This window comes from Candidatus Erwinia haradaeae (assembly GCF_900698995.1).
Lineage (GTDB): Bacteria > Pseudomonadota > Gammaproteobacteria > Enterobacterales > Enterobacteriaceae > Erwinia_E > Erwinia_E haradaeae_C.
In genome coordinates, this window is sequence record NZ_LR217735.1 from 1 (window position 1) to 115,343 (window position 115,343).

Here is a 115,343-nt window from a genome sequence, read left to right on the forward strand (position 1 = left end):
TTATCTACAAAAATAGAATTATATTATTCATAAAATTTTATTTTATTCATACAAGAACCACCAGTAACTTAATCAGTTTAATAATGTTATTAAGTGATTAAAGTTAAATATAATATTAGCACCCATAATGTAGAACATATTAATAATTTACCAGTGACCTGACGTTATGATATGAAGACTAAATATTATCATTCTAAAAAACTAAGCTAAGTGTTCATTAGAAATTTATCCTTGAAATAAGTATTTTACTATGCGGGCGACAAGGATGCATGCACATGCAAAACTGTTGAAACCTGTTTATTTTCGCTATAAACCACGAGATACCACATCATGTTTTATCCAGACATTTTTGACATTATCGTTATTGGTGGCGGCCATGCTGGAACTGAAGCTTCCATGGCTGCCGCTCGTATAGGAAAAAAAACGTTATTGCTTACTCATAATATCGAGACATTAGGTCAATTATCGTGTAATCCTGCAATTGGTGGAATTGGAAAAGGTCACTTAGTAAAAGAAATAGATGCATTAGGAGGTTTAATGGCAAAAGCCATTGATAGATCCGGTATTCAATTTAGAATTCTCAATGCTAGCAAAGGGCCAGCAGTACGCGCCACTCGCGCTCAAGCTGATCGCCTACTATATCGTCAGGTTATTCATGCTGCATTAAAAAATCAACCAAATTTATTAGTGCTACAACAAGCTGTAGAAGATTTATTAATTGAAAATAATCACATTATTGGTGTAGTAACAGAAATAGGAATTAAATTTCGAGCTAATGCTGTAGTTTTAACTGCTGGCACTTTTCTAGATGCTAAGATTCATGTAGGCAAAAAAAATTATCCAGGGGGGCGCGCTGGAGACCCCTCTTCTAACGCATTAGCGTTTCGTTTACGAGAATTAGCGCTACGCGTCAGTCGCCTTAAAACAGGCACACCACCTCGGATTGATGCAAAAAGTATCAATGTTAATATCATGCAACCACAGCACGGTCACACGCCTCTACCTGTTTTTTCATTTTTAGGAAAAATATCTCAACATCCTCGACAAGTCCCTTGTTATATTACATATACTAATGAAAAGACTCATGACATCATTCGTCGTAATCTTCATCGTAGCCCGATATATAATGGCTCTATTGAAAGTATTGGGCCACGCTACTGCCCCTCAATAGAAGATAAAATTATACGTTTTTCTGATCGTCATGCACATCAGATCTTTTTAGAACCTGAAGGTTTAAATAGTAATGAAATTTATCCCAATGGTATTTCTACCAGCCTACCTTTTGATGTTCAAATTGATATGATTCGCTCTATAAAGGGTATGAATAATGCAGTAATTATTCGCCCTGGTTATGCTGTGGAGTATGATTTTTTTAATCCATGTGATCTTAAAAAAACTCTAGAAAGCAAGTATATTCACGGACTATTTTTAGCTGGTCAAATTAATGGCACAACTGGTTATGAAGAAGCCGCAGCACAAGGGCTTCTCGCTGGTCTCAATGCAGGACAGTTTATAGATGGTCAAAATGGCTGGGAGCCAAGGCGTGATCAGGCTTATTTAGGCGTTCTAGTAGATGACTTATGCACTAGAGGGACTACTGAACCTTATCGTATGTTTACAGCTCGTGCCGAATATCGCCTTATGTTACGAGAAGATAACGCTGATCTCAGACTAACCGCCGTTGGTCGTGAACTTGGTTTAATTGACGATGCTCGTTGGTTGCATTTAAACAAAAAACTAGAAAACATTGAAAAAGAGCGCCAGAGACTAAGAGACACAAGAGTCTTTCCTCGTGCAAAAGATATATCTCAAATCAATGCTATCATTAATGGAGAAGTTATAAAAGAAACTAATTGCGAAGAGCTATTACGACGCCCAGAAGTTACATATCAAAAACTTATGCAATTAGATCAATGTGGTCCCTTGTTATCTGACACTCAGGCTGCCGAACAAGTCGAGATCCAAATAAAATATGAAGGGTACATCTTTCGTCAACAGCAAGAAATTGATAAGCACAGAAAAAACGAAAACACCCCTATTCCAATTCATATAGATTATAATCAAATAAAGGGATTATCTAATGAGGCGTTAGTTAAGCTTATACAATATAAACCAGAATCAATCGGCCAAGCATCACGTATATCTGGCATTACTCCAGCGATTATTTCTATTTTACTTATTTTTTTGAAAAAACAAGGTCTATTGAGAGATATGAGGTAATAAAATCTTTAAAGACTCTGCAATGAAAACAGACTAGTCACCTAGAAAGAACAATAATTACTTATACCATACGAACAATATCTATTGTGTTACTTATTTTAAATAAGTCATTTTCTATTGATATCTATCATGCAAGCAATTACAAAATGCATTAAAAATTTTTTAAAAATCGTAAGCGTTAAAAGATTAAATAATCAGATTTTAGATTTCAATAGATATATTACTGAGGGTATATATATAATATATATGATGATTTTATATGTATTTTGTTTATCTTCCGCAGTTACTATTTTAAAGCAACCTGCCAGTAAGATTTATAAAAATATATGAGTTGTATTCAATAAAATTTTGATATGATTATATTACTCTATCTTAAAATACTACTGATAACCTCATTTATATCTATCTAGAATCGTAAATAATTTATTATTATAAAATATTGCTTTTACACTAAAACAATATATTTACATATTAATTCTAATGTAGCGCTTTAGTATTTTACTATAAATATCTTAATAATTGTATCAATAAAGCTTATTTTTTGTTAAAAGAATAATTATTCCTAAGATATATGTTATTATAAAAAAGCATTATTTTAAAGAAAAATATTCTATAACATCATTAACTTTATCCTCATAAGATTCAACTGTACTCTAGAATACAATGTTGAATTGTATATACTTATTTTTATACAGTGTTTTTGTAAAAAATTATAAATATTATATACTTACAGATTATAGAAAAATTACTATCAGAGAATAATTTTAAGCATTCAAAATGATCATTTTATGCCATCACATAAAGTAAAATACTTAAATCCAAGAACTTTGTATTGTATTATCATAATATATAAATTAGGTATACTATACTAGTATATTAGTGACACAAATATTTTACAAACAGAATCAAAAAATTCTAAAAATTCATAAGAAAACTTCTAATCATTCATATAATAACTAGATGTAAGCTTCTATTTGTGTTACCAGAATATTCGGTAGTGTGATAAACTATCATACGTCATATAATATAGATTATCTATAGAATCTCATGTATTTTTATCTTCCAGAAACCATAATTATTACTATATATAGAAGTATTCAAGCAATATTATTATTAGAAATAACAATCATAATTAGATTATATTAATAATATATTATCTTATTTTAATATTAATAACTTGATGCACGATTACGCCAAACCTAAAAAGCAGTTCTGAGAATGCCAATAGTTTTATAAATACTTGTTATCTTGTCTAGATATAAATCTCATTATTATTGTTCTCAGATTAAGGTTAAGTATGACAACAAATTATATATTTATCACTGGCGGAGTAGTTTCTTCTCTAGGTAAAGGTATTGTTGCAGGTTCTTTAGCTTCTATTCTAGAAGCGCGTGGTTTACCCGTAACTATTATCAAACTAGATCCATATATTAATGTTGATCCAGGAACAATCAGCCCAACGCAACATGGTGAAGTATTCGTAACCGGTGATGGCGCCGAAACTGATCTAGATCTTGGACACTACGAGCGTTTTATTAGAACCCGAATGGGTCGTCGAAATAACTGCACTACTGGTCGCATTTATGCAGATGTTCTACATAAAGAACGACGCGGAGATTATCAGGGGGCTACTGTTCAAGTAATCCCGCATATTACCAATGCCATAAAGGAAAAGATTACTGAAGGGGGTCTCGGTTATGGTGTGGTTTTAGTAGAAATCGGAGGCACTGTTGGTGATATTGAATCATTGCCATTCTTAGAGGCTATCCGCCAAATGGCAGTAGATGTCGACCGTATGCATACTATGTATATACACCTAACGCTAGTTCCATATTTAGCGGTAGTAGGTGAAGTAAAAACTAAACCAACACAGCATTCAGTAAAAGAGTTGCTATCAATTGGTATTCAGCCAGATGTTCTCATTTGCAGATCTACTTTTAGTGTGCCAATAAATGAATGTAAAAAAATTGCAAGATTTTGTAATGTCTCTGAAAAAGCAGTCATATCTCTTAAAGATGTTGATTCTATTTATAAGATCCCTGGTATATTAAAATCACAAGGACTAGATGACTACATCTGTAAACGTTTTAATTTGCATGCGCCAGAAGCAGATTTAGAAGAGTGGGAGAAAGTTGTATACCAAGAAGCAAATCCTTGTGGTGAACTGCATATAGGAATGGTTGGTAAATATGTGGCACTGCCAGATGCGTATAAATCAGTTATTGAAGCTCTAAAACATGCTGGATTAAAAAGTCGCGTAACAGTAAATATTGACCTAATTGATTCACAGGATATTGAGTCTCGCGGCACAGATCGCTTAAAAAATGTAGACGCTATCTTAATTCCTGGTGGTTTTGGTTTTCGAGGCGTAGATGGCAAACTGCTCACAGTGCAGTATGCTCGTGAAAATCACGTGCCTTATCTAGGAATCTGCCTAGGAATGCAAGTGGCGGTCATTGAATTTGCTCGAAATGTAGTACACATGGCAGGCGCACATTCAACAGAATTTGAACCTAAGTGTCAATATCCAGTAGTTGCCTTGATCACCGAATGGCGTGACTCACAAGGAAATATCATACAGCGCACCAAAAAAAGCAACCTGGGTGGTACGATGCGACTAGGCAGCCAACAATGCCAATTAGTCCATCATAGCTTAGCACATACCTTATACGGCTCCGAAATTATCATTGAACGTCATCGTCATCGCTATGAAGTGAATAAGATTTTTTTAAAGCAAATTGAACGCGCCGGTTTACATGTAACTGGTCATTCTGGAGATAACGAACTAGTTGAAATTATTGAAATTCCAAGTCATCCTTGGTTTTTAGCATGTCAATTTCACCCAGAATTCACCTCTACACCAAGAGATGGTCACCCGCTCTTTATAGGTTTTATACAAGCTGCTTTTCGATACCAAAAAAATTTTAAAAAATAAAATCAAAAGTAAACAAAAACTTGTCCTGCAATACTACAGATGCAATCTACATAGGCTATATAAATAATTAGAATGTTGTTCATACTTACAATTACAATCATGTTAATTATCTATTTATAATCTCTTGTTTGCAACAGCAATGTAAAAAATCAACAAGGAACTTAAGAATGTCGAAGATTATTAAACTACTAGCTAGAGAAATTATTGACTCTCGCGGGAACCCAACAGTAGAAGTAGAAGCTCATCTAGCAGGAGGCTTTGTTGGTCTCGCGGCTGTACCTTCTGGAGCCTCCACTGGTTCTCATGAAGCACTAGAACTACGTGATGGTGATGCTTTGCGTTTTTTTGGAAAAGGTGTGACAAAAGCTGTAGATGCGATTAATGGTGTAATTGCTGCAGCCACCAAAGGTCACGATGCTAAAGATCAGGCTAATATAGATCAGATCATGATCAATCTAGATGGTACAGAGAACAAATCTCAGTTTGGTGCCAACGCAATTTTAGCTGTTTCTTTAGCCAATGCTAAAGCCGCAGCCGCCTCCAAAGGAGTCCCTTTATATGAACATATATCAGATCTGTATGGTACCTCAGGAAAATTCTCCATGCCTTTACCTATGATAAATATTATTAATGGCGGTAAACATGCTAATAATAATCTAGACATACAGGAATTTATGATTCAACCTGTCGGCGCAAAAACATTAAAAGAAGCAGTTCGTATTGGCTCTGAAATTTTTCACGCACTTGGAGACATATTGTGTGCAAAAAATATGAGCACAACAGTTGGCGATGAAGGTGGTTATGCTCCTAACATAAACACTACTATAAATGCACTAGATTTGATCACTGAAGCAGTTAAAAAAGCAGGTTATAAATTAGGTCAAGACATTACTTTAGCATTAGACTGTGCTGCTTCTGAGTTATACCAGGATGGCAAATATCACCTAACTGGAGAAAATAATACAGTCTTTTCTGCAGCAGAATTTACACACTTTTTAACTGATCTTACTAGACAATATCCTATTCTTTCTATTGAAGACGGTTTAGATGAATCTGATTGGTCTGGATTTATCTATCAGACGCAAGTATTGGGTGATAAAATTCAACTCGTAGGTGATGACTTATTTACAACTAATACTAAAAGATTAAAAAAAGGTATTAATCAAGGTATTGCAAACTCTATTCTTATAAAATTAAACCAAATTGGTTCATTAACCGAAACGTTAGCAGCTATTAAGATGGCTAAAAACGCAGGATATAGTACAATCATCTCTCATCGGTCTGGCGAAACTGAAGATGTCACTATTGCAGATCTTGCAGTTGGCACTTCTGCAGGCCAAATTAAAACTGGTTCTATGAGTCGATCCGATCGTGTTGCTAAATATAATCAACTTATCCGTATTGAAGAGGCCTTAGGTAATAGCGCTCCATTTTATGGCCTAAAAGAGATAAAAAATCAATAATAATCATTTTATATTTTATATATAACCTATTTATCTATAGGTAATATCAACTAAATAATAATTTATTATCTATTTATTATCTTACTTTGTGAGACAAATTTTATTTAAATAGATAGTTTACACTATGTGACTTTTATAGATATGATATCTATTAATAAATATTTAATACAATAAGGTAATTCACTGATTTTTTAAAAATTTAAAATAAAACATATTTTTATAGTGCTCCTGATACAAAGAAATCAAAAAATACTTACTATAAAGATTGTTCATAGTCACTGATTTATGTAATTTGTAATATCATGCATAATATGTGTCGCACCTAATATTATTTATGTATTATAATTAGACGAGATACTTTTAAAACTTAAAGGATAGATACAATGATTCATTTAACTGATGAAAATTTTGATAGTATTATTTTAAATACAGAGGGTTTAATACTAGTTGATTTCTGGGCAGAATGGTGCGGCCCCTGTAAAATGATTGCCCCTATACTAGATGAAATAGCTATAGAATATAAAGAAAAACTAATAGTTGCAAAATTTAATGTTGATCAGAACCCTAATACTACACTAAAATATGGCATTCGTAGCATTCCAACTTTACTACTTTTTAAAAATGGTCTTTTGCTTGATACTAAGGTGGGGATATTATCTAAGGGTAACCTTAATGAATTTTTAAATTCACACTGCAGTTAAGATGTAAATTTTTCTCTTACCGCTAGACGGTCAGAGCGAAGCGTGTTATGGTTAATCATGCAATATAATTGTACTCTTATCCTTATCTCACATATAGGATACGCTTCAGTTTTAGCAAACATTCATCTAAGTTTTCATTAACATGCAGAAGATTAATGGTTAGGGTTAATTAGGTTTTTGTTTTCTGACCGTTGCCTCATTTTATATATGTACTTTTCTACATTCCATCTTTGGGCGAACTTCAAATCTAGGCACTCATATAAACAGGAAGAGATTTTTAATCCTTATGTTGCTTTATTATCAATTATTCGATATCCACCCCAAGATTAAGAACTAAGAACCAAAAATTATGAATCTTACCAACTTAAAGAATACTTTGGTTTCCGATCTCATCATTCTGGGTGAGAATATAGGTCTCGAAAACCTAGCCCGTATGCGTAAACAAGATATTATTTTTTCTATACTTAAACAGCACGCAAAAAGTGGCGAAGATATCTTCGGAAACGGAGTCCTTGAAATATTACAGGATGGATTCGGTTTTTTGCGTTCTAGTGACAGCTCTTATCTTGCTGGCCCCGATGATATCTATGTTTCTCCTAGTCAAATTAGACGATTTAATCTTCGTACTGGTGATACAATCTCCGGAAAGATTCGACCACCAAAAGAGGGAGAACGCTACTTTGCGCTATTAAAAGTAAATGAAGTTAATTATGAAAAACCAGAAAACGCACGTAATAAAATTTTATTTGAAAATTTAACACCATTACATGCTAATTCTCGTTTACGAATGGAACGAGGAAATGGATCTACTGAAGACTTAACTGCTCGTGTACTAGATCTGGCTGCTCCTATTGGTCGAGGCCAGCGTGGTTTAATTGTTGCCCCACCTAAAGCTGGAAAAACAATATTACTCCAAAATATTGCACAAAGCATTGCTTATAATCATCCTGAATGTGTTTTGATGGTTCTTCTTATTGATGAACGCCCAGAAGAAGTAACTGAAATGCAACGCTTAGTCAAAGGTGAGGTGATAGCATCTACTTTTGATGAACCTGCATTACGTCATGTGCAAGTGTCAGAAATGGTCACTGAAAAAGCAAAACGTTTAGTGGAACATAAAAAAGATGTTATCATTTTACTTGATTCAATCACACGCTTAGCGCGTGCTTATAATACTATAGTTCCCGCCTCTGGCAAAGTATTAACCGGAGGTGTGGATGCCAATGCCCTGCATAGACCCAAGCGCTTTTTTGGAGCTGCACGTAATGTAGAAGAAGGTGGTAGTTTGACTATCATTGCAACTGCTTTAGTAGATACTGGTTCTAAAATGGATGAAGTTATCTATGAAGAATTTAAAGGTACTGGCAATATGGAATTACATTTAGCACGTAAAATTGCTGAAAAACGCGTCTTTCCAGCTATTGATTATAATCGCTCTGGAACAAGAAAAGAAGAATTACTCACAGTTGCTGAAGAGTTGCAGAAAATGTGGATATTACGTAAAATTATTCACCCAATGGGAGAAATTGATGCTATGGAGTTTCTTATGAATAAATTAGCCATGAGTAAAACTAATGATGAGTTTTTTGATATGATGAAACGTTCATAATATATTAACATTTTAAATTCCAGATAATAATATTTAAGGTAAATAATCTACGAAATATACTTAAAAAGTTAAAAAGCTATTTCTAAATTTTATTCATAACAATGCACTGCATAATAAGTGGAATAATAAATGATCGATCAATACACATCCTAACTGGTCATATATTTGTTATAATACCAAATATCTTTGGTGAAACGATATCATTTCATACATATATCACTCTATATCAAAGAATATCAATTTATTTTTAATAAATATTAGAATTAACTCTATATTAAATCATATCTATGATAATAAAAATTATCACTTATTTTTGTATTAAATTATACAATTATATAAAGCATAACTAAATATACAAAATATATAAATCATATAAATTAACATCATGAGACCTCTTTCTGATACTTACCCCCTGGTTAGCGATTGTTCCAGACCCCTTTTCATAGATCAAAATAAAATTAAAAATACAACCTTCAAGTCATCTAACATTATATATTATATATACAAAAATTATTATCATACTAAAAAAATAGAAGATCATAGATCTATGAGTATGTTAAGGTTTAATAATATTCTCTAAATATATAGCGTTCCAAACAAATCTATTGACTTATCACTAGCAGATTTAAGTTCATGCTATTGGATATACCCTGCACATTAACCATTTTAGATAAACTATATTAAAAGAATCAATTAAAATTATTGAATGTTATAGAAAAATTTATATATAAAAACTTAATGATATCCTATTATAAAAAATATATCCATACCTATAAAGTTAGATTGCTCTATCTGGTTATCTTCAATAAGAAGATCTAATTATATGAACAAGAAATACCTGTAGAGCACCTCTTTTAAAATTAAATATCTAATTATGTAGAGTTAAGAGCAGATTGTACAAATATCTTTTTATCTTCCCAACGTAACATCGTTAAACACCCTCCCCAACAACAGCCAGTATCTAATGCAATAACGCCTTGAGGTACCCATCCACCCGCTAGTGCTGCCCAATGTCCAAATATAATAGTATATTCATTGGAAATACTTCTTGGGAGTTTAAACCATGGCTTCAAAGAAGGAGTTACCTGGTCAGGCAATTCTTTTACAGTCATATCTAATCCGCCGCTAAGTAAACAATATCTCATGCGTGTCAAGGCATTAATGCTAAAACGTAAGCGTTCAATTCCAGTTAACTGCGGTGACCAATAGTTTGGAAAATCCCCGTATATTGCATCAAGAAATAGCTGATAACTATTAGAACTAAGAATTAACTCAATTTCAGTTGCACACATTCTAACTGTTTGAATATCCCATTGAGGCGTGATTCCTGCATGAGACATTATAATCTTACGTGCTTCGTCAATCTGAACTAAAGGCTGACATCGTAACCAATCAATAAGTGATTTAATCTTATTAGATGATAGCAATTTATTAAGAAGATCTTTTGGTTTATTGCGACGTTTTCCTGCATAAATCGCCAAAAGATGCAAATCATGATTTCCTAAAACTAGTTTGACGCACTTGCCTAGTCTTTGTAAAAAACACAATACTTCCAGAGAATGAGGGCCACGAGCAACTAAATCGCCAGTTAACCATAGCTGATCAATGTCAGGATTGAATTTTACTTGAGATAGTAATAACTGTAACTCATTATAACAACCATGAATATCGCCAATGAAATAAGTGCTCATATATAAACCAGAAGAGTAAAACGTGTGTGAACAGAGAGGTATGATTTTTTTTATGAACATGGTACACAAAAATATTACTAAGGAGTTATATGAATCTCAGCCTGTTCCTCTAGTTTGACGCTATACACATAATATATTTATATTTTATCATCCATAAAAAATTTAGAAAACACTACGTTATTTTTTATATTAAAATTTTTAAAAAAATCTAATATAATGTTATATTTTAATTTTTAAAAATAAAAAGTTTTAATATTGTATCCAGAGTTATGGTAAAATTATAGATTTTTCTCATGAAAAATAATGAAGAAAATTTCTCCTTGACTAGAGAAAAATAAGTTTTTTGATACTAATCAAGCATGTATTATTGCATAATATTGTTGTATGTATTACGATAAATAATGGTTAAGATTAGCAATCTATTATACTAAAATGATAAGTGTTTAACAACAACTCATTAAGAAGAAAATTTAACTTCTAAAATATCAAATAGCACTATATATTAATGTATTTATAATACAAATTTTATAGAAAAAGATAGCCATCTAGTCTTTATATAAAAAAATCACTTTTTGGTAATTACATGTAACACTTATTAACATGATTAAATCTCTGATAAAAATAAAAATTCATATTTTACATTATCTAAATATCAGACATTGATAGTAGCCAAGTGATAAAAAATATTATGATTATATTTTATATCTATTATTCATTATAAATCTCCAAATTTTTCACTCTAGAATGTATCACAATATAACGCTTTCAAGTAATGAACATTACACGGATATATGCAAAACCTAATAACAAAAACCCTCTTATTTCTAAAAATAAACCTTTCTGATTTAACTTTTACCACACTTAAACTTTATTTTTACTAATCGCATAAGATCAATAAATCTTATTTGAATACCCCGTACACTGATAAAATAAATCACACAAATTCACAATCTTGACTCATCAACTGAGACGCTCCTTGATTCGAGCTGCCTTACCAGTGCGATTACGGAGATAATATAATTTTGCCTTACGCACAGCACCACGACGTTTAATAATAATTCTATCAATCATAGAAGAATGAGTTTGAAAAACCCGCTCTACACCTTCTCCGTTAGCTATCTTGCGCACTGTGAATGCAGAGTTCAGTCCGCGATTACGAATAGAAATTACAACACCTTCAAAAGCTTGTAAACGTTTTTTTATACCTTCAAACACCCATACCGTTACTTCTACAGAATCACCAGAACGGAAAAAGGGTATATTTTTTTTAAGTTGCTCTTTTTCAATCTGATCAAGGATATTATTCATTATGTCACCATAATTGTATGTTAGTTAATAATTTTAAAACAGTTATTTTTTATACTATATTTTTGATTTTATATACTCATCTTGGAACTCATTAAGCAAAAACTCTTGCTCTTGAGTTAATTCTACACTGCCCAACAACTCAGGTCTTCGAAGCCAAGTACGAGCTATTGACTGTTTCATCCGCCAGCGCTTAATAGTAGCATGATCTCCTGATAATAAAACAGATGGCACTTGTACCCCTTCTGATATTTTTGGTCTAGTGTAGTGCGGGTGGTCTAATAGACCATTGACAAAAGAATCCTGTATAACTGAAGATTTTTTACCTAAAACACCAGGTAATAGGCGAGAAACTGAATCAATAAGTATCATGGCTGGCAGCTCTCCTCCGCTGAGAACATAATCTCCAATAGACCATTCCTCATCAATGTCACTTTGAATAATACGCTCATCGATCCCTTCATATCGACCACAAACTAAAATTAATTTTTGATATTTTGCTAATTGCGAAACTCCTTTTTGATCCAGCTTTTGCCCTTGAGGTGATAAATACACTACCTTTGCACCTGAGCCTGCTGCTACTTTAGCAGTTCGGATAGCGTCTCTTAATGGCTGCGCTATCATTAACATGCCAGGACCGCCACCATAAACACGTTTATCTACAGTGCAGTGCCGATCACGTGTAAAATCACGTGGATTCCAACTGTAAAATCTAATAATGCCATTTTTAATTGCTCGTCCAGTTACCCCGTGATCGGTAATAGCGCGAAACATTTCAGGAAAAAGACTAATCACACTAATCCACATATTCTTCTCTAGAATAAAATCTTATATAAGATGATACAAATCATATTACTAAAACTCTATGCTCCAATCTACAAAAATTATACGAGTCATAATATTGACGCTCTTAATTACTATTTTCTCAATAAATGGAATAAACCTTTCTGTTGTATAGCTTTTATCCTCTACATTTGCATGAACAATGAGCACATCATTTGCACCAGTTTCGATAATCTGTACAACTTTACCTAAAACATAGTGTTCTGTATTAATCACTTGACAACCTAAAAGATCTTTCCAGTAAAAATCATCATTCGAAAGTACTGGCAAATGTTTTGAATCTACAATCACTTCATAGTTAGTCAGTCTTTCTTTTACATGATTACGATTATCAATCCCCTTTATTTTTATAATTAATTGATTTTTATACTTCTTCCATTTTTCTAACTCCAGAAGATACCATTGACCTTCTCTCTGAGTAAACCAAGGTTGATAATGGACAATATTTGTAATTTGTTCAGTGTAGGAAAAAACTTTTACCCAACCATAAATACCATAAGCAGAACCTATCACACCCATACTTAATGGGTGAAAAGGACACTTAGTACTTATAGGTACTCTCATTTTGTTTGCTCTATGAGATTATTGTGTTTTTTTATTTTTTTTATTAATTTATGCACCCTATTAGATAATGATGCACCTTGATTAACCCAGAGATTAATGCGCTCTAAATCTAAATGTAAAGACTTAGCATGGCCTGATGCGATAGGATTAAAAAAACCAACACGCTCAATAAAACGACCATCACGCGCATTACGATTGTCTGTAACAATAACTTGATAAAATGGACGCTTTTTAGCCCCATGACGTGCCAAACGAATTGTTACCATAAAATTCTCCATATGAAGACAACAAAACTGCGTAATTATTTATTATAATGCCTAGAACTATATGCTACTCATGTCAATTTTTATGTAACTCGTACGTTATATCTAACCTGATCTTGCAAAAAGGTTACTATTTATCTGTTTATAAAAATCAGTATAATTTATTCTTAATAAAAAACTAAAGAATACTTAGCTATACGAGATATATTTTATATAAAAAACACTTTTACGATCAACCGAAACAAACATTTCATCATATGTAATTTACTTAACCTAACTGCTTGCGAGCATTACGAAAAATTCGCATCCAAGGGCCATCCACTCCCCATTCCTCTGGGTGCCAAGAATGAGTAATACTACGGTATACACGCTCTGGATGTGGCATCATGATCGTAACACAACCACTTTCATTAGTTACCGCAGTGATTCCGTTTGGCGAACCATTTGGATTAGCTGGATATTTCTCTGTTATATTACCAAAATTATCAATAAAACGCAGTGCTACTAACCTTTTGTTTTCTAAATTTTGTAGCTGCATGGCGCTACGCATCTCTGCATAACCCTCGGCATGCGCTACTACAATTGGAATACGCGAACCAATCATACCATCTAATAAAAGTGATGCAGTACTCGTAACCTCTACTAAACTAAATCGACTTTCAAAACGTTCTGACTGATTACGCACAAAACGAGGCCAGTCTACGCTGCCAGGTATAAGCTCACGAAGATTAGAAAGCATCTGACAACCATTACATACACCTAGCGTCAACGTTTGTTTGCGCTGAAAAAATTCTGTAAATTCATCTCTCAAGCAATTATTAAATAAAATAGACTTAGCCCATCCTTCACCTGCCCCTAGAACATCTCCATATGAAAAACCTCCACATACGACTAAAACATGAAAATCCTGTAAACAATAACGACCTAATAAAAGATCACTCATATGAACATCAATTGCTTCAAAACCCGCTTCATGAAACGCAGCCGCCATCTCAACATGAGCATTAATACCCTGCTCACGTAAGACTGCTACTTTCGGCCTGACCCCCATAGCAATTAACGAAGAAACAATATCTTCTTGTGGGTCAAAAGTAAGAAAAACATTTAATCCTGGGTCACAATTATTTAATTTACCTGCATGTTCCTCATCAGCACAATCTGGGTTATCACGAAGACGCTGAATTTTCCAAGTAGTTTCTGCCCACCAGGCGCGTAAGGCGGTTCGGCTATAACTGTAAAGTATTGATGAACCTCTAGAAATTCTAAAACAATCACCGCTTGTGGCCTTACCTAGTACATGCACAGAAGAACTCAGCTCATGCTCATCTAGAATTTTGCTCACAGAATATATATCAGTAGCAGCTATCTGAATTACTGCACCAAGTTCTTCATTAAACAAAACCGCTAAATCATCATGACCAAGACTTTTAAGATCAATCTCGACCCCACAATGCCCAGCAAAAGTCATTTCTGCAAGTGTAATTAACAATCCGCCGTCTGACCGATCATGATAAGCAAGGAGATACCCTTGAGAAAGAAGTGATTGGATAGCAGACCAAAAATTTGCTAATTGTGGTACACTCCGTATATCTGAAGTGTGATCTCCCAGCTGACGATAAACTTGTGATAAAGCTGTAGCGCCGAGGGCATTATAGCCACCCCCTAGATCAATAAGTAATAGCACATTATCACAAGTCTTGAGCTCTGGTGTTATTGTTTTTCGTATATCCTCTACACGAGCAAAAGCAGTAATCACTAAGGATAAAGGAGCGGTAACCTCATGTTCTATACTATCCTGATTCCAGTGCGTTTTCATAGACATTGAGTCTTTACCTACTGGAATAGTAATCCCCAACTCTGGACATAATTTTTCACTAATTTCTTGTACCGCAGAGTAAAGACCTGCTTCTTCACCTGGATGACCAGCCGCAACCATCCAGTTTGCTGATAGTTTTATACGGGCCATAGAACCAATACATGTTGTCGCAATATTAGTAATTGCTTCACCAACGGCTAATCTAGCAGAGGCTGAAAAATTCAACAAAGAAACTGGAGCGCGTTCACCAATCGCCATTGCTTCACCATAATAACAATCTCGTGATAAACTAGCGCTTGTCACCGCACAATTAGCCACTGGTATCTGCCATGGGCCAATCATTTGATCACGAATCACCATACCACCAATGGAGCGATCACAAATTGTAATCAAAAAAGTCTTTTCTGCTACTGTAGGTAAATGCAATATACGGTATACTGCGTCAGAAATAGATATATGATCTCGAATAAGTTTTTTGCCTGGTGATTGCAGACTCCAAACATTCCGCATTATTGTTGGCACATGACCTAATAAAAGATCAAGAGGCATGTCAATAACGGTAGTTCCAAAATCACTATCAAACAATGATATATGCATCTCCTTTATTGTCTCTCCAATCACTGCATATGGTGCACGTTCGCGCTGACATATGGCATTAAAAAGTGAGATGCTTTTAGCATCAATAGCTATCAAATAACGCTCTTGTGACTCATTACACCAGATTTCTAATGGGCTCATACCCGACTCATTATTCAAGATTGTGCGTAAATTAAATTTTCCACCACATCGACCATCACGCATCATTTCTGGTACGGCATTAGAGAGCCCGCCAGCTCCTACATCATGAATAGATAAGATTGGGTTTTGTAATCCTAGTTGCCAGCAACGATCAATAACCTCTTGGCATCGACGCCCCATTTCAGGATTTGCACGTTGCACGGATGAAAAATCATGATCTACATTAGATTGTCCAGAGATTACTGAAGAGGTTGTACCGCCACCTAATCCAATATTCATTGCCGGTCCACCCAAAACAATAATCTTAGCGCCTGTCTTAATTGCATATTTTGAAACATGATCTGCGCGAATATGCCCCATGCCTCCTGCCAACATAATAGGCTTATGATAACCACGTACCTCGTTACCATTATGGCTATCCACCCGCTCTTCATAAGTTCGAAAGTAACCATTAAGTATAGGTCGACCAAATTCATTATTAAAACCTGCTCCACCCAATGGGGCTTCAATCATAATCTCTAGTGCACTAAAAATAGTATTTGGTTTACCAAAATTTTCCTCCCATGGCTGCTCAAACCCTGGGATGCGTAAATTAGATACTGAAAACCCTAAAAGCCCAACTTTAGGTTTGGCCCCGCGTCCAGTAGCACCTTCATCACGAATTTCACCACCGGATCCAGTTGCAGCACCTGGCCATGGAGAAATCGCTGTAGGATGATTATGTGTTTCTACTTTCATTACAATATGTGTCAATTCTTGATGAAAGCGATATATACCCTCCAGATCAGCATAAAATTGACCAATATTATATCCTTGCATAACTGCTGCATTATCATCGTAAGCAGATATAATATAATCCGGAGTTTGCTTAAAAGTATATTGTATCATTTGAAATAATGATTTAGCCTGTTTTTTACCATTAATCATCCATTCTGCATTAAAGATCTTATGACGACAGTGCTCAGAATTAGCTTGCGCAAACATATATAGCTCAATATCTGTCGGGTTTCTTCTGAGCTTAGCAAACAAAGCCATTAAATAATTAATTTCACTATTTGATAAAGCCAAACCAAGCCTAATGTTAATCTTCACTAATTCATCTCGCCCTGCATGAAGTATGTCGATAATTTTTACAGAAGTTTTAGCAGGCTGTGAAAATAACACTTCAGCTTGATCAAGATCAGTTAAAACAGTTTCTATCATGCGGTCATGCAATAATATTTTTAACTCTTCCCATTGATATTTTGCCAATTCAGGAGATTTTATATAAAAAACCTTACCACGTTCTAAACGTATAATCTGAGTTAAAGAGCAGTTTTTGACAAGATCAGTCGCTTTTGAAGACCATGCTGAAATAGTTCCTAAACGCGGAGTAATTAGAAACATATGCCCTGCTGGAGTATTCTGCATTACAGAAGGTCCGTAACACAAAAGATGCTGAAGAATTTTTTTTTGATCTATAGTAAGCGGCTCGCTTACATAAACAAAATGAACATATTCAGCATAAATTTCTTTAATCGGAAAGTTAGCCTTCTGAAAGTCTCGAAGTAATTTTTTTACCGCGCTTACCGATAAAGCCGGAGGACCACGTAGAATTTCCATCATAATAAACGCTCTCTTTTTCACAGATCTATGTAGTGTCCATCTGGCTATTATAGAGGAAACATGTGCCATATTATAGATTTTTGGCTAAGCTAAAACATATTTTTAACTATTGAAACATACCCATAAAATTATACATACGAAAATTATAAGAATATTTTGAGTTATCTTGTCTCGCACAACTTTCAGTAGTAACAATTTACATTGACTATTGAAGATTCTTTACGCTCTTATTTTTCTATATTTACAGAATTATATATATCATGTTGATGATGATAGCATGAGGATGATTTTTTTAATCATTTTAGGTTGGCATAATTTACTCATTTATTGTACCACTCTCACAACTTCATACACACAGACCGTCTGATGACTATAAGTAATTAATAATCCTCTTAGTATTAAAATCTTTTCAGTAAATCCTATACTGGAATACATCACGAGATAACTATGACTGAATTTTAATTAAGTTAATGTGAAAGTAATATCTCAGATAAACATGTAGTATCTTATAAAATAAGATAGGATTATTATTCTATTCTGGAATTTCGAACTTTATTGTACACAAAATAATTATCACCTATTACCTTCTAGTAATTTTATAAAATTTTTAACATTATGATTATATTATGTAGTAATCATTAAATATAATTGAAGAAGTTATTAAGGTATAGGTATAGGTATAGGTATATTAGGTATATGAAGATGATATAAAATCTTAATAAAAGCAAAATAACAATAGTAAGCAATATACTTATAAATTTTACTGTATAATTTTTATTATATTATTATTAAAATGGTAATATTCTTTTATATTTCACATTTGTGTGTAAATTGTATCTATAATAAATTTATTAATTTTTACTATTGACCTGGTAACGATTTGTAAAGATTGTTTTTATAAATATAAAAAAATTTTTCTTATATAAGTATAAATTATATACTGAAGCACGAAAAAATAAACTCAGATTAAAAAATTCTACTGATACTTTTTTATAAACATTTTTCATAAAGTATATTTTTAAGATCACTATAAATATTTTATAAATAAAGATACATATATCTCTAAATTAGTATATAAGTTACCGTGCAATAATTTAGCAAGTAATTAACAAGTAATTATCTTACATACTTTAAAGATACTTTGTTTGAATATATAGTATAGTAAAAATTACACTTAAAAATATTGCTCTTTCCTAGTATCTCGATCAAAAAATTTGATTATTTTTGATAAATATCTTCATATAAAAACTCTATAGAAAAAATCATTGATATGTCCTAATACTGGATGAGTTATCTACAATATCTAAATCATTTTAACAATTAAAATGAAAATCTTTTAAATATATATATCCTTCATTATTCTATTTACCTTGCCTACAAAATAAAGAAAGAGAATCTTTAAAACTACATAGGGTTTTTATTTCTCAGGGTCTTTTTTGCTCTTTTTTTATTAAAAAAATCATTTAGAATGCTTGAACATTGTCCTGATAATATGCCATAAGTAATCTGAATATAATGGTTAACTCCGGGGTATGAAAAAAAATTCAGACAGGAACATGGTGAACTCGTTTTAGTGTCACAAGCTCCATATACTAATCGGCTAATTCGACTACAAACTATTGCACCAATACACATAATACAGGGCTCAAGCGTGACATATAAAGTTGATTTTAAGAGTCGATAATTTTTTACGGTTTGGCCTCCACGTCGTAATGCAATTATTTCAGCGTGCGCGGTAGGATCATTAGACCCAATAGATTGATTACATCCCTCGCCGATAACCTGATCATAAAGAACTAATACAGCACCAACTGGAATTTCGCCTTGATGCATAGCCTTAGTTGCTAAAAAAATAGCGCGTTTCATCCAATATTCATCAGGATAGTTTGTCAACTCTCATTCTCCAGAAGTTTTTATATAATCTCATAAATAGATGCCTATTATCTAATAAAAGCACTTTTAATACGATTTCATCTAATGCATGCATTTTTTCAGCATTACAGTAGTAAAATATAATCATTCTGTTTAGCTATACATAAAAAATATACACTATTGAATGATATCATATAAGTTCTGTAAAATATTGAATGCGCCTAAAAGACTCTTGCATTACAATAAACAATTAAAGTATCTATTCAACTATAAAATTATTCAATAAAAATGATTTATAGCAGGCAACAACTCCTCAACACATGTTTAGTACAACCATGAAATTAAAAATTAACCTAAAATAATATTTTCATTAAGGGTCTTAATGCATAAATTATACAATAGTTAAACAATCTCTATTATCAGCGAACCAAAAATAAGGTTAATAATATATACTTCTACCTCAAATGGTAGATATTACAAAAACTAAATAATAAAAAACACTATTAATAAATAATCAATATCTCTTGATATTATCAAGTATATGCCATAAGATTTCTACATTCTCTATATCTGCACAAAAAAATAAATATACAGTCAAATTATTATTTTATGAGAATATTCTTGGATTGATTTATTAAAAAATAAAACATTTCATTGAAATGTATGGCGCATCATTTAATGGATATGTGATAATTTTTGTTATTATTATCAGATGCACGTATAAACTATTAGAAATAAATCAAAAAAACCTAAACGATTTTTTATATCCGTTATTGATCGATATCACGTCATATATCCCATCTAATTACTAAGTATTTGATCTAATTTTCTATCGTATTCTATACTTTTCCATTTTTTTATATTTTAAAAACAAAATACAACAGTCACATTTTAAGATTTGTAAGATCATTCTACACTAGAAAACCTAACCTCCACAGGTCATAATTAGCATGTAATATTTAGTAATAATCTGGAAATTTAATTAGATGAACATATATTGAGCTGAACCCTATAAAATATGTATAGATAATACATATCAATCAAATACTAATTCAGGATAAATATGATACATATCTAACTGACATACAAAATTTATATTATATACTATCACTAAGTGTAATTCAGATAAATTAAAATAAAGAAATCACTTGTATTGATATAAGTTAAATAATGATCTGTACATATTTCAATATAAAATATATATATTGAATAAAAATCAATATAAATATTAAATATATAATTTGTATAACAACATTAAGAATTCTTATTTTCTCGATCCATACAGCTAAATACTGTAATTATATGCCATATTAGTTAATTTCTATTAGCAGTACTTAAAATTGTACAATATTCCTTTTATTAAGGAAAAATAATATACACGTGTAGTAGCAGAAATGGAACATTCATACAATGGTGCATGATGAACTAAAAAAGACTGCTAGCTGGGCTGCGCTAAGATACGTTAGGTCAGGAACTATTATTGGCGTAGGAACTGGCTCAACTACTGCACACTTTATTGATGCTTTAGCATCTATCAAAAATCAGATTGCTGGAACAGTATCTAGTTCAGAAACTTCAAGCGCTAAACTCAAAGCATACGGCATCCCTGTTTTTGATCTTAATGATGTTAGCCTGCTCCCTCTATATGTTGATGGTGCAGATGAAATTAACGATCAGTTACAAATGATTAAAGGAGGTGGAGCAGCATTAACACGAGAGAAAATTATTGCAGCTGTTGCAGACTGTTTTATTTGTGTCGTAGACTCTTCGAAAAAAGTAGAAATACTTGGTCATGCTCCTCTTCCAATAGAAGTAATCCCAATGGCGCGCTCTTATGTATCTCGTCAATTAATCAAACTTGGAGGATGCCCAAAGCACAGACAGAACGTCATAACTGATAATGGTAATATTATTCTTGATGTATATCATTTAAACATGAGAAATCCAGTTCAGCTAGAAAAAATTATTAATTCCTTAACAGGTGTGGTTACAGTCGGATTATTTGCTGAACGTGGAGCTGATATAGCCATTATCGGTACTACACGTGGAGCACAAATACTCCAAAAAAATTATTATACAAAATGCTAAAAACTGATATATTTATAAAATAGGATAAAAACACAATTCTGCTATTTTAGATACAACCTTTTAAATATCTATAGTTGAATGCAAATATATATTGAATAATATTACTTCTTATCATTAATTACTATTTCAGGCGTTCTATATTTTTATAATAATACAGTATTAAAATAATGCATAATTTTCAGTATCAGTATAAAGTTATAAAATAAATTTATAAACCAACTATTTTAAAAACCAACGATGAATAATCCTTATTTAGTTTTTCCTAATATCGATCCGGTTATTATTTCACTTGGACCAGTGTCATTTCACTGGTATGGACTTATATATTTAATAAGTTTTATATTGATTCGCTGGGTAGCAGTTAAAAGAGCTAGTCAGTGCAAAAATTTTTTATTTAAAGAAAATGTGAACGATCTACTATCCGTTGGCTTTTTTGGGGTATTTATTGGAGGTCGCTTAGGGTATATGCTATTCTATAATTTTCCTGTTTTACTAAGTGATCCTTTATCTATTTTTAAAATATGGAATGGCGGGATGTCGTTTCATGGAGGTTTAATAGGGGTTATTATAGGAATGTGGGTATTTTCTCATCGAATACAGCGTCATTTTTTTCAAATATCTGATTTTATAGCCCCTCTTATTCCAATTGGTCTAGGTGCAGGACGGATCGGGAATTATATTAATGGTGAGCTATGGGGAAGAGTTAACACTCATTTGCCATGGGCCACATTATTTCCTGGATCCTACAGTGAAGATATTAAAATGGCGGCTATTCATCCAGAATGGCAACAACTACTTCTAAATTATGGAGTGTTACCACGTCATCCTTCTCAGTTATACGAAGCTATCTTAGAAGGTCTTATTTTATTTATCATTCTGAATTTATTTATTTTAATTCAAAATCGCCCTCTTGGCGCTATGTCTGGATTATTTTTAGTTAGTTATAGCATCTTTAGAATTACTGTAGAGCTATTTCGACAACCTGATCCACAGATTGGTTTATTTTATGGTATTAGTATGGGGCAAATCCTATCTATCCCAATGATAATTTCAGGGGTCCTAATTATCATCTGGGCTTATTACAACCATAATTTAAATATAAATAACCACTAATAAATAAAATAATCACTGATTATCTACCAGATTAATATTTTTTATATAATATATAATATGGTAAAATTAAATATACGTACGCCTACTGTTATTATTTAAAATTATAAGAAATATAGAAAATTTTTAGCATATGATTAATATTTATTTCTATATCTAATTTTTGTAGTTTACATAATTCTTGAAGCTTATAATAGCATAACTCTTGTTTTAATTACTTACCTACCTGTCTATCTAAAACAATTCTAGTATTTTAAACACATTCTTGCTCAAAATTTTCATATCATACAAAGCTTTTACTTAAAATATTAATTATTTCTCACTATAATAATACTTATATCTTATGCAAACAATTTGTATATAAAACGCAATTTCTTTAATATAAAATTAAATAATCTTTAATTTTATATAAAACAAAAAATATATTTTATATCTTAATTTTTAAAAGCATACTATTAATATACATATGAGTTAATTAATACACTCAAAGCTGTTACATATATGACCTGTTCTTTGACAAATTATGAGTTTTATCATAAACTTATTTGATAAAAATAACTCTTTTATTCTCAAATAAGTTCAATACTATTATGCTTTTAGCATAAAATATTATAAAATATAACATTGAAGTTATATACATATTTTTATGCCTTCTATAAAAAAATATAAAAAATTATACACAATTTATTTCATGTTAAACATAACTATAAAACTATAGAATATAGTATTTCAATATTATGCTATAATTTTATTAATTATAAATAATGCATTTATTTTTCAGAAAATGTCTAACAATTAATTCTTTTAGAAAAAAAATATATCACATCACATCAAAAAATTCAGTATATACTAATCTCACTGGAAATAATCGATAAATCTTACCGATACTCAGTAAATAAAAAATTCATTATCAATGATAAGACACCAATAATACTTTACAACTAATTTTCATTGCTTGGTGTAGTATGATCCATATCCAATTAAACGCTCTAAATAGCGTGAGCACTACTTATGGCTAATCTTTTAGACAATTCTCTCATTCTAGTTGACGCTTTTTCATATTTGTATCGTGCGTATTATGCTTGTCCTCGTTTAAGTACATCATCTGGTTTTCCAACCGGTGCTATCTACGGTATGTTAAACATGCTCCGTGCGCTAATATTTAAATATCAACCTACTCATATTGCTATTGTATTTGATGTAAAGGGAAAGACATTTCGCGATGATATCTTTACAAAATATAAAAGTCATCGTCCATTAATGCCGGATGACCTATGCATTCAGTTGAAACCTTTAAAAAAAATTATTAAAGCTATGGGTTTACCAATATTAGCTATTTCTGGTGTTGAGGCAGATGACGTAATAGGTACTCTAGCATTAGAAGCAGAAAAATCAGGTCACACCGTATTAATTAGCACAAGTGATAAAGATATGGCCCAGTTAGTAACACATAAAATTCATTTAATTAATACAATGAATCATACCGTATTTGGACCAGAAGAGATAATAAAAAAATATGGTGTCCCACCTATTTTAATAATTGACCTATTTGCCTTAATGGGTGATGCATCTGACAATATTCCAGGAGTGCCGGGAATTGGCTGCAAGACTGCTATAGCGTTACTACAAAAATTCAACGGTATTAAAGCTATTTATGAAAATTTAGAGATAATATCATCTCTTACTATTTATAATTCCAAAAATATAATAAAAAAATTAAAAAAATATAAAGCTGAGGCTTTTCTTTCTTATCAATTAGCTACAATTAAAACTGATGTGACACTTAATATTACTAGTAATCACTTAATTCTAAAAGATCCAAATATAGATGTTCTTCGATCATTATTTAAAAATTTTGAATTAAATAAATGGGCAGCTTATTTAGATGATAAAAAATTATGGCGTTCACATAAAAGAGTGAACTCAAAACAATCAAAAGAGATTATCTTAAAGAATCCTATAATAAAATCAGAGATATACAATCCAGAAGTTTTAAATACCTATTTTACCATTCTAGACCAAATAACTTTGTCTCTCTGGTTAAATAAATTAAGACACAGTAAATGTTTCTCATTAAATTTAGAGACCAGTTCAGTAGATGCTCTAACAACGAGTATTATTGGATTCTCTTTTTCCATGACACCAGGTGAAGCAGCCTATTTGCCAATATTACATGATTATCCAAATGCTCCTACTCAATTAGCCTACCAGGATGTCCTCTTGGCCCTAAAACCACTTTTAGAAAATACAAAAATTGCAAAAATTGGAAAAAATCTCAAATTTGATCGAGGCGTTTTACAAAGACACAATATTGAATTAAAAGGCATGTGCTTTGATACAAAACTGGAATCTTATGCATTAAATAGTATAAACAATGGGCATGATATATATACATTAGCACAAAGATGGTTAGGTTATGATTTAACATTACTTGCTGAAATTACTAAAGAAGGTAAAAATCAACTAACCTTTAGTAAGTTATCTCTTGCAACGGCAACTCATTACGCAGCTAGCCTTGCAGATATTACATTACAGTTACATTACAAAATGTGGAAAGAGCTAGAAAAAGAACAAGGCCCTAAGCGTATATTTGAACAAATTGAGATGCCACTGATTCCTGTACTATCGCGTATAGAACAACACGGAGTTTTAATTAACCAACATTTATTATCTAAGTGCTCTCAAGAAATTGGTGATCGTCTCATTAAACTAGAATTAAAAGCACACAAGCTAGCAGGAGAATCATTTAATCTAGCCTCACCAAAACAATTAAAAAATATCTTATTTTATAAAAATGGTTTCAAATCACTTAAAAAAACAGCTAATGGTAATTTATCTACAAGTGAAGAGGTGCTTTCTAAGCTAGCAATAGAGCATCCACTACCAAAGGTAATCTTAGAATATCGTAGTTTATCTAAAATTAAATCAGCTTACACAGATAAATTGCCACTTATGATTCACCCAGAGACTCGGCGAGTGCATACATCTTATCACCAAGCAGTGACAGTAACCGGACGTCTCTCTTCTAGTAATCCAAACCTACAAAGTATTCCAGCTCGAAGCAGTGAGGGACGTCGTATTAGGCAAGCATTTACAGCCGCTCAAGGCAAATGTCTTATAGCTGCAGATTATTCACAAATTGAATTACGCATTATGGCGCATTTTTCACAAGATATAGGACTACTATCAGCATTTTCTAAAGAACAAGATATTCATTGCGCTACAGCCTCAGAAGTATTCGGAATTGCTTTTTCAAAAGTTAGCAAAGAACAAAGACAGCGCGCTAAAACAATTAATTTTGGTTTAATATACGGCATGAGTCCTTTTGGTTTGGCACGTCAACTACATATTAGTGTCAAAGAAGCTAAAATATATGTAGATTGTTATTTCGATCGATATCCTGGGGTTTTTCAATACATGAAAAACACCCGTCAACAAGCTTTAGAAAATGGTTATGTTTCTACACTATATGGTCGTCGCTTGTATTTACCAAATATTCAAGATAAAAACATTATGCGTCGAAAAGCTGCAGAACGCGCAGCTATTAATGCGCCAATGCAAGGAACAGCAGCTGATATAATTAAACGAACTATGATTAATATTGATAAATGGCTCTTGCAACAAAAACATCCAGCATTTAAAATGATTATGCAGGTACATGACGAATTAGTTTTCGAAGCACAAATAGATACTGTAAAAGAAGCATCTATAAAGATTTGCTCCATAATGGAAAATAGTGAAAATCTTGATGTACCGCTACGTGTAGATATTGGAGTGGGTAAAAACTGGGACCAAGCTCATTAGATTTTATTATCAGTAAAACTCCAAAACAATACAATTAACTTAAAATTTAACATAGATCTTTATCTATATCCTGACCGTAATATTTTAATAAATACATCATTAAAATATCTTTTTTTAAATTTAAATTACAATATATACTTAATAAAATAAAAAAAATAATTAAATGTCAGTGCTCTATAAAAACATATGTAGCAAATAAAAACGAACAGATATTACTGCAATAAAAATAAAATTATGCTAGTTTTATATTAGGTTAAAAATCTATTACATGTCTAGAATGAGGAAAAAAGCTGTTATGAATAAAGATCCTCTTAACTATAAAGATTCAGGGGTAGACATCCATAAAAGTAATATTTTTGTAAAACAACTTAAAAAAATTGCAAAAAAAACATCTCGTCCAGAAGTAATAGAAGGACCAGGTGGTTTTGCAGCTTTATGTGCTATACCACAAAAGTATCGCGAACCAATCTTAGTATCCAGTACAGATGGAGTGGGTACTAAAATGAAATTAGCAATGAAATTTAAATTCTATGAAACAATTGGTATTGATGTAGTTGCTATGTGTGTAAATGATATAATCGTATCAGGTGCTGAGCCACTCTTTTTCTTAGATTACTATGCAACTAGTCATGTTAAAATTAAAACCATTTCTTCTATTATCGATGGTATTACTAAAGGGTGCTTAAAATCAGGTTGCTCTCTAATTGGTGGTGAAACAGCTGAAATGCCAGGAATATATAACGATGAAGATTATGATATAGCAGGTTTTTGTGTTGGAATAGTAGAAAAAGAAAAAATTATTAATGGAAAAAAAATAACGGATGGTGATGTATTAATCGCACTTAGCTCCAGTGGCCCACATGCAAATGGATATTCTCTTATTCATAAAATTATCAATGATAATAATATTGATATACAAAAAACCTACATAAAAGAAAAACCTATAATAGATGACCTATTGAGACCAACTCGAATTTATGTAAAAAATATCCTAACCTTGATTGAAGAAATAGAAGTAAGTGCTATTGTGCATCTTACTGGAGGTGGATTTTGGGATAATATTCCCAGAGTCCTGCCAAATCATACTCAAGCGATTTTAAATGAATCTACCTGGAAATGGCCAGAAATATTTAAGTGGATTCAACAATCTGGAAATATTAGTCGTTTTGATATGTATCATACTTTCAACTGTGGTGTGGGTATGATAATTGCATTACATCCATCATTAGCAGATAAGGCGTTACAAAAAATAACTGATTGTGGTGAAATAGCTTGGAAAATCGGAGTTATAAAAGCCTCATCCTCCAATACTCGTGTAGTAATTAACCCATGAAACAAATAGTCATACTAGTATCTGGATATGGTACTAACTTACAAGCTATATTAAATGCTCATCTTACTACAGAGATCTCTAGCAAGATAGCAGCTGTTATTAGTAACAATTCTAATGCTTTTGCTATAAAGCGGGCAGAACTCGCTCACGTTGCTACTCATATAATAGAAGAAGAACGATACAAAAAATCAGAATTATTTAATAAAATATTAATCAAAACAGTGAAAATTTATAATCCAGATTTAATAGTATTAGCTGGTTATATGCGCATATTAAACATAGAGTTTGTTACATGCTATACTGGGAAAATACTTAATATTCATCCTTCCTTACTGCCAAAATATCCAGGTCTTAAGACACATCAGCGCGCAATAGAAAATGGCGAAAAACAACACGGAACCTCTATACATTTTGTTACTGAACAAATAGACAATGGACCGATTATTTTACAAGTAACAGTCCCAATATTTTACAATGACACTGAACATACCCTAAAAATGCGAGTAAAATATCAAGAAAATATCATCTACCCGCGTGTTATCAAATGGTTTATTGATGGTCGTCTAGAAATGCATGAAAATTCAGCTTGGTTAGATGGGAGAAGATTGCCTCATGCAGGTTATAAAAATCCAATTAATAAAAAATGAAACACCATAAAAATTAAAAAATTATAAAATCAAAATTACAGCTATATTTTATTTAATTAACATAAAAACATCATATATATTATATATATACTAGATTTTTTTTATTAATTACATATTAAAAATAAATTTTATAATATTATGCATATTCATCTATTCGGCATAGTATCAACGACCTTCAGATTTTTTAAAAACTACATAATATCATTTAATATAACAAATTATTTAGAAAATTTTTTCCTAAAAAATAAAACATTTACAACTATTATTTACAAAACAATATATACAAATATCAGTTTTTAAAATGCTCATATATTAATTAATTAAATAAAAACTGTTCTTTTCTGTACCCCTTATATTTGACAAAAAATATAAAAAATATAGATTTTCTACCTAAATTAAAAAAATTTTATATTAAAATTATTTATTAAATTTTTTATTTATTATAAATAACACAGTATAAAATAAAAGATTCACTGTTACCCATCATCATCTCTAAAAATAAATAAAATATTTTAAGTAAGAAAGATTGATTAATAACACATAATTTATTATACTTACTTGTTAAATAGTACTTATAAATACATTATAAAATTTTTTAAAAATATTGACAATATACTGATAGTATTATATAAAATGATTGTTAAATTATCTATTTTGTTAAATCATCGATATGACTCTTAACTAAAGAAATCTTCTATTAATTTACCTAAACACATAATCTAAATAGATTAATTAAATCTAATAATAAAACTCTTTTACTAACATAGATAATATAAACATACCTATAAATTAAAACCATCAAATATCAAACGCTATTTTGCAAGCTGCAAGTGTATTATCATAAATCTATAATAGTATTTATTGTTATAATATATACTATAAATTATTATATTTAATATATAAAATATTTATCAAAAACATTTTAATTTTTCAATACATGTTATAAATAAAAACATCTAAAGTCTACTAATAAATAAAAAAATCATTTCATTTTATGATTAAAAATCATTTTATTATATAGATTTTTAGTAATTAATGATAAACATCACATGCATAATAATCAAAATTAAATATTCTACACAAAATCCTATCTAAAATAGTACTTTTTATATTTAAACTTATAATATACTATACACTGATTATATATATACCTCTGATAAAAATGATTATAAATCAGCATATATATATAAAAATATAACCTAAAATAAATAAAATATGCTTCTCATAGTATATATTCATACTATTATTCATACTATATATATATTTATATAAACAAATTATATATAAAAAATATACAAAATACTACATTTTAATTTCTATTTATTCTTCTTAAAAGCAATATAAAATTTATATTTTATATTGCTTTTAAGAAGAATAAATGCTAAAATATACCTAGCTTGTCTAGGACAATAAGATATAAATATTAAAAATTAATTAACTTTTATTAGTATCTACACTAAAGTAAGTTGTGTAATTTTTATATTGATTATTTATATGTTAAAGTATATGTGTACGTTTATAAGATTTTACGGGTTATTATGTTTCCTATCATTTTTTATGATGTCCGTTATTTAAATTTTTTTTTTTTAGGTTAATTATTATTGTTAGTTTTGTTTTGTCTTTTAAAATATTTATTTTATTTCTTTCCTAGTTTTTCTAAGAAGTATATTTATTTAAGATTTTAATTAATTTTTTTGTTTGGATATTTATGGTTAAGATTTTATATTATATAGAATATAAAATCTTATTCGCAGATTGTATTTATTTTGTTTCTATATGGTTTGTAACGTATAACATAAAAGAGTTTATTTTATTATATGTTATATATATTAAATATTAAAGGTAAAGATAACTTTATTTTTTTTTTTACTTAAAGATTTTTAAAAATTTTGTTGTATAATTATTTATAATGAATATATGTATTTAATGTGTAGTTTAGTGTTATAGGAGGTGTTTACGTTATTTATTTAAAATAGGATTTTTTTTTATTTTTTATTTAGACTAATTGATGATTTATTTATATAAAATATATTTAAATCTAGCATAAATTCTAAATTTATTAGAAATTGTGAGTTTATTATATAGAAAATAGAAAATATTATATAAAATTTTAAATTTTTTGATGTTTAGTAATTTTTTTTTTATTTATTATTTATCTGTTATTTGATGATTTATGTACAACAATTTGATTGTAGATAGGTAATCATGGATTGTTAGAGATAATATTTGATTAACTTAAATTAAATTTTAATTTTTATAGTTTATAAATATTTTTATTATCAAAATATTTTAGTTATGGGTTTTCAGATTGAGCATAAATTTTATATAATCTAATGCGAGATATATATTAATGATGTATAATTTAATGTAATTTAATGGTATATATAAAATTAAAGTAATTTAATGGTATATATAAAATTAAATATTCATTTTTACTAGATTAAATTATAAAAAATTATAAATAAGTATTAAGTTATATTAGCACTTAGATTAGTTTTTAGTTTACATTGATCAAATTGTTTTTCTGATCTTATTTATTTGGATTACAGAACTTTTGGGTGTTAATTAAGGATTGATTATAGAATTTTTTATATCTAATATAATAAGAATCTTGTATCTGTATAAATTATTTCAGATTTAAATAAATTTTTATAGCAGATTTGTAGATTATTATTTTATTTTTAGTTTAATTTTTTATTAAGATATTTTTAGTTTTTTTATCTTATTTATTTTTATTTCCGATAAGTTTTAGTTTTTAAAAATTTATTATGGTTAGATATTCAGTAGTAATATAGTACTTATTTTATTTTAAAGTTTTTGTCTAAAGTGCTATATAAGATATGTATTATTTATGACAAGTTAGATAAGATTATTTTTTATAATATACTATTAATTTGAGATACTGGATTTTATTTATTTTAGAACTCGGATTGTAGATATTATATTATTTATGGAGAATCTATGCACGTATTATGGCAAGTTATTACTACAGTTCTACATGGCACATGGCGAACATTAACTTTTATTCGTCAATTTATTTTAAATATTATGTTTATTTTGTTAGTTTCTATTTGTGTGGGGGTTTGGCTTCAAAATGAACGAGTTCATACTGGAGGTGAAAGGCATAAAGGGGCTTTAATTGTTAATTTACAAGGAACTATAGTAGATAAACCTGCCGTTAATGATCATCTTCTAATGCGGATGTATCATCAAATATTAGGTTATAATGGAAATTATGCAAAAGAAACATCTTTATTTCAGGTGGTAAACTCTATACGTCAAGCTAAAGATGATCCTAAAATTACCGGAATGGTATTGGATTTAGCTAATTTTATAAGTGCCAATCAATCGTCTTTAGAATATATTGGTAAAGCGTTAGGTGAATTTCGTAAGAGTGGCAAGCCGATTTTTGCATTTGGGTTAAATTATAACCAAACACAATATTATTTAGCTAGTTTTGCTAATAAAATTTATCTTTCTCCTTATGGATCTGTAGATATTCGAGGATTCTCATTTAATAATATTTATTATAAAAGTTTTTTACAAAAATTAAAAGTACACTCTCATGTATTTCGTGTTGGTGCTTATAAGTCTGCTGTAGAGCCTTTAATCCGAGATAATATGTCACCAGAAGCCTGTGAAGCTAATCGTCTTTGGGTTATGGAATTATGGAATAATTATTTAAACACACTAGCGGAGAATAGAAGAGTTAAGGTTGCACAGATTTTTCCAAATGTTAAAAAGACTATAGAAAAATTAGAGATATTGCATGGAGATTCTGCTCAATACGCTAAAGAAAATGGATTAGTTGATGTATTATCTTCTTCAACTTTAGTAGAAAAAGATTTAGTTGATGTCTTTGGCTGGGATGAAACTAATAAAAATTATTATGGTGTTAATATTTATGATTATCCGTTAAAAAATACAAATAATAACTCAGGGAATATAGCGGTCATTATAGTTAACGGTTCTCTTGAAAATGATCAGATGACTCCTGGTAAATTTTCTGTTGATTCTGCAATGTTAGAAATTCGATCTGCTCGTCTTGATCCTGCAATTAAAGCTATTATTCTTCGTGTTAATAGTCCTGGAGGTAGTATAGCGGCTTCTGAAGCTATTCGCTCAGAACTAGAAGCTGTTAGAGCTGTAGGAAAACCTATAGTGGTTTCTATGGGGGGTGTCGCAGCATCAGGTGGTTATTGGATTTCAATGCCGGCAAATTATATTATTGCTAATCGAAATACTTTAACAGGTTCAATTGGTTTATTTAGTATAATTAATACTATAGAAGATTCTTTAGATATGATTGGTATTCATTCTGATGGTATTAGAAACTCTAAGTTATCTGGGGTATCTTGTACTAAGGCACTTTCAGGAGATATGCAGAAAATTATTCAGTTAAGTGTTAATCATGGTTATCAGGATTTTATTAGTTTAGTAGCTGATGCGCGTCACAAAACTAAAGATCAGATTGATAAGATAGCTCAAGGACGTGTATGGAGTGGCTTTGATGCTAAAAAATATGATTTAGTAGATGCCTTAGGTGATTTTGATGATGCATTAGCGAAAGCGGCGGAGTTAGGGCATATTAAAAAGATACAGCTTAAATGGTATGCTCATGAGCCTTATTTTTTAGATTTTTTATATAATCAAGCAACTAGTTCTATGAATATATCTTTGTTACAAATGGTTTCTCATGGATTTTTACCAAAATCTATATTGAGTACAATAATAGATATGAAAAAACAGACAGGTTTAGAGTTTACTATGAACGATCCTCAGAATCTTTATGCGTTATGTCTAAGTTGTGGTGATATTTTATAATCTAAATCTATGTGGTACGTATACTATATAGTCGTGCTTTTATATGCGGCTATATAGTAATTAAATTTAGACTAGAGTTTATTGACTGTAATAGTTTTTACATTATTTTGAGTTTATTCATGCAAAAAAAATCTATTTATGTTGCGTATACTGGTGGGACAATTGGAATGCAAAGATCCTGCAATGGTTTTATTCCTATTTCAGGCTATTTACAAAACCAGTTAGCTACTATATTAGAGTTTCATCGAGAAGAAATGCCTAATTTTACTCTTCATGAATATAAACCTCTTATTGATTCTGCAGATATGACGCCAGATGATTGGCAAATTATCGCAGATGATATTGGAAAAAATTATCATTCTTATGATGGTTTTGTGATTTTACATGGCACAGATACTATGGCATTTACAGCTTCAGCTCTTTCTTTTATGCTGGAGAACTTAAAAAAGCCTGTTATTGTGACAGGATCACAAATCCCATTGGAGCAAATGCGTTCAGATGGTCAGCAAAATTTATTAAATGCACTTTATATTGCGGCTCAGTATCCGATTAATGAAGTTACTTTGTTTTTTAATAACATATTGTATCGTGGAAATCGTACTACAAAAATTCATGCGAATGGATTAAATGCTTTTGCTTCACCTAATTTATCCCCTCTATTAGAAGTAGGAACACATATTCGATGCTTACATACACAGTCAGCGCCAATCGGAGATGGCGGACGATTAGTAGTTCATCATCTTACTCCTCAGTGCATAGGACTAGTAACAATTTATCCAGGAATTTCAGCTAAAATTTTGCATAATTTTACTAAAAATCCCATTAAAGCTCTTATTCTTCGTTCTTATGGGGTTGGAAACGCACCACAGAATCAAGATTTTTTAAAAGAGATTAGATTAGCTGTAAAACAAGATATTATAGTAGTTAATTTAACGCAGTGTATGTTTGGTAAAGTCAATATGAGTGGTTACACTACTGGTCATGCGTTAGAAGAGGCTGGTGTCATTAGCGGTTTAGATCTTAGTGTTGAAGCAGCTTTAACTAAGTTATATTATTTATTAAGTAAGAATTTTAGTACTCAAGATGTATGTCATTTTATGCAACAAAATTTACGCGGTGAACTGACTACTGATGAAGACACTTAATGTTTACTTATTTAGATAAAAATCTAATTTATTAATAAAAATTTAAAATATGCGATTTGTAATTATTTTTGAGAAGATTTTTTTGTTATTATAATGAAGTATGTTTTATTTTATTTTTTGAAATTTCTAAATATTTGATTGATTTTAAACTTAAAGATATTATTAATTTTTTTATGTTATTTAGAATACAAATTTAATTTTTATATTATTTGTTAGTAATTTTAATCACTGGATCTATTTTTTGTTAACTACAATAGGAATTAATTGTTCATCAAAGTATATTAATTTTTTTAGTGTGTTCAAATGAGAGAGCATATAACCTATTTTTATTTAAATAAATCTATTATATTTATTTAAATTTGTATGCTGAGTTTTATTTTTAGATTTTTTTTTATTCTATATTGATATACAGATTAGTGTAATTTTATGTCATTTATTAGATATACTATTGTATATGATAGAATCACGATTCTATTATTATAGTAAATAATTTATTGAAAAATAGATTTTATTTATTTTAGTAGAGTTAATAATTGAAATTTTAAAATATTTTTTATTTTTAGTTTACTATGATAATTATATCGTTGTACGCATAGGCTTTATATTATGTTAGTTATTAGAGATTTTAAAATATTGATATGTACCAATCATTAAAAAATTGAAAGATTATATATTTTATAATTACAAGGTTATTTCAATATCTTCATTTTAGTTTTTTATTTGAAAAGTTTTACAATAATCACAATACGAAAAAGTAAAACTAAAATTATAAATTTTAAATTATAAATTATTTTATTATCAGATTATGTGTATAATTAAAATTATTTTTGATGTATGGTCTTTTATTTGATCGTATTTAAGATGTTGTATTTTTTTAGAATTATAATTTTTACTAATTCTTTTTTTTTAATTTTTAACAAATTTTATTTGTGTAGTACAGATAGGTATTTGATTAAAATAATTTATTATTATTACAGTACGTTACTAAGTAAATATTTTTATTTTATTTATATTTTGCAACAGTCGTTTATTTGATATTCTCGTTATTTTATTAAGACAAAAGTAGTAAAAGTAAGCGCAATAATAGTTTTAAAATATTGTTTTGCTTTAAATTATTTATAGTGTATATATTTAAATGATATTTTTTATAAAATATAGTGTATCTTTTGTACTAAAAATAGTTAATACTTTTAATGTTCTTTTCGAAAGATGAAAATTAATCACTATAATTTTGGTTTATATTTTATTAAGTTAGTTAATATATGTATATTAGATTTTTTATTAGTTAAATAAATACATTAAGGTAAGTAATTTTACTAAAATTTTATATATTTGATGAATGACAAATTTATCTTAAATAGAATTTAATTTTCTGGAAAAGATAATTTTTTTATTTATTATTTATTATTTATTATTTAAAATTATTTTGTAGTTTATTAAAATTGTAAAGAATATTACTTACCTAAGTAATATTCTTTACATCAGACATGAAATAAATGTTTATATATTTATATAAAACTTAGAAATTAGAAGAACCTGTTGTTACTAGCAATCTTTAAGATCTATAAAAATACTTTAGAAGAAATAATTTTTAGACTAATATCTATGATAGATTAAATAAACATGATAGAAGTAATTTAATTTTTTTGTTTTATATACTGTTAACTTTAGAAAACACTCTTTTTTTCTTTTTTTTTATCTATCATTTTAAATGTGTTATTAATTGTATATTATATATAATAGAAATATAAACTCAGTGATATTTTAAAGATAAATAGTTAATGTATACTACAGAAAAAAATCATTATTATTAATAATAGTTTTATATATTTTTTATTTATTAATTTTTCCAGTGATCTTAATGTATTATTAATAACTTTATATTTTGTATATATTTATACTAGTATAGAATTATAATAATAATGCTTTGTATTTATAAAATAAATACATTTAATATTTTTAAATTTGATTATGTTATTATGCACAACATTTTCATAAGAAATATGAGATATTATTTCGTGTTTCGTATTAATTCAATAACACGTAATTTAGCAAGCAATTCTTTTAATTCTGTAGATGTTTTTACAAAATCCATTTTATTTTTCTTTTTGCTAACTCGCTCTATAATAGAGTTCTTTGCTTGCAAAATACGCTTTTCATCAAGATCTTCACCACGAATTGCAGTGTCAGCTAAAATAGAAACTAATAAAGGTTGTACTTCTAAAATACCACCAGAAAGATAAATAATTTCATTTATATTATTTGTCTTTAGTATACGTACCATACCAGGTTTAATAGTAGTTAAAAGAGGCGTATGATGTGGATAGATACCTAATTCTCCTTCGTTACCTGATACTTGAATACTTTTTACATGTCCAGAGAATATTTTAAGTTCAGAACTAACAACATTTAAGTAAAAAGTCATAGAAGTCATAGTATAATTACCTTTTTTTACAGCTTGATACTGTATAACCCTATAAGTTACTGTGTTTTTCCTGGAGTTTTATTTTAGTTGTTTAGATTTTTCTATTACTTCTTGAATAGAACCAACCATGTAAAAAGCTTGCTCTGGAATTTGATCAAATTCACCTTCGATTATCCCTTTAAAACCACGGATAGTATCAACTAATGACACATATTTTCCAGGAGATCCTGTAAATACTTCTGCGACAAAAAATGGTTGAGACAGAAAACGTTGTATTTTACGAGCTCGAGTAACGACTAGTTTATCTTCTTCTGCTAACTCATCTATACCAAGAATAGCGATAATATCTTTTAGTTCTTGATAACGTTGTAAAGTAGATTGAACTGCTCTGGCTATAGTATAATGATTCTGACCAACTATCATCGGATCTAATTGACGGCTTGTAGATGCTAGTGGATCTACTGCAGGATAAATACCAAGAGCGGCGATGTGACGACTAAGCACGATAGTTGCATCTAAGTGAGAAAAAGTAGTTGCTGGAGATGGATCAGATAAGTCATCAGCAGGGACATATACGGCTTGTACAGAAGTAATAGATCCTGTTTTTGTAGAAGTAATTCGTTCTTGTAGAGAACCCATCTCTTCTGCAAGAGTTGGTTGGTATCCCACCGCAGAAGGCATTCGACCTAAAAGAGCTGATACTTCTGTTCCTGCTAGAGTATAGCGATAAATATTGTCAATAAATAATAAAACTTCTCGTCCTTCATCACGAAATTTTTCAGCTATTGTCAGACCAGTTAATGCAACACGTAAGCGATTTCCAGGTGGTTCATTCATTTGCCCGTATATTAAAGCAACTTTATCAATAACACCTGATTCGATCATTTCATGGTATAAGTCATTACCTTCACGAGTTCGCTCACCTACACCAGAAAAAACTGAAAAACCAGAATGCTCAGCGGCAATATTACGAATAAGCTCCATCATGTTAACGGTTTTGCCTACACCAGCTCCGCCAAATAAGCCAATTTTACCTCCTTTAGAAAATGGACATATAAGATCTATAACTTTAATACCAGTTTCTAATAATTCTTTGGAGTTTGCTTGTTCCTCATAAGAAGGAGCAGGGCGATGAATTGCCCAACGTTCTTTCTCACCAATTTCACCTTTCATGTCAATTGGCTCACCTAAAACGTCCATCATTCGGCCGAGTGTTTCAAGACCTACTGGTACTGTAATAGGGCGTTGTAAGTTATGCACCGTTAAGCCACGTTTCAAGCCATCTGAAGAGCCCATTGCAATAGTACGTACTACACCTCCGCCTATCTGCTGTTGTACTTCTAGTATGAGAGTGCTATTTTTATTGTTTACCTCAAGAGCATGATATATTTGTGGTACAGCATCCTGATGGAATTCAACATCAATAACAGCACCAATAATTTGAATAATTTTTCCAGTAATCATTTTTACTCCTCTATTGCCATCTGAGCTTTTTTGATAAAAAAGCCTTTAATGATGTGTATTTACCTATTATTATTTCATAATAATTAATTTTTTGAAATTGATTCTTTATGTTAGTATGTTTTATCTGAGATTCATTCATATAGTTTATTTATAATAATTACACCGCAGATGCACCTGTGACTATTTCAGTTAATTCTCTAGTAATACCAGCTTGTCGAGCTTTATTATATGCTAACTGAAGTTCCGTAATTAAATTGCCGGCATTATCGGTAGCCATTTTCATTGCCAACATACGGGCAGCTTGCTCACTGGCTAAGTTTTCTATAACACTCTGATATACTTGAGATTCGATATAACGTTTTAACACTAAGTCTAAAATTGTTTTTGGATCCGGTTCATATAAGTAGTCCCACTTATGATGTATAGTAGCCTTTGAATGGTCATTTTCAGGTATAAAAGGCAACAGTTGCTTAATTATAGGACATTGAGACATAGTATTAATAAACTTATTACTAGCAATATATAGTTTGTTTATACGATGTTCATCGTATGCTTGCAACATCACTTGAATAGGTCCTATTAGGTCAGATAAGGTTGGTTGATTCTTAATACCATGTATTTGCGTTACTATATGGCTTTTTATAGAGCTAAAAAATAAAATACCTTGATATCCTATAATTCCTAGATCAATATCAATGCCTGATTGAGACCATATTTTCATATTTTGTAAAATTTTTCTAAATAAATTAAAATTTAAGCTTCCGCATAGTCCTCGGTCAGTTGAGATGATCAGACAGCCAATATTATGCACATGATATTGATTTAAATAGGGATGTTTATATTCCAAGTTACCTAGAGCTATGTGATTAATTACTTGACAAAGCGTTTCTGTGTATGGTCGACTAACTTCGATGCGATCTTGAGATTTTCGTAACTTAGAAGCAGATACCATTTCCATCGCTTTAGTGATTTTTTGTGTATTATTTATGCAGGTAATTTTTCTACGTATCCCTTTTTCATTAATCATAAACTTCTCCATGTTATCATATTTATGCATAGCTTAATAATTATTAGTAGACAAATATTACCAAGATTGTCTAGCTTTAAATGTTTCTAAAAGCTCATTAAGTTCTTTTTCGATTTCATTATTATAATCTCCAGAATTATTAATCATATTTAACAGCGGTAAATAATTGTGATTAGCATAATCTAATAGCGTTGATTCAAAATCGCTGATATTAATTAATTCAATATCATTTAAAAAGCCATTTTCAGCAGCAAATAACATGATACTTTGCTCTGCAACAGACATAGGTTGATTTTGTTTTTGTTTGAGAATTTCAGTAATTTTTGCACCATAATCCAATTGTTTTCGTGTGATTTCATCTAAGTCAGAAGAAAATTGAGAAAATGCTTCTAACTCATGATATTGCGCTAAGGTAGAACGAAGTCCGCTAGATAATTTTTTAATAATTTTTGTTTGAGCCGAACTTCCTACTCGAGATACAGAAATTCCTGGGTTTACCGCTGGTCGCATGCCAGAATTAAATAAATTGGTTTCTAAAAAAATTTGACCATCAGTAATTGAGATAACATTAGTTGGGACAAATGCAGAAACATCACCTGCTTGAGTTTCGATAATTGGCAACACCGTCAGTGAACCGCTTTGGTCTTTTATTTTTCCCTTGGTAGCACGCTCTACATAATTTTTATTTACGCGAGAAGCGCGTTCTAATAACCTAGAGTGAAGATAAAAAACATCACCAGGAAATGCCTCTCTACCTGGTGGTCGACGTAGTAATAAAGAAACTTGTCGATATGCTACAGCTTGCTTGGATAAATCATCGTATACAATTAACGCATCCTCTCCGCGATCTCTAAAATATTCTCCCATTGTACATCCGGCATAAGGTGCTAGATACTGCAGAGCTGCTGGCTCAGAGGCGGTAGCTGCAACCACAATAGTATTAAACAATGCATTATGCTCTTCTAATTTTAAAACAACATCAGTGACAGTAGATGTTTTTTGTCCAATAGCTACATAGATACATTTAATACCAGAATTTTTTTGATTAATAATGGTATCTATTGCTAAAGTTGTTTTTCCGGTTTGGCGATCGCCAATAATTAATTCACGTTGACCTCGACCAATAGGAATCATTGCGTCGATAGATTTATAACCTGTTTGAATAGGTTGATTTACCGATTCTCGGTCAATAACACCTGGTGCAATGACCTCGACAGGAGAGAAGTGATCATGGTTTATTTTACCCTTACCATCAATGGGGAAGCCTAAAGTATTCACTACGCGACCTAGTAAAGATTGACCAACTGGAACCTCAAGAATACGGCCAGTACATTTTACCGTCACTCCTTCTGTGAGATCCGTGTATGGACCCAGGACAACTGCACTAACGGAGTCGCGTTCTAGATTCAGTGCCATAGCGTAACGATTGTCAGGTAGAGAAATCATTTCACCTTGCATAACATCAGATAATCCATATATTCTGATGATGCCATCACTTACAGAAATAATAGTACCTTCATTATCCTTTGTGTAGCTTATATTAAGTTGAGAAATTCGTTGCTTAATGATTTCGCTAATTTCAGTGGAATTTAGTTGCATAATCACTTTGATCCTTGAGATAATATGGCATTGGTCAGTTGTTTAATTCGGCCTTGTATACTTCCATCAATGATTGTATCTCCTGCCTTAAGAATAACGCCTGCTATTATAGATGGATCAATTTTACAATGAAGTTTAATATGGCATGAGAGGTGTTTTTCGATAGCGATTGTGATCTTAGTAATCTGATTCTGATTTAATTTTATTGAGGAAATTACCTCTACTTTTATCACATTATTATACATAGAACATAATTGCATAAATTGATCTAGAATAGTGGGTAATATAGATAAACGTCTATTATAAATGATTACTTTAAGAAAGTTTTTTACTTCATAATCAAGCTGATCGTCAAATATTCTCATCAATTTTTTAGAAAGAAATGCTGGCGAGATGGGTCTTGTAATTAAATGTTTTATTTTTTCATCGCATAACACTATAGTAGCAACTGTTAACATTTTGTTCCAGTGGTCTATGTTTTGCTGTGCAATAGCAAAATTAAAAGCCGCTCGTGCATAGGGACGTGCGACGGTTATAGCTGTAAACATTAGACTATGCCTTTAGAGAGTTTAGTGATCAATGTATTAATTACATTCTCGTGGTCAGATTCATTGATGGATCGCTCAAGAATTTTTTCAGCACCTTCTACAGTTAACAGCGCTAAATGTTGACATAATTCTTCTTTTACTTTTTGGCGTTCAATATTAATGCGAGCCATTGCTTGAGTGACTATTTTTTTGCGTTCTTTTTCAGCCTCGATTATTGCTTTTTCTAGAATTTGAGAGTAACGGGCGTTAGCCATCTCGATAATAGCTTGAGCATCTTTTTTTGCTTCTTGTAAAACAGCATTCGCACTAGATTTTGTTACCTCACTCTCTTTTTTAGCGTTTTCTGCAAAAACAAGACTGTCTGTAATTTCTTTTTGTCGATCTTCAATAGTGGCCATCAGTGGCGGCCATATGTAATGCATGCAAAACCAAACAAAAAGAATAAAGGCAATAGCTTGTCCAAAAATGGTTGCATTAATATTCATAATACGATACCTCATTATGATATAACATTGACTACTCTTATTTAATAGATAAAGAGATAGATACTGTTTGATCTCATTTTTATAATTTTTTATAAAAAACTACTAGCTAGTTATTTATAATGCAACGGCGAACATGAGGTATAGACCTAACCCAACAGCAATCATAGGAATTGCATCGACAAGACCCATTACAACAAAAAACTGTGTCCTTAAAAGAGGTACTAGATCTGGTTGACGCGCAGCACCTTCTAAGAATTTTCCTCCTAAAATACCAATTCCAATTGCTGCACCAATCGCCGCTAATCCCATCATTATGGCGGCAGACATGTACAGTATATCCATATTTAGGTGCCCCATTATTTCCTCCGTTTTAGAAAAGTATAAAAACATAAATAAAAATTATTTAAAAAAATTGAAAGAAACTTTAATGTTTTTCAGATGCCATAGATAGATAGACAATTGTTAATACCATAAAAAGAAACGCTTGTAGAGAGATAATTAAAATATGAAAAATTGCCCACGGAACGCTGAGCATCCATTGTGACCACCATGGTAATAAACCAGCAATAAGAATAAAAATTAATTCACCTGCATACATATTTCCGAATAATCTCAGACCGAGAGAAATTGGTTTAGATAATAGGTTAACACTTTCCAGAATAAAATTAATTGGAATAAATATAGGGTTATTAAATGGTTTTAGTATAAGTTCTTTGCTAAATACTCTTATACCTTTAATTTTTATACTATAAAAAAGTATTAAAAAAAATACTCCAATCGCCAGAGATAGCGTAATGTTCACGTCAGCAGATGGGACTACTCTTAATGATGGCAGTTTGAATAAATAATTTTCTCCAATATATGGTAAAAAATCAATAGGAAGAATATCCATTAAATTCATGAGAAAAACCCATACAAAAATCGTTAGAGCTAGAGGTGCAATAATTTTACTTTTTCCATGATACATGTTACGAACATTGTTATCTATCAATTGAATTACTAATTCAATAGCGGTTTGTAATTTTTTAGGTGTACCATGAGTTGTTGATTGCGCAACTAAACGAAATAACATTAAAAATGTAATGCCTAGCGCAACAGAAAAAAACATAGAGTCAATATTTAAAATCCAAAATGTCTCTGGGTTGTTATTTGGATTTACTAACTGAAGAGTTCTCAGATCAATCTGAAGATTATGCAAATGATGAGCAATATATTCTTGTAGTGTCGATGTTTCGTCTACGGCCATAGTATATACCACCCTTAATATATTACAATAATAAAATAACAGGTATATAATTGATGCGCGCACTATGTTTGATAGTTATAATGCGCCATTTAATAATTATAGGAATTATATAATACTAACATTATAAAAATTATAGAAATTATAGAAATTATAGAAATTATAGAAATTATAGAAATTATAGAAATTATAGAAAAATTTTTAGTAGATTATTATTATCAAAAGTACAATAAGATAAGAAAAATAAGAAATATGTAATTAAATTTTTTTAACCTTTTATTAACCTTTTTAGAATGTCCTTAAAATAAAAAATCATATGTTTCTGTTTTAGAATCTTTTATTTTATATTTAGTAGTAACTTAAATATTTAATAATACCTGGCTTACTGGCGTAATGAAAAAATTGATAAAAATAATTTTTAAAAAAACTACCCAGTATTATAGGTTTTTATGGAAAAATATATTATATAATATTTTATATATTAATTTTATATACTAATTTTAGTGTCAGTATTTTACTATATTTAACTATAATACGATTATATCTTTAATTATTCAATCCGTTATCAGTATTGGTTTAACTTAATTTATTTTTATTTTAAATATTACAATAATGTTATTATTTTTTAAATTTTTTCTTTAGAGATTTTTAATGTAGTTGGATAAATGGTATTTTATTAATCTTTTATTAACGATGTTATTTATAAAAATTTACACAATTATATCAGTGATCAAAATATATTATACAATCTCATTGTTTCTAAACATCTTCAATATTAACACACACTATTGATATTTAGGTTGCTGTAAAAATTTTTAAAAATTTAAGTTTTAATGTAAACAGAATGCCATATGTTATATCTGATTTGATTGGATTGGATAGTAGTGTAATATCTCAAGTTTTTATCAATAAATTTTTTATTAGTATAGAGCATAAGCTCTATGAATTTATATAAACTTATTGTGACATGAGTTATATAAATTTTAATCTAAATTAAATTTTTATTTTTTCTTTAAATATGTTTTTATTATTTTGTTTTTTAATTTTTTTAAAATTATTCAGTAAAATCTAGGCATAGATTAGTTCAAACAGTAATTCTATAGTAAAGTTAAAATTCATTTAGATATTGATTTGGATAAATAAAATAAAATATTAACATGTAAAATATAAATATATTATATCATATAAAATGATATTTAAAGAATTTACTAATATTTAAAAAAGGAATATGTCATAACAAGTTTTTTTTATTTTCAATGATGTAATTTTATTATAATATAATGAATATAGTTATATTAATACTTAAAGGGTTTAATTTTGTCAATAAAATAAATTTTAATTTATAAATGGATAGTATGTTTGCAGAGACTTAGATCGGCACTGAATGACATATAAAACCACGTCACGTAGTATAGTGGGATAGTGGTTGGATTTTAAGGTCATATAATTACAGAACAACCTTTAGAATTTTTATATAAAATATTTTTTATAACGATTTCTTCTGTTAATTTTTTGGAATTTTATCAATAGAATCAAGTAGTTGAGTATATTGATAGATTCATTAAAGCCTTTCTTAAATTTTAAATATTAAACTAATTATTACTAAAAATTTATAATGATTTCAAGAAAGATATTAAAGTATTTTTATTTTTATTATTATAACATATAAAAAACATATAAAATTTATCGAATATGAACATACTGGAATTTTGTAAAATTTTGAATTGTTAGCTTTTAGTGACTCCTTAAGATCAAAAATTATCTCTATAAAAATAGATATAATTTAAAGCAATTTTTGTTTGATGTTAAAAATTTTTTTAACATGAATAACCATATAATATAAAAGATAATAGTAAGCAATTTATTTATGCAATACTTTTTTAGATCATTATAAGCATATTAATTTCTATTATAACTGTATTTTTTATAGTCAAAAAACTATGTAGTGATAATCTATAATGGAGTAACAATGATGAATTGCTCTGTTCCTTTTTACCATGTTTTTGTATTCATGGGTGTATCCGGTAGCGGTAAGTCTACTATTGCTAATGCAGTTGCATATCGTTTACATGCTGCTGTTTTAGACGGAGATTTTTTACATCCGCGTGATAATATTGAAAAAATGTCATCTGGATGTGCATTAAGTGATAGAGATCGTCGCCCATGGCTACAAGCTATTAATCATGCAATATTTGCTATGCAGCGCACCAATAGATTGTCACTTATTGTATGTTCTGCGCTTAAGAAGAGTTATCGAAATATATTGCGTATGGATCATCCTAATCTATCATTTATTTATCTTAAAGGGGATTTTTGGACTATACAAGAACGTCTTAAGGCACGTAAAGGACATTTTTTTCAGTCTCAAATGTTGATAACTCAATTTGAAATTTTAGAAGATCCAAGTAATGATGAAAAAGATGTGTGGTTGGTTAATGTCAATCAATCATTAGAGTGTGTTATAGATGCCACTATCCAAATTATTGAGAATGTCATTCAGTCTCACATAGGGGAATCTTCATGCATACAATAACGCTGATATTAACAGCAGTTGGTTCTGTATTTCTTTTATTATTTTTAGTTATGAAAGAACGCATGCATGCTTTTATAGCACTCATTTTAGTTTCTATTTTTGCAGGTATTGCTTCTGGCATGCCATTAGAACATATTACTGCTACTATGCAAAAAGGAATGGGGGGGACACTTGGATTTCTTGCTATTATTGTGGCGCTTGGAGCAATGTTTGGAAAAATGCTTCAGGAAGTAGGTATAGTAAATCAGATTGCTTTTTTTATATTAAAAATCTTTAGTAAGCGTAGTGCTTCTTATGCGTTAGGTGTGGCTGGATTAATTTGTGCTCTACCCTTATTTTTTGAGGTAGCAGTAGTTTTATTGATTGGTATTGCTTTTGCAGTTGGGTATCGAACTGGAGAAAATTTAGTAAAACTGCTTTTATCTTTATTTTCTGGAATGTCTGCTGCTTCTGCTTTTCTGCTGCCTGGTCCAGCTCCTATGCTGCTGGCTTTGCAAATGCATGCGGATTTTGGATGGATGATATTATTAGGAATTTGTGCAGCTATTCCCGGAATGTTAATTGCAGGTCCTGTGTTTGGTGGTTTTATTAGTCAATATGTTCAATTTCAGAAGATTCATGAAGATAGTGTCACTCAATTGAAAAGTAATCATCTGCCATCGTTTCCTATAAGTTTGTTATTAATTCTATGTCCGCTAATTTTGGTATGTCTTAAAACAGTTGGAGAGTGCTTTGCTTCTCCAGATACGAGTATTTATAATTTTCTAGAGTTAATTGGGCATCCATTTATTTCTATTCTCATTGCATGTTTACTACTTATTTATGGCATAGCGCGTCCTTCTGGTATCGATAAAGACAAAATTATGCAGATTTGTGCGTCATCACTTCATCCAGCAGGTATTATTCTCTTGGTTATTGGTGCTGGTGGTGTATTTAAGCAAGTTCTAGTAGATTCCGGTATTGGGGCAACTTTAGGTCATGTCTTAATAGGATCAGATTTACCAATTGCAGTAGCCTGTTTTGTATTAGCTGGTGTGATACGGATCATCCAGGGGTCAGCTACTATTTCTTGTTTAACAGTAGTTAGTTTAGTAACCCCTATTATTGATCCATTGCATTATTCTGGGGCACAATTAGCAGCATTATCAATGTGTATTTCTGGTGGTTCAATTATTTTAAGCCATGTAAATGACGCGGGTTTTTGGTTATTTAGTCGCTTTACTTCTGCTACAGAATCTCAAACATTAAGGACATGGACAGTAATGGAGACTATTTTAGGTAGTATAGGAGGGGTGGTTGGGATTATGGCGTTTAAGTTATTATCATAATTTCTAAAAAAATGATGATAAAATATTAAAGGAGAAGATTTTAATCTTATAAACTCAATAACGTCATTCTTCAATCGCTATAATTAGTGGTGTTTCTTGATATTGTATGCTGTGATGACTTAATGTTGTGGATTTTTATTAATCTGCTTAGTTAGTAGAGATAAAGAAATAATTAAATGAGATGAGATATTCTCATAAATATTAATACATTAATAATAATTATAGGTATGCCATATTTATATGGTTTTATCTCTAAAGTGTTTACAAAGAACGGAACATAGTTAAGAATAGGATTATTAAAACTATTATATAATTTTTATGATAACATTATAGTATAATAGTATTATTATTTTACTGTATGTATGCATTATTAACTCAGATTAAATAATTTTTCCGATTATTATATGGTTTTTTATTTGTGATCTTTTAAAAAATTCCCATTCTTTTATATTATCATTGTAATTTTTTATTATGTTAAATATAGGCAAGATGCTTTATAAAAAGCATAAATTCTATAATGTTTATATAAAAAATTTTTTAATTCTATTCTTCAGTAGTGTTTGTATTACATTTTTTAAGATGAGATATCGTCTTTGGTAAAGTCTGAATGTATAAGGTACTATGTTTTATTGCATTTACTACCGCTCTTGGAGTAATTGTTGCACCGGTAAATTGATCAAAATCTCCTCCATCTTTTTTTACTGTAAAGCTAGAAACGTGATTCTTATTTATTTTTTTATTATCAAAACTATGTATCCAATTAGAAAAGCGTAATTCAATTTTATCACCTAGCCCCGGTGTCTCGTGATGCTCGAGTACTCGTGCTCCGTAAATTAGACCATTAAAGTTAGCTCCTACAATGATTTTAATATTACCAGAGTAACCATCAGACGCGGTAGTCTCTAGCGCTACTGCTACAGGTTTTTCATTCTTTTTTGCTATATATAATCGATGTTCTGTGTTATCTCCTAGTTCTTGGTTGCGGACAATATAACATGATGATTGAAGATTATTATTATATAGTGTCGACGGGAGGACTTGGTCTAATAGATTTTGTTTTGTTAGAGTTTTTTGGGCTTGAATTGCAGGTTTTGTTACTTCATGAATAATTGCCGTTAAGCCTGTAGTGATAGCAGCAAATATAGCAAGGATGACCCCATTTTTCCGCATAATGGTTAGCATTATAGAATCCTCTTAGAATAATGTCCATAAACACGTGGTTTTGTGTAATAATCAATGATAGGCACACACATATTTGCTAATAATACTGCGAATGCTAAACCATCCGGATAACCACCATAGCTTCGGATTAGCCATGTTAAAAATCCAATAAGCGCGGCATAGATTAATCGCCCATGATTAGTAGTTGCCGAAGTAACTGGATCAGTAGCAATAAAAAATGCACCTAGCATGGTAGAGCCAGAGAATAAATGCACCGCAGGTGGTAGTAAATGATCAGAAGATAAAAACCAACCTATGCTTGAACAGATTGTTAGAGAGGTTAAAAATGCTAGGGGGATATGCCAACGAATTGTGCGTGTGATTAGTAGGAAAATTCCTCCAAGAAGAAAACTAGCATTAATACATTGCCAACTTGGAGTACGTATTAACATGCTATTATATATGGGTCTAGCAAGAATTTGGTTTGCTGTTAATCCTTCATGTAAGCTTGTTTTAAAGTGATCTAGCGGGGTAGCTTGTGTTATAGAATCAATATCTATGGATTTTGTTTTGGTTTGGATTAAATTGGTCTGTGTTTTTGGATGGATGATTATCTCTAGAGTTCTGGATAAACTAGGTTGAATGTTTTTCATTCCATAAAGAGAGCACCATGTAGTCATTTGTACTGGAAAAGATATTAATAGCATTATATAGGCAGCCATGGCTGGATTAAATGGGTTATTACCGAGTCCTCCATATAATTGTTTAGCGATTATGATCGCAAATAATGTACTAATTGTTATTACCCACCAAGGAGATAACGCTGGTATGCTGACACCTAGTAATACAGCAGTAAGTATCGCCGAGTTATCTTGTAAAGTATTTAATATCGGATAGTGACGTAGGTATAAAATTATAGCTTCAGCGATTAGAGCTACGCTGATAGAAATAAAGATTTGTATGAGATTACCCCAGCCGCATAAGTAATATTGTGCAATTAAACCTGGTATAGTTGCAATTAAGACCAGTAGCATAATGCGATTGGTGTTGCGTTTCTTGTTCAACCCATAGTAAGTGGTAATGCAAACACTCATATGATAGATTACTCCACTATTTTAGATGTAGAAGATATTTTCTGATTCTAATGTGTGAAATATAGATATTTTAATTTATATAATAGATAAGTTATATAAATTAAAAAATTTTATTTTTTATATTATTATCATGAATTTCAGTGCATGATTGTACATATCGGTATTCGATATCTTGTGTAATAAATTAGGTGAAAGAATTTTCTATTATTTTATTCTGAGTTTTTAAAAAGTCTAGTCAAAATTAGATTTATATTAGTTAAGTATAGATAATATAGAGAACAGAAATAATATTTATTATTTTTTGGATGTTAATTATTTTTTCTAGATATTTGTATCCTTCGTAACTTTAGTCACCATTTCTAAGAATTGCGGAAAGATAGGATTATGTTGGTAATTTATAGTTGAAGTGAATTATTTTTAGTTTTTTTATGCTTCTTTTGTGATAATCTCTTTTGTCTTTCTTCAAAACGAGTTTTAGCAATAATAGAACGTTTACTATCTGCATCAATGGTCTGAATAATCTCTTTTTCCTTTTGATAGTATTGCACAAGTGGAATATTACTTGGGCAAACGTATGAACATGCGCCACATTCAATGCAGTCCATGATGTTGTGTTTACGAGCTTTTTCGTGATCACCCCCTCGAATAAACCAAAACAGTTGTTGCGGTAATAAGGACACTGGACAAACATCAGAACATATACCACAACGAATACAGTTTTTTTCTACTTGATTTATTTTAATTTCTTCAGAATCTGGAGCTAAAATACAATTAGTAATTTTAATTACTGGTATAGCATCTATTAGTAAAGGCAGGCCCATCAAGGCGCCACCCATTAATATGATATTTTGTTTTTTAGAATTAAAACCAGTATGCTTTAGTAAATAATTAATTGGGGTACCTAATCTTGCCCACAGATTTCCAGGACGACTGAGAGATGAACCAGTTAATGTAACAACACGCTCAGTTAGTGGCTCCCCATTAATAATAGCGCGTTTTATTGCAAATGCAGTACTAACATTTTGAATAAATATACCAATTTCAGAAGAATGCTTATCATATGGAACTTCTTTTCCTGTTAATATTTTTATTAAATGTCTAGCATTACCAGAAGGATATTTAGTAGGGATAACACAAATAGAGAGAGATAGATTAATATCATATTGTAGTGCTCTTTTTAATGCAAAAATCGCTTTGGGTTTATTATCTTCAATACCTATTAGAATTTGATGTGCTTGTAGAATCCAAGCTAAAATACGAATGCCTTCTAGAATTTCTAGAGGATGGTCTTGCATCAATCGATCGTCGGCTGTAATGTATGGTTCGCACTCGACAGCGTTAATAATTAATGTATTTATCTTTTTTAATCCAGATGCTAATTTGATTGCAGTTGGAAATCCCGCGCCACCTAGCCCAGCTATGCCAGAGTCATGAATAATTTTTAATATTTGAGAGCGATTCATATCATGGTAATTTTTAAAGTTTTTTTTATGAAAACATTGATCTTGCCCATCTGGAGTAATAAATATACATGTTTCTAATAAAGATGCATGAGCTGTTGCATGTGGTTTAATTTTTGTTATTACACCAGAAGTAGGTGCATGTATTGGCAACATACTGCCATTGCCATACGTAAGTGCCTGACCACGTAAGACTTTATCACCTTCTTTTACATTAACTTCACCTGCAGGTCCTATGTGTTGTCGCAGAGGTACAATGAATTGTGGTGGTAAAGGTATTTTTTGTATCGGAGTATTACTAGACTGACTTTTCATATCTAATGGATAAATTCCACCGTGAAAATCCCAGAGTTGATTTTTTTTAATTTTTTTCTTAAATATTCGTAACATTGTTTTGTACCACAACGGTTCGCTCAACAATAGCATTAGGTCGATCAAAATGAGATGTGTTAGGGGTATCACATGTTGAACGCATATTAATGCAGTGTGTTGGGCATATGGAAAGACATAGATTGCAACCCGTGCAGATTTCACTCAAAACTGTGTGCATAGTTTTTTTTGCTCCAATTATTGCATCAACTGGACAAACATGAATGCATTTAGTACAGCCAATGCAGTGATTTTCATTAATCCATGCAATTGTACGTTTGGGTTTATTTATAGCCAGATTATCTAAGGGTTGTGGATCAATATTAATTATTTTAGCTATTTTTAGCATAACGTATTCCCCACCAGGGATACATTTATTTATTATTTTATCTTGTTTTGCAATAGCATTTGCATAAGGTAAGCATCCAGGGTAACCGCATTGTCCGCATTGGATTTGTGGTAAAATTCTATCAATTTGATGAATAATAGTATCTTCTGTTATTGCAAAACGGTAAGATGTGTATCCTAATAAGGAACCACAAATAAAACTAATTGTGCTTAAAATAGCCACTGATATACAGAGGGAAGTGATCATGTTTTTATTAGTCCAGTAAAACCCATAAATGCCATGGCCATTAACCCTGCAGTAATCAAAGTGATAGACGCCCCTTGAAATGGTGACGGTATGTCCGCTAGAGCTACACGTTCTCGTATACCAGAAAATAAAATCATTACTAATGAAAATCCAATAGAGGCGCTAAATCCATATAAAGCAGCCTGCATAAAAGTATGATGAAGGTGTATGCTTAAAATAGGTACACCAAGAACAGCGCAGTTTGTGGTAATTAATGGAAGAAAAATACCTAAAAGTTGATAAAGGTGTGGGCTTGTTTTACGCATTACCATTTCAGTAAATTGCACAACAACAGCAATGATCAGAATATATGTCATGGTACGTAAATAGATTAAATCTATTGGTAGTAAGATGTAAAAATTTACTACCCAGGATACAATTGAGGCAAGAGTTATGACAAATGTTGTAGCAAAACCCATACTAATTGCAGTCTCTAGTTGTTTAGAGACTCCCATAAAAGGGCATAAACCAAGAAATTTTACCAATACGAAGTTATTCACCAAGATTGTACTAATAAAAAGTAATAAATAATCAGTCATGAGATATACTGTACTCTCAATTAAAAGTAGCTAGATAGATAATATGTTTCTAAAGTGATTTATCTACGTTAATCATTATGTTTGTATTGTACTAAAAAGATTTTCAGCAGAATAGAAAGACATCATATTTACACCTCTGGTATTAATATTAGATGAATACTCATGTGGATAAATTATTGATATCTGCCATTAGTTTTAAGAAATTTATGAATCTACATAAAAGTTATTATGAATAATATAAAGCTAACTGTAAGGTATTCTTAGATATAATGTAAAAATATTTTATTCTATATTGAATCTATGAATCTATGAATTTATGATAATTATTTTTTAGAGATTACTTTTTTATGCGCAAGTTTTGGATAGATAAACGCTATTTTAGTTGTGTATTTTTGAGTTATTTTATAATTTTTTGTGTAAATATCAGGTATTAAAATCTATTTAATTATATTTTACATATCATTGATGTTGTAAGAATTTCATGTAAAATTTTATATATCATGATAAAATATATATAAAAAAATATCTATTAAATTTTATATATTGTTAATATTTTAAGTTAGCTTGTTTTTCTTGAATCTTTTATAGAAATATTATTGTTAGGATACTTATGGGTTGATCTATTTTTGGATTGACAAAAAAATGAGATAAAATTATAGAATTAATAATAATGCATTAAATTATATCTTTAATTAAAACTGATCAATAGTAATATTATACACTATGGTTTTATAATATATGTTTGGATAAACTTTGAAGAACATACTTTTTTAATTGGTTGGTAATAGATATGCTTAGTGAGATAAATGAGGTGTCTTGCATATTTGGTGTGTTTATGTAGATTGTAATTTGTTATTTATGGTCCTCTAAAGGTTAATTTCTCGATTTTTGTATCGCGCAGTGTATATAACATTGATCTTGCTTGATAGTATCAATTTTAACTAGATTTTAACATTGTTATCGACATTCATTATTATTAAGATTTTTCATATGATCAGGTCAATGGATACGATCTCGTATTATATTTGATGGAGGAGTATATGAAAAAGTGTACGCTTAATGAAGCAGTTAATGACCTTCGAACGATTGGCGATATGTTGCGATGGTCCGTTAGTTGTTTTACTGCTGCTGATTTACATTATGGTCATGGTACTGACAACCCATGGGATGAGGCAATTCAGCTGATTCTTCCTACACTGTGTTTACCCTTGGAAATTTCAGATACTGTATTTTCTGCTAGACTGACATATAGCGAAAAACAGAGCATTGTTGATCGTGTAAAATGTCGCGTCAATGATTATATTCCTGTTTCTTATTTAACAAATAAGGCTTGGTTTTGTGGTTATGAGTTTTACGTTGATGAACGTGTACTGATTCCACGCTCTCCTATTGCTGAATTAATTAATCAGAAATTTTCTGGAATTCTTCATAAAGAACCTCAGTATGTTCTTGATATGTGTACCGGTAGTGGTTGTATAGCTATTGTCTGTGCTTTGGTATTTCCGCATGCACAGGTTGATGCAGTAGATGTCTCTAGAGATGCATTAGCTGTAGCTGATAAAAATATTGATATGTATGATCTAAAAAAACGTGTAACATCTATTTATTCTGATTTATTTGATGAGTTACCTATAAAACAATATGATGTAATTGTGACTAATCCACCATATGTAGACGTTAACACTATAAAAGACTTACCTAAAGAATATCATCATGAACCCATGTTGGGGTTTTTTGGTGGTAATAATGGACTAACATTATTGTTTCGTATTTTAAATAATGCGGCGCGGTATTTAAATATAAATGGGGTTCTTATTTGTGAAGTTGGTAATAGCATGAATGCTCTTATTACTAGTAACCCAGATATACCTTTTACCTGGATCAAGTTAGATAATGGTGGTGATGGGGTGTTTTTTCTTACAAGAAATCAAATAATTAACATTAAGAATAAAGAAAAAATGACAGAAAATTAATATAATTATATTAATGATGGCACTGCGTTCTTTTTTCGATAAAACGTTAATAATTAAATGGTATTAAATAGATTGAGTTAAGTTTTGTGTATCATGCAATGTAGTAATCAGGTTGATGCAAAAGATTCGATACATAATATGATATATAGTATTTTATACTAAAAAATTGTTTTAGAGTATATAATTAAGATTTTTATAAGTCTCAGATGTTTAATTAATATAATCTATATATTTATTATATTATGGCGAGTTGGATTGTATAGATTATTCATTAAAATCAAAAATTACTATGTCTTTTTAAGTTTCTTAGTCATGATAAAAATAAGAACTCCAGGTATATAGAGCATTATCGATAGCAGTAAGTTTAAGATACCTGATGCATATATCAACCAGGTTCCGTAGGCACCTGAGCCAATTGATACAAGAGTTATAAATGGTTTATGCAATTCACGTGAAACTTTAAAAAGATAAGCGCTAACTAATAAATATGGCATTAATATCATTTCTGATGCGATAGTGAGTAATGTGTTATAATTACAATGCGTTAACCAAATTAAGATTAAAGCAAACTGTACGCATATATTTGTCAGAGATAAAGAAAGTTTTGATGTTTTAAGAGAATTTTGAATGGTTAGTGCGCGAACTGGGCACAAATCATGCTGTGCGGCAATCACAGGCACTTCTGAAGCCATAATGGTCCAGCTAAGGTATGCGCCACATACCGAGAGAATAAGACCAGTGATAATGACAATACTTCCCCAGTTCCCTAATAAATGATTCATGATTCCAGCCATAGCAGGATTTTGCATCTTTGCTAATTCTTCTCTTGGGATCACACCTAAAGATAGTAGACTAACTAGTAGATAGATTACCAACGCTATAAGAACAGCAAACATTGTCGCACGCCCAATGTCATGTTTATTTTGCGCGTGGGATGACATAACTACTGCTCCCTCAATTCCAATAAAGACCCATAAAGTAATCAGCATGGTGTCTTTTACTTGCTGAGATAAGGATTTTTGTAATAATAAACCAGTAAAATCTAAACAAAAGCAATGATATTTAAAAGCACTGATAGCTAAAATAATAAATAACCCAAGAGGAACAAGTTTGGCCAATGTTGCAATTAGATTGATACTAGCTGCCGTTCTAATACCCTGTAAAACTAATAAATGAATCAGCCATAACAGAAAAGAGGCTGCTAATATGGCCTGCCATGTATTACCGTTTCCAAATATGACATGATTCGGGGAGTCAATAAAAAAACTTATAGAAGAACAGACAATTACTAAATATGAGGCATTTGCTATTACTGCACATAACCAATATCCCCAGGCAGAGCAGAATCCGATAAATTTTCCAAATCCTTCCTTTGCATATATAAAAATACCACCGTCTAAATGAGGTTTTAGTCTACTTAGTAAAAGTAATGTTAATGCCAAGAGCATTACACCACACCCAGTAATACTCCACGCTATAAGTAACGCAGCAGGGCTGGCAATTTCTGCCATATTTTGTGGTAAGCTAAAAATACCAGCCCCCAACATTGAACTGAGAACAAGTGCAGTTAAAGCACTTAAACTTAAATTTTTACTCAAAAAATACCTCAAATATAGAATATAATATCAATTAATTGTTATTTATAATTCTCTGATATTATTATGAAAGTGTAATATAAAAATCAATATATATCTTTTATATATATGTAGCTTAATTTGAAATTTTCATCCAAAAACATACTTATCAAAAACAAAACTATAATATATATTATAGTTTTGTTTTTGATAAGTAGCAAACCATTTATACAGGCTCGTAAATTAGTGATATAAAAATTTTTTTATATAATTTTTTTACAATTATTTTATAAGACAAATTCTTTAATAATGTTATTTAATTTTAATTGAGTCATTTCTTTACTAGTACATAACATAGTATATATTATAAATAACATTATCTTTCACAAAAGAATAATATATTTGTAAGATTTTCTATTTTAATTAATTTTTAAAGTTCCATTAGCATGTTCGCTATTAGGATATTATCCAATATATTTAAATAGGATATTGTAAAATTTTTTTTTAGTTTCTTGCCTACAGTTTTAATATGTTATAGTTAACGCTAACTATTATTATTTAAATTTTTAAATTTTAGTTATGTGTTTTATATGATATACAGAAGGTTTCTGAAAATTAAATTATTTATTGGTGTTCATTGTATTCTGGATCTAAGTAAAAGAGATATTATTGTATAATTTTAAACTTAAATAATAAACTAGTCCTTGCGATAAAATAATTTATTATATACTAAAAAGTAATAAGTATATACTATTTGAGGTCTTAAGATAATAAGTTAAAACTAATGCATACTATATATACTGGTTTATAAATAAAAATATACATTTTGACTGTTAGTTGATATGCATATATCTGTATTTTTTCTAAAATTTTATATTATAATTAAAAGATATTCCAATAAAAATGTTTATAATTAATAATCTCTTTTATAATGAAGCATATTTGATCAAATGAGATATCATCTTGATTGGTTATATTGAAAAAGTTAATAATATTAAAGGTATCATGTAAGACATTAATACTTTTTTAGAGTACCTAGTACGAAGATTTTAATAATATCTGAAAATATGAATACATTTTATTTGAGATAATATTAAGAGTATACGCAGAATAATTTTACAAAAGAATGGAATTTTACAATCGTACAAAAGTATATTATTTCTGTTATAACTAAATATATGCTGAATTTTCATGTCGCTATAAAAAATAAATAGTCTCTATTATTTGTAATTCTTTAGAAGAATAGGATTCTATCTTTTTGTAATGTAGTATACGCGTTAGATATGTAATCTGTATTAACCGTTCTCACTACAAGACGGAGAATAATTGATAAACAAAATAGAGTTATCTATAGAAGTTTTTCTGTTTTTTAGGTTTACCTCAGGTTTGTTTTACTATAAGTTTGTTATAAATATTTATTATTAAAATATGAAAAAACTGATAGTAATTTTTTTCAGAATATTTTTATAGATACGTAAAGTATGCTATATATTAAGTGATATTGATTAGAAAATTTTTGTATTAGTACAGAACAGTTTTATTACTTATTGTGCTAATTTTATCTAATTGCTTGGTTGAATGATACTATGGGTATATATAATGTTTTTATTATTTACTTGAATTTGTAGTAGATAACTAAATAATTTTTACCTTTATTTTGTTATCGTATAATATTTATATTGAAGCTTTATGGCTTACAGAAAATTTCAGTAAACCATGAGATCAGAACAAAAAACTATAGTATATTCATCATTGATTTTTAAAAAATAACAAAAATGAGATATCAATCCATGCTAATATTATAATGATTTTTCAGTTTTTACAGAATTTTATTCTGAATATGTTAATGCTAACATTAGTTTTTTAAAATCTTAAAAATTGATCTCTTTATTATAAATCATCTTTATCTTATAAAAATATATCTTAATATTATTCTGTGTCATCACATTAGTTTGAAATATTTAGTGTCCGATGACATGTAAGGGTATCATATAAGATATTCTAATTTAGATTAAGCATTAAAGGTTCATCAAAGAGGTTCAGCATTTAATGAAAGCTCGATGTCTTTTGTGTAGTCTAATAATGCTTGAAGTCGCATCCGTTTAGTTGGATTAGCGTAATGCTTTTCGTAGAGTAACTTAAGTTTATTTTTATATTCCTGTATATATATCGGATTCAATATTGTACGCCGATGCTTAAGCCATGCTATTTTTTCTGCAGAAGTTAACAAGTTTGGAAAATTTCTGGCACGAAATCGAAAAAATAACTGCTCAATGCGTTTATCATAAAACGTGAAGTTTAAAGTTAATAGATTTTCTGCAGAAGTGTTGCATATGGTATTTATTGCAGAACGATCAGCATTATTAAAAAAACCATTATAAATTTGTGTATCTACATCTCCTAAGTAAATAGGTTTTGTTTTTGTTTTGTATAGTTGTATGACTTGTTCTTGTATTTTTTTATATTGAAGTAATTGAGTGAGATTATTGGCATGGTATTCTAGGTTTATTCCGATACGCAGAGCATCTGATTTTCGTAAGACATTAGCGGGTGCAATAACAGGGCATTTATTTATATAAATGAGCTGTAACGGAAGGTGGGAGCTATTGTTGATTAGATTGCAATCATTACTCAAAAACTGAGATGATGTGTTATGATTAAGATCTATGAGCGGGGAAATATCTCTACCAAGATCGTACGTTATTAGAGCATTTTTATTATTGGGGTGCCATGCTAGCGGAGCAATACAAGTGATATTACTTTTTTCTCTTCCAAATCTACTAGATACAAACACAAAGCTTCGTATTTGCGAATCATTGATTAACGCACGCAGATTATGTTTTTTTCGATGAGCATATAAAAAATTATATAATTTCGGTTGTTTTTTTTTAATTAATTTTGCAAGAGAAATTGTCGCATATACATCAGATAGTGCATCATGCGCACTGTGATGAATTATCTCATTTTCCTGAGTGATGTTTTCTAGACAAAATGTAGGAAGACCTTGATGGTTTTTTGGCCAACGAATACCATCTGGACGTAAGGCATAGCAAGCTCTAGCTACATCTAATAGATCCCATCGACTATTAGAATATTTCCAGCTCCAATCGTAAGGATCGTAAAAATTTCGGTAAAACAAATTTCTACTGATTTCATCATCAAAAGAAATATTATTGTAACCTACAATGCAGGTATTTGGTACGCAAAATATTTGATGAATACGTTTAGTAAATTTTGCCTCATTGATACCACGTAACTGGGTAATTTGTGGTGTAATACCTGTTATAAGTACCGCTTCCGGTTGCGGCAAATAATCATTAGCTAAGCAGCAATAAATAATTTCAGGTTCTTCTATAATATTGAAATCCATATCAGTGCGTATTGCCGCAAATTGCGCCGGTCTGTCCAATGATGGGTTTGTTCCAAAAGTTTCATAGTCATAAAATAAAAAAGTAGGTTGCATAAAAATAGTTTCAGTATATAGCTTGACTATAATCAAGTATACAATTTTTTATAAGTTAGGTATAGCACTTTATTTTGATCAGGGATATATATATTAAATATGATTTAAGTTCGTATCATTATAAGGATAATGATCCTAAAATTAGTTTATAAGATTGAAAAAGTATATTATATTTTTATTTATAGCATTATTTTAAATGCTTCGGAATGTTTCTTATTAAAGATGTATTAGATCACTTGCTACTACTTATGCATAATAAGAATAAATACATGCAATATGAGATAAAAGTTCAGACCAAATAATAGGTTTTAAAAGTAAAATATAGGTGTTTTATATTCTGAAAGAGCGCGTATTCTTCTTTTTTCTTCAGATAGCATCAGGTTGATGGCTATATTTGTTTGTCTATGTTTATCTTGTGATAAAAAATTAATTGCGTTTATTTTTACGGAAAACTAGATACCTAATAGTAAACTTTTTGTATATAAGCGCAAAATTTAGTAATGATGTAGCATGATGTTTAGATCTTGATTTTCTAAAAAATATTACCTGTTCATTATTTATTTTGATTTAAATCTAGTCAGGTTTTGTATATATAATCATGATGTACAATTAACAAATATCGATACGTTCATACATAAAACTATTTCTATTTTTATATAGATGTAATTTTTTACCACGAGTGAGTGCTTCTATCTTAAATAAAAATTAATGTAAGCTGCGTGTTATATTAAGAGATTTATATTTAGATGTAAAAGGTGAGTTGTAGATTTGTAATATTGTATGTTGATTGTTTCTTCTCTTCTATGGATATAGATTTGTGTTTAAGGATATGAATTAACTAATACCCTATTAATTCTTTTAGGTTCTTTCTAGTTAAGAACGATACAAGCATCTAATGCGATACAGATCTGAAAATCTCTTTATTATTCTGTTATTATCAATAATAAAATCTATTTTAAAAAAAATGATTTTTTGTGACTCGTTAAAAATTACCTTTTAATTATTACAAGATTTTAAATGAAGTGTCATTGCAAAAAGAATAGGTGCAATAGAAAAGTTTCTGTATGTTTGATTATATTATATATAGAGGTTATTAGGTTTTAGTTAATTAGTTTATTGTTTTTTTAATTGAAAGCTATCTCTTATTTGTTATAAAATACTATTTTTTCTAAAATAGAATGTTATCTAATAATAGATAATTTAGTTTTTATTTATAAGATGGTGTTGTAGTGACTTAACTTAAAATATATGAGAATTATGTTCTGCTTAAGTTTGTGTTTCTATTATAGGAATATATCATTTCTTTTAGAGTATAGAACATTATAAGTTATGTCGGTATATTTAGTAGTTCTTTTAGTTAATAAAATTGATAGATTTTTCTGGTGAGTAGAGTGATATGTAATATGGGTAAATGAGTTGATAAATGTTATTATTTTGATTGATTTTAACTATAATATTTAAATATAAAATAAGTGTATAAATTCTCTTTGGTTTTGTAGTTATAATACATAATAAGATTAAGATATAATATTCAGCCAAGTTAACTATAACTATGCTTTGGAATTAATTCCTCACAGTCTTATAAAGTCAGTATACGTAACATATAATTATCTAAAAATTTGCATCATGATCAAGCTATTACTAAAATAGAGGTATACTAATAACACTTAATTTTAGACTAGTTGTTCGATAGATTGTATTTAAATTAACTCATATTTTCGTAATTCAGCTTTAAGGTAGGCGTAATAAATTGGAGCCGCAATTACTCCGGTAACACCAAAAGTAGCTTCAAACACTAACATAGCTAATAGAATTTCCCAGGTTTTTGCATGGATTCGACCGCTAAAAATATGTGCATTAATAAAATATTCTAACTTATGCACGACAATAAGATAAGTTAAAGAAATAAGACCAGCTTCAAGTGATATAGAAAGCCCAATCAAAAAAATAACTGTATTAGAAATTAAATTCCCAATTATTGGTAATAACCCCGTGAAAAAAGTTACTACTATTATAGTTTTAGAAAATGGAAAATGTAGTTGAAAAAGAGGTAGTATACCGAATAGAAAGCAACTAGTTAATAGTGTATTAAATAGGGATACATGAATTTGGGCAAAAATCACATTGTGAAAAGCTTCTGAAAGTATTGTTAATCTATCCAGGATGGCATCTTGTAAAGGTGTGTTAAATTTTTGTTTGTTATTATTTTGCAGAGAAATTATTGCGCCTAATACTGCTCCAATAAGCATAGTGGCAGCGGTATGTGCTGCATTACGACTAAAAGTTTGCATCACTAAATTTTTATGTAACCAGTTGATTACTTGATTCTTTAATTCATCTATATTTAATGGCAAGTAATGTGTGATTAATGGGGAAAGAGTATTTTGTGCATCTCTAAGGAGATTGCTGACACTAGTTTGAAAACTGGAAAAATCTTGAAAATCGTGCAAAAGAAATCCGGTGAGTTTAGTAGTCCCTAAAACTATTAAGAGGATCAATAGAGCGCTAAGAAACATAATACTAACCAAACGTGCTGTTGGAGCTTTTACTAGATACCCTACAAGAATAGTGAGTCCTAAGATAACTTCATACATAATAAATCCTGCTAAAAAACAGGGCAGTAAACGCAAAGGAAACAGAGCAAGTAGTGCGACAAAAACCAGTAAAAAACTAGCAGCTCTGCAAAGCATTAGACATTTTGTATTTCGTGTATGCATAATTTATCCTAAATATTTAAGATATGTATCTTACCAATACTAACAGTATATGAATTATATAGTGATTTGTAGCAGCATAATTATCATCGGTCAAAATAGTCATATTATTTTGCTAAATTTATTATAGTTTCTTATCAGGTTATGTTGTATATAGTGGTTAGCCTAAAAGTATTTTAATAAGAACAGGTTATTATTTTACTGTTTATTCATTAGCGTAATTAATTTAAAATAATTTTTAAGTGTTTTGTTTAAATTTAGCTCTTGATTTTTTATATAAAAAATTCTTATTTATATTGTATATATATCCTGGTATCGAAGGCGATAGAGATAATAGCCTTAATTAATGATTATGTATGTACTATATTTATAGGTAATCCTTAGTAATGTGATAATGGTAATTGTGTTATATATTTTTTATATATCTATGTATTATGAATATCTGTTTATTTTTAAGAGTTTTGCGCTACAGAGATAATTTATTAGATGTTGATGTTAATATTTTAATGTTAGGAATGTTGTGTTGCATATAATGCATAACGAATAATAGGCATGAGATCAATATAGTGGTGTCTTGATTGCATGTAACGAATGTTATATATCATATCTTATTATTTTTGATCATAAAAAGATCTAATTTTTTGTATATTTTTTGAGTATATCAGATAAATAATTTAAATTTTAGCCACTTAACATTAGTTATTGTTTATATTTTTAATATTTCTAGAAGTTTAATAGTAATATTATGATTTTATTTATTATATGCATGTAACAAATACGGAGATTTATATAGTGTGAATTTTATAGATAATTTGTTTTTTTGCTATACTGATAAGGTCGCATTTTTAATTTTTATATATTTTAAAATCCAAGAGCGCATAATAAGAGATCATAATCATTTTATGATATATAGGATATTAGAGCATAAGATGCATTAATATCGATAATTCTAAAAAATAATTTTAATATGTTTTTAGATTTGTTTTACCCCATCCTAGAAATAAATGAGATTATGTTGCCGCAACATACTAATATATAATTTTATTATTCATTATTCATTATTCATTATTCATTATTTATCATTCATATGAATAGGGTTTATTTCTAAAACTCAATTTCTTCTCGGCCGATTATTTTTTTTAACGATCTACCTTGTAGTGTGTTTGTATCTAAATCATTCAAATATATACATAATTATATAAATATTTGATCTTAAATAAAGGAAATGTCTATTGGAATCTAGTGCGATTTACGGTCTTTTTATTATCGGTTCAGTATTGGTTGCTACAAGTATTTTGCTTAGCGCTTTTTCATCACGCTTAGGTATTCCTATTCTAGTAATTTTTCTTGCTATTGGCATGTTAGCTGGAGTTGATGGTATTGGCGGGATTGCTTTTGATAATTATCCTGCTGCTTATTTGATTAGTAATCTCGCCTTAGCTGTAATTCTTCTTGATGGTGGTATGCGTACTCAGGCAAGTTCTTTTAGGGTGGCTTTAGGTCCGGCATTATCATTAGCTACAGTTGGAGTTTTAATTACAGCTGGGTTAACTGGTTTATCTGCTTCATGGTTATTTGGTCTTAGTTTACCTAATGGTTTTCTTATCGGCTCAATTATTGGATCTACTGATGCTGCAGCAGTGTTTTCACTTTTAGGTGGAAAAGGACTAAATGAACGTGTTAGCGCTACTTTAGAAATTGAATCTGGAAGTAACGATCCAATGGCTGTTTTTTTAACTGTTACTTTAATTAAAATGATCCAAAATGAACAAATGGGGATTAATTGGATATTTATTTTTCAAATAATACAGCAATTTGGGTTGGGAATTCTTCTAGGTCTTGGGGGAGGGTGGGCGTTATTACAAATTATTAATCGTGTTTCATTAGCTAGCGGTTTATACCCATTATTGGCAGTAAGTGGGGGAATTTTAGTGTTTTCTGTAACGTCGATGCTAGAAGGAAGTGGTATCCTCGCAGTCTACTTATGTGGTTTTATGCTTGGGAACCGTCCAATCCGAAATCGTCATGGTATTTTGCAAATTTTTGATGGTCTGGCTTGGTTAAGTCAAATTGGCATGTTTTTAGTATTAGGATTATTAGTTAATCCTGTAGATCTTTGGTCTATCGCACTTCCGGCTACATTATTATCTATCTGTCTTATTCTTGTTTCTCGTCCATTGTCAATTTTGATTGGTTTATTGCCATTTCGCGGATTTAATATTCGAGAGCGCATGTTTATAAGTTGGGTTGGTCTTCGTGGAGCACTACCTATTATACTTGCGGTTTTTCCAATGATGGCGGGATTGCCTCAGGCATCTCTTTTTTTTAATATTGCATTTTTTGTAGTTTTAGTATCACTGACGATTCAAGGTACCTCACTAAGTTGGGCGGCACGTAAGGCTCGTGTAGTTATACCGCCGCTAGCATCTCCAATTTCTCGTATTGGTCTCGATATTCATCCTGAGAATCCATGGGAGCAATTTATTTATCAACTGAAGAAAGATAAGTGGTGTATTGGTGCTGCGTTACGTGATTTACGTATGCCTTCTCAAACACGAATTGCTGCTTTATTTCGCAAAAATCAATTGTTACACCCATCTGGTAGCACCCGACTTAAAGAAAATGATGTTTTGTGCGTTATCGGTCGTGACCGAGACTTGTCTGCTTTAGGAAAGTTATTTAGTCAGTCTCCACCTGTTTCGGATCAGAGATTTTTTGGTGACTTTATTTTACAGGCGAGCGTTTCTTTACAGAATGTTGCTCATATTTATGGAATTGAACTTGATGATGAGATCAATAATCAACAAACACTTGGCGAGATGGTTGCAGATATTATAGGAGCGGCGCCTGTAGTTGGGGATCAAATTGAATGGAAAAATATATTATGGACGGTTGCGGAAAAATCAGATCACGGAATTGTTAAGATTGGAGTAAGAGTGCAGGATTAATTATTACCTTTCGATAATAAGATGTCTTACTCTAAGAGATATCCCATCTAATTTTCATTCATTTATCATAGTTGCTATGATATTGTATTATTATTTTTTAAAAATTAATATTTTTATTAATGAAATAGTTATGTTTTAAATATAAGGTATAGATTTTTTTGATTTTTAGGAAAAAGTAAAATGAGTGACCATTAGTGGTCTTGTAATAAAATTACATATATCGCAGATGATAATTGCTAATCCAGTGCTGTTATATATTTTTAGTACATTAACTGTACAAATAAATAATATCACGTGTATTAAGAGACGTAGTCCTATCTAACCTGTAGTGATCATATAGATAACTATAAGTTAATTATTGAACTTCTGTTAATTCTATTATGTAAGTGTATTTATATATTTGATATATCATGTAATTATTTTAATATATTCAAAAAGAGAATAGAAATTATGAGCAATGTAGTGTCTAATAAAATATTTTATACTTAAGCATATTATTTGGTGATTATTTTTTGAAAAATTATCGAAATATTATGTTATGGATATTTAAAATAAAGATTTATATATTCATATCATGATATGAATCATGTGATGATAAATGATAATTTTATTAAATTGCTATTATTAATATTTAGGTAAGTATTTCTATAAAAAATTTTATTTAGATTACTTTTATTTCTAAAAGGAATTCTTATAAACAGCATATATTAATAAAATTTATAAAAACGACTATAATTATGTGATAAACTATTTTGATTGACGTAAAAGTTATGAACGTCCTGTGTGTCCAAAGCCACCTGAACCTCGTTTGGTATCAGTAAAGCTATGAACTAGATTAAATTCCACTTGCATAACAGGCAGAAAAATTATTTGTGCAATACGGTCGCCGGCTGTGATCGTAAATGGACACTTCTTGCGATTCCAGAGTGAGATCATAATTTGTCCATGATAATCAGAATCAAGTAAACCTACAAGATTTCCAAGCACAACCCCATTGGCATGACCGAGGCCAGAACGTGGTAGTATGATTGCTGTAATCTGTGGGTCAGAAATATGCAAAGCTATACCTGTTTTTATTAAGTGCGCCTCTCCAGGATGTAATATCAGCGTACTTTCTATACAGGCCCGCAAGTCTACGCCAGCAGAACCGGGAGTAGCATAGCTTGGTATTGGAAAAGAAGTGCCAATTCTATTATCTAGAATTTTAATATCAATTTTTTTTCTCATATTATGAGTTAGAAAGTCGGACTTGTTGGATATTTTATTTTATCGTTACCTTAAGTATACCAAGTATATATAATATATAGATAATTTTTTAATATGTTTTTTAAAAGTATTTATTTTTGAAAATATAGAACTGAAAGAGATTGATAGAATACTTATAAGGTCTATACCCTAAAAGAAATAATGATCACGTAGATGTTTTACATTTTTATTTTTCTTACCTCTAAAAACATCAGATTCTAACATGATCACCTTACTGACCTATAGGTAGGTTTGAGTCAATGAGAATAGTTTAAACAATATTTTGGATGTTACATCGCGCATATTAATCTCTTTTTCTCTATTAATTTTGCTATTTTTAACTCACAGTCTTTAAGGCGTTTTTTTTCTTTGATCACAACAGCCTCTGGTGCCAGTTTGATAAAGTTTTTGTTATCTAGCTTGCTACGAATCTGTTTGATTATCGTTTCTAATTTTGTCATATCAGACTGTATATTATTTAGTTCAATATTCTTATCTACTAAATTTTCTAATGGTAATAGTAAGTCTGCATCATCTATTGACTGATTATAGGCTAATGGATGATTGCTATCTTTAGGTACAATTTGGATTGTTTTTAGATTAGCAAGAGCTTTTATTAGATGATAGTTATTCTTTATTCTGTTAATTATGTGATCACTATTTGTATTCAGAAGTAAATCCAGAAGGTGTGTTGAGGGAATATGGTTTTTATTACGCATATTGCGTATGGCAATAATGACTTGTTTAATCCACTCGATATCTTTTATCGATTCATTATCAATGCGACTTTCAGAAAAGATTGGTACAGGTTGGAACATAATCGTCTCATCTGAAATATGTTTTATCACTTTTACTCGTTGCCAGATCGCTTCAGTGATAAATGGAATCAGTGGATGAGCCAGGCAAAGCAAGTCCGCTAACACATTTACTAATGTGTTTCGCGTCCCTTTCAATTGAGATTGAGTTCCGTTATGCAAGATTGGTTTTGTTAATTCTAGATACCAATCACAAAATTGATTCCATGTAAACTCGTATAGAATATGAGCAGCAAGATCAAAACGGTAATGATTTAAGGCTTCGTGCCAAGCTTGTGCTGTATAGTTAAATTTTGAAATGATCCAACGATCAGATACAGAGAGTTCTAACTCACCACCTAAAAAACCACAGTCATATTGTTCAGTATTCATTAGGACAAATCGGCTGCCATTCCAAAGTTTATTGCAGAAGTGACGGTAACCTTTTAGACGCTTCATGTCCCAGTGAATATCACGTCCAGTTGATGCTAAAGATGCTAAAGTAAATCTTAATGCATCCGTTCCATGCGCTTCTATACCGCATGGAAATTGTTTTTTAGTACGTTGACGGATTATTTCTGCTAATTGAGGTTTTATCATATTTTTAGTGCGTTTTTTAATTAATTCTTCCAGTGAAATTCCATCGATCATGTCTAATGGATCGATGATATTTCCTTTGGATTTTGACATTTTCTGACCTTCATCATCTCGAATTAAACCAGTTATGTAAACAGTTTTAAAGGGTACCTGGATTTTACCGTTATCGTCTTGTATAAAGTGCATAGTAAGCATAATCATACGAGCAATCCAAAAAAATATAATATCAAAACCACTAACTAGCACATGAGTTGGATGAAAAGTTTTTAACTCTGGAGTATTCTTTGGCCATCCTAAACTTACAAATGTCCAAAGAGCAGAAGAGAACCATGTATCTAGCACATCTATCTCTTGGGTGAGAGGTAGATCAACGTCTAGGCTGTTCTCTATACGAGCTTCTTGTTCGTTATACGCAACATAAACATTTCCAGATGGATCATACCAGGCTGGAATTCGATGACCCCACCATAGTTGGCGTGAAATACACCAATCTTCAATATTTTTCATCCAAGAGAAAAACATATTAGCGTATTGTTTTGGTACAAATTGAATTTCTCCTGATTTAACTGCCTGTATAGCCACTTCAGCTAACGGTGTCATGCGGATATACCATTGCGTATTGAGCATAGCTTCTATGATAACGCCACTACGTTCACCGTATGGAACCATAAAACTATGTGTCTGGATATCTTCTAATAAATCTATTTTTTTAATCTCTTTAATAATCACTTTACGCGCTTCAAAACGATCCAATCCACGAAAAACTAAAGGTATTATTGCATCACAGTTATTCAATTCTTGGCCATAAGTATCATAAATTTGGGCGCGGTCGCGAATATGTGCTGTGCAAGTAAAGATATTAATCATTGGCAATTGATGACGGAAACCTAAATCATAATCATTAAAATCATGAGCGGGAGTAATTTTCATACAGCCAGTGCCTTTTGATATTTCTACATATTTGTCACCAATTATAGGGATTAAACGATTAGTTAATGGTAACACTAAAAATTTACCAATGAGAGATTGATAGCGTATATCTGCAGGGTTGACAGCTACTCCTGTATCACCTAATACAGTTTCTGGACGTGTAGTGGCAACCACTATGTACGTTTTGCCTTCAGAAGTTTTAACACCATTCGCAAGATGATAACGAATATACCACATAAATCCTTGTTGTTCGAGGTTTTCTACTTCTAAATCAGAGATGGCAGTACATAGTTTGGGGTCCCAATTAACTAAGCTTTTTTTACGATAAATAAGTTTTTCTTTATATAGAATAATAAATATTTTTTTTACCGCATCTGAAAAACCATGATCCATCGTAAAACGTTCACGTGTCCAGTCAACAGAGCTTCCTAACCGACGTGTTTGATGAGAAATTATACTATTAAAATTATTTTTCCATTGCCAGGTTTTTTTAATTAAGGCATCAGAGTCATAGTCTTGACTGGTTTTATTTTCTTCTTCACTAATCTTTCTTGTAATTAACAATTGAGTAGCAATACCAGCATGATCAGTTCCTGTTTGCCATAGGGTATTTTTTCCTTTCATGCGATGATATCGGATCATCACATCCATAATAGTTTGTTGGAAAGCATGACCAAGATGTAAGCTACCAGTGATATTTGGTGGTGGCATCATAATACAAAAACTTTCCTGAGATACATCACCATTTGGTTTAAAATAGCCGCTTTTCTCCCAATTTTGATAGAGTAATGTTTCTATATGTTTTGGATTATACCTTTTTTCCATATGTGTTATGTCTCAGGCAATAAATAGTATTACTGTATGTTATTATATATAATACGATCCAATATAATTGCATGCTTTTTTAATTTAGATAATTTAATCTAATAAAAGATCGTGTATGGACAGGTATCACATAAACCTCTTATATTAACATCACTTAACATCACTAAATATCACAAAAATTTTATACGGTGGTGCCGAAGGCCGGAATTGAACCGGCATACCTTTCGGCGGTTGATTTTGAGTCAACTGCGTTTACCAGTTTCGCCACTTCGGCTGCTTTAGAGAGTTTTATTAAATCATGGGATTATATTACATTGTTTTTTTCTATTTATGCAACTGGATTTGCAATGTCATATACAAATTATTAGATTTTGATTCATAAAATATTCAGACAATAATCTCTTAAATATAATTGAATATAAAACATTTAATGCATCCTGAAAAATACTAAAAATTTTAACTTAAATGCATATAAATATAATAAGCGAAAATGTCAAATATATATAATAATTAGATTCATAGGTAAAACGCAAAGTGTAGTATTTTATATTTTTATTTTTAATTACGAAATAATTAATAATTTTATTGAGATTATTTCTTAATTTTGGTGCTTTTGTAGGGATAAAAATATAGATTCATTCAAAAATCAGGAATATTATTACATCACTAATTCAACTAATTTAATTAGTGGTGTTATTTAAGAGTAATGGCACGAATCAGCATAAAAGTTAACATTATCTTAGGGCAGATATATCCTCAAGGTGTGTAATTGACTGATAAAATATCACCTTCTCTTTTAGATTACATTATAGTTATCTCCGAATCTCTAAATGACTCTCTAAGCCCTGTAATAATCTTAATAGTATATGCTAATAAAGTAACATATAAGATTTTTTTGTAATCACTTGTATGATCAATACACACATAGTTATATTATTAATAATATGGATTTCGTTTAGATTTTTATGTGCTTTATACCTGACGGCATAATAATAAGATACTTGTAGTAGAGTTTTTAAAATATTTTTAATTATGTTAGAATTGTTAATTTATTTTCATTTTTTTAAGTATTTTTTTATAAATATTCCTGTATAAGATATATGATGTTAATCTTGATAAGAAAAAAGATTTCATAAGAGTTATTATTATTTAGTTTAAAATAAATTATATACTTAAAAATTGCAGTTACTATAAAATGTTTATGTATTTTATTTAGATCATTAAATGGTTAATTGCTTAGTGATTACAAGTGTTTATATATTTTATAGGTAATGTTTTTATATCATATGTTAGTTTTTTATTATGTAGGCTGAATAAGTATCATTCTTAAGCATGATATAAATTAATGCAATATATATTGATGAAATCAATGATCTCTGGTTTTTAATAAATACAAAATGTTTAGTATATATATTATTAATATATATTAGCATATCAATAATATTAATATGTATTATGTATTATTTGTTACTTACTAGTCTCTAGTAAACAAAGTAATCTCTTTAAATATAGTATTATATAGAATATATAATATTTTTCTGTTAATCGTAAACATATTATTAATATTAGAAATTATCAAAAATTTATTTTCTCAATGATAAACATTATTAGAAGTAAGATTAATTTTAATTTTAGGTTAGTTAATAACTATAGTTCAGTTTTTATAAAAATACTATCTTTAATACAATTAATACATATAAAATGTGGAGTGATGTTATTAATAGATCATCCTTAATGATATTTTTACTAATTTTCATTAGTTTTTTACATAGTGAAGACTATATTGTGCATATAAAAAAAATCTTATGTTTTTCATTAATTAAATTAGTTAAATTGGTTAAAATTAAATAATTATAATATCAAGAATATAAGAAAAAACTAGAGATAATACGGATATTTTGTATACCAGACTAATTCAGTCTATCAATATTTTGTAAGATGAATAAACATATCCAGAACTGTTATTATAAATAATGAGAAAAGACATCATTAAAAGATTTTTACGTTTTACGGAAAGGGTGTAGTTATCATATATCTGTGAGATTTTTGTGATTATTTAATATATATAATATCAATATGTATAAATATATATTGATTTTTAATATTTCAAATATTGTATTTTTTTACATTTAATATATTACGCGTTTTTAAAGATTTTTAATTTATATCTAGAGGATATAATAATGAGATTGATCTCATCGATGGTTTATTGGATCATATAGTATTCTTTTGGTCTATCTCTCACATATAATATAGATGAGATCTTGGACTGTTAGTATAACTAACTGATTGTATTTGGTGGATAGCCGCGATGAATATAAAATATACACGACAAGTTTTTATGGCAGCTATGGCAGCGATAGTTCTTGCATTTCTTTTACTAATCATAAAATTTTGTGCTTGGTGGTATACGGGATCAGTTAGTGTGTTAGCGGCACTAATAGATTCATTAGTAGACATTGCTGCTTCATTGACAAATCTATTAGTTATACGTTATGCGATGCAGCCAGCTGATTCTAAGCATGCATTTGGTCATGGAAAAGCCGAGTCTTTAGCAGTATTAGTGCAAAGCGTGTTTATCTGTGGTTCGGCTTTCTTTCTTTTTTTCACTGGCTTGCGAAATATTTTTGCCCCTCAAGAACTAAAGGAACCTCTGGTATTAGTTATAGTTACCTGTATAGCTTTATTTTCAACACTCATTTTAGTTACTTTTCAGCGCTGGGTAGTACAAAAAACTCAAAGTCAGGCTATACGTGCAGATATGTTGCATTATCAATCAGATATAGTAATAAATAGTGCAATTTTATTAGCCCTAGTGTTGAGTTGGCTTGGTTGTTATTGGGCCGATGCATTATGTGCCCTTAATATTGGCATATGGATTTTATATTCTGCATGGCGGATTGCATGCGATGCTGTTCAGGTATTACTCGACCGCGCCTTACCTGTAACAGAGTATCAAGCGATCTTGAAAATTGTTGCCACATGGCCTGGTATATGCGGAGTGCATGATATCCGCACACGTCAGGCTGGTCCAACACGTTTTATTCAATTACATTTGGAAATGGAGGATCACTTATCCTTATGTGAGGCGCATAGCATATCTCATCATATTGAGCAGGCGTTGCTTGTTCGATTTCCTGGTTCTGATGTGATTATTCATCAAGATCCATGTTCTGTGGTATCTCAAGAACATCAAGGTACACTTGGATCATAAAATGACTTTTAGAGTATTTTCAATATTAATTAAATCAGAATTGATGCAAAATTGTTATAGAAGTTATCAGAAGTATGGTGAGTGTCTAAAACTAACTAAGTAGGATTATGCTGATTAGCATTTTAATACTATGAGTAAAGATCACGAAATGATTTAATTTTATGCATTAAGTCTTATGTGAAAAAAATGTTGTTATCAGTCTATGACATATCTGATAAATATTTTAGTTTGTAGATTTATCCAGTCCGAACTCTCCTCTTTTTAATCTTAATCTGCGTGTGTCATAACGTTTGTAATTAGAAAATAATATATGTGATTGTTCTTGTCGTGCATCATATATAACCTATATCACTATATTGAGAGGTTTTTATGATGAATAAGATCGGTATACTTACTAGTGGTGGTGATGCGCCAGGTATGAATGCAGCAATTCGTGGTGTCGTCCGTACGGGTATTAGTGAAGGTTTGGAAATTTTTGGAATTTATGATGGTTATTTAGGCTTGTATGAAAATAGAATGATAGCTCTTAGTCGTTATAGCGTATCAGATATTATTAACCGTGGTGGTACATTTTTAGGTTCTGCTCGTTTCCCTGAATTTTGTTCAAAAGCAGTGCGTAGCATAGCTATTAAAAATATGATAACACGTGGAATTGATGCTTTGGTTGTAATTGGTGGAGATGGTTCCTACATGGGTGCTAAATCTGTGACAGACATGGGTTTTCCTTGCATTAGCTTGCCAGGGACTATTGATAACGACGTAGCTGGTACAGATTATACTATTGGATATTTTACTGCACTTGAAACAGTGGTAGAAGCCATAGATCGCTTACGTGATACCTCTTCTTCACATCAACGTATCTCTATTGTAGAAGTTATGGGACGATATTGTGGAGATTTAACTTTGGCAGCTGCAATTGCTGGGGGTTGTGAGTTTATTGTCTTGCCGGAAATTCCTGAAACTCGTGAAAAGTTAGTTGATGAGATCAGGGATGGATTTTCTAAAGGCAAGAAACATGCCATTGTAGCCATTACTGAGCATATTTGTGATATCAATGCATTAGCGCGATATATTGAAGAAAAAACTAAACGAGATACACGTGTTACTGTACTGGGGCATATTCAACGGGGAGGAGCTCCAGTAGCTTATGATCGGATTTTGGCTTCACGCATGGGTGCTTACGCTACCAAACTATTACTAGAGGGTTCTTATGGATGCTGTGTAGGTATTCAAAATGAGAAGATAGTGCATCATAATATTGTTGATGCTATTAAAAACATGAAACGTCCGTTTAAATATGATTGGTTAGATATTGCTAAGAAGCTATATTAATCTTGTAATTTAGATATAAAATATCTATGGTTCCATATATTAGCAGTTTTAAGTGTTATATTATTAGGAAGATAAAAAGTTATACAAAATATATCACCATACAATATTGCATATGCATAGTACATTATAACTGATTTCTCTTTAGTACTATGTATGGTATAATCTATGTGTTACGTGTAACAATTAATATTGTTCTCAATGATCCTTATATTTTAAAATAGATAAGCTCAAAAATAGCTCTATATATTTTAAATATTTATCTATTTTGTGATCTTTACTTATCATAGAATAAATATTGGGATTATTATGTTTATGAAGTTTTTCTATCAATAGCGCTGGATTTTTTTTAGTGTTTCGTGATTATTTGTCATAAATAGGATGTGGTTATAAAAAATTACCCGTACTCTTAGGACACGTTTGATCAATTGTTTGTGATAACCAGACTTTGATATTCCGTTATGCTGCATGCAGAAATTATTATATAGAGCTCTTAAAATTATGCATCACAAGATAAATCATTATCCATGTTCTGAGATAAGATTAATAAAATTTTATTACATAAATCTAATAAAATTAATTTATTTTTTACAATCGTTCTTTAAATTTTTTATTTAGCATACATAATTAAATTATTTATCTATATAAATAGATTGGATATTTATCTTATGATATATAAGATGCGGGATGTAATAATTATATATTAAGCTTTTTTAATTTTAGAGCTTAATAAGAATTATCGAATGATAATAGAATTATAGAATCATTTTACTTTAAATTAAAAGGTTTTATAAGTATTATTGAAGTATAGTATTATTGAAGTATAATTATAATATATGCATTATTGTATAATATTTATTATATAACAGTCAGCTGTGAGCTTGTCATAAAAGTAAAACCTTGTAATTATGTATCGTAGGTGATTATAATTTTTAGTTCAGGCTATGCGTGACATGAGACTATGTAAGAAAAAATAAAATTTTGATAAGTTAATACGATTATAATGTTTTTCTTGAATTACTTGTGCAATAGTAAAGATACAATTTTAACTCTAGTCAATAATGGTATATTTTTTAGTGATTTATTTAAACACTTTTCACAGTCTAGATTTTTTATAATATTTAGATAAATATAATGGTATAATATCAAGAAATAATGAGTAGTGTAAGTTGATTCTAGAATCGTACATAATAATCTTATATTTAAGATTTGTTTTTATTTTGCAAATTTAAAAATCTTTTAAGATAGGTTTTAGTATTTGACTGTGTTAAATTTAAATTTCATTTTGTTAGTGAATTTTTATTATATGCCGTCGCCATATTCAAAACCTGGAGATAATGCCATAGGGTGTGGATTTATATGAATAGGCGATATAACATATTTATGTTTTTTTTTGACAATATTAGCTGGAACACCAGCAACTGTAGCATAAGCGGGGACAGGCCGTAGAACTACGGATCCCGCTCCAACTTTTGCCCAACATCCTACCTCAATGTTTCCAAGAATTTTAGCTCCTGCTCCAATAATAACCCATTCCTGAATTTTTGGGTGTCGATCACCGCTATCTTTGCCAGTACTTCCAAGTGTCACTGATTGCAGAATTAATACATTATCTGCAATAACTGTGGTTTCACCTACCACAATTCCAGTTGCATGATCTAGTAAGATACCTTGACCAAGTTTTGCGGCAGGATGAATGTCAACCGCAAACAAAATAGAGCTTTGATGCTGCAGATAAAGGGCAAGAGCTCGACGACCTAAATTCCATAAGCAATGGTAAAGACGATATATTTGTAGAGCATGGAATCCCTTTAAATATAATATTACTGTGGAGTATTTATCAATGGTTGGATCACGATGGCGCGCTGCATAGATATCATAAGCGGCAGAAATAATTATGGCTGGATATTGTCGGTAAATATCTTGAATAATCTTATATAAATCTATTTTAGATATAATATGATTAGCTAACTTATTAGCAAGAATATAGCTTAAAGCAGTTCCCAAATCGTTATATTGCAATAAAGCAGAGCGATAAAAATTAACCAACATAGGTTCAGATTGAACAAGTTGGTAGGCTTCTTTTTGGATGTCATGCCAAATTTGTTTAGGATCTATATATAGCATCATTCGCTCTCTAATAAAATGTTGAATCTTTTGCAGTAAAAATGAAATTTCATGATTTATTTGCTGTGATTTTCTTCTTTACTGGAACGACCGAGTAGGCTCTCTGCGGCATCTATAACGTTTTTGCCACAATATATTATCTGGTAAATTGCTTCAGTAATTGGCATGTCAACACTATAGCGCATGGCTAGCATTTTAATTTCTTTTGTATTGCACCAACCTTCAATAACCTGTCCTATGATTTTTTTTGCATGGTAAACATTATAACCTTTTCCTATTAACACACCAAAGCGTCGATTACGAGAGCGGTTATCTGTGCAAGTTAAAACTAAATCCCCTAAACCGGACATTCCCGTAAATGTAGCAGGATTAGCATTTAGAGCTGCACCTAACCGACTTATTTCAGCTAACCCTCTCGTAATAAGCGCAGCTCGAGTGTTAGCTCCAAAACCGATACCATCAGATATACCAGCTCCAATAGCAATTATATTTTTTGCCACTCCGCCTAATTGAACCCCGATCATGTCAGGGTTGTTGTAAACTTGGAGTTTTGTTTTGTAATGCAATAGTTTCTGTAATTCTTTTGCAAATTTTTTATCTGTTGCTGCTAAGGTAATTGCAGTTGGCGCACCTATTGCCACTTCGTTGGCAAATGTTGGTCCTGATATCACAGCTAAAGGGATATGTTTACCAAGTATTTCAGATGCGACTTCTTTCAGTAATCGTCCAGTATTCTTTTCTAGACCTTTTGTTGCCCAGGTCAAACGTGAATCAGTGCGGAGATGAGGTTTAATGCGGCGTAACATGTCACCAAATACATAACTTGGAACCACTAACAGTAGGTTGCGACTAGCCTCTATTGTTTTGGCAAGATTAGTTTTAATAATTAAAGTATCCGGAAAAGGTACTTTTGGAAGAATATTATGATGATATCGGTATGTTTTTAGTTGAGCCTGATGATAAGGATTATGCCCCCATAATATGACTTGACGCCCACTACGAGACAGCATAATAGCTAATGCGGTTCCGTATGAACCAGCTCCAATAATGCTCATGATCGCATCAGATTTTTTCATTTATGTATCCGGAGTATGTTCTGTTTGTTTTGATTTTTGAAGGTACCTTATGAATAGTGCGTCGAAATTAACCGGCTCAAGATGTAATGGCGGAAACGTGCTATGCCATATTAAGTTAGCAATACATTCACGTGCATATGGAAAAAGAAGGTCTGGACAGCGTGAACCCAAACTATGTGCTATTTTGTTTTCTTCTGTTTCTTCAATAGAGAAGATCCCGGCTTGTTCTACTTCACATAAAAAAACAATACTTTTAGCAAGGTTTGTAATAACAGTGACGCGTAGTATGACCTCGTACATTTTTTCTATCAAATGATTCGAACTAGTACCTAGGTTTAGTGTCACCTGAGGATTCCAAGGTTCTTGAAATATTTGTGGCGCCTTTGGTGATTCAAAAGAGATGTTTTTAGTGTAAATTCGATTGATTTGAGGAGATTGATCACTCTTATATTTTTCTAACATAGAAACTTTGTAATCCTATTCATCAGTAAGATATGATTGCATTCAAGAGTGTAAAATAGTTCTTAATGTCTTATAGTTTGCCCCGATGATTTTGAAAGGGGTGCTAAATATTTTATAAAACCAATAGAATTTGAAGTCATTAAAATTCAGTAAGTTTATTGTGAAATGTTGTAGATATAGCGTGATATTTTGCGATATCGTCAAGGTTTATCTTTAAGTAATTTTTAAATTTTTATTTATATATCATATATACGTTACATTATATACATTAATAATACTAAGCAAGATAAGTAAGTCATTATTTAAATAATGATGTTTATTTTTATTGATATAAGCAATATTAAGATGAAATAATAGATAGTTTTTATAAGAACATAGCCGTTAAATTGTTACATGCAAACATGGATCTATCTCCTCAATAAGGTTCTTGTAATTATTTTATATCTTTCTGTTTCTATAAGATACTACATTAGTTAAAATCATATCTATTTTATATTAAAATATTTTAAATAAAAATTTTTAATGAAAATAATGAGATGCATTGCTTGTCTTTAAAATCTGAAAAAATTAAATGTCTTAGACAGGATCATGCATTACCATATATGGATGTACCATGCAGAAACAAAACAGAAAGTTATATCTATCTCATATGTCTTTAGGTAATTGTAATTTTTATCGATAGTTGTATTTGTAAATGTTATACCTTGCAATTCATAGGTGTCATTGTGCATAATAAAAAAGATTGTATAGTTTTTTACTTTTACCTAAAGCTTACCAGCTTAATAGAAACTATTGAATACAATCTATCAAAGCATATTATATATTATTAGTGCGCAATGTATTAGTGCGAAATTTTAAGATTATTTCCTTACCATGTGTTGTTATGCATAAAATTTTTTAAAATAATAATTAACGAATTCATATACTATAATAAAAAATAGGATTTTTCAGATAGTATTTTTTGTATTATATAATATAGATTATATAGTTAATTGATTGATTATTTAGAGTGTTTTTAATGTTAAATAAAAATATATAAATAACACTATTTAAAGAAAGACTTCTTTGTATTTTTAAAAATTCACTACATGAATTTTATAATGTAATATATACATATTTAGTGTTCTTAATGTTCTTTTATATAGAGTTAAGATTGAGAAGTAAATTAGCATATTTTTGGAGTTCTTTTATTTAGACAAATCTTATTTAAGATTAACAGTCAGTTTAATCATATTTTATTTTAAATAATTTTTGTGACTGATATAATGATCGTAAAATATTTATTTATAATGTGTTGTGTAGTGTGCTTGATAGATTTCGCAAGATTAAGTTGATTTATGTATCAATGTGTCTCAAGACTAGTTAGTTGTAGAGGTTTTATGTACAATGTTTTACTTATTTTTATTTTTGCTTAGGGTTTTGACGTTTCTTGGTTCTGGTAATAATGACTAGGCAATAATAATGATATTGATCGGTATAATATGCTTCTTAATTATAGATTCTTTCTAACACTTTGTATGATCAAGATGTCATATATCATTGAAGTGGATGTATTGTAGTTGTATTTATATTTTTTTGTGTGTTGTTAAAGGACACGTATTATTTCAAAAGAAACAGGCGCTATGACTGTGACAATTAGTGTTACTATTTAAATGTGAAGAAATTTTGTAACAATTTTTACTGTATGTGTTTATTACAGTATTTTATTGATTGTAATTATATATATTGGTTGAATAAAGTGATCTTTTGTATTTTAATTATTATTAATGTTAGTTAATTATTCTGCTCTAAAATAATTTTGATATTATTTTTTATAAAGTTAATGTGGTATGTATTTACGTGTTTCAGTTACTGATATTTCTAGATTTTCTAGTATACTCTAGTACATCTTATATAAATATCCCATATAAATATCCTATATAAATATCCTATATAAATATTTTTGATTAAATTAATTTATACCGTATTTTGATTACTTGTTCTTTACTTAATGATTTTGTGCATTCTATAGAATAGAATGCTTGCGATTATGATTAATTAAATCGATTCTGTAATGTTTTGCAATGAGACGCTATATATCTGCAGAACGATAGTAGATGTAATGCATTAAGTATCTATAACTAAGTGTATCTATCAAGGTTATATAAATTACAAAGTAACATTAATTTAATGTTTTTATGTCCATCGTGAATAGAATAATCGTTTTTATTTTGCAAGGAAGCCGTTTCGCTATATTTTGCCAAACCTGAGAATTTAGTTTAGATTCTAAAATTTTAATGAAATAATTATTTTTATTTGTAATGTTAGCTGTAACTGTATGGTATGGGGATCTTCTAGTAATATATCTTGTATAGATATTCAATTTAAATTAAAGAAATTTCTATAATTGTTATGAAATTTTATTTCCTAATATATTGTAATTTAATTGTATTATGAAATTTTTTATTAAATTTGGTTAATTAATTGTTTTTCTTTGATTAGAAAAGAAGCAGATAGTTAGCGATGAATTTTTGCCTATTATATACTCGATGATATATCAATATATTTACTAAAATATTCAGTATTTAGTAATATATCTGTGAAATTTTCATAGCTTTCTCAGAAAATATTCTAATGCTTTAAGATTACAAGATTTAGTAAAATATTTTATTAAGAAATTTTTGTTAATAATTGTATCAAGTAAAATACGTTAGAGATGACATACAAGACATACAAGACATATAATGCTCCTTATAGGGTTATTTGTAACAAATTGATAACTACACGTTAATATTTATAAAAAATGTGGTATATAAAAAAATTTTTAGCAAGATTTGCATTAGAAATTTCTAGTTTTGATATATTGCTTATTTTCATTAAGTTTGGTCAGTAAATCTAATTGTTTATGTAAAGATTTTATCTTTCTCGTAACTTTTGAAGCTAAATTAATCTAATTTAACCATTTTGAATACTACATAGGATAAAAGTGATTTTATAATAGCTGAGTTGTTACATGCACAAATTTATATTAATTACAGATAACAAAGCTAATAATAGCAATTTTTGTGATCACATATGTCAATGAATTAACCTTACAAATGATATAAAAATAAATGAATAAAATCATTTAAGAATTAATTTTGTATTAAGATGTATCACAAGATGCGTGACTATTAGCATATCATAGCGATATGAGTAACTCTCTCTTAGAGATTAGATCTTTTTTAGAAGGTATTGATATGGCATAGAGTCAGTTGATTGTAAAATTAAAGCGTGATTCATAAAACGACAAAAACTAGGAATGTCATATATGGTTGCTGGATCATCAGAAAGAATTAACAAAGTTTCGCCATTATGCATATGACGTATAGTTTTTCGTATCAGCATCAGGGGCTCAGGACAACGCAGCCCCTGAGTATCTAGAGTATGTTGAGGTATCATGATGAGTTTTGTCATTAGTTTAAAATAATCCGTCTAACATATTTAAAATAATAGAATTATGGATACTCAAATAATACATAATTTTTATGCATCAATGCGAATCAATGCAAATCAATATTATATATTATTTTAATCCTAAAAAGAAGCAATCCTAGAGGATAAAAAGTGTAGAATATATAAACATATTAGCTGAAGTGTTACTTTTTACCTTTAATTCATACATAAGTAAAATATATACAAAATTATGCGTATTTCTTGTTTTTATTATGTATTGTATAAAAATGATATATTAAGTAAATAGTTTATATTATAGGGTTGATCCCTGAGTATAGTTACAATAGTAACTATTAGTAACGCTTTTAAACTAGTAACAATAATAATTATTATAGTTAACGAGGAATGGGATGATGATAAACTATAAAATTTTAACCATAGCCTTGATTTTTTTAATGGTCAGCAATGGTTGCTCTATCGCAGATAAATTAGTTTATCATCCAGATCTAATTCAAGGTAATTATTTATCACACTCTCATTTAATAAAAATTCATATTGGGATGACACAAGAACAAGTTAGATATATCCTGGGCACACCCCAGGTTAGTGATCCGTTTAGTAGTAATATTTGGTATTACGTAGCTCGTCAGAAAATTAGGCATGAACCTCTTCAACAGCAAACATTAAAGTTAACTTTTAATAATCAAGGAATCTTAACTAACATAGATAATAAAAAGATTCAATTTATTCATAAAGAAGCTGGATAATAAATCTTGAGCTGATCATCTAATTAAATTTATAAGAGTTCTTTCAGTGATTTTGATTGATATAATGTGTTTTGTATAAACTTTTTTAAGTAAATATTTAATATGAACGTTATTAAAGAAACAAGCTTTTCAGTGAGTTTCGGATGTTTGGTTACTGTCAAGCGAAAAATATGTGCATACATAATACATAAATGTATATCAATTTTGCATTTTTTATTGATTTGGCTATATTTTGATGGTACTTCTGTTTCCTATCTCTATATAAAAATATAAAATTATAACATTAAAAACAGAGCTATTTGTAAATGTTATTTTAATTGCATCTAATGATTATATTATCCATAGTGAATATATATAAATCTTAATAGATGTTACATTTTACTTAGTAATATTTTAAGGATTTTTTAAGGCTTTGATCATTTTAGGATATAAGAACTTTCGAAGATTAATGATCATGTCAAACACTTCTCGTATCATTAGTCTAAAATCTCATTGTTATTAACCTGTCTATAGATCACTATTAGTAATATTTAGCAAACTTGTAAAATTATTATTGCTATATAATAATATTATATACTATATAGAAATATTTTTCTTGCAAAGGATCACTATATAAGTAGATATAGCTATATAAATAGTTAAGACATACAAATAGTGATTGTAAAAATATTATAGTATCAGGAGATATTGTTAGGAAATAACTTTCTTCAGCCTTTTTTTTTGACAAGGAAGAATAATGTTTAAAGGAAGCATTGTAGCCCTAATTACACCAATGAATAAGAAAGGCATGGTATGTGTTAGTAGTTTGAAAAAACTTATTAATTATCACGTGAATAGCGGAACTTCAGCAATAGTTGCTTTAGGTACAACAGGAGAAACAGCTACATTGACTAATGCAGAACGTAGTCATGTGATTGAGTTAATATTAAAATTTTCAACAGGGCGAATTCCTATTATAGTAGGCACTGGTACGAATAGTACCGCAGAAGGTGTTTCTATGACCAAATCTTTAGAAAAATCTGGTGTAGCTGCATGCTTAAGTATAACTCCTTATTATAATTGCCCAACACAAGAAGGACTTTATCGACATTTCAGAACAATCGCTGAAAGTACTAATCTTCCACAGATACTATATAATGTTCCTTTACGTACTGGTGTAGATTTGCTACCAATGACCATTAAACGTCTTGCTAATATTAAAAACATTATCGGAATTAAAGAGGCAACTGGAGATTTATTACGTATAACTGAAATTAAAAAGTTAGTTCAAGAAGATTTTCTTCTACTTAGTGGTGACGATGCTACTGCGTTAAATTTTATGGAGCTAGGTGGGTGTGGCGTTGTGTCTGTAACAGCTAATATTGCTGCTTATCAGATGGCAAATCTATATGGTTTATTTCAAAACGGAAAAATCGATCAGGCTCGCCTTTTAAATCAAAAACTAATGAATCTGCATCAAACATTATTCATTGAGCCTAATCCTATTCCTGTTAAATGGGCAGCAAAACAATTAGGATTAATACATAACGATGTATTACGCTTACCAATGACGTCATTAACTAAAGTGAATCATGTTGTTGTCCAGCAGGCGCTTAAAGATGCCGATTGTTTTTTAAATACGGGGGTGTATACATGTCTAACTTAGGACATCGGCCTACGATAGCGATGATTTTAGGATTATTATCAGTATCTTTTTTATCAGCTTGCTCTAGGAATGGATATGATAAGCATCAAGCAATTAGCTATGCACCTACGTTAAAAATAGATGACCCTAAAGAGTTAAAAGCTCCGGATGGCATGGTTTTGCCAACACGAAATCAGTATTTCTATATTCCTTTCGTGGCCATAAAGAGTGAGAGTGATACGCAAGTCGATCTTAAACCGCCAACTCAAAGTTTAATGAATGAGCAAAACCTGCATGCTCAAATATCTGGGAATGTAGGAATATTAAGTATCCATGGCTCCTCTAGTTTGATTTCGTCACAAATAATTAGTATTTTACAGAAAAATGGATTTGTAACTTTCCATCGTCAAGATATACATAAAAATTTATTTACTAATTGGGTCCGGTGGAATTCTTCTGGTGATGACAAAAATAATTGTTATTCTGGACGTTATCAAATTAGTATACAGCAAAGCGGCAGTTATCAAAAGATAAAAGTAATTCTCATTGATCTACGACAAAAGAATAAGGAGGTGACCTCTTCCTCTCAAATTCAAAATTACACCGCAAGGATGTGTAGATATTTAGCTCAAAAATTAAATATGATGATATATAAAAATCAAACAGTTCCGATGATATCTAAAAATTACAAACAGAAAATTCATGCATACAGTGGCACCAATGATATTGGTTTATCAAATATAATTTTATGCGCTTCTTTTGATCATATTTGGTCTTGGTTGCCAGAAATCCTAAAAATGTTAAATATAGAATTAAAAGAGAGAAATTACTCACATGGAAGCTTAAAGGTAAAATACACCTCGTTAAGTAAAAAAACTATTCATAAATTAGGTGTTGCGGATATAAATTTTAAAAATGGTTACTATAAACTTCAGGTTGGTGATCTAGGATCTTATAGTAGTTTGCAGTTTTTTGATCCAAAAGGTCACCTAGTCAATCGACTGCAACATGAGAAAATATTATCCGCTTTGAAGTTAATTACAATAAAAAATAAGTAGATATAAATATGATAAACTTATAAATTCTCTACTTATACGAAAAATTTTACTCCTAATTTAACTATTTTACTCCATAAAGACCATCTAAAACTGGGCAGAGTAGGTTAAGGTTTGATAAAGTATGCATACTATCATAATATAAAATATATTCCTTCTTAGGATATTTTATCATATTTGTTTAAAGATATATATAATTTATGTATAAATTTTGGTTAGAGTATCTTTGAGTAGAGAGAGCGAAGTGAATGAGAAGTATTGATACATGTATATCAATTGTATTATATCAAAAATAACTTATAATTTATACATTATAATCTATCATGATGCTTTTCTTTGAAAATTATCCAAGTATCAATTACTAGGGATTAAGATGAGATATAAAATAGTTTATTAAGACTAAATAGTCTAATAAGAATTTATTATAGCAGGGTTAACTATTTATTTTTAGATCTTGATAAATTCAGTTAGATATTGCTTAAATTAATTAAGCTAAAATTTTAATTTTTTATCATGGTTTTTTAGATCTCATAAAATAATTAAAAAGAAATCGTGGAATAATGAATGTATAAGTAAAAATATATAATCGAATATTGCATGCATGATAAGTATGATAAGAATGACTGGGTTTACATTGGAGATGTTAACGGATTATGTAAGGTTATATAATCGATCATACTATATATGATATATGATAATACGTTTTTATTAAAAGAGTGTTATTATGATAAGCAATGTAAAAATCTTGCGAAAACAATGTACGATTATTATTTTATTAAAAGTTGAGCAAATACGATGCGTAAGATGATGGAGTTGTATCGTGGTAAAACAAAGACCCTATATAGTACTGATCAGCCGGATCTATTAGTATTAGAATTCCGTGATGATATTTCCGCTCTAGATGGAAAGCGTGTTGATCAGTTTAATCGAAAAGGGCTGATTAATAATAAGTTGAATTATTTTATAATGTCACACTTACAGAAGGCCGGCATAAAAACTCAGATCAAAGAATTATATTCTCATAATGCAACATTAGTGAAAAATTTAAAAATGGCTCCATTGGAATTTGTATTGCGTAATCGCGCTGCAGGATCATTAGTAAAACGATTAGGGATTAAGGAAGGAACCGCTCTTTGTCCTCCGGTGTTTGATTTATTTTTGAAAAATGATGATAAACATGATCCTATGGTCAATTCATCTTATTGCAGAACATTTGGCTGGGTAAGTTCAGATCATCTGTCACGTATGCGAGAAATCACTTTTCAGACTAATAAAATTTTAAATACACTTTTTTCTGAAATAGGTTTGATTTTAGTGGATTTTAAATTAGAGTTTGGAATATTTCAGAATGAAGTAATTTTAGGTGATGAATTTTCTCCTGATAGTGCTCGATTGTGGGATCAAAAAACTTTTCATAAAATGGATAAAGACCTTTACCGACAGACTCAAGTTGGCTTAATAGAGGCTTATGAAGAAGTTGCAAATCGTTTAGGGGTAAACCTAGACTAGTTTATGTTTATAAAATAATTTTATCAGTTATCACAGACTATTTATAGGTTTTTAGTTTGTATGATGATTGAGGTTTAAATACAAAGTTTTTATCCTTCAAGGTTACTCTAGACATTAAATATATTTATTTCTTATATAAGTATCAAGATCTTTTGAATAAAACTTCAGTTCATTAATTTTATTATAAACATCTGAATTTATTGTCTGAATAAAAATAAAAGATAAAGGCTGTAATATGCAGTAAATTTTATACTAAATGATATTAAGTACGGTCCGATTTATAAATGAGTAATAAACATATATTTTAGAGATATGGTGAACACTAAGATTCTTTATAAGTAAGATGTACACAGGTTAGATACAAAAAGATACTTATAATAATCAAGGTGGTTCTCTACAAGGAAAAATAAATAAAATACCAGAAAAATTTAGAATAAAGGTTATAATTTTATATTGTATTTATATACATAGTTGATTTTTACATTTTATCGGGATTCACTCTATCTTTAATAAATGTGTTTTTTAAAAATATCTTTATATAATCTTTCTCTGTGGTTTGAAATTATTTTTATCTGTTTGTAATACTGTACAATTATTATACCACTTTTACTGGTCTCGGATAAAGTAAATGGTATACATATTACATAATAAATCCATAAAATCTCAGTATATATATTACTAAAATGTGTCATCTGTGTATACATCACTATGATACCTACATATGTTTTTAAAACTATTAGATTGGATAGAACTTTTTTTATCAATAATTATGTAACAATTGTATTGTAATGAATTGTCTTAATTTATGCGATAATTTATAATCTTGGCTGAACAAAATTATAAGAGAGCGTTTTTCTATTAAAAGATAAATAGCAGTTTTGTAAAAGAACAGTGGTTAGTGTTATTGATTTTTAATATTTTTATAGGTTTAATATGCTCAGTGAGAATTTTACTAGAATATTTAAAAATAACTAACGTTAGCATTTTAAAAATTTATCAAGAGTAGGGTAAGTGACTATGATAAGCTAAGCTCTTATGTTCTGACAGTGTAATGGTTTAGGTAATTTATGTTTTATATAAAAATATGCCTATATTACTGGCATGCTCTGTATTGAGCTAATGTAATCAACCTTAACACCAGTTTGGCTCTCGTTATGTCTCACAATTTTATTGTAGCGAAATTTGGCGGCAGTAGTATGGCTGATTATATATCTATGCAGCATAGTGCTGATATAGTTTTAAAAAAACCTGCTATACGCTTAGTAGTATTATCAGCATCTGCAGGGGTAACTAATCAGCTTTTCTTGCTAGCTGAAGGTCAGTGTAAAAAAAAACGTATTTCTATACTATCCACGATCGTCCAAATGCAAGAGGCTATTATTCAACGGTTGATTGATCAAAAAGTTATTCGTAATAAAATAAATCACATACTTAGCAATATTCAAGCTCTTTCTAAAATTGCAGAGTTTTCAAAATCTTCTGAGCTAACTGATGAGTTAATTAGTCATGGTGAGTTAATGTCTAGTTTGCTTTTTGTTGAAATCCTTCGTGAGCGTAAAGTGGCGGTGGAATGGTTTGACGTACGTAAAGTAATGCGTACTGATGCGTGTTTTGGTTCTGCAGAGCCAAAAATTAGCATACTTCGAGAGCTTGTTCAGCATCAATTACAGCCTCTGATTTTAGAAGCATTAATTGTGACACAAGGGTTTATTGGTCGAGAAGAAAAAGGACGAACTACAACTTTGGGTCGCGGAGGTAGTGACTATACTGCGGCAATGCTTGGAGAAGCGCTAAATGTTAAAAGGATTGATATTTGGACTGATGTTTCCGGAATTTATACTGCAGATCCGCGATTAGTTCCATCCGCTCAGCGTATTGACAAGATCACTGTTAAAGAAGCATTTACGATGGCAACTTGTGGTGCGAAAATATTACATCCAGCAACTTTATTACCCGTAGTGCGTAGTGATATGTCAATATTTATTGGCTCTAGTAAGCAGCCAGGAGCCGGTGGTACTATTGTATGTCACGAGATTCACAATTTGCCTTTGTTTCGAGCTCTTGCGCTACGCTCTCATCAGACCTTGCTAACGTTACATAATGTTTATCTATCAGATACATTTTGTTTTTTTGAAGCAGTATGTAAATTATTAATACGCCATGGTATTCATCTGGATTTGATAATGCGATCTGAAGTAAAATTAGCAGTAACACTAGATACAAGCTGGTCTTTTGTAATGACCAGTAATCTTTTAAATCCAGCATTGCTTACTGAACTTACTGATTTTTGTAAGTTAGAGGTAGAAGAAAATTTAGCATTAGTATCAATTATTGGAAACAAGATTTCTAAGCTTGACAGTTCTGAGAAAAAAATTTTGAGTTTATTAGATTTATGTAATATACGTATGGTTTTTAATAGTTATCCTCAATGTACACTCTGTTTTTTGGCACCTATTGACGATGCTGAGAGGATAATACAACTTTTGCACTATAAGATATTTGAATAATAAGATATTTGAAGAATTTATTAAAAGAAGAGTCTGATATAGTTTATTCGTTTTATTTTTATAAATTATCACTTATAATGGAAAGTTTTAATATTTTTTAAAATAACATTTTAAAAAATAAGCATTGCATATTTATTAATTCACAGAATATTAAAAATTTTATATACTATTAATATTAGCAGGGGTAATTCTAATAAAAATATAAGTTTACTAGTAGTGCTAGTAATGTTTTTCTGTTTATTTAAAATATATATTAATATATAAGCAGTGATACTCTGTTAAATAGTAGAATGAATGAATTTTATTCTCTTTATATATCTTATGTTTTATGTAATAATTTTTATTAAACTATAAGCTTAATATTCATTTTTTTAAAATACTATACAGAATATAGTCTGATAGTTTTTAGCAAGATTATTTATTATTAACACTTTTGTTTTAGGTAACAATAATATTTTACCTAAATCTTTTAGATATTTTCATAATTAACAATATATAATCATATGATATAAATGATGATAATATGTATTTTTTATTACTTATACATTAATTAGCATAATATATTATACGTAGTGATAGCGTGATTATTTTATTTAATGTTATCCCCATTATATTACAGGTTCGTGATATTATAGGAATTTTGGCATTATATCAGCATATTAATATAACTTAGCTACTCTTTGATTTTTTAGTGTAAATTGATGTAATGATTGAATTGATTGAAAATCGATGAATAGAATTCAGTACTTGATTTTTGATATATTTTACTAGAATGTCAAAATGATTACTTACAGTTTTAATTATAACTTATAGATTTTTGTTTATATAAATAATCTATAATTGTCTATGACATATTGCCTGTAGATTCTTTAGGTTCAGGTTATGAACATAGGTAAGGTGTTCATACTATATAAAATGTCGTTTCTTTGAGTAAAATTAATATGTCTACAACTATAAACACTCTTGCTCATCAATGCGGTTTTATTCTTTTTTTGGTTGCCGCAATATGTTTTTGTTTATTAATGCTATTAATCTCATGGTTTTTGGGTAGTAAAGCCGACGGAAGATATACTAATACACCATTTGAATCAGGTATTGCTTCTGTTGGAAGCGCTAGATTGCGATTATCGATTAAATTCTATTTGATAGCTATGTTTTTTGTTATTTTCGATGCTGAGTCTTTATATCTCTATGCCTGGGCAGTATCAATTCGTGAAGTCGGTTGGATTGGGTTTATTGAAGCTACAATTTTTATTGTTATTTTGCTTGTAAGTTTATTTTATCTAGCTCGTATTAGGGCTCTGAATTGGTCTCCTGCTTATTGTAAACTTCATGTCTGTAAAACGACTACCTTACCTAATATTTTAGGTGCTAAATATCCTCATTGATATGATATGTTTATTTATCCATTAATAAAAATAGAGAAAATATATGGATTATACTCTCACTCGCCCTAATCAAAATAGTGATAATGATGCTTATCCTTTACATAAAAAAGAACGGGTAGATGACCCTTTAAAAGATCATAGGCATCAAAATATTTATTTTGGAAAATTAGAACTTCTTTTACACAAGATGGTGAATTGGGGTCGAAAGAATTCTCTTTGGCCATTGAATTTTGGATTGTCTTGTTGTTATGTAGAAATGACTACTGCATTTACTGCAGTACATGATGTAGCTCGTTTTGGGTCAGAGGTTATCCGTTCGTCGCCACGACAAGCGGATTTAATGGTAATCGCTGGTACTTGTTTTACTAAGATGGCTCCAGTAATTCAGCGTTTATATGATCAAATGTTAGAACCTAAGTGGGTAATTTCTATGGGATCATGTGCTAATTCTGGTGGTATGTATGATATATATTCAGTAGTGCAAGGTGTGGATAAATTCTTGCCAGTAGATGTATATATCCCCGGTTGTCCGCCAAGGCCGGAGGCGTATATGCAAGCATTGTTATTATTACAGGAATCTATTGGAAAAGAGCGTCGACCATTATCATCGCTCATGCATGATCAGAACGTATATCGTCCCAAGATGCAATCTGAAAGAGAGAGAAAAAACGCAGAGCGTATTGCTACTACATATTTGTGCACGCCAGACGAAATTTAATTTTTGACAATAATCAAAGATAGATCTACGACTAAGATCATAATAACACCATTAGAATAAGAAGTGTATATTCGTTACGTGGTTAGAATAGTGAAGTAATTTATGACAGATTTGCCTAGTAAAAATATTGTACAAATAGTAGAAAAAACTTTAGATCAGTGCGATCATCCAGTTCTTTCGAAGCTTTATCAGCATTTTGGTCCTCATGCTTTGAGTTTGCAGGCCACATGTACTGATATGGCTGTAGCTTGGGTGCAGCGTGAACAGATATTGGAAATTGTGCAATTTTTGTATGAGTTTTTCAAACCATATGTGATGCTGTATGATTTACATGGTGTAGATGAGCGTCAGAGAAGATATCGCATTGGTTTACCAGAAGCAGATTTTTCTATTTTTTATCATTTTATCTTTATTCAAGAAAATCGTGATCTGATGCTAAAATTAGCGCTATCAGAGCGGAACTTACAGGTTCCGACTATTAGTCATATTTTTAAAAATGCAAACTGGTATGAGCGTGAAACTTGGGAGATGTTTGGTATCCATGTGACTGGACATCCTCATCTTACGCGTATTATGATGCCACGAAATTGGCAGGGCCATCCACTTAGAAAAGATTACCCAGCGCGCGCTACTGAATTTAAACCTTTTGAATTTACTAAACAAACAGAAGATTTTGCCATGGAGTCTCTACTTTTTCGGCCAGAAGAGTGGGGAATGAAAAGATCCAGTGCTCATGAGGATTTTATGTTTTTAAATCTTGGCCCTAATCACCCATCTGTTCATGGAGTATTTCGTATTATTCTTCAGCTTGATGGCGAAGAGATTATTGATTGCGTGCCAGATATTGGCTATCACCATCGTGGTGCAGAAAAGATGGGGGAGAGACAGTCATGGCACAGCTATATTCCATATACTGATCGCATTGAATATCTAGGTGGTTGCATTAATGAGTTACCTTATGTTTTAGCTGTAGAAAAACTAGCTGGTATTACAGTACCAGCGCGTGCTGAGGTAATTCGAGTAATGCTATCTGAATTGTTTCGCATTAACAGTCATTTATTATATATCTCTACATTTATACAGGATGTAGGTGCCATGTCACCAGTCTTTTTAGCTTTTACTGATCGTCAAAAGATCTATAATATTATAGAGGCTATTACTGGTTTTCGAATGCACCCAGCCTGGTTCCGGATAGGTGGTGTAGCTAATGATCTTCCAAAAGGATGGGAACGTTTACTTTATGAGTTGCTTCATTGGTTACCGAAGCGCCTTAAATTATATGAACAGGCTGCGTTAAAAAACTCTATTTTTATTGCTCGCACTAAAGGTGTAGCTTCTTATAATATGGAAGAAGCATTATCTTGGGGGGTGACAGGGGCAGGGTTACGCGCAACTGGTTTGGATTTTGATATACGTAAATGGCGACCTTGTTCTGGGTATGAGAATTTTGATTTTGAAGTACCTATCGGTCATGGTATAAGTTGCGCTTATACGCGTGTTATGCTTAAAATGGAAGAAATTCGTCAAAGTATGCGTATTTTAGAGCAGTGTTTGCATAATATGCCTGTAGGTTTATTTAAAGCTAATCATCCACTTACTACACCGCCACCAAAAGAGCGTACTTTACAGCATATTGAAACTTTAATTACTCATTTTTTGCAAGTTTCATGGGGTCCAGTGATGCCAGTGAATGAATCCTTTCAAATGATAGAGGCTACTAAGGGAGTCAATAGTTACTATCTTATTAGTGATGGAAATACGATGAGCTATCGAACGCGAGTACGCACGCCTAGTTTTCCACACTTGCAGCAGATTCCTTCGGTGATTAATGGCAGTTTAATATCAGATTTAATCGTCTATCTTGGTAGTATTGATTTTGTGATGTCAGATGTGGACCGATAAATATGCATGAGAACAAGATTCTAATAAAAATTAGAAATAAACCTAATGATAGCACGCTAAGCTCTTTAGAGCGTTCTGCTATATCCAAGGAGAGGATGTTTTATGAAGAGCCTCACGCTGTCATCATTGAAGCGCTGCATATTATTCAAAAATATCGAGGATGGGTTTCTGATAGTCTAATTAAAGGTATTGCTGATCTGTTAGAAATTCCATCTAGTGATGTAGAAGAGGTTGCCACTTTCTATAGTCAGATTTATCGTATGCCAGTGGGTCGTCATATTATTAGGTATTGCGATAGTGTAGTATGTTATATCCTGGGTTACCAGATAATCCAAAAAAGATTAGAAGAACACCTGAATATTCAGCCAGGACAAACTACGGAAGATAAGCGTTTTACGTTACTGCCAACCTGTTGCCTTGGTAATTGTGATAAGAGTCCAACATTAATGATTAATGAAACTACCTATGGTAATGTAAGATCACAAGATATTACTCAATTACTGGAACAGTATCCATGAGACAAATTACGCGTACACCTGCTACGCATCCTCTTACTTGGCGAATGCGAAAAGATCAGCAGCCAGTGTTTTTACAGGAATACAAAAATACTAATGGATATGTTAGTGCAGAGAAAACTCTTAAACGCATGACATCAGAGCAAGTTGTTATACTAGTGCAGGAGTCTGGTCTAAAGGGGCGAGGCGGAGCTGGTTTCCCAACTGGTGTGAAGTGGAGCTTAATGCCAAAAGATTTATCAAGAACTATTCGCTATTTATTGTGTAACGCAGATGAAATGGAGCCTGGAACCTATAAAGATCGTTTGTTAATGGAACAAATGCCACATCAATTAATAGAAGGTATTTTAATTGGTGCTTATGCATTAAGAGCATATCGAGCGTATATTTTTCTGCGGGGTGAATATATTCAAGCAGCAATAAATTTACGCCGTGCAATTTTAGAAGCGAACGAATCAGGTTTGCTAGGAAAAAATATTTTTGGTACTAATTTTAGTTTAGACCTTGTAGTGCATACTGGCGCAGGTCGTTATATTTGCGGTGAAGAGACAGCTTTAATGAATTCGCTAGAAGGGCGTCGCCCTAACCCAAGATCAAAACCACCATTTCCGTCATCAATAGGGTTATGGGGGCGGCCAACTTGTGTTAATAATGTTGAAACTCTTTCAAATATTCCTGCAATTTTTGCTAATGGAACTAAATGGTATAAAGATATCTCAAAAAGTGTAGATACAGGCACTAAAATGATGGGTTTTTCTGGTCAAGTCAAGAGTCCTGGTGTTTGGGAGCTGCCATTTGGCATTACTGCTCGAGAACTCCTTGACGAGTATGCTGGTGGTATGAAGAACGGGTCAAAACTTAAGGCTTGGCAACCTGGTGGTGCTAGTACTGAGTTTTTAATTGACAAGCATCTTGATATACCCATGGAGTTTTTGAGTATTAGTAAGGCCGGAAGTCGTTTAGGGACAGCATTAGCGATTGCAGTGGATCACAGAATCAATATGGTGTCTCTAGTTAGTAATATAGAAGCATTCTTTTCTCGCGAATCATGTGGTTGGTGCACGCCTTGTCGTGAAGGATTGCCGTGGAGTTTAAAAATTTTACGATCTCTAGAGTGTCACCAAGGGCATGCAGGTGATCTTGAGATTTTATTAAATCTTTGTCGGAATCTGGGTCCTGGAAAGACTTTCTGCGCTCATGCGCCAGGAGCAGTAGCGCCGCTTCAAAGTGCTATTGCATATTTTCGCGAAGAATTCGAAGCAGGTATTAAATTCTCTAATATTTATGAAGATGCGCGTGTAATTTCTGGTATTCAGTCAAACTTATCTTATGTTGAACGTACGACCACCTAATATAGCATAACGCTCATAATAGAATGAGCCTCATGGAAGTATAGATATTATGCCTGTAATTATATATATAGACGGTACAAAATATCAGGTTAATGATACAGGCAATTTACTGCATGTTTGTTTATCTTTAGGATTAGATATCCCGTATTTTTGTTGGCATCCAGCGTTAGGTAGTGTTGGCGCTTGCCGTCAATGTGCAGTTAAACAATATCAGGACGAGAAGGATGATCATGGGCGTCTCGTGATGTCTTGTATGACGCCAGTCAATAATGGCATGTGGATTTCAATTAATGATGATGACGCAAAAGAGTTTAGAAAAAGTGTTTCAGAATGGCTGATGATTAACCACCCACATGATTGTCCAGTGTGTGAAGAAGGGGGGCACTGTCATTTGCAAGATATGACCGTAATGAATGGTCATATTTTGCGTCGTTATCGTTTTACCAAGCGAACTCATCTGAATCAGTATCTTGGGCCATTTATTTCTCATGAAATGAATCGTTGTATTACTTGTTATCGTTGCATACGATTCTATAAAAATTACTCAGATGGAACAGATCTTGGTGTATATGGGGTGAGTGATAATGTGTACTTTGGTCGCACTGAGGATGGCATATTAGAAAATGAGTTTTCAGGGAATCTAGTAGAAGTTTGCCCAACGGGAGTCTTTACTGATAAAACGCATTCTGCGCATTATAATCGTAAATGGGATATGCAGTTTGCTCCAAGTATTTGCCAGCAGTGTAGTCTTGGTTGTAATATTAGCCTCGGTGAACGATACGGGGAATTACGTCGTGTTGAAAATAGATATAATGGCATGGTAAATCGTTACTTTCTTTGTGACCGAGGCCGATTTGGTTATGGTTACTTGAATTTAAAAAATCGCCCACGTCAGCCTATGCAGCGTCATGGAACAAATTGGACACTACTGAACACTAACGAAGCACTAGATATTTTATCAAATAATCTTCGTCAAGCAAAAAAGATTATTGGCATCGGTTCACCACGTGCCAGTATAGAAAGCAATTTTTCTTTATTATCCATAGTAGGAGCAGCTAATTTTTCTACTGGCATGACATTATCTGAACAAGCGTGTATAAATTTAATTATTAAAATATTGCAAAATAGTGGAATATATACCCCTTCACTTTTTGAAATTGAAAATTATGATGCAATATTAGTTCTCGGGGAAGATATAACCCAAACAGGGGCGAGAATGGCACTTGCAGTACGTCAGGCCATTAAAGGTAAGGCTCGTGTAATGGCAGAAAGACAAAAAGTCGCTACTTGGGATAGTTCTGCAATCCTCAATATGAGCCTAAATTCTAAATATCCTTTATTTGTAACCAATGTAGATAAAACTAGATTAGATGATGTTGCTACTTGGAGTTACTATGCTCCAATAGAAGATCAAGCTAGGCTAGGATTTGCTATAGCCCATCAACTAGATGCAAGTGCTCCAAAAGTAAGTGGTCTAGATAAAGACTTAATTCATCAAATAGCTATCATTGCAAAAGCGTTAGATAGTGCTAAAAAACCACTTATTATTTCAGGATCTAATTCTGGAAATGAGGCCATTATTCAGGCGGCAGCAAATATTGCGAAATCTTTAATGGGGAATAAAAAAGAAGTAGGTATTAGCTTTTTGACTTCAGAAGTAAATAGTATAGGGGTTGGTTTAATTGGGGGGTTTTCACTAGATAAGGCATTAGATGCGTTAGCCAGTGGTGAGGCAGATTCAGTCATTATTTTAGAAAACAATCTGTATCGTCATATATCAAGGGATCTAATAGATCTTTCCTTAAGACATACAAAAAACATTATTGTTCTTGATCATCAAAATACTCAGACGACTAAAAAAGCCAATTTGGTTTTATCTAGCGCAAGTTTTGCAGAAAGTCACGGCACTGTTGTTAGTCAAGAAGGTCGTGCTCAGAGGTTTTTTCAGGTTTACGATCCGTCTTTTTATGATAATACAGCTCAAGTGTTTTCTAGTTGGTGCTGGTTAAATATGATAAAAAAAGCTATGTATGGTCGAAAAGTAGACTGTAATCTATTAGATGATGTAATTAACGCTTGCATTAAAGAAGTTCCGCAATTGGCTGGTATAAAGAAAGCGTCACCAGATTCTAGTTTTCGCATGCATGGTCAGAAATTAGCGCGTTCGCCACATCGTTTTAGTGGGCGTACTGCAATGCTGGCTAATATTAGCGTTCATGAACCACAACAACCACAAGATAAAGACAGTATGTTTTCTTTTTCTATGGAAGGCAGCAATCCATTACCTGATAATCATGTACAGATTCCTTTTTCTTGGGCTCCAGGCTGGAATTCTTCACAATCACTCAATAAATTTAAAAATATAGTGGATAAGCAGTTATTTGATGATTCTTTGGGTGTACGACTAATTTCGTCAGATAAAGCAACGCTAAGTTGGTTTACGGATATTCCTTCTGCTTTCATAAGGCAAAATCATTGCTGGCGCATCACACCTTATTTTCATATTTTTGGTAGTGAGGAGCTAAGTCAACGCTCAAAAGTTATTCGAGAGCGCATGCCAAAACCATATATAATTATGAATGCTCAGGATTCGATACAACTTAAGATACAAGAGGGTGCTACTTTATTTTTTAGTTGTCAAGGTGAAGATTTCGTATTGCCAGTATATTTTTCAAATAACTTACAGTCTGGGCAAATAGGATTACCTCTTGGGTTTCCTGGTTTTGGTCTCTTTTTGTGCGGAGAAGGTGTGTATAATTTTCAGACAGTGACTAAGCCATGATTTGGCTAACAAATACCAAACTCGCTATTATTATCGCTATTATAAAATCTTTAGTGATACTCTGCGTTGTGGTGATCTGCGGCGCTTTAATGAGTTTTGCTGAAAGACGTCTTTTAGGCTTATTTCAGAACCGTTATGGTCCAAATCGTGTAGGCTGGGGAGGTTCACTACAATTAGCGGCCGATATGATAAAAATTTTTTTTAAAGAAGATTGGATTCCGCCTTTTTCAGATCAGATAATCTTTATATTAGCACCAATTATTGCATTTACATCTTTGCTAATGGCAATGGCAATAGTCCCTATTACACCAAACTGGATGGGATCTAATCTCAATATTGGTATATTGTTTTTTTTAATTATGGCAGGGTTAGGGGTTTATTCAGTACTTTTTGCCGGGTGGTCTAGTAATAATAAATATTCCCTTTTAGGTGCTATACGTGCTTCTGCGCAGACCTTAAGTTATGAGGTTTTTCTTGGGTTATCTTTGATGGGTGTAGTAGCGCAGGCTGGATCTTTTAACATGCTTGTTATTGTTGGTAGTCAAAAACATATTTGGAATATTATTCCTCAGTTTTTTGGTTTTTTAACCTTCTTTATAGCTAGCCTTGCTGTATGTCATCGACATCCATTTGATCAGCCGGAATCTGAACAGGAATTAGCTGATGGATATCACATTGAATATTCTGGTATAAAGTTTGGATTATTTTTTATTGGAGAATATATTGGCATTATTACTGTATCTTCATTAATTGTTACATTATTTTTTGGTGGATGGCATGGTCCGTATTTTTTTCCAATAGTTTGGTTTGTATTAAAAACAGTGTTCTTTATAATTATGTTTGTTTTGATTCGTGCTTCATTGCCACGACCTCGGTATGATCAGGTAATGCGGTTCGGTTGGACGGTTTGTTTACCATTAACACTTGTAAATCTTCTTGTAACTGCTGCAGTGATCTTATATAGAGCATAGTCAATAGGATATTGATAATGACATTGAAGAATATTGTCATCGGACTTATTACAATTCTGCGTAGCATGTGGCTAATGGGTAAAAACGTATTTGCTAAGCGAGAAACTTTAATGTATCCTGAAGAACCTTTGGTTCTTTCATCTCGTTACCGTGGACGTATTATTTTAACACGCGATCCAGATGGCCTTGAGCGTTGTGTAGCTTGTAATCTTTGTGCAGTAGCTTGTCCAGTCGGGTGTATTGCATTACAAAAGTCTGAAATGGAAGATGGGCGCTGGTATCCAGAATTTTTTCGTATTAATTTTTCGCGATGTATTTTTTGCGGATTATGTGAAGAGGCCTGTCCAACTACTGCGATTCAATTAATTCCAGATATTGAATTGAGTGATTTTAATCGTCAAGATTTAATATATGAAAAACAACACTTATTAATTTCTGGCCCAGGAAAGTATCCACAATATAACTTCTATAGGATGTCAGGTATGGAAATTTCAGGCAAGGGTAAAGGTTTTGCTGAACAAGAGGCTCAGCCTGTTAATGTTAAGAGCTTGTTACCTTAATGAAGGATGCAGGCATGGAATGTTTGTTTTATATTTGCGGGTTAACAGCTGTTCTTACAACTATGCGTGTTATTTGGCATAAAAAACCAATACATGCATTATTGCACTTAATTATATCATTCGTAGCTGTATCTGGTGTCTTGTTTTCAGTTGGCGCCTATTTTACCGCCGCCCTTGAAATTATTATCTATGCGGGGGCAATAGTAGTATTGTTCATGTTTTCAGTAATGATGTTAAATCTCAGCGACAGTATTATAAGAGAAGAGACGACCTGGCTTCCACCACGAGTATGGATTGGTCCAGGATTCTTGTCCTTTTTATTATTTTTGATTATTTCATATTCCATTTTATTAAGAAACACTTCTGATATGTGTTGTATTATGATTGACGGAAAACAAGTAGGTATAAAGCTATTTGGCCCTTATGCGCTATCGGTTGAATTAATCTCCATGCTGCTTCTATCTGGTCTTATTGTAGGATGTCATATTGGACAGGATTCACGACAAACAGGTGTAATATTGCAAAAGAAACGATTATCTACTTCACATAAAAATACTTTTAAAAATCAATTGGAGAAGTAGTTTTGATTCCTTTACATCATGGGTTGATTTTGGCGACATCTTTATTTTGCCTTGGATTAACTGGTGTTATGATTCGTCGTAATTTGCTATTCATGTTAATCAGTCTAGAGATTATGCTCAATGCTGCAGCATTAGCGTTGGTAGTGGCAGGTAGTTATTGGAATCAAGCGGATGGACAGATTATGTTTATTTTTGCTATTAGCTTGTCAGCGGCTGAAACTAGTATTGGTCTTGCTTTGTTACTGCAGCTCTATTATCGCACCAAAAACCTTGATATTGATACAGTAAGCGGGATGCGTAAATGAATCTTCTTTATTTTACTATACTATGCCCATTCATGGGTTTCTTATGTCTCTCTTGCTCTTCTGGTCGCGTATCAGAGACTTTTAGTTCTGTTATTAGTCTTATATCAATTAGTTTAACAGTACTGATAACAGCTTATATTGGTTATGACTTTTTAAGTAGCAAGCAAGAAGTATTTAATCAAAATTTATGGACTTGGATTGATATAGAGATGCTTAGGGTAGATGTTAGTTTAGTGTTAGATAGACTTTCATTGACTTTGCTTTCTATAGTAACTGGGGTTGGATTTTTAATTTATATTTTTGCATCTTGGTATATGAAAGGCGCAGAGGGTTACTCACGATTTTTCGCGTATACTAATCTTTTCATTGCCAGTATGCTTGTGTTAATTTTAGCGGATAATTTAGTTTTACTGTATCTTGGGTGGGAAGGCGTGGGCCTTTGCTCGTATTTATTAATAGGTTTTTATTATACCAATCCAGAGTATGGCGCAGCAGCTTTAAAAGCTTTTATTCTAACTCGTGTTGGGGATGTTTGTCTCTTGATTGCACTTTTAATGCTTTATAGTTTAACACATACTTTCAATTTTGATAACATCGGAGAATTAGTTCTAGAAGACTCCTCTTTTAAGAATTTGCACATGCTGCCATGGATTACCTTTATGCTATTAGTGGGAGCGGTCGGAAAATCTGCTCAGCTGCCATTACAGACTTGGTTGGCTGATGCGATGGTTGGTCCAACTCCAGTTTCTGCGTTAATTCATGCTGCAACTATGGTAACGGCCGGTGTATATTTAATTGCTCGTACACATGTTCTGTTTTTGTTAACACCAAAAATTCTTTATTTAGTAGGTATAATTGGGGCGATGACTATACTTTTAGCTGGTCTCTCTGCTTTAGTGCAAATTGATATTAAACGTGTATTAGCTTATTCAACTATGAGCCAAATAGGATATATGTTTTTGGCGTTAGGCGTTCAAGCTTGGCAGCCAGCCATTTTTCATTTAATGACGCATGCATTTTTTAAAGCGTTATTATTTCTTTCTTCTGCATCCCTTATTATTGCTTGTAACCATGAGCAAAACATATTTAAGATGGGAGGCTTACGCTTTAAGGCTCCTTTAATTTATTCTTGTTTTATTATTGGAGGTTCTTCCTTAATGGCATTTCCACTAATTACATCAGGTTTTTTTAGTAAAGAAAGTATTTTGTCAGCAGCATTAGATCATGGATATGTAATGTTAATGCTTGTTGGGTTAGTTGGGTCATTGATAACATCACTTTATACATGTCGAATGATTTTTTTGGTATTTCATGGTGAATTAAAAAATCTATATGCACAAATCTCACCGAATTTAATGTATTATATACCTTTAGTTATTTTATCTTTACTTTCAAGTGTAATAGGAGCTTTGTTTTTTCCGTCGCTCAAGGCAGTGTTTCCAAACAGTAGCATGTTGATAAATGATCATTTATTTTGTCTAAAAATCACTTCAAGCGCCATAGTAATGACAGGTTGTGTAATATCAGCTCTATTATGGTTAGGTCCTTCAGTACATTTACAGAATATTGCGCGCAGTAAATTAGGACGTTTTTTAAGGATATGGTGGTTATCTGGGTGGGGTTTTGATTGGTTATATCATAAAGTTTTTACTCAGACATATCTAAAAGTTGCAAAAGTATTGTCAAATGACCCATTAGCCATGGCAGTAAATAGTTTGGCTTATGTAGCACATAGCAGTAGCAAGGGCTTAATTATTACTGAAAGTAGTTATGTACGTTGGCATTTGGTTGTAATGAGTTGCGGTGCTGTTTTTCTACTTACATTAATAATATTAAGATAAAATATTCAAAATCAATATTTTATTTTTTATCTAATGATCGTCTATCAAATATTATGATCAAATTTAATGATATACGCTTAGATTTAGATTTTATTTGTAAAGGACACATTATTTATTTTCTCAAAGGCTGTGTTTTAAACATTTTCGGTGAATAAAAAAATACATAAGTTCAATTCAGGTTATGTCTAAATGGAAAAAGATATAGCCAGATTGTCTCAAAAATCAAAGAAGAATTATTATCATGTTATTACCTTGGCTTATTGCATTACCTTTTATGGGTGGATTACTTTGTTGTTTTTCGGAGTCTTTTGGAACTCACAAGCCTCGCTGGATAGCTTTAATCACCATGGGGTTTACACTAGCTCTTTCGCTGATACTCTGGACACATAGTGAAAATGAGTTATCGCAGATACATAGCGGTTTACAGTGGAAAAGTCAGTTTACTATGCCTTGGATTCCTCGATTTGGTATTACTTTTTCTTTAGCTATCGATGGTTTGTCATTATTAATGGTGACTCTTACGAGTTTATTAGGTTTTTTGGCAATTTTATGTTCATGGAGAGAGATCAATAAATGCCATGGTTGGTTTCACCTAAATTTGCTCTGGTTATTAGGAGGAGTGATTGGTGTATTTCTTGCTGTCGATTTATTTTTATTTTTCTTTTTTTGGGAAATGATGTTAGTTCCAATGTATTTTTTAATTGCGCTGTGGGGAAATCGATCTACAGATGATAGAGATCGTGTGTCTGCTGCTACTAAGTTTTTTATATATACACAAGCAAGTGGATTGCTGATGCTTATGGCTATTATAGGCTTAGTTTTTGTTCATTATTCAGCAACAGGAGATTTAACTTTTTATTATGAAAATTTATTACAGACTCCTATGTCACTTAGAGTTCAACAAGTATTAATGATGGGTTTTTTTATTGCATTTGCAGTAAAAATACCAGTCGTGCCTTTACATGGTTGGCTGCAAGACGTGCATAGTTGCTCTCCCACTGCTGGTTCAGTCGAATTGTCTGGCATTGTATTAAAAACTGCTACTTATGGTTTATTACGTTTTGTTTTGCCGTTATTTCCTCATGCATCTACCATATTTGCTCCCATTGCTATGTGGTTGGGAATTATTAGTATATTTTATGGAGCCTGGATGGCTTTTTCGCAGAATGACATTAAGCGCTTGATTGCTTGCACTTCAATTTCCCATATGGGTTTTTTACTTATTGCAATATATACAGGAAATTTGATAGCATATCAAGGAGCTGTTATTCACATGATCGCACATGGTTTGTCTGCTGCTGCGCTATTTATTATTGCCGGCCAACTTTATGAGCGTTTGCATACTTGCGATATGCGATATATGGGTGGCTTATGGTCAAGAATTAAATGGCTTCCTGGATTATCTTTATTTTTTTCTATGGCAAATATTGGATTTCCTGGCACAGGTAATTTTATTGGTGAATTTATGATTTTCATGGGAGGTTTTTATATAGCGCCATGGATTATTATAATTGCTTCATGTAGTCTAGTATTCTCTGCTATATACTCTTTAGTTATGATGCAAAAAACTTATTATGGCAAATCAAAATCAGAAATACTATTGCATGACATGTCACCTCGCGAGCTGATTACTATTTTGTCGCTATTATTTTTACTAATCTTTTTAGGTTTATACCCCCAGACAATCCTGGATACCTCTTATTCTTCTATGGAACATATTCAGAAATTACTCAACACTACTATGCTCACAATAAGATCGTAAGTTATTATGACAGTCATGAATCAACAATTAACTCTGATTATGCCGTTATTAATCCTTAGTATCACAGTAGTAATCATGATGCTAAGTATTAGCTTAAAGCGTAATCATCATCTTTGTGCTTCTATTGCCTTTTTCGGTTTTAGTTTGGCATTTCTTTCTTTATATTTTGTAGCGCAGGCGGGATCTGGAGAGGTTACTCCGCTACTTCGAGTAGATAGATACTCAATTTTTTATACTAGTTTGGTGATTCTTTCAAGTTTATCTGCCTGCATTTTTTCTTATCCATGGATAAGGGGATATCCTAAAAACCGTGAAGAATTTTACTTACTTATTATTCTTTCTACATTGGGTGGTGTAGTTCTAGTTAGCGCTAATCATTTTTCATCATTATTTATTGGTATCGAATTGCTTTCTTTGCCGCTAGTTGGTTTAGTAGGTTATGGGGTAAATATTGGTTATTCTTTAGAGGCAACTTTAAAATATGCAATATTATCTATTGCTTCTTCTGCATTTCTTCTTTTGGGAATAGCGCTAGTTTATGCACATACAGGAAGTCTTGGTTTTGATGGATTAATTTATTCAAAAAGTAATAGTTTAAGTTCAGAAGCATTAATTATAGCAGGTTTTTCTTTAATGATTGTTAGTTTTGGATTCAAGCTTTCATTAGTACCTTTTCATCTTTGGACGCCAGATGTGTATCAAGGAGCACCTTCTTCAGTAGGGACCTTTTTGGCAAGTACTAGTAAAATAGCAGTATTTAGTGTTTTAATGCGTTTATTTATTTATACATCTATAAAAAATTTTGAATGTATATATTTTATATTAACTATATTAGCAGTAGCATCTATTTTATTTGGAAATTTGATGGCTCTGAGGCAAAAAAATATTAAACGTATTTTAGGGTATTCATCTATAGCACATTTTGGGTATCTATTAATTACTTTAATTGCAATACGGTATTCTGAGTTATCATTAGAAGCTTCTGCTGTTTATCTCGTAAGTTATCTTTTTAGCACCTTGGGAGCTTTTGGTGTAGTTAGTCTTCTGTTGGACGCAAAAAATGATTTTTCTGAATCGCTATCTTCTTGTCGTGGTTTGTTTTGGCGTAATCCTATTTTAGCAATTGCTTTGACAGTAACAATGTTTTCACTTGCTGGCATCCCTATAACTTTTGGTTTTATAGGTAAGTTTTACCTGATATCTTTAGGAGTTTATGCTCACCTATGGGCCGTAACAATAGCAATGGTGTTCGGAAGTGCTATTGGGTTATACTATTATCTGCGTATTATTATTAGTTTATATTTGGAGCCCAACGAATCTGTAAAATATTTATCACCACAGCAGCATCATTCAGTGTTACAGGTAGGTGATATGATGGTTGTTTTATTCGCTCTGCTTTCTATAATATTTGGGATTTACCCACAACCTATTATTGAGTTAGCTCAGCTTATAAGGCTATAGAATGGACACTATAGTAAATAATTGTATTAATAATTAGTAAGAGATAGCTAGAATCTATATAGAAGAGAGAGCGATGATTTTGTAAAAATGCTATGGAGTGTGTTTTTTATTTATATAAAACCTTACCAAAAAATTTTTTTCTGTTAAATTATTTTTTATTATAACAATGCAATCATTTGTTATAATAAATAATGTATAAAACATTATATCTTTTATACAATTATCTAATTAAAAGGTTTGCGAATATCTCGTTGCTGAGAGGTCATGTAATAGTTTTGAACTTTTAGTTGAATATTCATAATTGCAGTGCCATTATTGATTATTAATTTTATTTATTAAATCAACCGCGTAACTAATTTCTTCTTGAGTAGTAAAGCGCCCAAAAGAAAATCGAATAGAATTCAGTGCGACCTCTCGGTTTATACCAAGAGCTGTCAGAACATAAGAAGGTTTGAGGCTGCTAGAAAGGCAAGCAGATCCGTTAGAAATGGCTAGATCTTTTAGTGATATTAGCAATGCAGTTTTACTGATATTATGAAAACTAATATTTAAAATATGCCCTGCTCCTTGATTCAAAGACCCATTAAGAGATACTGTTTGAATATTTTCAATACCTTTCCAAAGTTGTGCGCGTAGTTTGCAAATACGCAGCATCTCTTTTTCCATTGTATCTTTAGCAATCGCGCATGCTTTACCCATGCCAACAATTTGATGCACTGGTAGTGTACCGGATCTCATGCCACGCTCATGCCCACCACCGTGAATTTGCGCAGATAGATAAATACGTGGCTGATTTCGAACAAAAAGAGCTCCAATACCTTTTGGCCCGTATATCTTATGTGCTGAAAATGACATAAGATCAATTTTTAGGTGCTTCAGGTTAATAGGTAGTTTTCCAATACTTTGCGTCGCATCAACATGGAAGATCACGCCATGTTCTCTGCAGATTTTTCCGATAGCAGTAATATCTTGTATAATACCAATTTCATTATTAACATGCATAATAGAAACAAGTATAGTGTCTGGACGTAATGATTGCTGTAGGTGTTCTAATAAAAAAATACCATTGCGCGATGGATCAAGATAAGTGATATGAAAACCTTCAGACTCCAAATAAGCGCAAGTATCTAGCACCGTTTTATGTTCAGTTTTCGTGGTAATAAGATGCAGACCCTTTTTACGATAAAAATTTGCCGCACCTTTAATAGCTAGATTATTAGACTCAGTTGCGCCGGAAGTAAAAATAATTTCTCTTGAGTCAGCCCCAATAAGCTCTGCTATCTGATTTCTGGCAATATCGACTGCTTCTTCTGCTCGCCAACCAAATTGGTGAGATCTAGAAGATGGGTTGCCAAAATTACCATCTAGAGTAAAATATTGTAGCATTTTTTCTACTACACGTGGATCGGTGGGTGTAGTGGCGGCATAATCGAGGTAAATTGGTAATTTCATGCTAAAAATATTCTCAGATCATGTTCTTGTTGTATCTAGCGTAATAGCTAAGTGTAATAATGTTTTTTTTTGAAGTTATAAGTAAATATTGCACAAAACAAATAAAAATATCAAAAAACACCAAATATATAAAATCTAATCAAGATAAAATATTTTTTATTTTGATTATGACCTTTCTATACTTTTAATCATTTTTATTATTGTTCTTACTGTGAATCAGAATAATAAAATAGCTTAATTCTGAATGAGTGCTATTAAGCATCAATTGATATAAGAGTATAATAATTTATATTTTATATATTACTCTAAGTGTATCGAAAATGACCACTATATTTTACATTTTAATTATTAGATTATGTTTAATAGTTTTTTAGTAGCTGTAATAGAACTAATTATGAAACTTAATATATCTTAAAAGTGTAAAACATCTGTATATTTTACACTAATTAGTGAGTATTATATATAAATAGATTTATAAAAGGATCTTTTTGGGTTGGTTAGATTCATGTGAATAGTAAATTCAGCGTTTTTTTTGAAGAACAGTCACGAATCACTTTGACTGCAGAATTATGATTTTTATAGATAACTACAATAATATATTTTTATATTATATAATAGTTCAAAAATTAAGCAATATAATATATTGATATATTTTTAAATATCATATATTAAAATATTTTTAATAAAAATTACTCTGAATTTGATTTGAGTGATAAAAATAATATTTGTACAATGTATGATTAACCTCTTAAATATGGATTTATGTAAAATATTTTAGAAGGAAATTTTTTAATAATTTTTACAATTCTTGAAAATAGAGTTAGATCTTTTTTTTAAATTGCGTGTTTTTATGTTAAAAATAATTCTTTTATATTAGTAGAGTCAGCTTGAAGTTTTATATAAAAGCCTAATCATAATATGATATATAATTTCAGGTAGATGATATCTATCTATTCATTGTATTAAATAGTCTATTAAGTATTTTACTTATAACATCTATTGAATCTCTTATGTTGATATATTTTTAAGTTTTATAGATTAATATATATACGAAGAATAAAAGTTAACAAAAATTTTTATAACCTTATTTTATATGTTGTTGTATATACTTGAAATATAATTATATTGTATTGTGTATCTTCAGATTGATATAATTTGATTTATTTAGTTTTAATTAACAATCTTTTATAAATTGATTGAAAGTAGCATTAGATATCATCTATCTACATGCTATTTATTTTTAAATATTGCAATTAACTCCATTGCTATAAAAGGATTCTGTAGGTCATATAACTCGAGTATTAATAATGATTTTATAAATCCTTATTGTATCATACAATAGATTCTATATTTTCTAAAAAATATATAAGTTAGTAGATGCTTATGGGTAGGTGCTAAAGCTTTCTCAACCAAAAACGTTATAAGATTTTATTAGGAAAAATATTAGTCAAAAGTTATCTCTACAAAATAGAGATACTTCTGTTAGTGTTTCTTTGTTAATTAGCGTATAACTTATTATCGTAAGAGAATAGTCTTGATTATGTGAAAAATTGTCTACTTGGCTAAAAAATATATTTTGCATTTCTAATGATTAAGTTTTGAATTTGTATAAAAGTACTTTACGTAAGAGATCTAACTCTTAATAATTATAGTTGTTTTATGCATCATAAGTAATTCTGATTTATCCTGAACATCTCAAAATCAAAACAATAAATTGATATTCAAATATCACCGATTTTTTTAAAAAGTGATGTAAGTTATTTATTGCATTATACATAGATTATTAGTTAGATTACGAGATATTAAATTTATGTCTTATATTGTAGCTTTAACAGGTGGCATTGGTAGCGGAAAAACTACTATTGCAAATATGTTTGCTAAGTTAGGTGTAAACATTGTTGACTCTGATTGTATTTCACGCCAGATTCTTCTAACAAATCGGGAAGTGTTAATGGCAATATATAAATATTTTGGTAAAAAAATATTTATAAAAGATTGGATTGTAAATCGCCCCTTGTTACGAAAAAAAATTTTTAATTCTAAAGAAGATAGATTATGGGTTAATAATTTATTACATCCCATTATTTGTCGGGATTCTCATGCTCAGTTAGCATTTTCACAATCTTCATGGTGTTTGTGGGTAGTTCCACTTTTAATAGAAAATAATTTACAATGTTATGCCAATCGTATCTTATTGACAGATATTGATCTTAAATTACAAATCAAAAGAACTGCAAAACGCGATCAGATTACTTATCATGAAGTTAATAAAATTATTCGTGCTCAAGCAACATCTTGGTCACGAATTTCTGTTGCGGATGATATTATAGACAACAATGGCTCATTAGATATACTCAATCGGCAAGTCATCGACTTAAATCAGAATTATTTACATTTTTCAAAATATTTATAATTGGAAACATGCATTCTAAATTTTAAATTACATATAGATGTCGATTTAAATAAACTCCTGTTAAAAAAAGTTAAGAAGAATTTCTTGGGTGAGACAGTGATTGATGTTTGTTAATATGATCATTAATTTTTAATTTTTTCAATGATATATATAAGTATTCCCCCTTGCTTTGTATTTTTACTATTTTTACAATAAAGATTATATTGATCTATTTTATATATTGTCTACTACATTCTAATGTAGTATATCTTATAGATAAAAAATAATAGAATATTTGTTCTTTTAAAATAGCTAATTAAATTCTATGCCTATATTGAGGGCATCTCAAAAGATATATGCCTACAATGACATTGTTTTACATATAGATATAGGTTACTTAAATATCTTCTTTAATAACTTGCCGTATCAGGTTAGTTCAATGTTGAGGAATCTGGCGATCGGTAGATGACAAGTAAACTGTCTCTTATTAACAAATCTAGCGTTGAGATTAAAAGAATACATGTTGTTATTATTGTATATAATATTACCTGGATTTTCTGATTATAAAAATAGAAAAATTTAAATCTAACCATATTTTAGCACGCATTGCAAGCGTCTTCGATCTCTAAATTTCATGATATAGATTTTAGTCTTATAATAAGAAGATTGTAATTTTTATGTTAAAGTATTCAGAAATATCCATAAATCTAAAAATTAAAAAGATTGTAGCTATTATCCATATATATAAATTATTTAAAGTCTACCAAATGATATCAATAAATCAAATACGAAATTTTTCTATTATTGCGCATATCGATCACGGAAAATCAACAATTGCTGATCGTCTGATCCAGGTATGTGGCGGTTTAACAGAACGCAAAATGACGAAGCAGGTGCTAGATTCAATGGAGTTAGAACGAGAGCGTGGTATTACCATTAAGGCACAAAGTGTTACTCTTACTTATAATGCCAAAAATGGCAAAAAATATCAACTGAATTTCATTGATACACCAGGACACGTCGACTTTTCATATGAGGTTTCTCGTTCTCTTGGAGCATGTGAGGGAGCAATTCTTGTAGTTGATGCCGCACAGGGGGTAGAGGCACAAACTGTAGCTAATTTTTGCAGTGCAATAGAAATGAATTTAACAGTAATCCCTGTATTAAATAAAATAGATTTAATTACAGCAGATCCAGTTAAGGTTTTTAAAGAAATCGAAGAAATAATAGGACTTGATACTACTGATGCTGTAGTCTGTTCAGCTAAAACTGGCGCCGGGATACCTGATATGCTAGAACGTTTAATACGGGAAATCCCACCACCTACAGGAGATCCACAAGGTCCACTACAAGCACTGATAATTGATTCTTGGTTTGATAATTACCTTGGTGTTATTTCTTTGACACGTATTAAAAATGGTATCTTACGTGAAGGTGACAAAATTAAAGTAATGAGTACTGATCAAGTTTACATAATAGATCGTGTTGGTGTTTTTACTCCAAAACGAAAAGATACCGGCATTTTATGCTGTGGTGAAGTAGGCTGGGTCGTATGTGGGGTAAAGGATATTTTTGGTATTCCAGTAGGGGATACACTGACTTCAGCTAATAATATGGCTATGTATCCACTACCTGGATTTAAAAAAGTTAAACCACAAGTTTATGCTGGTTTATTTCCAATTAGATCCAATGATTACGAATTATTAAGGAATTCTTTAGGAAAATTATGTCTAAATGATGCTTCATTATTTTATGAAGCAGAAGATTCTACGGCTTTAGGGTTTGGTTTTCGTTGTGGATTTTTGGGTATGCTACATATGGAAATTATTAAAGAGCGTCTCGAGCGTGAATACAACTTAGAGATTATGATTACTGCCCCTACCGTCGTATATGAAGTAAAAACAGTTTATGGGAATCTAATTTATGTAGATAATCCTACTAAATTACCTATAGATAATGACATAGTAGAATTACGTGAACCAATTGCTGAGTGTCACATATTAGTGCCACAAGAGTATCTTGGTAATGTGATTATGTTATGTATTAAAAAGCGTGGCATTCAAACTAGTATAGTTTATTATAACCAACAAGTTTCACTAATTTATGAAATACCTATGTCTGAAGTGATTCGTGATTTTTTTGGTCATCTCAAGTCTACGACACGTGGTTATGCTTCTTTGGAATATCATTTTAAAAAATTTTCCGTGTCCGATATGGTTCGTGTTGATATTATAATTAATAGCGAACGAATTGATGCGTTATCATTAATTACTCATCGTCAGCATGCACAATTTTATGGGCGGGAGCTTGTAAATAAACTTACGCAGATTATTCCTCGTCAACAATTTGAAATTATTATACAAGCGACTATCGGGAAGAATATTTTTGCTCGCAATACGGTGAAACAATTGCGCAAAAATGTTCTTGCTAAGTGTTATGGTGGTGATATTAGTCGTAAGAAAAAATTACTCCAGAAACAAAAAGATGGGAAAAAACGCATGAAAAGCATAGGAAAAATTGCACTTCCGCAGGAAGCATTCTTTACAATAATGAATATTTCTATAGAAAATAAATAAGATTTATAGCATTTTATTGAAGAGGTTATGGGTATGGCACATACATTTATAATAGTTTTAGTAATTGCAACGTCTATTAGCGGTTTATTATGGTGTATTATGGTAGCTCAAAGGATCGTAAGTAAAAATAAAGAACAGATAATGCAAAAACCTGTTAATAACGTAATTACTATATCTCAAAAATTGCAATCTTGGACAAAAAGCATAGCATCGATTTTTCCTGTGCTTTTTCTAGTATTCATGGTGCGCGCATTTGGTTACGAACCCTTTCAGATCCCCTCTGGATCTATGATGCCAACTTTATTAGCTGGTGATTTTATTTTAGTACAAAAGTATGCATATGGCTTGAAGAATCCAATTACACAACATACTTTGATACAGACTGGACATCCGCATCGTGGTGATGTTGTTGTGTTTAAATACCCAAAAGATACAAGCCAAGATTATATTAAACGCGTGATTGGCTTACCAGGTGATTTAGTGAGTTACGATCTTCTCAGTAAAAAATTATCAATCCAGCCAGATTTCATGAATGTTAAAAATTGTAAACGCTTATTGAAGGTGACTTATTTTCCTTTCAATATGGATGATCAAAAATTTATCAATTCTAATAAAGATGAATTAAATCATAATGTCAACCATAAATATATTCAAGAAGTAGAACCTGAAGGTGATCATCCGGTAACTCGTATAGAAATGTTCGATAGCGTAAAACATCTTATTTTATTGTTAAATGGAGAACAGAAAGATTTTGAGTTAAGAGGTTACAATGGGATCGTTCATCAAAAGATTAGTTGGTTAGTTCCGGAGAATATGTACTTTATGATGGGGGACAACCGTGATAATAGCTCCGATAGTCGTTATTGGGGGTTTGTGCCAGAAAAAAATTTAGTTGGAAAAGCAGCTGCTATATGGATGAGTTTTGATAAAAAGGAAGGAAAGTTCCCAACTGGCTTGCGTCTGGAGCGTATTGGCATAATTCATTAAACAATAATTATCTAATGGATGATTGGAGTTGATAATTTTTATTGTCTGAATGATAGTGCTATGTAGTATATATATACAATATATATTGCTTCTCTATAGAAGTAAAAATTATTTTATATCGCCAGTAGTAAACTATAGATACGGTAATCATGAATCAGCTACAGAGAAAAATAGGTTATTTTTTTAAAAAAATCGAATTACTACAGCAGGCATTAACCCACCGTAGCTCTAGTCGTCAAAATAATGAGAGGTTTGAGTTTCTTGGAGATTCTATTTTAAATTGTGTAATTTCTTATGCAATTTATCGTAGCTTTCCATGTATAGACGAAGGCGATTTAAGTCGTATGCGTTCCACGTTAGTGCGTGGCTACACCTTAGCAGAAATAGCACGAGAGTTTAATTTAGGCTCGTATTTAACTCTTAGCCGAGGAGAATGGAAAAGTGGTGGTTACAAGCGTCAATCTATTTTATCTAATGCCATGGAAGCTTTAATTGGTGGTATATTTTTAGATAGTAATATGCAGACGATAGAGCGACTTATTCTTAACTGGTACGATTCTCGTTTGCACACTATTGAACCAGGAGACGAACAAAAAGATCCCAAGACACGCCTGCAAGAATTCCTACAAGGAAACCATCTTCCATTGCCATCTTATTTTGTATTACAAGTGCAAGGCTCAGAGCATCATCAGTTATTTACGATTCAATGCATTGTTACTGGAATAAAAGAGCCAGTAGTAGGTACTGGCTTGAGTCGTCGTCAGGCTGAGCAAAAAACTGCTCAAAAAGCCCTAATTATGCTAGGTATAGAATGAGAGAGCATGCCACTTATTGCGGTTTCGTTGCTATTGTGGGGCGTCCGAATGTAGGAAAGTCCACTGTATTAAATCAATTAATACAACAGAAGATTTCTATTACTTCACCTAAGCCACACACCACTCGTCATGAGATTATAGGGATTCAGAGTAAAGGTATGTATCAAGCTATTTATATTGATACACCAGGTTTATGTATAGAAGAAAAAAACACTATTAATCGTTTTATGAATCGCGTAATAAAAAACTCCATTACTAATGCCAGGTTAGTTGTTTTTATAATAGAGGGTATAAATTGGACTGTCGCTGATAAAATGATTATGCATTACTTAAAAGATAAATCATTAGTTCTTTTAGTACTGAATAAGATTGATACTATTGCTAATAAAAGTCTTTTATTACCGCATCTCCAGTGGTTAAGTCGGAAGAGGCATTTTGTAGATATAGTACCTATTTCTGCTAAGATGGGAACGAATATCGATACTATTAGTAGAATTGTGCATAAATATCTTCTACAGTCAGAGCACTATTTTCCTAAAAAGTGTATTACAAATCGTTCTCAAAAATTCATGGCATCAGAAATTATTCGTGAAAAAATTATGCGATATCTTGGAGGGGAGCTTCCGTATTCTGTAATGGTTGAAATAGAGCAATTTTCTATTAATAAGCATGGCAGGTTCATGATTTATGGGGTTATTATAGTACACAGTGCCAGTCATAAAAAAATAGTAATTGGCTGTAATGGAGCTAAGATTAAAAGTATTGGTGTTGCAGCACGTCATAATATGGAGACAATTTTTAGACAGAAAGTTTATCTTGAGTTATGGGTGAAAATTATATCTGGTGAAAGAGATTACAAAGATACACTGCTAAATATAACATATACAAATACAATACCATCATAGAAATACTTAGATTAGTGCTTAATAGTAAAATAGAATCTGTTGATATCTATCAATTTTAGAGATAGTGAGTACTTGTAGAGTAAAACATTATTGTTATTTAGGTAAAATATTAGCACAATATTGATAATATATGACTGGAATAAATACTAAATTTTAGTGTAAATTATATATAATTCAATTTTATGATCTTTATATATAATATATATGTTTTAGGTTTTTTTTTAAAATAGTGTTTACGCTTGGATAATGCGTATGATATTGGATTGTAGTGTGTACAGGTTTCGCGTATATACTCTTATTTTACTCAAGTGACGCATACGATGATTTGAATTATTTTATATTACCACAGTAAATAAAGAAGATTAATAAGTTATTAATAATGCTTCGTTAACCAATCTGCTAATTGACAATATTGTAAAACGCTAATATTTTCTGCACGTAAGTCCGGTGAAATATTCATTTTGATTAATTCTTCAAGAGAGATTAAATATTGAAGACTATTTCGTATTTTTTTGCGACGTTGATTGAAGGCTGCTGTGGTTATGCGATTTAAAGAATTGATGCGTGTTGGTGATTGTATTATAGTTCTTATTGGGATGAAGCGTACTACTGTAGATTTAACCTTTGGGGTTGGAGTAAGGGCATTTGCTGGAACTAAAATTACTGGAAACATCTGACAATAATACTGAGACATAACTGACAAGCGACCGTAACTTTTATTTCCTGGATTAGCCAGGAGACGATCAGCTACTTCTTTTTGTAGCATAAAATGCATATCATCAATGACGTTAATGTGACTAAAAAGATGAAATATTAGTGGCGTGGAAATATTATAAGGTAAGTTGCCAAATATGCGTAACAATTGGCCTTGTTTGTGTGAAAAATTTGAAAAATCAAATATTAAAGCATCTTGATGTAAGATATTGATTTTGTCTTTTAACTGAGAATTATTTTTTAGGTATAACGCTAGATCTCTATCAATTTCAATTACTGTGAGCTTATTTATTAGTGGCTCTATTTTTTCTGTTAATGCACCAAGTCCAGGTCCGATCTCGAGCATGACTTGTCCATACTGGGGGCAAATAGCATTAATAATAGTATTAATAATATATTGGTCATGTAAAAAATGTTGTCCAAAACGTTTTTTTGCATGATATCCATGGTGTATTTGACTTATCATTAGCTCTTTAATTGAAGTATATTAAGAAATATATTTACCGTATATTTTCACTATAATGTATATAAAAACTAATATTTATAGAAAATATAATGTAGCGACAAATTTCTCTATTAATTATAGATTCTTTTTTAAACTGGGCTGATAGTTTAAAAAAAATAATTTTTTTGTATTCTGTTTAAATTATTTAAATTATTTCTATAAAAATATTATGAGCTCAAGATTGTAATGGTCTATATAATTTTGTTTTGAGTGGTCTTATAAATGAT

69 protein-coding genes, 1 tRNA gene and 3 pseudogenes are annotated in these 115,343 nt (G+C 30.7%); 41 read left to right on the plus strand and 32 right to left on the minus strand.

The features are described 5' to 3' along the window. Positions 1 to 330: 330 nt before the first annotated feature. From mnmG to rho, 5 genes are all read left to right on the plus strand, one after another. Positions 331 to 2,220 carry a tRNA uridine-5-carboxymethylaminomethyl(34) synthesis enzyme MnmG gene (gene mnmG, locus ERCISPPA3004_RS00005; RefSeq protein WP_157990106.1) on the plus strand — a complete coding sequence of 630 codons (1,890 nt, stop codon included), beginning with the start codon at positions 331 to 333 and terminating at the stop codon, positions 2,218 to 2,220. Between the two features lie 1,297 nt (positions 2,221 to 3,517). Next, complete coding sequence (locus ERCISPPA3004_RS00010; RefSeq protein WP_157990107.1) at positions 3,518 to 5,155, plus strand: CTP synthase; 1,638 nt, start codon at positions 3,518 to 3,520, stop codon at positions 5,153 to 5,155. Between the two features lie 167 nt (positions 5,156 to 5,322). Beyond that, entirely contained in the window at positions 5,323 to 6,618 is a 1,296-nt protein-coding gene (gene eno, locus ERCISPPA3004_RS00015; protein ID WP_157990108.1) for a phosphopyruvate hydratase, read from the plus strand. Between the two features lie 383 nt (positions 6,619 to 7,001). Beyond that, positions 7,002 to 7,319: a thioredoxin TrxA gene (gene trxA, locus ERCISPPA3004_RS00020; RefSeq protein ID WP_157990109.1), complete on the plus strand. Its 318-nt coding sequence runs from the start codon at positions 7,002 to 7,004 to the stop codon at positions 7,317 to 7,319. Between the two features lie 349 nt (positions 7,320 to 7,668). Continuing rightward, the gene (gene rho / locus ERCISPPA3004_RS00025; protein ID WP_157990110.1) at positions 7,669 to 8,928 is read left to right on the plus strand and encodes a transcription termination factor Rho; all 1,260 of its coding nucleotides are present in this window, start codon (positions 7,669 to 7,671) and stop codon (positions 8,926 to 8,928) included. An 872-nt stretch (positions 8,929 to 9,800) separates the two neighbouring features. On the opposite strand, the gene apaH is transcribed toward rho, so the two are convergent. The 7 genes from apaH to tadA all read right to left on the minus strand — a co-directional run bounded on the left by apaH (position 9,801) and on the right by tadA (position 19,646). Beyond that, positions 9,801 to 10,619 (minus strand): bis(5'-nucleosyl)-tetraphosphatase (symmetrical) ApaH, encoded by an 819-nt coding sequence (gene apaH / locus ERCISPPA3004_RS00030; RefSeq protein WP_157990111.1) that lies wholly within the window; start codon positions 10,617 to 10,619, stop codon positions 9,801 to 9,803. Positions 10,620 to 11,579: 960 nt separating this feature from the next. Next, complete coding sequence (gene rplS, locus ERCISPPA3004_RS00035) at positions 11,580 to 11,927, minus strand: 50S ribosomal protein L19 (RefSeq protein WP_157990112.1); 348 nt, start codon at positions 11,925 to 11,927, stop codon at positions 11,580 to 11,582. Between the two features lie 54 nt (positions 11,928 to 11,981). Continuing rightward, entirely contained in the window at positions 11,982 to 12,731 is a 750-nt protein-coding gene (gene trmD, locus ERCISPPA3004_RS00040) for a tRNA (guanosine(37)-N1)-methyltransferase TrmD (RefSeq protein ID WP_157990113.1), read from the minus strand. A gap of 48 nt (positions 12,732 to 12,779) precedes the next feature. Beyond that, positions 12,780 to 13,331 (minus strand): ribosome maturation factor RimM, encoded by a 552-nt coding sequence (rimM, locus tag ERCISPPA3004_RS00045; RefSeq protein ID WP_157990114.1) that lies wholly within the window; start codon positions 13,329 to 13,331, stop codon positions 12,780 to 12,782. Further along, positions 13,328 to 13,597 (minus strand): 30S ribosomal protein S16, encoded by a 270-nt coding sequence (gene rpsP / locus ERCISPPA3004_RS00050; protein ID WP_157990115.1) that lies wholly within the window; start codon positions 13,595 to 13,597, stop codon positions 13,328 to 13,330. The genes rimM and rpsP overlap by 4 nt, the downstream gene beginning before the upstream one ends. A gap of 265 nt (positions 13,598 to 13,862) precedes the next feature. Continuing rightward, positions 13,863 to 17,753, minus strand: coding sequence for a phosphoribosylformylglycinamidine synthase (gene purL, locus ERCISPPA3004_RS00055; protein ID WP_157990116.1), 3,891 nt, complete (start codon positions 17,751 to 17,753; stop codon positions 13,863 to 13,865). Between the two features lie 1,404 nt (positions 17,754 to 19,157). Further along, the gene (tadA, locus tag ERCISPPA3004_RS00060; RefSeq protein ID WP_157990117.1) at positions 19,158 to 19,646 is read right to left on the minus strand and encodes a tRNA adenosine(34) deaminase TadA; all 489 of its coding nucleotides are present in this window, start codon (positions 19,644 to 19,646) and stop codon (positions 19,158 to 19,160) included. A gap of 1,389 nt (positions 19,647 to 21,035) precedes the next feature. Here tadA and rpiA point away from each other — a divergent pair. From rpiA to ansA, 7 genes are all read left to right on the plus strand, one after another. Next, positions 21,036 to 21,713, plus strand: a complete 678-nt coding sequence (gene rpiA, locus ERCISPPA3004_RS00065) for a ribose-5-phosphate isomerase RpiA (protein ID WP_157990118.1) — start codon at positions 21,036 to 21,038, stop codon at positions 21,711 to 21,713. A 237-nt stretch (positions 21,714 to 21,950) separates the two neighbouring features. Then, a complete protein-coding gene (gene lgt / locus ERCISPPA3004_RS00070) occupies positions 21,951 to 22,826 on the plus strand; it encodes a prolipoprotein diacylglyceryl transferase (RefSeq protein WP_157990119.1) in 876 nt (291 codons plus the stop codon). Positions 22,827 to 23,834: 1,008 nt separating this feature from the next. Then, entirely contained in the window at positions 23,835 to 26,627 is a 2,793-nt protein-coding gene (polA, locus tag ERCISPPA3004_RS00075; RefSeq protein WP_157990120.1) for a DNA polymerase I, read from the plus strand. Between the two features lie 295 nt (positions 26,628 to 26,922). Then, a complete protein-coding gene (purM, locus tag ERCISPPA3004_RS00080; RefSeq protein WP_415017138.1) occupies positions 26,923 to 27,960 on the plus strand; it encodes a phosphoribosylformylglycinamidine cyclo-ligase in 1,038 nt (345 codons plus the stop codon). Continuing rightward, a complete protein-coding gene (gene purN / locus ERCISPPA3004_RS00085) occupies positions 27,957 to 28,607 on the plus strand; it encodes a phosphoribosylglycinamide formyltransferase (protein WP_157990121.1) in 651 nt (216 codons plus the stop codon). The genes purM and purN overlap by 4 nt, the downstream gene beginning before the upstream one ends. A 2,961-nt stretch (positions 28,608 to 31,568) precedes the next feature. Beyond that, positions 31,569 to 33,431 carry a signal peptide peptidase SppA gene (sppA, locus tag ERCISPPA3004_RS00090; RefSeq protein WP_157990122.1) on the plus strand — a complete coding sequence of 621 codons (1,863 nt, stop codon included), beginning with the start codon at positions 31,569 to 31,571 and terminating at the stop codon, positions 33,429 to 33,431. 119 nt (positions 33,432 to 33,550) lie between these two features. Continuing rightward, positions 33,551 to 34,576, plus strand: a complete 1,026-nt coding sequence (gene ansA / locus ERCISPPA3004_RS00095; protein ID WP_157990123.1) for an asparaginase — start codon at positions 33,551 to 33,553, stop codon at positions 34,574 to 34,576. 2,011 nt (positions 34,577 to 36,587) lie between these two features. Here ansA and ERCISPPA3004_RS00100 read toward each other — a convergent pair. The 8 genes from ERCISPPA3004_RS00100 to atpB form a co-directional block, all read right to left on the minus strand. Beyond that, complete coding sequence (locus ERCISPPA3004_RS00100; protein WP_157990124.1) at positions 36,588 to 37,010, minus strand: F0F1 ATP synthase subunit epsilon; 423 nt, start codon at positions 37,008 to 37,010, stop codon at positions 36,588 to 36,590. A 69-nt stretch (positions 37,011 to 37,079) separates the two neighbouring features. Beyond that, on the minus strand, positions 37,080 to 38,465 hold the full coding sequence (gene atpD, locus ERCISPPA3004_RS00105; RefSeq protein WP_157990125.1) for a F0F1 ATP synthase subunit beta: 1,386 nt from the start codon (positions 38,463 to 38,465) through the stop codon (positions 37,080 to 37,082). Between the two features lie 157 nt (positions 38,466 to 38,622). Then, entirely contained in the window at positions 38,623 to 39,492 is an 870-nt protein-coding gene (gene atpG, locus ERCISPPA3004_RS00110) for a F0F1 ATP synthase subunit gamma (protein WP_157990126.1), read from the minus strand. A gap of 57 nt (positions 39,493 to 39,549) precedes the next feature. Next, a complete protein-coding gene (gene atpA, locus ERCISPPA3004_RS00115) occupies positions 39,550 to 41,091 on the minus strand; it encodes a F0F1 ATP synthase subunit alpha (RefSeq protein WP_157990127.1) in 1,542 nt (513 codons plus the stop codon). 2 nt (positions 41,092 to 41,093) lie between these two features. Then, positions 41,094 to 41,639, minus strand: coding sequence for a F0F1 ATP synthase subunit delta (locus ERCISPPA3004_RS00120; RefSeq protein WP_157990128.1), 546 nt, complete (start codon positions 41,637 to 41,639; stop codon positions 41,094 to 41,096). Beyond that, positions 41,639 to 42,124, minus strand: coding sequence for a F0F1 ATP synthase subunit B (gene atpF / locus ERCISPPA3004_RS00125; RefSeq protein WP_157990129.1), 486 nt, complete (start codon positions 42,122 to 42,124; stop codon positions 41,639 to 41,641). Before atpF ends, ERCISPPA3004_RS00120 begins: the two co-directional genes overlap by 1 nt. A 114-nt stretch (positions 42,125 to 42,238) precedes the next feature. Beyond that, positions 42,239 to 42,481 carry a F0F1 ATP synthase subunit C gene (gene atpE / locus ERCISPPA3004_RS00130; protein ID WP_157990130.1) on the minus strand — a complete coding sequence of 81 codons (243 nt, stop codon included), beginning with the start codon at positions 42,479 to 42,481 and terminating at the stop codon, positions 42,239 to 42,241. A gap of 67 nt (positions 42,482 to 42,548) precedes the next feature. Further along, positions 42,549 to 43,370: a F0F1 ATP synthase subunit A gene (atpB, locus tag ERCISPPA3004_RS00135; RefSeq protein ID WP_157990131.1), complete on the minus strand. Its 822-nt coding sequence runs from the start codon at positions 43,368 to 43,370 to the stop codon at positions 42,549 to 42,551. A 1,969-nt stretch (positions 43,371 to 45,339) separates the two neighbouring features. Between atpB and gntK the strand changes: the two genes are divergently transcribed. After that, positions 45,340 to 45,900: a gluconokinase gene (gntK, locus tag ERCISPPA3004_RS00140; RefSeq protein WP_157990652.1), complete on the plus strand. Its 561-nt coding sequence runs from the start codon at positions 45,340 to 45,342 to the stop codon at positions 45,898 to 45,900. Beyond that, positions 45,888 to 47,228: a gluconate transporter gene (gene gntU, locus ERCISPPA3004_RS00145; RefSeq protein ID WP_157990132.1), complete on the plus strand. Its 1,341-nt coding sequence runs from the start codon at positions 45,888 to 45,890 to the stop codon at positions 47,226 to 47,228. Before gntK ends, gntU begins: the two co-directional genes overlap by 13 nt. 543 nt (positions 47,229 to 47,771) lie before the next feature. On the opposite strand, the gene rsxG is transcribed toward gntU, so the two are convergent. The 5 genes and pseudogenes from rsxG to rsxA all read right to left on the minus strand — a co-directional run bounded on the left by rsxG (position 47,772) and on the right by rsxA (position 52,485). Further along, positions 47,772 to 48,410 (minus strand): electron transport complex subunit RsxG, encoded by a 639-nt coding sequence (gene rsxG, locus ERCISPPA3004_RS00150; RefSeq protein ID WP_157990133.1) that lies wholly within the window; start codon positions 48,408 to 48,410, stop codon positions 47,772 to 47,774. After that, entirely contained in the window at positions 48,410 to 49,483 is a 1,074-nt protein-coding gene (gene rsxD / locus ERCISPPA3004_RS00155; protein ID WP_157990134.1) for an electron transport complex subunit RsxD, read from the minus strand. Before rsxD ends, rsxG begins: the two co-directional genes overlap by 1 nt. 422 nt (positions 49,484 to 49,905) lie before the next feature. Further along, positions 49,906 to 51,333: pseudogene (rsxC, locus tag ERCISPPA3004_RS00160) on the minus strand (electron transport complex subunit RsxC); the annotation flags it as partial. Then, entirely contained in the window at positions 51,317 to 51,904 is a 588-nt protein-coding gene (gene rsxB, locus ERCISPPA3004_RS00165) for an electron transport complex subunit RsxB (protein WP_157990653.1), read from the minus strand. The gene rsxB and the pseudogene rsxC, both read right to left, overlap by 17 nt. After that, positions 51,904 to 52,485, minus strand: coding sequence for an electron transport complex subunit RsxA (rsxA, locus tag ERCISPPA3004_RS00170; protein ID WP_157990136.1), 582 nt, complete (start codon positions 52,483 to 52,485; stop codon positions 51,904 to 51,906). The genes rsxB and rsxA overlap by 1 nt, the downstream gene beginning before the upstream one ends. Before the next feature lie 1,040 nt (positions 52,486 to 53,525). Between rsxA and prmB the strand changes: the two genes are divergently transcribed. Continuing rightward, positions 53,526 to 54,458 (plus strand): 50S ribosomal protein L3 N(5)-glutamine methyltransferase, encoded by a 933-nt coding sequence (prmB, locus tag ERCISPPA3004_RS00175; RefSeq protein WP_157990137.1) that lies wholly within the window; start codon positions 53,526 to 53,528, stop codon positions 54,456 to 54,458. A 302-nt stretch (positions 54,459 to 54,760) separates the two neighbouring features. On the opposite strand, the pseudogene ERCISPPA3004_RS00180 reads toward prmB, so the two are convergent. The 3 genes and pseudogenes from ERCISPPA3004_RS00180 to ERCISPPA3004_RS00190 all read right to left on the minus strand — a co-directional run. After that, positions 54,761 to 56,056 (minus strand): annotated as a pseudogene (locus ERCISPPA3004_RS00180) (basic amino acid/polyamine antiporter); the annotation flags it as partial. Between the two features lie 2,005 nt (positions 56,057 to 58,061). After that, positions 58,062 to 59,495 (minus strand): exodeoxyribonuclease I, encoded by a 1,434-nt coding sequence (gene sbcB / locus ERCISPPA3004_RS00185; protein WP_157990139.1) that lies wholly within the window; start codon positions 59,493 to 59,495, stop codon positions 58,062 to 58,064. Positions 59,496 to 61,195: 1,700 nt separating this feature from the next. Next, entirely contained in the window at positions 61,196 to 62,212 is a 1,017-nt protein-coding gene (locus ERCISPPA3004_RS00190) for an AI-2E family transporter (protein ID WP_157990140.1), read from the minus strand. Positions 62,213 to 63,441: 1,229 nt separating this feature from the next. Here ERCISPPA3004_RS00190 and ERCISPPA3004_RS00195 point away from each other — a divergent pair. After that, entirely contained in the window at positions 63,442 to 65,157 is a 1,716-nt protein-coding gene (locus ERCISPPA3004_RS00195) for a potassium/proton antiporter (RefSeq protein ID WP_157990141.1), read from the plus strand. A gap of 768 nt (positions 65,158 to 65,925) precedes the next feature. Here ERCISPPA3004_RS00195 and dut read toward each other — a convergent pair. The 3 genes from dut to ERCISPPA3004_RS00210 all read right to left on the minus strand — a co-directional run bounded on the left by dut (position 65,926) and on the right by ERCISPPA3004_RS00210 (position 69,822). Further along, positions 65,926 to 66,384, minus strand: coding sequence for a dUTP diphosphatase (gene dut, locus ERCISPPA3004_RS00200; protein ID WP_157990142.1), 459 nt, complete (start codon positions 66,382 to 66,384; stop codon positions 65,926 to 65,928). A gap of 308 nt (positions 66,385 to 66,692) precedes the next feature. Continuing rightward, a complete protein-coding gene (locus ERCISPPA3004_RS00205) occupies positions 66,693 to 69,548 on the minus strand; it encodes a valine--tRNA ligase (RefSeq protein ID WP_157990143.1) in 2,856 nt (951 codons plus the stop codon). Positions 69,549 to 69,737: 189 nt separating this feature from the next. Continuing rightward, positions 69,738 to 69,822 (minus strand) — tRNA-Leu (locus tag ERCISPPA3004_RS00210). A gap of 2,037 nt (positions 69,823 to 71,859) precedes the next feature. Here ERCISPPA3004_RS00210 and fieF point away from each other — a divergent pair. Together fieF and pfkA are read left to right on the plus strand one after the other, a co-directional pair. Beyond that, entirely contained in the window at positions 71,860 to 72,762 is a 903-nt protein-coding gene (fieF, locus tag ERCISPPA3004_RS00215; protein ID WP_157990144.1) for a CDF family cation-efflux transporter FieF, read from the plus strand. A gap of 369 nt (positions 72,763 to 73,131) precedes the next feature. Continuing rightward, the gene (pfkA, locus tag ERCISPPA3004_RS00220; RefSeq protein WP_157990145.1) at positions 73,132 to 74,094 is read left to right on the plus strand and encodes a 6-phosphofructokinase; all 963 of its coding nucleotides are present in this window, start codon (positions 73,132 to 73,134) and stop codon (positions 74,092 to 74,094) included. Positions 74,095 to 75,393: 1,299 nt separating this feature from the next. Here pfkA and cysE read toward each other — a convergent pair. The 4 genes from cysE to tusA form a co-directional block, all read right to left on the minus strand. Next, positions 75,394 to 76,218 carry a serine O-acetyltransferase gene (cysE, locus tag ERCISPPA3004_RS00225; protein WP_157990654.1) on the minus strand — a complete coding sequence of 275 codons (825 nt, stop codon included), beginning with the start codon at positions 76,216 to 76,218 and terminating at the stop codon, positions 75,394 to 75,396. A gap of 56 nt (positions 76,219 to 76,274) precedes the next feature. Then, positions 76,275 to 77,294: an NAD(P)H-dependent glycerol-3-phosphate dehydrogenase gene (gene gpsA / locus ERCISPPA3004_RS00230; protein WP_157990146.1), complete on the minus strand. Its 1,020-nt coding sequence runs from the start codon at positions 77,292 to 77,294 to the stop codon at positions 76,275 to 76,277. Continuing rightward, a complete protein-coding gene (secB, locus tag ERCISPPA3004_RS00235) occupies positions 77,295 to 77,756 on the minus strand; it encodes a protein-export chaperone SecB (RefSeq protein ID WP_157990147.1) in 462 nt (153 codons plus the stop codon). It abuts the gene before it with no gap. 3,192 nt (positions 77,757 to 80,948) lie between these two features. Continuing rightward, the gene (gene tusA, locus ERCISPPA3004_RS00240) at positions 80,949 to 81,191 is read right to left on the minus strand and encodes a sulfurtransferase TusA (RefSeq protein WP_157990148.1); all 243 of its coding nucleotides are present in this window, start codon (positions 81,189 to 81,191) and stop codon (positions 80,949 to 80,951) included. 389 nt (positions 81,192 to 81,580) lie between these two features. Here tusA and bamE point away from each other — a divergent pair, with 389 nt between their 5' ends. The 18 genes from bamE to nuoN all read left to right on the plus strand — a co-directional run bounded on the left by bamE (position 81,581) and on the right by nuoN (position 104,770). Then, positions 81,581 to 81,937 (plus strand): outer membrane protein assembly factor BamE, encoded by a 357-nt coding sequence (gene bamE, locus ERCISPPA3004_RS00245; protein ID WP_331905059.1) that lies wholly within the window; start codon positions 81,581 to 81,583, stop codon positions 81,935 to 81,937. A 736-nt stretch (positions 81,938 to 82,673) separates the two neighbouring features. After that, positions 82,674 to 83,582 (plus strand): 4-hydroxy-tetrahydrodipicolinate synthase, encoded by a 909-nt coding sequence (gene dapA / locus ERCISPPA3004_RS00250; RefSeq protein WP_157990149.1) that lies wholly within the window; start codon positions 82,674 to 82,676, stop codon positions 83,580 to 83,582. Beyond that, complete coding sequence (bamC, locus tag ERCISPPA3004_RS00255; RefSeq protein WP_157990150.1) at positions 83,570 to 84,619, plus strand: outer membrane protein assembly factor BamC; 1,050 nt, start codon at positions 83,570 to 83,572, stop codon at positions 84,617 to 84,619. The genes dapA and bamC overlap by 13 nt, the downstream gene beginning before the upstream one ends. A gap of 792 nt (positions 84,620 to 85,411) precedes the next feature. Next, on the plus strand, positions 85,412 to 86,125 hold the full coding sequence (purC, locus tag ERCISPPA3004_RS00260; protein WP_157990151.1) for a phosphoribosylaminoimidazolesuccinocarboxamide synthase: 714 nt from the start codon (positions 85,412 to 85,414) through the stop codon (positions 86,123 to 86,125). A gap of 1,154 nt (positions 86,126 to 87,279) precedes the next feature. Then, positions 87,280 to 88,632 carry a lysine-sensitive aspartokinase 3 gene (gene lysC, locus ERCISPPA3004_RS00265; protein ID WP_157990152.1) on the plus strand — a complete coding sequence of 451 codons (1,353 nt, stop codon included), beginning with the start codon at positions 87,280 to 87,282 and terminating at the stop codon, positions 88,630 to 88,632. A 941-nt stretch (positions 88,633 to 89,573) separates the two neighbouring features. Continuing rightward, on the plus strand, positions 89,574 to 90,020 hold the full coding sequence (gene ndhC / locus ERCISPPA3004_RS00270) for an NADH-quinone oxidoreductase subunit A (RefSeq protein WP_162297992.1): 447 nt from the start codon (positions 89,574 to 89,576) through the stop codon (positions 90,018 to 90,020). A 43-nt stretch (positions 90,021 to 90,063) separates the two neighbouring features. Further along, the gene (locus ERCISPPA3004_RS00275) at positions 90,064 to 90,738 is read left to right on the plus strand and encodes a NuoB/complex I 20 kDa subunit family protein (protein WP_157990153.1); all 675 of its coding nucleotides are present in this window, start codon (positions 90,064 to 90,066) and stop codon (positions 90,736 to 90,738) included. Positions 90,739 to 90,840: 102 nt separating this feature from the next. After that, the gene (nuoC, locus tag ERCISPPA3004_RS00280) at positions 90,841 to 92,640 is read left to right on the plus strand and encodes an NADH-quinone oxidoreductase subunit C/D (RefSeq protein WP_157990154.1); all 1,800 of its coding nucleotides are present in this window, start codon (positions 90,841 to 90,843) and stop codon (positions 92,638 to 92,640) included. A 2-nt stretch (positions 92,641 to 92,642) separates the two neighbouring features. After that, entirely contained in the window at positions 92,643 to 93,158 is a 516-nt protein-coding gene (gene nuoE, locus ERCISPPA3004_RS00285; RefSeq protein ID WP_157990155.1) for an NADH-quinone oxidoreductase subunit NuoE, read from the plus strand. Beyond that, the gene (nuoF, locus tag ERCISPPA3004_RS00290; protein ID WP_157990156.1) at positions 93,155 to 94,507 is read left to right on the plus strand and encodes an NADH-quinone oxidoreductase subunit NuoF; all 1,353 of its coding nucleotides are present in this window, start codon (positions 93,155 to 93,157) and stop codon (positions 94,505 to 94,507) included. Before nuoE ends, nuoF begins: the two co-directional genes overlap by 4 nt. Before the next feature lie 49 nt (positions 94,508 to 94,556). Further along, on the plus strand, positions 94,557 to 97,289 hold the full coding sequence (gene nuoG / locus ERCISPPA3004_RS00295) for an NADH-quinone oxidoreductase subunit NuoG (protein WP_157990157.1): 2,733 nt from the start codon (positions 94,557 to 94,559) through the stop codon (positions 97,287 to 97,289). Further along, positions 97,286 to 98,260, plus strand: a complete 975-nt coding sequence (nuoH, locus tag ERCISPPA3004_RS00300; protein ID WP_157990158.1) for an NADH-quinone oxidoreductase subunit NuoH — start codon at positions 97,286 to 97,288, stop codon at positions 98,258 to 98,260. The genes nuoG and nuoH overlap by 4 nt, the downstream gene beginning before the upstream one ends. A gap of 17 nt (positions 98,261 to 98,277) precedes the next feature. After that, on the plus strand, positions 98,278 to 98,820 hold the full coding sequence (nuoI, locus tag ERCISPPA3004_RS00305) for an NADH-quinone oxidoreductase subunit NuoI (RefSeq protein WP_157990159.1): 543 nt from the start codon (positions 98,278 to 98,280) through the stop codon (positions 98,818 to 98,820). A gap of 14 nt (positions 98,821 to 98,834) precedes the next feature. Then, positions 98,835 to 99,401: an NADH-quinone oxidoreductase subunit J gene (gene nuoJ / locus ERCISPPA3004_RS00310; RefSeq protein WP_157990657.1), complete on the plus strand. Its 567-nt coding sequence runs from the start codon at positions 98,835 to 98,837 to the stop codon at positions 99,399 to 99,401. 2 nt (positions 99,402 to 99,403) lie between these two features. Beyond that, positions 99,404 to 99,706, plus strand: a complete 303-nt coding sequence (nuoK, locus tag ERCISPPA3004_RS00315; RefSeq protein ID WP_157990160.1) for an NADH-quinone oxidoreductase subunit NuoK — start codon at positions 99,404 to 99,406, stop codon at positions 99,704 to 99,706. Continuing rightward, positions 99,703 to 101,547, plus strand: coding sequence for an NADH-quinone oxidoreductase subunit L (nuoL, locus tag ERCISPPA3004_RS00320; protein WP_157990161.1), 1,845 nt, complete (start codon positions 99,703 to 99,705; stop codon positions 101,545 to 101,547). The genes nuoK and nuoL overlap by 4 nt, the downstream gene beginning before the upstream one ends. A 241-nt stretch (positions 101,548 to 101,788) precedes the next feature. After that, positions 101,789 to 103,309 carry an NADH-quinone oxidoreductase subunit M gene (gene nuoM / locus ERCISPPA3004_RS00325; protein WP_157990162.1) on the plus strand — a complete coding sequence of 507 codons (1,521 nt, stop codon included), beginning with the start codon at positions 101,789 to 101,791 and terminating at the stop codon, positions 103,307 to 103,309. A 6-nt stretch (positions 103,310 to 103,315) separates the two neighbouring features. Then, on the plus strand, positions 103,316 to 104,770 hold the full coding sequence (gene nuoN, locus ERCISPPA3004_RS00330; protein ID WP_157990163.1) for an NADH-quinone oxidoreductase subunit NuoN: 1,455 nt from the start codon (positions 103,316 to 103,318) through the stop codon (positions 104,768 to 104,770). Between the two features lie 327 nt (positions 104,771 to 105,097). Here nuoN and ERCISPPA3004_RS00335 read toward each other — a convergent pair. After that, positions 105,098 to 106,222: pseudogene (locus ERCISPPA3004_RS00335) on the minus strand (IscS subfamily cysteine desulfurase); the annotation flags it as partial. Positions 106,223 to 108,032: 1,810 nt separating this feature from the next. On the opposite strand from ERCISPPA3004_RS00335, the gene coaE reads away from it, so the two are divergent. The 5 genes from coaE to era all read left to right on the plus strand — a co-directional run bounded on the left by coaE (position 108,033) and on the right by era (position 113,897). After that, a complete protein-coding gene (gene coaE, locus ERCISPPA3004_RS00340) occupies positions 108,033 to 108,635 on the plus strand; it encodes a dephospho-CoA kinase (RefSeq protein WP_157990165.1) in 603 nt (200 codons plus the stop codon). A gap of 755 nt (positions 108,636 to 109,390) precedes the next feature. Continuing rightward, entirely contained in the window at positions 109,391 to 111,190 is a 1,800-nt protein-coding gene (gene lepA / locus ERCISPPA3004_RS00345; protein WP_157990658.1) for a translation elongation factor 4, read from the plus strand. Positions 111,191 to 111,223: 33 nt separating this feature from the next. Next, positions 111,224 to 112,177, plus strand: a complete 954-nt coding sequence (gene lepB, locus ERCISPPA3004_RS00350) for a signal peptidase I (RefSeq protein ID WP_157990166.1) — start codon at positions 111,224 to 111,226, stop codon at positions 112,175 to 112,177. A gap of 149 nt (positions 112,178 to 112,326) precedes the next feature. Next, positions 112,327 to 112,992 carry a ribonuclease III gene (rnc, locus tag ERCISPPA3004_RS00355; protein ID WP_415017139.1) on the plus strand — a complete coding sequence of 222 codons (666 nt, stop codon included), beginning with the start codon at positions 112,327 to 112,329 and terminating at the stop codon, positions 112,990 to 112,992. Then, positions 112,989 to 113,897, plus strand: coding sequence for a GTPase Era (gene era / locus ERCISPPA3004_RS00360; protein WP_157990167.1), 909 nt, complete (start codon positions 112,989 to 112,991; stop codon positions 113,895 to 113,897). Before rnc ends, era begins: the two co-directional genes overlap by 4 nt. Before the next feature lie 373 nt (positions 113,898 to 114,270). Here era and rsmA read toward each other — a convergent pair whose 3' ends face one another. Next, the gene (rsmA, locus tag ERCISPPA3004_RS00365; RefSeq protein WP_157990168.1) at positions 114,271 to 115,077 is read right to left on the minus strand and encodes a 16S rRNA (adenine(1518)-N(6)/adenine(1519)-N(6))-dimethyltransferase RsmA; all 807 of its coding nucleotides are present in this window, start codon (positions 115,075 to 115,077) and stop codon (positions 114,271 to 114,273) included. Positions 115,078 to 115,343: the final 266 nt, after the last annotated feature.

Bases quoted from the DNA above. Each gene is read 5' to 3' on its own strand.
- ERCISPPA3004_RS00205 (WP_157990143.1), bottom strand. From the start codon at position 69,548: ATGGAAAAAAGGTATAATCCAAAACATATAGAAACATTACTCTATCAA.
- nuoE (WP_157990155.1), top strand. From the start codon at position 92,643: ATGCATGAGAACAAGATTCTAATAAAAATTAGAAATAAACCTAATGAT.
- polA (WP_157990120.1), top strand. From the start codon at position 23,835: ATGGCTAATCTTTTAGACAATTCTCTCATTCTAGTTGACGCTTTTTCA.
- apaH (WP_157990111.1), bottom strand. From the start codon at position 10,619: ATGAGCACTTATTTCATTGGCGATATTCATGGTTGTTATAATGAGTTA.
- dut (WP_157990142.1), bottom strand. From the start codon at position 66,384: ATGAGAAAAAAAATTGATATTAAAATTCTAGATAATAGAATTGGCACT.
- sbcB (WP_157990139.1), bottom strand. From the start codon at position 59,495: ATGCAACCTACTTTTTTATTTTATGACTATGAAACTTTTGGAACAAAC.
- rsmA (WP_157990168.1), bottom strand. From the start codon at position 115,077: ATGATAAGTCAAATACACCATGGATATCATGCAAAAAAACGTTTTGGA.
- dapA (WP_157990149.1), top strand. From the start codon at position 82,674: ATGTTTAAAGGAAGCATTGTAGCCCTAATTACACCAATGAATAAGAAA.
- tusA (WP_157990148.1), bottom strand. From the start codon at position 81,191: ATGACAAAACTCATCATGATACCTCAACATACTCTAGATACTCAGGGG.
- rho (WP_157990110.1), top strand. From the start codon at position 7,669: ATGAATCTTACCAACTTAAAGAATACTTTGGTTTCCGATCTCATCATT.
- nuoL (WP_157990161.1), top strand. From the start codon at position 99,703: ATGAATCTTCTTTATTTTACTATACTATGCCCATTCATGGGTTTCTTA.
- rplS (WP_157990112.1), bottom strand. From the start codon at position 11,927: ATGAATAATATCCTTGATCAGATTGAAAAAGAGCAACTTAAAAAAAAT.
- purL (WP_157990116.1), bottom strand. From the start codon at position 17,753: ATGATGGAAATTCTACGTGGTCCTCCGGCTTTATCGGTAAGCGCGGTA.
- cysE (WP_157990654.1), bottom strand. From the start codon at position 76,218: ATGCTATATATAGATCCTAAACAAATTTGGCATGACATCCAAAAAGAA.
- atpF (WP_157990129.1), bottom strand. From the start codon at position 42,124: ATGAATATTAATGCAACCATTTTTGGACAAGCTATTGCCTTTATTCTT.
- purM (WP_415017138.1), top strand. From the start codon at position 26,923: ATGAATAAAGATCCTCTTAACTATAAAGATTCAGGGGTAGACATCCAT.
- atpG (WP_157990126.1), bottom strand. From the start codon at position 39,492: ATGATTAATGAAAAAGGGATACGTAGAAAAATTACCTGCATAAATAAT.
- rimM (WP_157990114.1), bottom strand. From the start codon at position 13,331: ATGAGAGTACCTATAAGTACTAAGTGTCCTTTTCACCCATTAAGTATG.
- nuoM (WP_157990162.1), top strand. From the start codon at position 101,789: ATGTTATTACCTTGGCTTATTGCATTACCTTTTATGGGTGGATTACTT.
- trmD (WP_157990113.1), bottom strand. From the start codon at position 12,731: ATGTGGATTAGTGTGATTAGTCTTTTTCCTGAAATGTTTCGCGCTATT.
- prmB (WP_157990137.1), top strand. From the start codon at position 53,526: ATGAAAAAGTGTACGCTTAATGAAGCAGTTAATGACCTTCGAACGATT.
- atpB (WP_157990131.1), bottom strand. From the start codon at position 43,370: ATGGCCGTAGACGAAACATCGACACTACAAGAATATATTGCTCATCAT.
- ERCISPPA3004_RS00190 (WP_157990140.1), bottom strand. From the start codon at position 62,212: ATGCATACACGAAATACAAAATGTCTAATGCTTTGCAGAGCTGCTAGT.
- gpsA (WP_157990146.1), bottom strand. From the start codon at position 77,294: ATGAAAAAATCTGATGCGATCATGAGCATTATTGGAGCTGGTTCATAC.
- trxA (WP_157990109.1), top strand. From the start codon at position 7,002: ATGATTCATTTAACTGATGAAAATTTTGATAGTATTATTTTAAATACA.
- atpD (WP_157990125.1), bottom strand. From the start codon at position 38,465: ATGATTACTGGAAAAATTATTCAAATTATTGGTGCTGTTATTGATGTT.
- nuoI (WP_157990159.1), top strand. From the start codon at position 98,278: ATGACATTGAAGAATATTGTCATCGGACTTATTACAATTCTGCGTAGC.
- rnc (WP_415017139.1), top strand. From the start codon at position 112,327: ATGAATCAGCTACAGAGAAAAATAGGTTATTTTTTTAAAAAAATCGAA.
- era (WP_157990167.1), top strand. From the start codon at position 112,989: ATGAGAGAGCATGCCACTTATTGCGGTTTCGTTGCTATTGTGGGGCGT.
- rsxG (WP_157990133.1), bottom strand. From the start codon at position 48,410: ATGCTAACCATTATGCGGAAAAATGGGGTCATCCTTGCTATATTTGCT.
- pfkA (WP_157990145.1), top strand. From the start codon at position 73,132: ATGATGAATAAGATCGGTATACTTACTAGTGGTGGTGATGCGCCAGGT.
- nuoJ (WP_157990657.1), top strand. From the start codon at position 98,835: ATGGAATGTTTGTTTTATATTTGCGGGTTAACAGCTGTTCTTACAACT.
- bamE (WP_331905059.1), top strand. From the start codon at position 81,581: ATGATGATAAACTATAAAATTTTAACCATAGCCTTGATTTTTTTAATG.
- bamC (WP_157990150.1), top strand. From the start codon at position 83,570: ATGTCTAACTTAGGACATCGGCCTACGATAGCGATGATTTTAGGATTA.
- atpA (WP_157990127.1), bottom strand. From the start codon at position 41,091: ATGCAACTAAATTCCACTGAAATTAGCGAAATCATTAAGCAACGAATT.
- rsxA (WP_157990136.1), bottom strand. From the start codon at position 52,485: ATGACTGATTATTTATTACTTTTTATTAGTACAATCTTGGTGAATAAC.
- nuoG (WP_157990157.1), top strand. From the start codon at position 94,557: ATGCCTGTAATTATATATATAGACGGTACAAAATATCAGGTTAATGAT.
- eno (WP_157990108.1), top strand. From the start codon at position 5,323: ATGTCGAAGATTATTAAACTACTAGCTAGAGAAATTATTGACTCTCGC.
- gntU (WP_157990132.1), top strand. From the start codon at position 45,888: ATGCATACAATAACGCTGATATTAACAGCAGTTGGTTCTGTATTTCTT.
- ERCISPPA3004_RS00010 (WP_157990107.1), top strand. From the start codon at position 3,518: ATGACAACAAATTATATATTTATCACTGGCGGAGTAGTTTCTTCTCTA.
- sppA (WP_157990122.1), top strand. From the start codon at position 31,569: ATGCACGTATTATGGCAAGTTATTACTACAGTTCTACATGGCACATGG.
- coaE (WP_157990165.1), top strand. From the start codon at position 108,033: ATGTCTTATATTGTAGCTTTAACAGGTGGCATTGGTAGCGGAAAAACT.
- purC (WP_157990151.1), top strand. From the start codon at position 85,412: ATGCGTAAGATGATGGAGTTGTATCGTGGTAAAACAAAGACCCTATAT.
- atpE (WP_157990130.1), bottom strand. From the start codon at position 42,481: ATGGGGCACCTAAATATGGATATACTGTACATGTCTGCCGCCATAATG.
- mnmG (WP_157990106.1), top strand. From the start codon at position 331: ATGTTTTATCCAGACATTTTTGACATTATCGTTATTGGTGGCGGCCAT.
- rsxD (WP_157990134.1), bottom strand. From the start codon at position 49,483: ATGAGTGTTTGCATTACCACTTACTATGGGTTGAACAAGAAACGCAAC.
- lepB (WP_157990166.1), top strand. From the start codon at position 111,224: ATGGCACATACATTTATAATAGTTTTAGTAATTGCAACGTCTATTAGC.
- fieF (WP_157990144.1), top strand. From the start codon at position 71,860: ATGAATATAAAATATACACGACAAGTTTTTATGGCAGCTATGGCAGCG.
- ERCISPPA3004_RS00120 (WP_157990128.1), bottom strand. From the start codon at position 41,639: ATGTTTACAGCTATAACCGTCGCACGTCCCTATGCACGAGCGGCTTTT.
- ERCISPPA3004_RS00100 (WP_157990124.1), bottom strand. From the start codon at position 37,010: ATGACTTCTATGACTTTTTACTTAAATGTTGTTAGTTCTGAACTTAAA.
- nuoN (WP_157990163.1), top strand. From the start codon at position 103,316: ATGACAGTCATGAATCAACAATTAACTCTGATTATGCCGTTATTAATC.
- nuoH (WP_157990158.1), top strand. From the start codon at position 97,286: ATGATTTGGCTAACAAATACCAAACTCGCTATTATTATCGCTATTATA.
- nuoC (WP_157990154.1), top strand. From the start codon at position 90,841: ATGACAGATTTGCCTAGTAAAAATATTGTACAAATAGTAGAAAAAACT.
- ndhC (WP_162297992.1), top strand. From the start codon at position 89,574: ATGTCTACAACTATAAACACTCTTGCTCATCAATGCGGTTTTATTCTT.
- rpsP (WP_157990115.1), bottom strand. From the start codon at position 13,597: ATGGTAACAATTCGTTTGGCACGTCATGGGGCTAAAAAGCGTCCATTT.
- ERCISPPA3004_RS00275 (WP_157990153.1), top strand. From the start codon at position 90,064: ATGGATTATACTCTCACTCGCCCTAATCAAAATAGTGATAATGATGCT.
- purN (WP_157990121.1), top strand. From the start codon at position 27,957: ATGAAACAAATAGTCATACTAGTATCTGGATATGGTACTAACTTACAA.
- lysC (WP_157990152.1), top strand. From the start codon at position 87,280: ATGTCTCACAATTTTATTGTAGCGAAATTTGGCGGCAGTAGTATGGCT.
- rpiA (WP_157990118.1), top strand. From the start codon at position 21,036: ATGGTGCATGATGAACTAAAAAAGACTGCTAGCTGGGCTGCGCTAAGA.
- ansA (WP_157990123.1), top strand. From the start codon at position 33,551: ATGCAAAAAAAATCTATTTATGTTGCGTATACTGGTGGGACAATTGGA.
- nuoF (WP_157990156.1), top strand. From the start codon at position 93,155: ATGAGACAAATTACGCGTACACCTGCTACGCATCCTCTTACTTGGCGA.
- gntK (WP_157990652.1), top strand. From the start codon at position 45,340: ATGAATTGCTCTGTTCCTTTTTACCATGTTTTTGTATTCATGGGTGTA.
- lgt (WP_157990119.1), top strand. From the start codon at position 21,951: ATGAATAATCCTTATTTAGTTTTTCCTAATATCGATCCGGTTATTATT.
- secB (WP_157990147.1), bottom strand. From the start codon at position 77,756: ATGTTAGAAAAATATAAGAGTGATCAATCTCCTCAAATCAATCGAATT.